77 protein-coding genes, 6 tRNA genes, 1 other RNA gene and 2 pseudogenes are annotated in these 81,749 nt (G+C 44.3%); 43 read left to right on the top strand and 43 right to left on the bottom strand.

The features are described from left to right. Nucleotides 1-416 precede the first annotated feature (416 nt). Nucleotides 417-1,040 (top strand): CatB-related O-acetyltransferase, encoded by a 624-nt coding sequence (locus tag FTU87_RS08235; RefSeq protein ID WP_180096967.1) that lies wholly within the window; start codon nucleotides 417-419, stop codon nucleotides 1,038-1,040. A 2-nt stretch (nucleotides 1,041-1,042) separates the two neighbouring features. Here the strand turns inward: FTU87_RS08235 and FTU87_RS08230 are convergent, their stop codons facing one another. The 5 genes from FTU87_RS08230 to coaD all read right to left on the bottom strand — a co-directional run bounded on the left by FTU87_RS08230 (nucleotide 1,043) and on the right by coaD (nucleotide 3,893). Continuing rightward, a complete protein-coding gene (locus tag FTU87_RS08230; protein ID WP_180096966.1) occupies nucleotides 1,043-2,482 on the bottom strand; it encodes a P-loop NTPase fold protein in 1,440 nt (479 codons plus the stop codon). A gap of 101 nt (nucleotides 2,483-2,583) precedes the next feature. Then, a tRNA-Met gene (locus FTU87_RS08225) sits at nucleotides 2,584-2,660 on the bottom strand. A gap of 72 nt (nucleotides 2,661-2,732) precedes the next feature. Beyond that, nucleotides 2,733-3,110: RNase P RNA component class A (gene rnpB, locus FTU87_RS08220), an RNA gene on the bottom strand. Nucleotides 3,111-3,136: 26 nt separating this feature from the next. Continuing rightward, entirely contained in the window at nucleotides 3,137-3,400 is a 264-nt protein-coding gene (locus FTU87_RS08215; protein WP_005097729.1) for a YfhL family 4Fe-4S dicluster ferredoxin, read from the bottom strand. Between the two features lies 1 nt (nucleotide 3,401). Further along, entirely contained in the window at nucleotides 3,402-3,893 is a 492-nt protein-coding gene (gene coaD, locus FTU87_RS08210; protein ID WP_100355885.1) for a pantetheine-phosphate adenylyltransferase, read from the bottom strand. Between the two features lie 139 nt (nucleotides 3,894-4,032). Between coaD and smpB the strand changes: the two genes are divergently transcribed. Beyond that, nucleotides 4,033-4,512 (top strand): SsrA-binding protein SmpB, encoded by a 480-nt coding sequence (gene smpB, locus FTU87_RS08205; protein ID WP_180096965.1) that lies wholly within the window; start codon nucleotides 4,033-4,035, stop codon nucleotides 4,510-4,512. A 56-nt stretch (nucleotides 4,513-4,568) separates the two neighbouring features. Here the strand turns inward: smpB and FTU87_RS08200 are convergent, their stop codons facing one another. Genes FTU87_RS08200 through rluD form a run of 3 tightly spaced genes read right to left on the bottom strand, consistent with a single transcriptional unit; the run spans nucleotide 4,569 to nucleotide 7,000 of the window. Further along, a complete protein-coding gene (locus tag FTU87_RS08200) occupies nucleotides 4,569-5,129 on the bottom strand; it encodes a flavodoxin family protein (RefSeq protein ID WP_005097730.1) in 561 nt (186 codons plus the stop codon). A 40-nt stretch (nucleotides 5,130-5,169) separates the two neighbouring features. Next, a complete protein-coding gene (gene pgeF / locus FTU87_RS08195; RefSeq protein WP_005169848.1) occupies nucleotides 5,170-5,910 on the bottom strand; it encodes a peptidoglycan editing factor PgeF in 741 nt (246 codons plus the stop codon). A 37-nt stretch (nucleotides 5,911-5,947) separates the two neighbouring features. Beyond that, nucleotides 5,948-7,000 carry a 23S rRNA pseudouridine(1911/1915/1917) synthase RluD gene (gene rluD / locus FTU87_RS08190; protein ID WP_100329101.1) on the bottom strand — a complete coding sequence of 351 codons (1,053 nt, stop codon included), beginning with the start codon at nucleotides 6,998-7,000 and terminating at the stop codon, nucleotides 5,948-5,950. Nucleotides 7,001-7,071: 71 nt separating this feature from the next. On the opposite strand from rluD, the gene FTU87_RS08185 reads away from it, so the two are divergent. After that, nucleotides 7,072-8,064 (top strand): outer membrane protein assembly factor BamD, encoded by a 993-nt coding sequence (locus FTU87_RS08185; RefSeq protein WP_005097733.1) that lies wholly within the window; start codon nucleotides 7,072-7,074, stop codon nucleotides 8,062-8,064. A gap of 193 nt (nucleotides 8,065-8,257) precedes the next feature. Continuing rightward, a complete protein-coding gene (locus FTU87_RS08180) occupies nucleotides 8,258-10,171 on the top strand; it encodes a DNA primase (protein WP_180096964.1) in 1,914 nt (637 codons plus the stop codon). Between the two features lie 81 nt (nucleotides 10,172-10,252). Here FTU87_RS08180 and hemA read toward each other — a convergent pair whose 3' ends face one another. Further along, nucleotides 10,253-11,536: a glutamyl-tRNA reductase gene (gene hemA / locus FTU87_RS08175; protein WP_159138246.1), complete on the bottom strand. Its 1,284-nt coding sequence runs from the start codon at nucleotides 11,534-11,536 to the stop codon at nucleotides 10,253-10,255. Nucleotides 11,537-11,614: 78 nt separating this feature from the next. Here hemA and FTU87_RS08170 point away from each other — a divergent pair, with 78 nt between their 5' ends. From FTU87_RS08170 to panD, 11 genes are all read left to right on the top strand, one after another. Next, the gene (locus FTU87_RS08170) at nucleotides 11,615-13,327 is read left to right on the top strand and encodes a tetratricopeptide repeat protein (protein ID WP_180078181.1); all 1,713 of its coding nucleotides are present in this window, start codon (nucleotides 11,615-11,617) and stop codon (nucleotides 13,325-13,327) included. A 7-nt stretch (nucleotides 13,328-13,334) separates the two neighbouring features. Continuing rightward, complete coding sequence (gene lolB / locus FTU87_RS08165) at nucleotides 13,335-13,913, top strand: lipoprotein insertase outer membrane protein LolB (protein ID WP_005097737.1); 579 nt, start codon at nucleotides 13,335-13,337, stop codon at nucleotides 13,911-13,913. Nucleotides 13,914-13,934: 21 nt separating this feature from the next. Then, nucleotides 13,935-14,762, top strand: coding sequence for a 4-(cytidine 5'-diphospho)-2-C-methyl-D-erythritol kinase (gene ispE / locus FTU87_RS08160; protein ID WP_034608941.1), 828 nt, complete (start codon nucleotides 13,935-13,937; stop codon nucleotides 14,760-14,762). 2 nt (nucleotides 14,763-14,764) lie between these two features. Beyond that, nucleotides 14,765-14,839 (top strand) — tRNA-Gln (locus tag FTU87_RS08155). 25 nt (nucleotides 14,840-14,864) lie between these two features. Continuing rightward, nucleotides 14,865-14,939 (top strand) — tRNA-Gln (locus tag FTU87_RS08150). A 20-nt stretch (nucleotides 14,940-14,959) separates the two neighbouring features. Beyond that, nucleotides 14,960-15,034, top strand: a tRNA-Gln gene (locus FTU87_RS08145). Between the two features lie 92 nt (nucleotides 15,035-15,126). Then, nucleotides 15,127-15,201: transfer RNA gene (locus FTU87_RS08140), tRNA-Gln, on the top strand. Between the two features lie 36 nt (nucleotides 15,202-15,237). Further along, entirely contained in the window at nucleotides 15,238-16,191 is a 954-nt protein-coding gene (locus tag FTU87_RS08135) for a ribose-phosphate pyrophosphokinase (RefSeq protein ID WP_005097740.1), read from the top strand. Nucleotides 16,192-16,289: 98 nt separating this feature from the next. After that, the gene (gene rplY / locus FTU87_RS08130; RefSeq protein WP_005097741.1) at nucleotides 16,290-16,586 is read left to right on the top strand and encodes a 50S ribosomal protein L25; all 297 of its coding nucleotides are present in this window, start codon (nucleotides 16,290-16,292) and stop codon (nucleotides 16,584-16,586) included. A gap of 18 nt (nucleotides 16,587-16,604) precedes the next feature. Beyond that, entirely contained in the window at nucleotides 16,605-17,186 is a 582-nt protein-coding gene (gene pth, locus FTU87_RS08125) for an aminoacyl-tRNA hydrolase (RefSeq protein ID WP_074383404.1), read from the top strand. 146 nt (nucleotides 17,187-17,332) lie between these two features. Continuing rightward, nucleotides 17,333-17,713: an aspartate 1-decarboxylase gene (panD, locus tag FTU87_RS08120; protein WP_005097743.1), complete on the top strand. Its 381-nt coding sequence runs from the start codon at nucleotides 17,333-17,335 to the stop codon at nucleotides 17,711-17,713. 69 nt (nucleotides 17,714-17,782) lie between these two features. Here the strand turns inward: panD and FTU87_RS08115 are convergent, their stop codons facing one another. The 4 genes from FTU87_RS08115 to FTU87_RS08100 form a co-directional block, all read right to left on the bottom strand. Next, nucleotides 17,783-18,355: a GDYXXLXY domain-containing protein gene (locus FTU87_RS08115; RefSeq protein ID WP_005097744.1), complete on the bottom strand. Its 573-nt coding sequence runs from the start codon at nucleotides 18,353-18,355 to the stop codon at nucleotides 17,783-17,785. After that, nucleotides 18,352-20,157: a DUF2157 domain-containing protein gene (locus FTU87_RS08110; protein ID WP_180096963.1), complete on the bottom strand. Its 1,806-nt coding sequence runs from the start codon at nucleotides 20,155-20,157 to the stop codon at nucleotides 18,352-18,354. The genes FTU87_RS08115 and FTU87_RS08110 overlap by 4 nt, the downstream gene beginning before the upstream one ends. Before the next feature lie 90 nt (nucleotides 20,158-20,247). After that, nucleotides 20,248-20,859, bottom strand: a complete 612-nt coding sequence (locus FTU87_RS08105; RefSeq protein WP_005097747.1) for a LysE family translocator — start codon at nucleotides 20,857-20,859, stop codon at nucleotides 20,248-20,250. Between the two features lie 46 nt (nucleotides 20,860-20,905). Further along, the gene (locus FTU87_RS08100; protein WP_035337988.1) at nucleotides 20,906-21,391 is read right to left on the bottom strand and encodes a DUF1289 domain-containing protein; all 486 of its coding nucleotides are present in this window, start codon (nucleotides 21,389-21,391) and stop codon (nucleotides 20,906-20,908) included. Between the two features lie 198 nt (nucleotides 21,392-21,589). On the opposite strand from FTU87_RS08100, the gene FTU87_RS08095 reads away from it, so the two are divergent. From FTU87_RS08095 to FTU87_RS08080, 4 genes are all read left to right on the top strand, one after another. Beyond that, nucleotides 21,590-22,522, top strand: a complete 933-nt coding sequence (locus FTU87_RS08095) for a rhodanese-related sulfurtransferase (protein ID WP_005097749.1) — start codon at nucleotides 21,590-21,592, stop codon at nucleotides 22,520-22,522. Between the two features lie 206 nt (nucleotides 22,523-22,728). Next, entirely contained in the window at nucleotides 22,729-23,007 is a 279-nt protein-coding gene (locus FTU87_RS08090; RefSeq protein WP_005097750.1) for a hypothetical protein, read from the top strand. 87 nt (nucleotides 23,008-23,094) lie between these two features. Continuing rightward, on the top strand, nucleotides 23,095-23,712 hold the full coding sequence (locus FTU87_RS08085) for a DedA family protein (RefSeq protein ID WP_074383408.1): 618 nt from the start codon (nucleotides 23,095-23,097) through the stop codon (nucleotides 23,710-23,712). A 30-nt stretch (nucleotides 23,713-23,742) separates the two neighbouring features. Then, nucleotides 23,743-24,168, top strand: a complete 426-nt coding sequence (locus tag FTU87_RS08080; RefSeq protein ID WP_074383409.1) for an ABZJ_00895 family protein — start codon at nucleotides 23,743-23,745, stop codon at nucleotides 24,166-24,168. A gap of 67 nt (nucleotides 24,169-24,235) precedes the next feature. Here the strand turns inward: FTU87_RS08080 and FTU87_RS08075 are convergent, their stop codons facing one another. Next, the gene (locus FTU87_RS08075; RefSeq protein WP_005169813.1) at nucleotides 24,236-24,760 is read right to left on the bottom strand and encodes a YecA family protein; all 525 of its coding nucleotides are present in this window, start codon (nucleotides 24,758-24,760) and stop codon (nucleotides 24,236-24,238) included. A gap of 71 nt (nucleotides 24,761-24,831) precedes the next feature. Then, complete coding sequence (locus FTU87_RS08070) at nucleotides 24,832-25,038, bottom strand: PA3496 family putative envelope integrity protein (RefSeq protein ID WP_005169810.1); 207 nt, start codon at nucleotides 25,036-25,038, stop codon at nucleotides 24,832-24,834. Between the two features lie 346 nt (nucleotides 25,039-25,384). On the opposite strand from FTU87_RS08070, the gene rpoD reads away from it, so the two are divergent. The 6 genes from rpoD to FTU87_RS08040 all read left to right on the top strand — a co-directional run bounded on the left by rpoD (nucleotide 25,385) and on the right by FTU87_RS08040 (nucleotide 32,002). Further along, nucleotides 25,385-27,319: an RNA polymerase sigma factor RpoD gene (rpoD, locus tag FTU87_RS08065; RefSeq protein ID WP_225554192.1), complete on the top strand. Its 1,935-nt coding sequence runs from the start codon at nucleotides 25,385-25,387 to the stop codon at nucleotides 27,317-27,319. A 128-nt stretch (nucleotides 27,320-27,447) separates the two neighbouring features. Then, entirely contained in the window at nucleotides 27,448-27,735 is a 288-nt protein-coding gene (locus FTU87_RS08060) for a YbeD family protein (protein ID WP_180096969.1), read from the top strand. Nucleotides 27,736-27,888: 153 nt separating this feature from the next. Further along, entirely contained in the window at nucleotides 27,889-28,548 is a 660-nt protein-coding gene (gene lipB, locus FTU87_RS08055; RefSeq protein ID WP_180096962.1) for a lipoyl(octanoyl) transferase LipB, read from the top strand. Between the two features lie 74 nt (nucleotides 28,549-28,622). After that, on the top strand, nucleotides 28,623-29,156 hold the full coding sequence (locus FTU87_RS08050) for a hypothetical protein (protein ID WP_005097759.1): 534 nt from the start codon (nucleotides 28,623-28,625) through the stop codon (nucleotides 29,154-29,156). Between the two features lies 1 nt (nucleotide 29,157). After that, nucleotides 29,158-30,342: an iron-containing alcohol dehydrogenase gene (locus tag FTU87_RS08045; RefSeq protein WP_180096961.1), complete on the top strand. Its 1,185-nt coding sequence runs from the start codon at nucleotides 29,158-29,160 to the stop codon at nucleotides 30,340-30,342. Between the two features lie 265 nt (nucleotides 30,343-30,607). After that, nucleotides 30,608-32,002, top strand: coding sequence for an APC family permease (locus FTU87_RS08040; protein WP_005097762.1), 1,395 nt, complete (start codon nucleotides 30,608-30,610; stop codon nucleotides 32,000-32,002). Nucleotides 32,003-32,063: 61 nt separating this feature from the next. On the opposite strand, the gene FTU87_RS08035 is transcribed toward FTU87_RS08040, so the two are convergent. The 8 genes and pseudogenes from FTU87_RS08035 to rplU form a co-directional block, all read right to left on the bottom strand. Further along, nucleotides 32,064-32,459, bottom strand: a complete 396-nt coding sequence (locus FTU87_RS08035; protein ID WP_218944851.1) for a hypothetical protein — start codon at nucleotides 32,457-32,459, stop codon at nucleotides 32,064-32,066. 139 nt (nucleotides 32,460-32,598) lie between these two features. Next, nucleotides 32,599-33,075 (bottom strand): tRNA (cytidine(34)-2'-O)-methyltransferase, encoded by a 477-nt coding sequence (locus FTU87_RS08030; RefSeq protein WP_180096960.1) that lies wholly within the window; start codon nucleotides 33,073-33,075, stop codon nucleotides 32,599-32,601. Between the two features lie 415 nt (nucleotides 33,076-33,490). Next, a complete protein-coding gene (gene cysG, locus FTU87_RS08025; RefSeq protein ID WP_100534875.1) occupies nucleotides 33,491-34,873 on the bottom strand; it encodes a siroheme synthase CysG in 1,383 nt (460 codons plus the stop codon). 73 nt (nucleotides 34,874-34,946) lie between these two features. Next, a complete protein-coding gene (serS, locus tag FTU87_RS08020; protein ID WP_180096959.1) occupies nucleotides 34,947-36,218 on the bottom strand; it encodes a serine--tRNA ligase in 1,272 nt (423 codons plus the stop codon). 100 nt (nucleotides 36,219-36,318) lie between these two features. Continuing rightward, nucleotides 36,319-37,080: pseudogene (locus FTU87_RS08015) on the bottom strand (RsiV family protein). A 169-nt stretch (nucleotides 37,081-37,249) separates the two neighbouring features. Then, complete coding sequence (gene lolA, locus FTU87_RS08010; RefSeq protein ID WP_005169792.1) at nucleotides 37,250-37,945, bottom strand: outer membrane lipoprotein chaperone LolA; 696 nt, start codon at nucleotides 37,943-37,945, stop codon at nucleotides 37,250-37,252. Between the two features lie 247 nt (nucleotides 37,946-38,192). Beyond that, a complete protein-coding gene (gene rpmA / locus FTU87_RS08005) occupies nucleotides 38,193-38,447 on the bottom strand; it encodes a 50S ribosomal protein L27 (protein ID WP_005097774.1) in 255 nt (84 codons plus the stop codon). 19 nt (nucleotides 38,448-38,466) lie between these two features. Next, nucleotides 38,467-38,778: a 50S ribosomal protein L21 gene (gene rplU / locus FTU87_RS08000; RefSeq protein WP_005097776.1), complete on the bottom strand. Its 312-nt coding sequence runs from the start codon at nucleotides 38,776-38,778 to the stop codon at nucleotides 38,467-38,469. A 445-nt stretch (nucleotides 38,779-39,223) separates the two neighbouring features. Between rplU and sdsA the strand changes: the two genes are divergently transcribed. The 8 genes from sdsA to FTU87_RS07960 all read left to right on the top strand — a co-directional run bounded on the left by sdsA (nucleotide 39,224) and on the right by FTU87_RS07960 (nucleotide 49,882). Then, the gene (sdsA, locus tag FTU87_RS07995) at nucleotides 39,224-40,201 is read left to right on the top strand and encodes an All-trans-nonaprenyl-diphosphate synthase (RefSeq protein ID WP_100329110.1); all 978 of its coding nucleotides are present in this window, start codon (nucleotides 39,224-39,226) and stop codon (nucleotides 40,199-40,201) included. A 15-nt stretch (nucleotides 40,202-40,216) separates the two neighbouring features. Beyond that, a complete protein-coding gene (locus FTU87_RS07990; RefSeq protein WP_034608441.1) occupies nucleotides 40,217-42,259 on the top strand; it encodes a site-specific recombinase in 2,043 nt (680 codons plus the stop codon). Between the two features lie 159 nt (nucleotides 42,260-42,418). Further along, entirely contained in the window at nucleotides 42,419-43,021 is a 603-nt protein-coding gene (locus FTU87_RS07985; protein ID WP_074383416.1) for a phosphatase PAP2 family protein, read from the top strand. 35 nt (nucleotides 43,022-43,056) lie between these two features. Beyond that, nucleotides 43,057-44,307, top strand: coding sequence for an efflux RND transporter periplasmic adaptor subunit (locus FTU87_RS07980; protein ID WP_074383417.1), 1,251 nt, complete (start codon nucleotides 43,057-43,059; stop codon nucleotides 44,305-44,307). 13 nt (nucleotides 44,308-44,320) lie between these two features. After that, nucleotides 44,321-47,497: an efflux RND transporter permease subunit gene (locus FTU87_RS07975; RefSeq protein ID WP_180096958.1), complete on the top strand. Its 3,177-nt coding sequence runs from the start codon at nucleotides 44,321-44,323 to the stop codon at nucleotides 47,495-47,497. Then, the gene (gene adeK, locus FTU87_RS07970) at nucleotides 47,497-48,969 is read left to right on the top strand and encodes a multidrug efflux RND transporter AdeIJK outer membrane channel subunit AdeK (RefSeq protein ID WP_180096957.1); all 1,473 of its coding nucleotides are present in this window, start codon (nucleotides 47,497-47,499) and stop codon (nucleotides 48,967-48,969) included. Before FTU87_RS07975 ends, adeK begins: the two co-directional genes overlap by 1 nt. A gap of 106 nt (nucleotides 48,970-49,075) precedes the next feature. Further along, nucleotides 49,076-49,432: a YbjQ family protein gene (locus FTU87_RS07965; protein WP_005097785.1), complete on the top strand. Its 357-nt coding sequence runs from the start codon at nucleotides 49,076-49,078 to the stop codon at nucleotides 49,430-49,432. Nucleotides 49,433-49,435: 3 nt separating this feature from the next. Further along, nucleotides 49,436-49,882 (top strand): YbjQ family protein, encoded by a 447-nt coding sequence (locus tag FTU87_RS07960; RefSeq protein WP_180096956.1) that lies wholly within the window; start codon nucleotides 49,436-49,438, stop codon nucleotides 49,880-49,882. 350 nt (nucleotides 49,883-50,232) lie between these two features. Here FTU87_RS07960 and FTU87_RS07955 read toward each other — a convergent pair whose 3' ends face one another. Both FTU87_RS07955 and FTU87_RS07950 read right to left on the bottom strand, forming a co-directional pair. After that, entirely contained in the window at nucleotides 50,233-50,730 is a 498-nt protein-coding gene (locus FTU87_RS07955) for a DUF2505 family protein (RefSeq protein ID WP_005097789.1), read from the bottom strand. A gap of 147 nt (nucleotides 50,731-50,877) precedes the next feature. Beyond that, complete coding sequence (locus FTU87_RS07950; protein WP_180078202.1) at nucleotides 50,878-51,153, bottom strand: hypothetical protein; 276 nt, start codon at nucleotides 51,151-51,153, stop codon at nucleotides 50,878-50,880. 170 nt (nucleotides 51,154-51,323) lie between these two features. Between FTU87_RS07950 and FTU87_RS07945 the strand changes: the two genes are divergently transcribed. Continuing rightward, nucleotides 51,324-52,208: an alpha/beta fold hydrolase gene (locus FTU87_RS07945; protein WP_180096955.1), complete on the top strand. Its 885-nt coding sequence runs from the start codon at nucleotides 51,324-51,326 to the stop codon at nucleotides 52,206-52,208. A 54-nt stretch (nucleotides 52,209-52,262) separates the two neighbouring features. Here the strand turns inward: FTU87_RS07945 and FTU87_RS07940 are convergent, their stop codons facing one another. Next, a complete protein-coding gene (locus FTU87_RS07940; protein WP_005169777.1) occupies nucleotides 52,263-52,748 on the bottom strand; it encodes a hypothetical protein in 486 nt (161 codons plus the stop codon). A 371-nt stretch (nucleotides 52,749-53,119) separates the two neighbouring features. On the opposite strand from FTU87_RS07940, the gene FTU87_RS07935 reads away from it, so the two are divergent. Further along, nucleotides 53,120-53,587, top strand: a complete 468-nt coding sequence (locus tag FTU87_RS07935) for a GNAT family N-acetyltransferase (protein WP_180096954.1) — start codon at nucleotides 53,120-53,122, stop codon at nucleotides 53,585-53,587. Here FTU87_RS07935 and FTU87_RS07930 read toward each other — a convergent pair. From FTU87_RS07930 to FTU87_RS07910, 5 genes and pseudogenes are all read right to left on the bottom strand, one after another. Further along, nucleotides 53,584-55,386, bottom strand: a pseudogene (locus FTU87_RS07930) (diguanylate cyclase domain-containing protein). The gene FTU87_RS07935 and the pseudogene FTU87_RS07930 sit on opposite strands and share 4 nt — an antisense overlap. Nucleotides 55,387-55,615: 229 nt before the next feature. Beyond that, complete coding sequence (locus FTU87_RS07925; RefSeq protein WP_005097798.1) at nucleotides 55,616-55,954, bottom strand: FKBP-type peptidyl-prolyl cis-trans isomerase; 339 nt, start codon at nucleotides 55,952-55,954, stop codon at nucleotides 55,616-55,618. An 84-nt stretch (nucleotides 55,955-56,038) separates the two neighbouring features. Then, complete coding sequence (locus tag FTU87_RS07920) at nucleotides 56,039-56,662, bottom strand: MgtC/SapB family protein (protein WP_005097799.1); 624 nt, start codon at nucleotides 56,660-56,662, stop codon at nucleotides 56,039-56,041. A gap of 85 nt (nucleotides 56,663-56,747) precedes the next feature. Then, complete coding sequence (locus FTU87_RS07915; RefSeq protein ID WP_005169770.1) at nucleotides 56,748-57,278, bottom strand: YaeQ family protein; 531 nt, start codon at nucleotides 57,276-57,278, stop codon at nucleotides 56,748-56,750. A gap of 101 nt (nucleotides 57,279-57,379) precedes the next feature. Next, nucleotides 57,380-58,387, bottom strand: coding sequence for a GTP-binding protein (locus FTU87_RS07910; protein ID WP_180096953.1), 1,008 nt, complete (start codon nucleotides 58,385-58,387; stop codon nucleotides 57,380-57,382). Between the two features lie 390 nt (nucleotides 58,388-58,777). On the opposite strand from FTU87_RS07910, the gene FTU87_RS07905 reads away from it, so the two are divergent. Continuing rightward, nucleotides 58,778-59,008 (top strand): hypothetical protein, encoded by a 231-nt coding sequence (locus FTU87_RS07905; RefSeq protein ID WP_005097806.1) that lies wholly within the window; start codon nucleotides 58,778-58,780, stop codon nucleotides 59,006-59,008. A 348-nt stretch (nucleotides 59,009-59,356) separates the two neighbouring features. Continuing rightward, nucleotides 59,357-60,961, top strand: a complete 1,605-nt coding sequence (locus FTU87_RS07900; RefSeq protein ID WP_180096952.1) for a bifunctional 3-(3-hydroxy-phenyl)propionate/3-hydroxycinnamic acid hydroxylase — start codon at nucleotides 59,357-59,359, stop codon at nucleotides 60,959-60,961. 82 nt (nucleotides 60,962-61,043) lie between these two features. Here FTU87_RS07900 and FTU87_RS07895 read toward each other — a convergent pair whose 3' ends face one another. The 7 genes from FTU87_RS07895 to FTU87_RS07865 form a co-directional block, all read right to left on the bottom strand. Beyond that, the gene (locus FTU87_RS07895; protein WP_180096968.1) at nucleotides 61,044-61,658 is read right to left on the bottom strand and encodes a glutathione S-transferase family protein; all 615 of its coding nucleotides are present in this window, start codon (nucleotides 61,656-61,658) and stop codon (nucleotides 61,044-61,046) included. Between the two features lie 133 nt (nucleotides 61,659-61,791). Then, nucleotides 61,792-62,685 (bottom strand): LysR substrate-binding domain-containing protein, encoded by an 894-nt coding sequence (locus FTU87_RS07890; protein WP_180096951.1) that lies wholly within the window; start codon nucleotides 62,683-62,685, stop codon nucleotides 61,792-61,794. Nucleotide 62,686: 1 nt separating this feature from the next. Continuing rightward, entirely contained in the window at nucleotides 62,687-63,886 is a 1,200-nt protein-coding gene (locus FTU87_RS07885; protein WP_180096950.1) for an MFS transporter, read from the bottom strand. A gap of 31 nt (nucleotides 63,887-63,917) precedes the next feature. Next, nucleotides 63,918-64,481: a TetR/AcrR family transcriptional regulator gene (locus FTU87_RS07880; RefSeq protein ID WP_180096949.1), complete on the bottom strand. Its 564-nt coding sequence runs from the start codon at nucleotides 64,479-64,481 to the stop codon at nucleotides 63,918-63,920. A 497-nt stretch (nucleotides 64,482-64,978) separates the two neighbouring features. Then, nucleotides 64,979-65,500 (bottom strand): acyl-CoA thioesterase, encoded by a 522-nt coding sequence (locus FTU87_RS07875; RefSeq protein ID WP_004280680.1) that lies wholly within the window; start codon nucleotides 65,498-65,500, stop codon nucleotides 64,979-64,981. A 289-nt stretch (nucleotides 65,501-65,789) separates the two neighbouring features. Beyond that, the gene (locus tag FTU87_RS07870) at nucleotides 65,790-65,966 is read right to left on the bottom strand and encodes a hypothetical protein (RefSeq protein ID WP_005169744.1); all 177 of its coding nucleotides are present in this window, start codon (nucleotides 65,964-65,966) and stop codon (nucleotides 65,790-65,792) included. A gap of 345 nt (nucleotides 65,967-66,311) precedes the next feature. After that, nucleotides 66,312-67,316, bottom strand: a complete 1,005-nt coding sequence (locus tag FTU87_RS07865; RefSeq protein ID WP_005169741.1) for a patatin-like phospholipase family protein — start codon at nucleotides 67,314-67,316, stop codon at nucleotides 66,312-66,314. Between the two features lie 122 nt (nucleotides 67,317-67,438). Here FTU87_RS07865 and chrA point away from each other — a divergent pair, with 122 nt between their 5' ends. Next, a complete protein-coding gene (chrA, locus tag FTU87_RS07860; RefSeq protein WP_180096948.1) occupies nucleotides 67,439-68,647 on the top strand; it encodes a chromate efflux transporter in 1,209 nt (402 codons plus the stop codon). A gap of 54 nt (nucleotides 68,648-68,701) precedes the next feature. On the opposite strand, the gene FTU87_RS07855 is transcribed toward chrA, so the two are convergent. Together FTU87_RS07855 and gltS are read right to left on the bottom strand one after the other, a co-directional pair. Then, entirely contained in the window at nucleotides 68,702-70,177 is a 1,476-nt protein-coding gene (locus tag FTU87_RS07855; RefSeq protein ID WP_071850767.1) for a sodium:alanine symporter family protein, read from the bottom strand. Nucleotides 70,178-70,220: 43 nt separating this feature from the next. Continuing rightward, complete coding sequence (gltS, locus tag FTU87_RS07850; protein ID WP_180096947.1) at nucleotides 70,221-71,459, bottom strand: sodium/glutamate symporter; 1,239 nt, start codon at nucleotides 71,457-71,459, stop codon at nucleotides 70,221-70,223. 913 nt (nucleotides 71,460-72,372) lie between these two features. Between gltS and FTU87_RS07845 the strand changes: the two genes are divergently transcribed. Beyond that, a complete protein-coding gene (locus FTU87_RS07845) occupies nucleotides 72,373-73,080 on the top strand; it encodes a nitroreductase (protein WP_005097826.1) in 708 nt (235 codons plus the stop codon). A 79-nt stretch (nucleotides 73,081-73,159) separates the two neighbouring features. Here FTU87_RS07845 and FTU87_RS07840 read toward each other — a convergent pair whose 3' ends face one another. Then, nucleotides 73,160-74,377: a multidrug effflux MFS transporter gene (locus FTU87_RS07840; protein WP_100329123.1), complete on the bottom strand. Its 1,218-nt coding sequence runs from the start codon at nucleotides 74,375-74,377 to the stop codon at nucleotides 73,160-73,162. 139 nt (nucleotides 74,378-74,516) lie between these two features. Between FTU87_RS07840 and yccS the strand changes: the two genes are divergently transcribed. The 4 genes from yccS (at nucleotide 74,517) to FTU87_RS07820 (ending at nucleotide 80,977) form a co-directional block, all read left to right on the top strand. Continuing rightward, nucleotides 74,517-76,691, top strand: a complete 2,175-nt coding sequence (gene yccS, locus FTU87_RS07835) for a YccS family putative transporter (protein WP_005169726.1) — start codon at nucleotides 74,517-74,519, stop codon at nucleotides 76,689-76,691. An 85-nt stretch (nucleotides 76,692-76,776) separates the two neighbouring features. Next, complete coding sequence (locus FTU87_RS07830) at nucleotides 76,777-77,337, top strand: YcxB family protein (protein ID WP_180096946.1); 561 nt, start codon at nucleotides 76,777-76,779, stop codon at nucleotides 77,335-77,337. 170 nt (nucleotides 77,338-77,507) lie between these two features. Beyond that, a complete protein-coding gene (locus tag FTU87_RS07825; RefSeq protein ID WP_180096945.1) occupies nucleotides 77,508-80,087 on the top strand; it encodes a sulfite reductase flavoprotein subunit alpha in 2,580 nt (859 codons plus the stop codon). Between the two features lie 95 nt (nucleotides 80,088-80,182). Beyond that, nucleotides 80,183-80,977: a YdcF family protein gene (locus tag FTU87_RS07820; protein ID WP_005169719.1), complete on the top strand. Its 795-nt coding sequence runs from the start codon at nucleotides 80,183-80,185 to the stop codon at nucleotides 80,975-80,977. A gap of 24 nt (nucleotides 80,978-81,001) precedes the next feature. Here FTU87_RS07820 and FTU87_RS07815 read toward each other — a convergent pair whose 3' ends face one another. Both FTU87_RS07815 and FTU87_RS07810 read right to left on the bottom strand, forming a co-directional pair. Next, a complete protein-coding gene (locus FTU87_RS07815) occupies nucleotides 81,002-81,460 on the bottom strand; it encodes a DUF2750 domain-containing protein (protein ID WP_005097833.1) in 459 nt (152 codons plus the stop codon). Between the two features lie 71 nt (nucleotides 81,461-81,531). Continuing rightward, nucleotides 81,532-81,607: transfer RNA gene (locus tag FTU87_RS07810), tRNA-Val, on the bottom strand. Nucleotides 81,608-81,749: the final 142 nt, after the last annotated feature.

The following is an 81,749-nucleotide window of genomic DNA, read 5'->3' as shown; positions in this document are numbered from 1 at the left end:
AGATTATGCAACAAACTGGTTGTGGCATTACAACCATGAAAGACCACATCAAGCTAACAAAGGAAAGCCACCTCTAATGGCTGCTTAACCTCTACTTTTAACTTCGGTTATTTATGGGAGGATTACCGTATTTTTAGTATCTTTTGGAATTTGTTCAGATAAAATTTTTCATAATTTAAATTATATTCTTCACCCCCTTGTACACTCAGCATATATTCTGAGGATGTTATTCCATAGGGACACAAAGCCATCATTACAAATCAAAATTCACAATAAAATTGCCTTTCCTTTTAGGAAAGGAAGAACACTACTCGACAAAGGAGAGGCCTTATTTAAGAATCCCCCCAAAATCCCACTTTTTCAAAGGGGGACTTTTGTTTGATATAATCCCCCCACCTTCTAAACGCCATATACGCATGTCTGAAAAGTTAATTAATTCCCCTGTCAAACACTGGTGTGAGTTCGAATTCATCTCAAAAACGGTGAAGAATCCAAATATTCATATTAAGGGGAATTATTCTTACTATTCCGCTTATTGGGATCAAGGGTTTGAGCGTTGTGTTGTGCGTTATCTACATGACAAGTCCTCTACTCCAGATAAACCCATTGATCAGCTCTATATCGGCAATTTTGTCTGTTTTGGCGCAGAATGCGTGATTATGATGGGTGGTAATCAATTACACCGTACAGACTGGATTTCAGCCTTTCCCTTCGATACACGCAGTTTTGTGCCTGCTGGCGACACAGTCATTGGCGATGGATGCTGGATTGGCTCACGTGCCATGATTATGCAAGGTGTAACGCTTGGCGAAGGTGCTGTGGTAGCAACAAGTGCTGTAGTAACCAAAGATGTGCCGCCTTATGCAATTGTCGGTGGTGTACCTGCGAAAATCATTAAATACCGTTTTCCTGAAGAAGATATTAAAAAACCGCTTTCTCTAAAGCTCTATGACTTAGATGAAAAGCAGTTTTTAAAAATACGTGAGCAGTTGCAGACGGATGATGTGGTTAGCTTAGTAAATTTTATATCTAATTCATAAAATTACAGTCCAGTTTTTATATAATTCATCCAAGATTCAATAAAATCACTAGTTTTACTCAAAGGGCTTATTGAAAATGCAGACAAATACTCTATGTACTTGCTTTCTTTCCAACTAGCATCATCTCTAATTCGCTCAATATTATGATGCTCATGAATAAAGCTACTCATAAAAAAATCTTCAATTTTATAATCCCATTTCAATATATCTCGCACCCATGTAGTATCAGTAATTGCATCAAACTTAGTATCAAAACTTAAATTAAGGTTATGTTTTTTCATAAAATCCCTCTTATTTAAATACAGATTATTAGATAAGATTTTAATAATTATTTCAAAATACCTAATATAATCATGTTGTACTGATAACGGTGTCATTATTAGGCTAATAAGAATTAAATTCTTGTTAGTGTCATTTGTCCTTAATAAAGCATATTGATTTAGCTTTTTAACTAACTCTCGCGGATTTAATTTTTTCTCTAATTGCAAAGCTAAAACCCAAAAATAGAACTCGTTTATTTCATCTTTATTAGCTAACTCTCCTATTCGAAAGAGTTGTTCTTTGATAATATTTTCATAATTTTTTTTACAATTTTCTGAAGAAAGATGTACTGTAAAATCAATAAATTTTTCTAAATAATCACCATTCATCTCCACTTCATAACCATACACACTTTTGATAGATTGTAATAATTGTGGCTTATTCATTACTAAAACAAAAACAATTTTTGGAATATCAAAAAAGTGCTTAATTCTTTCAATTAGACGAATTGCAAAATCGGGGCGACAGCGATCTAATTCATCAACAATAAAAACTAAAGGTTTTTCTAGCTGTGATGCAAGTTGAGCAAGCTCTTTTTTAAAATCTTGAATTGTTTGTTTTTCAACATGATGATTTTCTATTTTCTTTTCGATTTGTTCCTTTACCTTAGATGCTATCTCATCACTAGTAACATCAAAAACATCCTTTGCCTCCTCATAAACTGCTTTTATGGTCTCGCCTGCCCCACCTAAACCTATCCAGTGCATTCCAGCTTTAGCTACAATCATTGGTATTACAGCTGCTAGAGAAATTAAAACCGAGGCAGTCTTTGAATTAAAATCATTAATCTCTTCAATACCAATTTCATCAGAATCTTTAAAAGCTTGGCTAATCTGTGCTGCAATCGTTAAGAAGGGATCATCTAAATAATCATTCGCAAAGGCATCCAAATAAATGACATTGTGATTTGTATCAGATAAATGCTTTGCCCAGTGACGAACAAACCATGTTTTCCCCTCACCCCAACGCGCATCTAACGCTAATACTGCGCCACATTGCAAACGATCTACATAACGTTCTAATTGCAAACCTAAACGTTTTCTATCCCACAGATCACCTTCCCACGCACTTTGGATATTTTCAAAATCATCTCGTTTTATACCGACTTGATTGTTAGTCATTATTTTTAAAATACAGTTGCTTATTTTGAATAACATCATATCATTTTAATTTTTATAGACATAAAAAAACCCACTCAATCGGAGTGGGTTTTTTCAGAATATGGTGGCTATGACGAGACTTGAACTTGTGACCCCCGCATTATGAGTGCGGTGCTCTAACCAACTGAGCTACATAGCCTTAAACTGTGCGCGCATTATGAGATTTTCTTTAAAGAGCGTCAACCCCATAATGCACTGTTTGATCAAAATTTGTTGAAGTGAGCCGATAAGCCGGGTTCTGTCGTGAACGATCATTCCTCTAGGCGCACAATCACTCATGCGCTCAAGCGACCTACCCGAATCCAGCATGGGCCATGCCTAATGGATTCCTATTTGGTCTTGCTTCCGGTGGGGTTTACCTCGCCATGAACTGTTACCAGCCATGCGGTGCGCTCTTACCGCACCCTTTCACCCTTACCTCCGATTCCGATTGCTCGAAAACATAATGAAGGCGGTCTTCTCTCTGCTGCACTTGCCGTCGGTTTACACCGCCCAGGCGTTACCTGGCACCTTGCCCTATGAAGCCCGGACTTTCCTCCCCTGCTTCAATCACGGAGATCTCCACAGCAGCGATCGTCTGGCTCACTTCGAGCGGCATAGTACCAAATATCGAGACTAATTGCTTGATGTTTTTTGAGCAGTCAGTTTTTCATACTTGGCTTGCAGCTGCTCCTGCGTTTCCGCATGGTTCGGATCCAGTGGAATACAATCCACCGGACAGAACAGCTGACATTGCGGTTGATCATGATGTCCGACGCACTCTGTACATAAATCCGGATGAATCTCATAAATGAGTTCACCCATATAAATGGCCTCATTCGGGCATACAGGTTCACAGACATCACAATTAATACATTCATCGGTGATATATAAAGACACGCTACCAACCTTGTTGAAGTTTATGCTCGAAGGCAGCAACCACGTTTGGTGGTACAAACTTGGTCACATCACCTCTTAATCGAGCAATTTCACGCACCAAAGTGGATGAAATAAAAGAATATTGCTCTGAAGGAGTTAAAAATACCGCTTCAAAGTGGGAGTCAAGCTGACGGTTCATATTGGCCAGCTGAAATTCATACTCAAAATCGGACACTGCACGCAAACCACGCAGTACAGCCGTCGCTTTTTGTTCACGAAAGAAATTGACCAGCAAACCATCAAAACCTACAAATTCAACATTGTCCAAATGACTCAATGACTCTTTTGCCAGGGCAACACGCTCTTCCAGACTAAATACCGGATTTTTATGATGACCGATGGCAATCGCCACAACGACCTCATCAAACATTCGCGCTGCGCGGGTTACCAAATCAATATGTCCATTGGTAATTGGATCAAAAGTCCCCGGATAAATCACACGAGTTTTAGACATCCATTTGTACTCTGTTTGTTATGTAGAATCTTATTTTAGCAAAAACTTGTTTTTTTGGTGAATAATCCTCATTAATTTAAAAAACTTCACCTTATTTCTAGTTGCGGTACAATAGCAGCACGTTTGGAAGTATCAGATTATGGCGAAAGCATCTATTGTAGTAAAAAAAAATAATGGCGGTACCATTGCACTGAATAAACGTGCCCGCCACGATTATTTTATTGAAGAGAAATTTGAAGCGGGGCTGTCATTAAAGGGCTGGGAAGTCAAATCAATGCGTGCCGGTCGTATGACCATTGTAGAAAGCTATATTACCTTTAAAAATGGTGAAGCTTTCCTGTTTGGTGCGCAAGTTCAGCCTTTGCTGAGTGCTTCAACACACGTGGTGCCTGAAGCGACCCGTACCCGAAAACTGTTGTTGAATCGCCGTGAAATTGAAAAGCTGATGGGCGCGATTAACCAGAAAGGTTATTCCTGCGTGCCACTGGCCTGTTACTGGAAAGGCCCACATGCCAAGCTGGAAATTGCACTGGTCAAAGGTAAGCAGCTCCATGACAAACGTGCTACTGAAAAAGACCGTGACTGGCAACGTGATAAAGCGCGAATTCTCCATAAATAATGGATCAATACTTGAATATAAAAACCTCCAGCATGTGGAGGTTTTTTTATCACTGACTAAGCTGGATGATTTAAGCGCGCCAGTGTCAAAGCAATATATTCGCCAAACCAGAGCGCGGTTTTTAAATCCCCTTCAGGTGGGGTGACTTCTACCGGTGCATTGTCCGACTGGGTCATCAGCCCCAAAAAGCTCGACATACGATTCAGATCAGTCACGGCACGACCTGTCGGCATCAAGGGCAAACCGCTCCACAACATACCATGCTGCATCGCAAACAGGTTGATTTGCTGCAACACTGCCAGTTTGTCGCCACTAAGTCCGCCACCATTGGTAAAAGCTGCTGCCAGTTTGCCCTGCCAGCTACGCGCCAGCCAGCGCTTGGATGACTGCTCCATAAACAGCTTCATGGCAGAGGTCAGGCTTCCCATATAGGTCGGACAACCAAAGACAATCGCATCTGCGGCATCTAGCACATCCCAATCAATATGTTCGACATTCATCATATGCACCTGAACACCAGTTTCCCGTGCACCATCAGCAATAAAATTTGCCACTTTAGCCGTGTGTCCATAAGGACTGTGATAAACAATCGCAACAGATTTGGAAGATAGGGACATAATGCTCAAAAGCCAAAAAATTCAGTTAAGTTTAACATTTTCATGCCATAAACACGAATGTCGCCATACGACCCGTTTTAGGCTCACGGCGATAAGAAAAATATTCATCTGCTTGACGATAAGAACATTGATCCCCGCCCAATACGGTATGTATCCCATGTTGTCGCAAGATATAACGCGCAATCGCATACAGGTCGGCATAATATTTACCCGCCTGCTCACCCACCTGAAATGCACTGTCCAGTTCAGGATATTTACTGCAAAAAGCCACTTTCACCTCAGTGCCAATTTCAAAACAGGGCTGACTGATGGCTGCACCAAGCCAGGCCCAGGTCGGCGGAGTCTGCATGGCCGCAATGGTATTTTCGATAATACCACCGGCCAGACCACGCCAACCGGCATGCAAATTGGCAACTTCCGTACCATCGGCATTACCTAACACCACCGGCAAACAGTCTGCGGTCATCATCATCAGGGCATGCGCTTTGCGCTGCGTCACCAGACCATCGCCGACCAATGCCTCAAAGGGTATCTGTTCATTAATGCTATGACAGATGGTGCTATGCGTCTGGGTCATCCAGGTAATTTTATCTACGCCAAAGGCAGCGAAATCTTGCAGTAAAGCCATACGATGCTGTTGTACCCGTTGCGCATCATCCTGCACATGCAAGGCCAGATTAAAACCTGCAAGCTCAGGCTGCATGGATGGCTGTACTTTCGCATGATGAACGCGGGTCTGACCCACATACACACCTTGTGGAAGTCCTGGTACAAATTGCATCTCGATTCCTTGCTTTGACGCGAGCTAAATAAAAAAATTAATAGGCTTTGTTTTCGGTGCGCAGCACTTCAATCAGATTGGCAAAATCTTCCGGCCACGGCGCTTCAAAGGTCATTTCTTCTTTGCTACGCGGATGGGTCAGACCGAGTTTTGCTGCATGCAAGGCCTGACGTTTAAAGCCACGTAAAGTATCATCTAATAATTGTGATGCACCTGCCGGCATACGTACACGCGGCATATACACCTGATCACCAATCAGGCCAAAGCCGATATAGCTAAAATGCACACGAATCTGGTGGGTACGTCCGGTTTCCAGACGGGCTTGAACACGGGTGAAATGCTGGAAACGCTCTTTGACGTTGTAATGCGTCACGGCATCTTTACCGCCTGGAAGTACAGTCATTTTCACACGATCTACCGGATGGCGTTTGATCGGTTCGTCAATGGTACCGCCGGCAATAATATTGCCGTAAACCACCAGATCATACAGGCGATATACTGATTTTTTCTCAAGCTGTTTGCTGAGAGAGAACTGTGCTTCCAGATTTTTCGCGACGACCAACAGACCACTGGTGTCTTTATCAATACGGTGTACCAGACCGGCACGTGCCAGTTCAGCCGATTTTGGATAATGATGTAACAAAGCATTCACCAAAGTACCCGATGTATTGCCTGCGCCCGGATGCACAACCATGCCGACAGCTTTGTTAATGACGATAATGTCATCATCTTCATAGATGATGTCCAGTGGAATATCTTCCGGCAGGCTGCGCGTTTGCGCTTCAAGCTCGACATTTAAGGTCAGGATTTCAAAACCATCACTTTTAAATTTCGGCTTGACCGGCTGACCATTCACCAATAAATTGCCATCTTTGATCCATTGCTTTAATTTTTCTCGGGAAAAATCGCTCCAGACCATCGCGGCAATCTGGTCGATCCGTTGCCCGATATAAGTTTCATCCAGTTGAAATTGCAACGATAAACGTGTTGCAGTTGCTTCTGAAGTATGGTTATCTGCATCCTCAGAATCTTCAAGTAAATTGAAATCAGTATCAGGGATATTAGAATTGGAAGATTGTGCTTGACTCATTTGCTCATTCAGACAAAAGTGGTTTAATAGTGCAATTGTAGCTCATTGCCCGTATTAACAGAGGAATTTTTATGTCGCTACCACATTATAAAATGACAATGCTTGCCCTCACGATTGGCATTGCATCGGCAATGGTAGGCTGTAGCAGTAATCCCAAAAAAGAAGTCGTCGATAAAGGTCCTGAATCTAGCGAGCAAGTTTATATTCAAAAAGCACAGAAAGCGCTAGATCGTAATCAATATACCGATGCCGCAAAACAGCTAGAAGCACTGGAAACCTATTTCCCGACCAGTCAGTATGCTCCGCAAGCGCAGCTTGAACTGTTATATGTAAAATTTCAGCAAAAAGATTATGAAGGTGCAGTGGCACTGGCAGAGCGCTTTATCCGTCTGAATCCACAACATCCAAATGTCGACTATGCTTACTATGTACGCGGCGTATCCAATATGGAGCAGAACTATAATGGTCTGCTGCGTTATACCTCGCTGAAACAGTCGCATCGTGATGTCAGCTATCTGAAAGTGGCTTATCAGAATTTTGTCGATTTCATTCGCCGCTATCCGTCTAGCACCTATGCGGTCGATGCAGCGCAGCGCATGAAATTTATCGGTCAGGAACTGGCTGAGCATGAAATGAATGCGGCACGCTTTAATTTAAAACGTAAAGCCTATCTGGCTGCGGTTGAACGTGCACAATGGGTGGTGGAACATTATCCACAAACCCCTCAGATTCCAGAAGCACTGGCAACGATTGCCTATGGCTATGATCAACTGGGTGATAAAGCAACCTCTCAGCAATATGTTGATGTGTTAAAGCTGAATTATCCAAATCTGGTGAAATCTGATGGTACGGTCAACTTGCGTGCAGCACGTAGCGAAAGCAGTTTCTTTAACCGTGCCACACTGGGTATTTTTGGTAAAGAAGCCAAGACGGTGACTGACAACAATGCAGAGTCGGATGCGCCAGAAACTGAAAAGCGCAGCCTGACCAATCGTGTATCTTTTGGTTTGCTTGATCGTCCTAAAAATACCGAAGCAGAGCAACCTGAACCGACTGCCGAATAAGCCGACTGTCGCAGGTGCATTTTCTTTAAGGGCAAGGTATCATACTTGCCCTTTTGCTTTGTCCCGGCCAGGCTTGAACAAATCGTGCAAAAGGTATACAAAGGAAGTTAAAAAGAATTGACCTGAATCAGTTGAATCCTATTGATTCAATCACTTAAACCTTAGATACGCAGCACGAGAAGCTCAGCAGATTATGGCAATTCCTCAACATACGATTGATCAGATTCTCGATCGCACCGATATTGTCGATGTGATTGGTCAATTCGTGAAACTGAAAAAAACTGGCCGTACCTATTCGGGCTGCTGTCCTTTCCATCAGGAAAAATCGCCCTCTTTTCACGTCTATCGTGACAAACAATATTTTCACTGTTTTGGCTGTCAGGCCAATGGCAACGCCATCCGTTTTTTAATGGACATTGGTAGCCGTAATTTCGTCGAAGTGATGAAAGACCTGTCCAGTCAGACCGGCATTGAACTGCCAAAAGACAATACTGATTCCAATAAATTAAAATACAAACGGGAAGCAGCCAAACCGAAAATAGTCGCTACGACCAAAGTTGAGAATACGCAAGCTCCGCAACGCCCAGCACAAGAACATTCTGTGTCGGATGCTTCTTTTGATCCATTTGCAGAGTTTCAGGCCTCCGAACAGGATTTCTACGGCGACCCTTTTGCTGCTTTTGAGCACATGCCAATGGCCGAAGTTCAGCAAGACGGCAACTTATACGACCTGCTGGAAAATATTGCGCAGTTCTATGAACGCCAGTTACCCAACAGTTCCAGTGCACAGCAATATTTCAAGCAACGTGGCCTGACTGCAGAAACCATTGCCTATTGGCGCTTAGGTTATGCACCTGAAGACTGGCAACATCTGGAAAAAGCCTTTCCTCAGGATATCGAAGGCCTGAAACTACTGGGGCTAATTCGTACCAGCGACAGTGGCCGTGATTTCGACTTGCTGCGAGAGCGGGTAATTTTCCCGATTCGTGATACCAAGGGTCGTGTGGTCGGCTTTGGTGGCCGTGCGCTCAATGACGAGATCAAGCCCAAATACATCAACTCGCCAGACTCTGAAGTTTTCCATAAGAACCAGTTGCTTTATGGGCTGTATGAAGGCAGAAAGCAGAAAGCCCAGGAATGGCTGATGGTCGAAGGCTATATGGATGTGATTGCATTGCAGCAATACGGCATTCATGGCGCAGTCGCGACACTGGGAACTGCCAGTAATACCGACCATCTGAACATTCTGTTTAAGCAGAACAACCGGATTACCATTGCCTTTGATGGCGATGCTGCCGGTCAAAAAGCCGCACGCCGAACGCTGGACATTGCCCTGCCATTACTCAGTGATGGCCGTGAGCTGAAATTCTTTGTTTTGCCTGCTGACCATGACCCGGACTCCTTGATCCGCCGTGAAGGCATCGAAAACTTTAGACGCTTGCTGGATCAGGCGCCGCTGATGTCGGACTTCGTGTTTGCCCATCTGACCCAAAATCAGGACATCACTACCCCTGAAGGTAAAAGTCAGGTCATGGGTGAACTGAAAAATCTGACCGAATTATTGCCTAAACATGGCTCATTCCGCTATTTGCTGCAGCAATTTTTCCGCGAAAAACTGGGCTTTAACCGTAAATGGCAACCCAAGGTTAATACCGATGCATCCTTAAGTTTTAGCACCAAAATTGATGCTGAAGAATATGTGATTGCAATTTTGATGAATCATCCCTATTTGTATATTCATTTTGAACCACTGCGTGCGCTGGTATCTGAAGATCAGCTGCTGTTTAAAATCCTAAATATTCTGAATGTGATTTTTGATGACCTGCCGGATGATCCTGAACTCTCGATCTATTATGTTTTAGGTGCCTGTGCAGTACATCATCATGAATTACAGCATATTCTACAACATGCCAATGTGAGCGATTATACCTCTTCGCCTGAACAGGCCGACAAACTGGCGGCAGACTTCTCGACCAAGCTGCAATATCAGTGTCTGAAAAACAAGATAAAATCGAAAAAATTTAGCAGCATTGCAGAAATGAAGAATCTGAAAATGCAGATTTACGAAATTGATAAAAAACGCTCCATGACCTTATTGGACGATTAACAGTTTTAAATCGCTTCAAATAAAAATAAGGCGTTTATCTCTAAACGCCGTTCTTCAAAATAGCTATTGTTAAAGAGCTCGCTAATGTTTGGTCTTGCGGCGTGTATCAACTACCTCTTGCAAGGTATCGCGCATCATTTCAAAACAGCTTGGATCTTCCGCCTTGGCCGCCTCACGCAGCACAATAGAAGTCGGATGTAAGAGTTTCTGTGTCAGGCGGTGCGAAAACTCAGCCATAACCATTTCTGCTTTTTCACCCTGGGCAATACGTTGCAGCGCCAATGCCAGTTCTTCCTGCCGCAACTCTTCACCATGGTCACGATAAGCATGAATGGTGGCCCCGGCCTGCTTGACCTTTTGCTGGGTCATCAGTTCTGTTGCGAGCTGATTCACCATAACTTCGGCTTCAACCGCAGCCTGACGACGATGCGCCAGATTTTCCTCAATCACGCTTTGCAGATCATCGACGCCATACAGATATACCCCATCAAGTTTTTCAACTTTAGGATCGATATCACGTGGCACGGCCAGATCGACTAACAACATTTGCTGGTAACGGCGTTTTTTCAGTGCCGCTTTGATATCTGCAAAATGAATCACCTGATGCAGACTGCCGGTACAACTGGAAATTACATCAGCGCGATGCAGATTGTTTGCCAGCTGGTCAAAGTCAATAATTTCTACTTCCACCCGATGCGCAATTTCCTGCGCCAGAATGTCGGCACGTTCGCGGGTACGGTTACAGATAATAATCTTGCCCACACCCATTTCTGCGAGATGCTTGGCGACCAGACTGTTCATCTCCCCGGCTGCTACCACCATAATGGTGAGCTTGTCTGGATGACTAAATACCTGTAGGGCCAACTGTGCAACCGCATAGCCCATCGATACCGCATGACTGCCGACAGCAGTCTCGGAACGAACCCGTTTGGCCGCATAAAAGGCATATTCAAAAATTCGGTTTAAACTGCGTGACACCGTCTGGGAGTCTTTGGCAAGAGAAAGTGCATTTTTGACTTGTCCCAGAATCTGCGGTTCACCCAGCATCAGTGAATCCAAACCACTGGCGACACGCATCAAGTGCGTCACGGCTTGGGCATTTTCATAACGATAGACATGATTTTGCAGTTGTTTGACATCCACCCCATTTTTTTGGGCGAGCCAGTTCAGCACCATGTCGACATTGTCAGACATCGCGTAAACTTCGGTTCGGTTACATGTAGACACCACCACCATGTCGTTTAATTCAGGGTGTTGGCTTTGCTCGGCAAGAATGGCACTTAACTTTTCAGGGTTAAACGCAACTTGTTCCCGCAGTTCTACAGAGGCAGTTTGATGGTTGACACCCAATGCAAAGAAAGACATATCAGGTCATCATTTCAATAAATTTATGCTATTGTGCAATATCGGTGTCATAAAAAGCATTACTTGGATCAAGAAAAATTGCGTCAAACAATCAGCCGTATCAACGGCCCTACAATTAAGCAATATTCTACCACATTCCTACTGGTGGGTAGCATGGCTTCAACTGCTCATCTTTATGCAGCGGAAGCAGTTTACCATGCAAATCAAAATTATGATGCCATAAAACAAAGTATGATGGCCGAGTTTGCCATTGCCGCACATGACATTCCGACTGCTTTGCACAACTATACGGTTCTGGCAATCAAGAGCAATTCCACCACGGTCAAGCAGCGTGCACTGAATGTTGCATTGGAACATGATGATTTACAGGCAGCCCTCGATATCTCGACCCACTGGGTGGTACAGGAGCCGCAGGATGTCCCCGCCTTATTTTATTTATCCCATATTGCCCTGAAAGCGCATGAGTATGAGCTGGCGGCAGAGACCTTAGAGAAAATCCTGCAAATTGATGACAGTGCCGATCTGGAAGAAATTCTCGCTGGGATTTCACCTGAAGGCACAGAAGACCGCAGCTATCTGATTCAGGCTTTAAGCACCACCAAAGCCAGAGACAATCCGTCTATTCTGGTGCTGGTGGCCGGTCTGGAAGCACAAAATGGTCAGCTGGAACAGGCTTTAAATACCATTAACCGTGCTCTAAAAAAACGTCCGAATGCGACTGGTTATATCCTGATGAAAGCCAATCTGCTGAATGCTCTTGGCGATCCAGAAGAAACCCTGCAATGGTATGAAAAATCCAGCCGTAAACACCGCAATAATCTGGATGTGCGTCTGGCCGAAGTCAAATATCTGGTCAAGCTGAACGAAGCGACTTTGGCGCTGAAAAAACTGCAAGACATTCTAAAAAAATGGCCAACGGCTGAAGAAGCCCTGTTCATTGCCGGACTGACCAGTATTGACTTGGAAGAATACGAGAAGGCCGAAAAACATCTGGTCGAACTGCGTTATTCTGCGCAGTATCAAAATGAAGCCTATTATTATCTGGCAGTGAATGCTGAACGCAAACAGCATTATGAAACCGCCAAAGCCTATTATCGTCTGGTCGATGGCAGTCTGTACACCGTCTCGCGTCGTAACATGATCTCGATTTTTGCCCAGCAGGATAAGCTGCATGATGCGCTGCGTTTCTTGACTCAGGAACGGGTGAATTATCCGCAACATGCCAGCTTTTTATATCTGGCCCAGGCAGATATTTTAACGCGTATGCAGAATAAAAAAGCCGCGATCCGCCTGCTAGAAGAAGCCAGCAAAAACCTGCCGGATGATCCGGAACTGGTTTATGCACAAGTGCTATTGCTAGATCCACATCAGGATCGCAACAAGCTGGATGAATTGCTGGCAAATTTACTCAAGATTGAACCGAATAGTCCGACCTATCTGAATGCCTATGCCTATACCCTGGCAATGCAGAACCGGCGTCTGGAAGAAGCGCGCCGCTATGTCGAACAGGCACTGGAATATGCACCGGAACAGGCTTCCATTCTGGATACCTATGGTTATATCTGTTATTTACAGAATGACTTTGCCACGGCTGCAGATGTCTTATACAAAGCGTATCAACTCAATCCAAGCGTGAAGATTGGGGTACGTTATGCGCGTTCGTTGTACATGAATGGTGATATACAACACTTCCATCAAGTGTTACAACAATTACAACAAAACCATCCAAATGACCCCGAATTAAAACAACTTAATTCGCTATTGTTAGCACCACAAAACCAAACGAGTTAATTCTTTTATGCGCAATTTAAGCCAATTGGGCTGCTGTGCCTTTGCAGCAACTGCTTTATTCTTAACTGGTTGTCAGCAGATGATCAATCCGCAAACGCCAGTGACGCCTTCTGTACAGGCAGATAATCAATTCCAGCTGCAAGGTAAAATTGGTGTGCGCACACCGCAACAGACCGGCAGTGCATTCTTTACCTGGGTACAACAGCAAGAAGAATTTGATATTGAGCTGAGTGGCATTTTAGGTGTGGGCAAAACCCAGATTTCCGGCACGCCCGGCCAAGTCACATTAAACAGTGCTAAAACAGGTGTGATTCAGGCGGCAAGTGCCGAAGAATTACTGCAACGCGCCACAGGCTGGCAAGCACCGATCAGCTATTTAGTGGACTGGGTACAGGCCCGCCCTGCGACAACGACTGCTAAATTGCAAAAAGATGATACACAGCGGATTAGCCAGATTATTGAACAGGGCTGGACGGTCGATCTCAATTACAATGCGCAGGCCAAAATGCCAAACCGCTTGATTTTAAAGCAGTCACTTGAAAATGGTGCGGAAAACCGTATTACAATGATCATTGAAAACCGTTAATTGACCTGATGTTAGCCCATGATGATTCGTGTTCCCTCGCCTGCTAAACTGAATTTGTTCTTACATATTACCGGTCGCCGTGAAAATGGCTATCACGAGCTGCAAAGTATTTTTCAGCTGATTGATCTGTATGACTGGCTGGAGTTTGAACAAACAGATGATCAACAGATCCAGATTGAAGGGCTGGCCTCAGTCGATCTGGAACAAAATTTAATCTATCGTGCGGTACAACTGTTGAAGCCCTATGCTCAAACACTGACCGGGCTAAAGATTCGTCTGGAAAAAAATATCCCGATGGGTGCTGGACTCGGTGGCGGTTCGTCGAATGCAGCCACCACCCTGATTGTGCTGAACCAGCTCTGGCAGTGCGGTTTAAATATCGAGCAACTGGCAGATCTCGGAGTCAAGCTGGGTGCAGATGTACCGATATTTGTACATGGTCGAAATGCCTGGGCTGAAGGCATTGGCGAACACTTAACATTCATAGACTTAGATCAAAAACAATTCATTGTGTTAAAACCTGACTGTTTTATCAGCACTCAACTGCTTTTTTCGCAAAAAGCATTGACAAGAGACACGAAGAGCACTAAATTTTGCGCCTATCAGCAAACACCATCTGATTTTGGAAATAACTTTGAGCCACTGGCTCGATCCTTATATCCTGAAGTCGATGAAGCGATGCAATATCTCGACCAGTTCGGTATTGCAAAACTTACAGGTACAGGTGCTTGTGTGTTTATTGAAGTCACTGAAAATCTGAATATCGAAGATATTCTTGCAAATGCACCATGTAAAGCTTACCTGGTCAACAGTTTACAAGAATCACCTTTAGTTCAGTTTAAAGTGTAGATAGGGGTATCGCCAAGTGGTAAGGCACCGGGTTTTGATCTCGGCATCCGTTGGTTCGAATCCAGCTACCCCTGCCATTTTCACCTGTAGATGTACTGTATTAGGGGTATCGCCAAGTGGTAAGGCACCGGGTTTTGATCTCGGCATCCGTTGGTTCGAATCCAGCTACCCCTGCCATCTTACAGTTCATCAAATTTAGGGGTATCGCCAAGTGGTAAGGCACCGGGTTTTGATCTCGGCATCCGTTGGTTCGAATCCAGCTACCCCTGCCATTTTCTCGAAAAAAGACAGAACACTCATTTGCTGTAAGACTGTTAATTTACCTTGACACTTTACCGTAAAAATATTAAAGTTCTGCCGCATTAGGGGTATCGCCAAGTGGTAAGGCACCGGGTTTTGATCTCGGCATCCGTTGGTTCGAATCCAGCTACCCCTGCCATCTATTCCCATATATCCCAACCGCCAAGGGTGCTTCATGCCCAATCTTGTCGTTTTTAGTGGATCTGCGCATCCACAATTCGCTCAAAAAGTCGTAAGTCACTTACATATTCCTCTAGGCGCTGCCTCTGTAGGTCAGTTCTCTGATGGTGAAATCGCTGTCGAGATTACTGAAAACGTTCGTGGTAAAGACGTATTCGTCGTGCAACCTACTTGTGCTCCTACTAACGATAACCTGATGGAAATCTTAGTCATGGCTGACGCTTTGCGTCGTGCAAGTGCAGGTCGTATTACTGCCGTGATTCCTTACTTTGGTTATGCTCGTCAAGACCGTCGTCCACGTTCAAGCCGTGTGCCAATTACTGCTAAAGTCGTTGCAGACATGCTGACGACTGTAGGTATTGACCGCGTTGTGATGATTGATCTTCATGCTGACCAGATCCAAGGTTTCTTCGATATCCCTGTAGACAACATCTACGGTACACCAGCGCTACTTGCTGACTTACGTCAGCAGTCACATCACAACCTGATGGTGGTTTCACCTGACGTCGGTGGTGTGGTTCGTGCACGTGCTGTTGCGAAACAAATGGGTGATATCGATCTTGCAATCATCGATAAGCGTCGTCAAAAAGCGAATGAATCACAAGTGATGCATTTGATTGGCGATGTGAAAGATCGTGATTGTGTCATCGTCGATGACATGGTAGATACTGCAGGCACTTTATGCAAAGCAGCTGATGCATTGAAAACTTTCGGTGCTCGCAAGGTTGTTGCTTATGCAACGCATCCAGTACTTTCTGGTAAAGCATTAGAAAACTTAAGACATTCTGTGATTGATGAGTTGGTGGTTTGTGACACCATCCCACTTTCAGATGAAGCTTTAGCACTGGGCAAGATTCGCCAGGTTTCCGTAGCCAGCATGGTTGCCGAAACGATTCGTCGCATTAACAACGAAGAATCTATTAGCGCAATGTTCGATTCTTATCTATAATAGAGCGCTGAATTTTCAAAGCCCTGCCATTTGGTAGGGCTTTTACTCACTAGACTGGTCGCAAGTCTGGTTCATTTAACTTAAATAGGATGTCTATCATGGCAAACTTCGTATTAAACGCAGCAGCACGTGAAGAAGCAGTTCAAGGGAAAGGTTCGAGCCGCCGCCTTCGTCTTCAAGCTAAAGTTCCTGCAATCATCTACGGTGGCGAAGCTGCTCCTGTAGCTGTTACTCTTGAGCTTCGTCAGCTTGTTAAATTCTTAGAAAATAACTCTTTCTTTGAAGAAGTTATCGAAATTGATGTAGACGGTAAAGTTGAAAGCGTGAAAATCCAAGCCTTACAACGTCACCCAGCTAAAAACACGCCTATGCACGCTGACTTTAAACGCGCATAAGTGTTAATGGTGTAATTAGTGTCAAATATTTCACTGATTGTTGGTTTGGGCAACCCAGGTTCTGAGTATGCCCAAACCCGCCATAATGCAGGGGCCTGGTTCGTAGAACGCCTTGCAGAGCAATATGGCATTACCCTCAAGAAAGACCCGAAATTCAATGGATTTAGTGGTCGTGGCAATATCGAAGGTCAAGACGTTCGTCTTCTTCTACCTACAACCTTTATGAACCTTTCCGGTAAAAGTGTTGTTCCTTTCGCCAAATTCTACAATATCGCACCTGAATCGATCCTGATTGCCCATGATGAACTGGATATGAATCCTGGTGTCATTCGCCTGAAAACGGGTGGTGGTCACGGTGGTCATAATGGTCTACGCGATATCGTGCCGCATATTGGTTCAAACTTCCATCGCCTGCGTATTGGAATCGGCCATCCTGGTGCCAAAGACCGTGTTTCTGGTCATGTGCTCAGTAAAGCGCCCAGCAGCGAACAAAAGTTAATGGATGATGCAATTTCACATGCGCTCGCACGTACCAAAATGCTGGTGAATGCAGAAGTACAGCAAGCCATGAATCAAATTAATGCCTATAAGCCGAACTGATCATTCAAAAATCGCTGGACAATTCCGCTTGTCAGAAAGATCATTTAAGCGCAAAATGCGCAAGCCTACCCACTTATCCAGTGTCGTAGAAATTGATTCAACCATATGATGATCAAAGTCTTAGTTCAACTCAGGGGACGCTAGCCATGCTATCTCGTTTATTAAAATGCAAAATTCACCGCGCTCACGTTACACATGCAGAATTACACTATGAAGGTTCATGTGCAATTGATGGCGTTTTGATGGATTTAGCTGGCATTCGCGAATACGAAGAAATTCATGTGTGGAACGTGACCAATGGTAAACGTTTTGCAACTTATGCCATTCGTGGTGAAGATAATTCAGGCATCATTTCAGTCAATGGTGGCGCTGCACATCAAGCCGATGTAGGCGATATCATCATTATTGCAACTTTTGGTGATTTCACTGAAGCTGAAGCAAATGCACATCAGCCACGCTTGGTCTATGCAAATCCAAACAATACCGTCAGCCATACTGCCAACTGTATTCCGGTACAAGTCGCTTAAGTCGATGCGACCAGATTCCCAAAGCTCGCACCTCGCGGGCTTTTTTATGGCCAGAATGACTAAATATAATTAACTGCCCTGCCGCCAGCTTTTAGAACTTTCACAATTTAGGGGCTTTAAATGGGAGTCAACAAGATTAACCAGTAAAGCCTTTCCATTTTCCTTAAGCTTAAGTTCGGCAAATTTGGCATTGCGATAACACGGCTCTAGGCCTTCGGCGAATAAAAAACTATTGGCCGCCGGATATAAAGCTTCAAAACTATTGCGTGGATTCTTTAACAGCAGTTTTGCGGAAGATGCCGGATGAACTTGTAACAGACGCGGATCAAAACTGCTTCGTATCACTCGTCGTTGTGCATCCAAGCGTACATAGCTCACGATCTGAGACCGATCTTTAAAATCCTGAATAGTGATATCTGAACCTGTTTGATTCAGGGCAGTTTCATCAGCATCTAGACCAGCAAAATGCAACTGATAGTTCAGCGCCATATAATCGCCCTGCAAAATCGAACGCGGATCGACGGGCGCCAACTTAACAAAAATACTCTGACTATTTCTTAAATGCCATTCATGCTGGATAATTAAGCCCACAAATAAGGCAATACTAAAAATACTCAGGTGTAGCACCCAGAACTTTTTCATGAGGCTACTCCTGTTTTCGACTGAAATTTCGGTGAGCTCAACACATAAGCCAGAAGCAAAACCAGCAGACCTGAAGCAAGGATACTGACACTCTTAAATAAAAAGCTGAGTCCCAGATTGTAATACAGCAACCATAACCAGAAGATCAGTAACAGAACCAATAAGGCCTGCATCAGTCGCTGTTGATTGACCATCGCCCAGGCCATAAGTACCAGAATGATGAAAATTTCAAAATAGCCCAGTGCAATCAGTAAAATGCCTACGGCAGGAATCAGCCAGAGTGGTGTCAGCGAAAATTGCTTCAGATGTATTCCGATAAAACTCAGCAGCCATACTGCGGGTAAAATATAGAAAACAATTGCTTCATCTATACCGCGCGGATGCAGTTGCTGCGCTACGCCAAATTGCAACAGACATTGAAAAATAGCCGTTGCTGCCAAAATACTGATCATCCACAGATTCACACTTTTGGCATAAGCTGAAGCAAGCCAGTGTCTTGCAGTGAGTAAAGCCACGGTCAGCACACTGTAATTCAACAGCATGATCCATGTGATCAGGCGATGGTCATGAGAAAATGGGTGCTGCTCGATTAAAACTGCAATTCCCAACGCATGAGCCAGTAATAACTGTAATAGCAGCACCAGCCAATGCATGCGATTCATGATACTTAGCAACGTAATACCGATTTGTATCAGCCAGATCAGCAATAAACTATCTGTCAACAATTCGGTATGAATCAGGACAGCAGCCTGACCGCAGACCCACAAACAATAAGCCAGTTGCCGCAGAAAAACTGAAGGCTTGCTATGAATCAGCCACCAGGCAATCCCGATAAAGATTAGCCCCATCAGGATGGATAAACTTTCCCAATAGGTCAGCAACAGCATGGCCAGTATCACACCAGCAATCCATGCGCCCAGCGCCAGTGGAATGACCGAAAACCGGCTCTGGGGTAACAGCTTTATCAGCAGCGCACTAATCGCCGCAAACCAGCCAAAGATGAGCAAAGCCAGCACCAATAAGCCTGCAGCTGAATTTTGCAAATATTGGTCTGTGAGATCAAAAATCAGAATGCTAAAACTCAGTGCCAGCCCTGCAACCAGCAAACTGGTTTCCAGCTGTTGCTGCCGAGTATAGAAATAAGTACTAAATAACAGTGCTAAGACCAGTACCGAAGCCAAATACCAGATCGAATTCGAGTCGATAAATCGAAACATGCTAAATACCGAAATGAGTACCACCACGGCAATCAACAGATAGCGCAAAACCGGATAATAGCGTAATGCATAGATCAGACTCAGTCCGGTCAACAGATTAAGACTGAGCAGATAGACAGTTTCAGCACGCACCAACCAAAAGCTTTGTTTAAAATAAAAATAAAGCGCCAGCTGGCTGACCACGCAAAATAATGCAAACACACCAATATTCGGTCGATACAGCCAAGGCAAAAGTAACAATGCCCAAAGCAAAAACAATTGATAACTGTCAGCACCGGTCTGATAAATCTGCCCAATCACCGCCAGACTTAAGCCCAGCATTAAACCGGATACAGTATCCAGACTTTGCCTTAACCTTTCTCGCGCAGCGAAATGCACACTCAGCAATGCCGAACCCAGCAATAAAACTTGCGGCATAAACAACTGGACAAATTTCGGCAGCATCCACCAGTTTGCTGCCAGCAGATACACAATACTGACAGCGATCAGCGCGAGTCCAATAATTTGAAGGATCTGAATAACAGCAGGTTGAATAAATAACAGCGGTGAGAATGGATGATCGGGCTTGGGTACTGTTTTAGACATGCTGATCTGTTCAATTTTTATTTGATTTTACCTTAGCATGATTTTTAGCGCATATGCCAGGCAGGAACCTTACAACTGTGCAGTACTTTTTTAAATCAGGATCTGATAAATGCCGTAAAGAGCAATGATCAGCAGAATGAGACCACACAAGGCCAGCAAATGCGGATACAACCGAGAACGGGATAAACGGTTAAAACCCAAATACACCACCGACAGGGTCAGGAAATCCAGTACGATCCAGCTCAAGGTTAAGATTATGAGACTCAAATCGAGATCAGATGTAATACCAATAAACTGCGGGAAAAAAGCCGCAAAGAAAATAATATCTTTGGGATTGGAAATACCGACCAGAAAACCCTGCTGAAAGCCGCCACGTACCGGAGATAACTTCTTTTGAGTTGACTCTGCTTGCTGGAAAATCACCTCCCGAAATATTTGCAGCCCCAGATAACCAATATACAGACAACCCAGCAACTTGATGGCATCCAGCCACTGTTCATTAATGACCAGCAAGCCTTTCAGGCTTAATATCGATAAAGCAATCAATATCAATGAAGCGAAATTGGTGCCAAAAATAGTTCTTAAAGCCGCAGCATAACCGCCTTTTAGACCGGCACTGGCCACCAGCAACATCACCGGACCAGGCGTGGCGATCATTACCACAACAGCCAGACAATACAAGAGATACTCACTGATATTCATGCTTTTCCCTCAGCTGTTGTTATTTTTCTGCATAAAAAAAGAGGACTTATTCCTCTTCCTGCAGATGAATCAGATGCTGACTAATGCCATCCGCCCGCAGAAAAGCCAGATCATAACTGGCAGTGGCCAAAGCCAGAATCCGGCGCTCAAACTCATCCCAGAGTGGACGTACCTGCTTATAATGAATCCCCAAACCACTATCATCGGTAAAATGCCGATTTTTTTCACAGAGCTTTAAAGCATGATACAGCTTACGTCCTTTGGAGGCATCGTCACGTAAACGTACCCGTTTTGACAGCACAAAGGCTTGAACCTTGACGATATCTGCATGTGGCAACAACGGCACTAAAATCTGATCCAGCTGTGCATCCAGACGCCGCCATACGGCATGATGTTGATCAGCGCCATAAGTGTTCCAGTGAATCACCTCATGATTGAAACGGCGGCAACCACGACATACCGCATCACCAAATACGGTCGAGCAACGCCCAGCACACGGGGTTAAAGACGCAATACGACGATCTGAACTCAAAACACACTCCAAAGATACTACAACTTCCAGTACCTGCATCACTGCATAAAACTTTACAAAATTCCGGGTCGGGCATGACTATACACGCTCTCCCCCATGAATTGAAGCCTGTTAAAAGGCAAGTGTTTTACTCGCTTATTCACTCGAATCACGCTAAAATATGCGCCTTTAAATTATCATGCTACGTTGGAGTATTCCATGAACGCTACTGTAGAACAGCTTGCACCTGTAGAACAGCAAGCGACCTCAGGTTGGGTTGTTGCCGCACTTTATCAATTCAAAGAAGTTCAAGATCCTGCCGATCTTCAACAACGTCTTTTAGACTTGGTAAAAACAATCAACCTTTGTGGAACACTCATTGTAGCGGGTGAAGGGATTAACGGTACGGTTGCAGGTGACCGTGCATCGATTGATCAAATTCACCAGTTCCTTCTCAATGAAGGCTTTGTTGAGATGGAATATAAAGAGTCAGACAGCTCTGACAAGCCATTTCGTAAAATGAAAATTAAATTAAAAAAAGAAATCGTGACTTTAGGAGTAGAAGTGAAACCACGTGATCTGGTCGGTCACTATCTTGATCCTCAGGAATGGAATGAACTGATTGCGCGTGATGACGTGATTCTGGTTGATACCCGTAACGATTACGAATACAAAGCAGGAACGTTCAAAGGCGCGATTGACCCGAAAACTGAAAGCTTCCGTGAATTCCCTGAATATGTGAAAAATAATCTGGAACAGCACAAAGACAAGAAAATTGCCATGTTCTGTACCGGTGGTATTCGCTGTGAAAAATCAACCTCTCTGCTTCTGCAAGAAGGTTTTACAGAGGTGTATCACCTGAAAGGCGGTATTTTAAAATACCTGGAAGAAACTCCGGCTGAAGAAAGTATGTGGGAAGGCGAATGCTTCGTATTTGATGGCCGTACAGCAGTAACACACGGTGTCGAAGAAGGTCAAAACACCAAATGCCATGCCTGTGGCTGGCCTTTGCTTCCTGAAGAAGTGGCGCTGCCAAGTTATGAACATGGTGTCTCTTGCGTGTACTGCATTGACAAGACCACAGAGAAACAAAAAGACGGTTTCCGTATGCGTCAGTCCCAAATTCTGGCAGCAAAACGTAAACGTCTCTAAGCCAGCCGCTTTGTAAGAAAATATATAAAAACCCTCTTCGGAGGGTTTTTTATTTACATAAAAATTACAACAGTAATAAAACTCTCACCAATTCATTACCAAGAACCTTATTTTTTTCCAAGCAAGATTGCTAGTCTATTGAAAAGTCTATCTTAAGCCAAGTCTTTCATTATTAACTTAAATTTTAAAATGAAAAGGAATATAACATGACCAGTTCACTTGCTCGAGATCCAGATAATCTGGTTCAGTTTCAACCCAAAGAGAATATAAAACAACAACGACTTCATCAGGTTAATGACGAGCTTGAGAGCCAGTCACATGTGTTTGTGGTCATCTTGGGAACTGTGATTGGCGCGATTTTAGCGCTGTTTATTGGTTATCATCTTAATACCAGTGTCATTCATTTTATGCTGCTGAGTGTTTTACCTGTCTGTTTGGCCTATGGCTTACGCAAAGTCTATATTTATACGCTGACACATAGCTGATTCTGCCTGCTCATTTATATTCCAAGACTTTACCGCATAAAAAATACTGCTTAGGATACAGGCAGTATTTTTTATTTTGACCATCTTATGAATTTAACTGAATGGATTATTTCCGTCATGGAACAACTGGGCTACTGGGGTATTGCCCTGCTCATGTTTCTGGATAATGTCTTCCCACCCATCCCTTCCGAAATCATTATGCCTTCTGCGGGCTATTCGGCCTCTCAGGGCGAGTTAATACTGGTCGGGGTGATCATGGCCGGTTGCATTGGCTCATTACTAGCAGCAGCCTTGCTGTACTGGGTGGGTTATAAATTCAATCACGATTCCATTTTCAAGTTTGTCGACCGTTATGGCAAATATCTGTTTATCAAATCCAATGATGTGAAAAAATCACTGAGCTGGTTTGAACATTATGGACATCGGATTGTGTTTTTTGGCCGCATGGTTCCTGCCGTCCGCTCACTGATCAGCATTCCTGCCGGCATGAGCCGTATGCCCTTCTGGAAATTCATGTTCTATAGCACACTCGGAACCATCATCTGGACCACGTTTTTGGCCTGTGTCGGATTTTACTTTGGTGAAAACCAAGAGTTGATGCAGCAAATTTTCAGTAAAGTCAGTTATGTGATTATTGCGATTGTTATAGTCATTATTGCCTGGGTTATCTACCGTAGACAGCAGCGTAAAAATCGTCCATCCTGAATAGACCTCAGCATGAAGGAGGCTAAAACGATGTCGCACTATCTTAAATATTTTGCCACCGTTTATCTTAGCTTGGTTCTATTCGTGGGCGTACTCATTTATGTATTCAATCTGGGCGCGATTCTCCTGATCCCGGCCCTGATCGCGTCGGCCTTTCTCAGTGCCCGATACTTTGTGAAGAGAGAACAACGTTTACCCAGCAAGGAAGAGAAAAGCAAACTGGTATGGGGTTCTACCATCATTGCGATTACATTTGGGTTTATTTTTATATTTGTTGTGATCTGGATGCATCCACAGACTGAAGCCATCTTCAACAACATGGCTTATACCGGAAGGGGCCCGAATTCATTTCTGATGGCCGCTGTGATTGCGGTACATGGTTTGATCTTTCATATTGCCTATAATGGCTATGCCCGCTACAGTCTGAGCAAACGGGTCGGTATTGAAAGAAAATAAAATCCCTTCGATGCTTTGATAAAAGTCCAAAGCTAAAAAAAGCACCGTGCGGTGCTTTTTTTATGAATTATTCTGGAGTGTGATACATCAGATACAATTCATTTAAGTTGTCTGGAATTTCTTCTGCAAGTTCGTCCATTAACTGGCCATTGCGACGGAAAGTTTCCATTTGCGGATCTTCATCATCAATGCCGCTGAAGACCATGATTGGCAGAGTTAAATCTACCAGTTGCTCTTCAAATTCTTCAGTAAACCAAGCTTCTTCGTTCAGGAACATGGCATCGACAAAGCCCACACTCCAGTCACCCAAGCTTGATTCGGTGTCTGCTTCTTCAATTTCAAATGGGAATGTAATCCCTTCTTCATTGGCTAAGCTTTGACGGATAGACTCTAACCATGCTTGTACCTGAGTGATGATTTCTGCAGGCACTTTCTTTTGATTGCTATCAAAAAGCTCGTCTAACCATTTGTCGAATTTTGGGCCTACTGCAATAGCACATAAGAAACCATGGGTTGCTGCGAAATCTAGACCATGTTCATTTTGGTCACCATCTAGATATTCACTCAACAGGTCTAAATCTAAAGCACTCATCTAACATCCAAACTTAGAAAACCGAAAGGTTTAGCATAGCATTTATTCAGGCCATGCTAAATCCGAATTCGTTAATCTTCGTCATCAAAATCGTCATCATCGTCGAAGTCATAGTCAAAATCTTTGAGTTCGCGTTCCAAGCGACGTTGTGAAAGTAAATCATCAATCAGACGACGTTTTTCCAACGACTCTTTAGCGCTCAGCTTGCTGGAAGCTTCATCGAAATTAACATCATCCTCACCGAAGCTATCATCTAGTTCAAAATCTGTAGAAGACACTAAAACTTCCTCATAGTGAAAAATGTAAATGGTTTTAGCGCTATTTATCTTGCCTAAAACCACAAGTCAAGTTTTATTTAAATTTTCGTATTTTAAAGTTGTAAATAGGGCTTTTTTTTAAGGACATTGTGTGACATGATATAATCCACCCTGCGTCCTTATGTTTTTTGACTACACATTTTTTGGTCAAATACACAGATGCCGGGGTTGGACTTGAAAATAACAAATTCATCCCCATCTTAAATTACTGAATTTCATTTTAAATATTTTATCAGACAGCTTGAACGCTGAATACTCTGATGAAATACGTAGGCTATTCACTAAATTTAATGAGCTTAAATCGTGCATAAGTTGTACGGTTTTTCCTGTCACAGATTCAACGAAGAGTAAGCAAAAGATGAGCGATATGACTTCCCCTACTTCACAAGTAGCGGCTCTGATTAGCCGAGGCAAAGAACAAGGTTACTTAACCTTCGCTGAGGTTAACGATCATCTGCCGGACTCCATCACAGAAAGCGAGCAGATTGAAGATATCATTCAGATGCTGAATGACGTGGGTATTCCTGTACATGATCGCGCGCCTGAATCTGATGATACGATGTTCGAAGATACTACAGAAGCTGCCGATGAAGTTGCAGAAGAAGAAGCTGCAGCCGTACTGGCCTCTGTAGAAAATGAGCCAGGTCGTACAACTGACCCTGTGCGTATGTATATGCGTGAAATGGGTACCGTTGAGCTTTTAACCCGTGAAGGCGAAATTAGCATTGCAAAGCGCATCGAAGAAGGTATTCGTGATGTTTTGCACTCGATTGCTTACTGGCCCAATGCGGTAGAAGTTGTACTCCAAGAATATAAAGATTATGAAGCGGGCGAACGCCGTCTTGCTGACCTGTTATCGGGTTATTTAGATCCTGAATCAGACGAAGAAATTCCTGAAGTACTCGAAGAAGAAGTCGAGATCGCTGAAGACAAGACTGATTCGAAAAAATCGACCAAAGATGTAAAACTGGACGATGATGAAGAGGAAGAAGCTGAAACTGAAGATGATTCAGAAGCTGATTCTGGTCCAGATCCTGAAATTGCCAAAGCGCGCTTCACTGAACTTGAAAATGCATGGTTGAATACCAAAACAGCCATCGAAAAACATGGTCGTGACAGCGAAGAATCTGAAGCTGCGCTGGAAGCACTGGCGACCGTATTCATGATGTTCAAATTCACGCCGCGTCTATTCGATATCATTTCAGAAATGATTCGTGGTACGCATGACCAGATCCGTGGTGCAGAACGTGAAGTGATGCGTTATGCCGTGCGCCGTGGTCGTATGGATCGTACCCAGTTCCGTACTTCTTTCCCGGGACAGGAATCGAATCCAGCCTGGTTAGATGAACAGATCGCGAAAACACCTGCAGACCAGAAAGCCTATCTGGAAAAAGTACGTCCCGATGTATTGGCCTTCCAGCAAAAGATTGCCGATATTGAAAAAGAGTTGGGTCTTGATGTTAAAGGCATTAAAGACATTGCCAAACGCATGGCCGTTGGTGAAGCCAAGGCACGTCGCGCCAAGAAAGAAATGGTCGAAGCCAACTTGCGTCTGGTGATTTCAATTGCGAAAAAATACACTAACCGCGGCTTGCAGTTCCTGGATCTGATTCAGGAAGGTAACATTGGCTTGATGAAAGCGGTGGACAAGTTTGAATATCGTCGTGGTTATAAATTCTCGACTTATGCAACCTGGTGGATTCGTCAGGCGATCACCCGTTCAATCGCCGATCAGGCACGTACCATTCGTATTCCGGTGCACATGATCGAGACCATCAACAAGATCAATCGTGTATCGCGTCAGCTTCTTCAAGAAATGGGGCGTGAACCGACACCTGAAGAGTTGGGCGAACGTCTGGAAATGGATGAAGTCAAAGTACGTAAAGTGCTAAAAATCGCCAAAGAACCGATTTCGATGGAAACACCGATCGGTGATGATGAAGATTCGCATCTGGGTGACTTCATTGAAGACAGCAACATCACGTCACCAATTGATGCTGCGACTTCAGAAGGCCTGAAAGAAGCGACACGCGAAGTTCTGGAAAACCTGACTGAACGTGAAGCCAAAGTTCTGAAAATGCGTTTTGGTATCGACATGCCGACCGACCACACCTTGGAAGAAGTGGGCAAACAGTTTGATGTGACACGTGAACGTATTCGTCAGATTGAAGCTAAAGCGTTACGCAAGCTTCGCCATCCATCACGTTCAGAGCACTTACGTTCATTCCTTGAGAATGACTAAGCGCTTCATCGGATCATTCTGGCTTGAATATGCGGGAAACTCCCCCATAATATGAACCAGTAATACATAGACCAAAATACCTGCAACTTGCAGGTATTTTTCATCAAGAGGTGTCCGCTATGACCGACATGACAAATCGCCTGCCATCACGCGAATTACAAGAACATCTTTGGGTGTTCCCGATGGACTATCCTATCAAGCTGATTGGTCTGGCTGGTGCAGAACTGCATCAGGCTGTGCATGATATTATTGTCAAGCATTTTCCTGACTTTGACACCAACAGCATGACGGTAACACCTTCACGTACCGGTAAATATCATTCCATTACTGCACAGCTTCGTTTTGAAGAAGTTGAACAAGTGCATGCCATCTATGCCGACTTGGCAGCCTGCCCGCTGATCAAGACTGCACTTTAAGATCAAACTGCTTCGGTATAAAAACACGCTGACTGGCGTGTTTTTTTATGCCCATCTATTTATCCTGATCAATTTAACTGGATAGCACCCTATCCGCTTATGAAATCATTATAATGATCCATTGTATGATTCACTTTGCTAAGGACACGCCCTGTGACTGATGCGGTTCAAAAACCTGCTTTGATTATCCGTCAATATAATGACCTGACCCCCTATGAAGAGCGTTTTCTGGAAATGAAAAGCCTGACAGAAAACCGTGATGAACACACCCCGGATGAATTGTGGATTTTGCAGCATCATGATGTACTGACCCAAGGTCAGGCCGGTAAACCGGAACATATCTTGATTCCCAGCCATATTCCGGTCATTCAGACCGACCGCGGTGGTCAAGTGACCTGGCATGGTCCTGGTCAGCTTGTCGCCTATTTTATGTTTGATCTGAACCGCTTGGGCTGGAATGTACGTACCTTGGTGTCTTATGCCGAAAACCTGATGATCGAACTCTTACAAAAATATAAGATCAAAGCCTATGCCAAACCAGATGCACCTGGCGTCTATGTCAATGAACGTAAAATCGGCTCACTGGGTTTTAAAATTCGTAAAGGACGCAGCTATCATGGTCTTGCGCTGAATATTGATTGCGATCTGAGCGGTTTTCACACCATTAATCCGTGCGGCTATGCAGGACTGGAAATGGTACGTATCCATGATTTAGTCAACAACCCGCCGAAATTTGCAGACTTATGTCTTGAGATCATTGAAACTTTAAAAAACAGCGGTTACTTTAAAGACGTGACCGTCGAGCAAAGATAAAGCCTTTGCATTTTAATAACAAATAAATTAGAGTATTTACTCTAAACCAATAATATTGAGATAGGGATCATCACGTGATTGCAACTAAATCCGTAAAACCCGCTTTGCAGCTTGCCTATGTCAAACTCATGATGGATGTGATTGGCCGCGGTCTGGTCATGGCAAGTCAGGTGGATGAAGAAATCAAACAGGAAGTTGCCCAATTTCCAGTCCATTTCACTCTTTCCATGAAAGTCTTTCCGCATGGCCCAGCCTTTGTGGCGCGGGTCACTGAGGACAAGCAATTGGAACTGGTGAAAAATCTGGAAAAAGCACCTGATCTGACTATTACCTTTAAACATCTGCACCATGCTTTTTTAGTTTTTTCCTTTCAGGAAAGCACCTCTCAAGCCTTTGCCAATGACCGCATGATTGCCGATGGCGATATTTCCAATGCCATTCGTCTGGTGCGTTGTCTAAATAAAATGGAAGCACTGATTTTGCCTAAACTGGTGGCGCAACTGGCTGTCAAAGAATATCCAAGCAATCTCAGCCTCAAAGAAAAACTAAGCGAAGCGAGCAGTATTTATCTAAAAATCGCTCAATCTTATTTAAAACGGAGTGTATAACATGGCTAAACCTTATTATGAATTTTTCTGTCCGGTCAAAGTCATTGCCGGGTATGCCGCGTTAGAACATATTCCGTTTGAACTTGCGACTTTAGGTGCAAAACGTCCACTCATCATTACCGACAAAGGTGTACGCGCCAATAATCTGCTGGCACCGATTGAAGCAGCATTTGAAATGGCGGATGCTGCAATTGTAGCCATTTTTGATGACGTACCACCCGATTCTAGCTTGGGTACAGTACGTAGTGCGGCGAAACTGTATCGTGAAAATCACTGTGATGCGATCATTGCTGTGGGCGGCGGTTCAGTCATTGATACCTCCAAAGCAACTAATATTCTGGTCTCTGAAGGCGGTGATGACCTGCTTAAATATTCTGGTGCCCATAACCTGCCTAAGCCGCTGAAGCCATTTTTTGTGATTCCAACAACTTCGGGGACAGGCTCAGAAGTCACCATGGTGGCCGTCGTCTCAGATACTGAGAAGAATGTTAAAATGCCTTTCGCATCGTATTATTTGATGCCGCATGCTGCGATTTTAGATCCGCGCATGACCCAGACTTTGCCGCCGCATTTAACCGCCATGACCGCAATGGATGCACTGACCCATGCGGTCGAAGCTTATACTTGCATGGCAGCCAATCCAATCTCAGATGCTTATGCCACCGCAGCAGTCAAGAAGATCAGTAGCCATCTATTCAATGTGCTGGATAATCCCAATGATGCGCAAGGCCGTCTGGAACTGGCTCAAGCATCGACCATGGCCGGTATTGCATTTTCTAACTCGATGGTCGGGATTGTGCATTCACTCGGTCATTCACTGGGTGCAGTGGTGCACTTGCCGCATGGTTTATGTATGAACCTGTTCCTGCCGTATGTGCTGGAATACAACAAAGAGGTCAATGGTGACAAGATTGCTGATCTGTTGCTACCTTTGGCAGGTGCCGATATTTATGCACAAACCCCCGCACATTTACGCGCAGACAAAACCATTGCCACTATTCTGACCATGCGAGATCGGATTTATAGTCTGACCAAACTGCCACGTACATTACGTGAAACCGGCAAGATTTCTGAAGCGCAGCTGGATGAAGTGGCAGAGAAAGCCCTGAACGATGGTTCCATCATTTATAACCCGAAAGAAGCCACCCTGGAAGATTTAAAATCTATCTTAAAAAAGGCTTGGTAATTACTGAAAAATAAGCCAATATAGCGAAAATTAAAGCCTGATGTTTTTTTTAGACATCAGGCTTTTATCTTGCATAAAGAAATCATTGCGTTAATTTGAATAGCATACTTTATGCACCTCAAAAGTCAAAAAAATAGCTAGCAAAAGCCCTTCTTTTCAAGTAGATTGGCGGGCTTTTATAGAAAACTGTAGGGGGGATCGTTCGTCTCAAACGATCCTTATAAATATGACTGATCCTTGATCAACGATTAAGAGGATAACGCCGTTGACTAATATCTCTGGGACTCAATCGGCAGCTAAACTGCAAAAAACGCTGGGACTCTGGCACATCATTATTATTGGTTTGGCTTATATTCAACCCATGACCTTGTTTGATACATTCGGTCTGGTATCTGAAGAAAGTAACTTCCACGTTCCCACCTCTTACATTTTTGCGCTGATTGCAATTTTGTTAACCTCTTTGAGCTATGGTCATATGATTCGTCGCTACCCTTCTTCGGGTTCGGCCTATACCTATGCGCAAAAATCCATTCACCCGAATGTGGGTTTCATGGTGGGATGGTCATCTTGGCTCGATTATTTATTGTCGCCAATGGTCAACATCATTCTTGCCGTCATTTACCTAGAAGCCCTGTTCCCTGATATCAATCATTGGGTTTGGGTCGTGGTATTGACTGCATTCATGACTGGCATCAATTTACGTGGTGCGCGCTTTGTAGCGAACTTCAACAGTATGATCGTGTTCGTGCAGTTGATTGTCATTGCCGTATTTACCTGGATGGTCTACAGCAAGTTACAGGCTGGCTTTAATGCGGATGGTCCAATCACAGCTGAGCAACGCTATCAGCTCTGGAGTCTGGAACCGTTCTGGAATGAATTAACTTCAGTAGGCGCCCTGATTACTGGTGCGACTTTACTGTGCTTCTCTTTCACTGGTTTTGACTCTTTAAGCTCGCTGGCTGAAGAAACCAAAGATACTGAAAAAACTTTGCCTAAAGCGATTTTCTTGACCGCTTTAATTGCCGGTATTATTTTCATTATCAGCACTTACTTCATGCAGATTTACTTCCCGAACAATCCAGGTTCATATTTCCAGAATATTGCTGAAACTCAGCCGGAAATTTTGATGCTGGTGGGTGGGTCCTTGTTCCAGGCTTATGTACTTGGTTTTGCAATCATTACCGTCATGGCATCTGGGATTTCTGCACATGCAGGTGTATCTCGCTTAATGTACGTCATGGGCCGTGATGGCGTGATCAACAAGAAAATCTTTGGTCATATCAGTCCGAAAAACTACACACCGTCATACAACATTATGATTGTCGGTGCTGTAGCCTTAACAGCTGGCTTCATGGATCTTGATTTTGTGATTTCACTGATCAGTTTCGGTGCATTGACGGCGTTCAGTTTCGTAAACTTGTCTGTCATTTCACGCTATGCTTTACGTGATGGTCGTACCAAAACTGCGAAAGAAATTCTGAACTTTGTAGTGGTACCACTTGCAGGTTTCATTGCAGTATTTGCCTTATGGCTCGAAGTTGATCAAACCTCATTGAAATATGGTCTGATCTGGGCATTTGGCGGTATCTTGTACCTGGGTTATAAAACCAAAGGTTTCAAGCATCCTGCACCTCAGCACAACGAATTTGACGATAAATAATATCGTTCCGGTTCAAATAAAAAAGGCGCTTTAAGCGCCTTTTTTATGTTTTTGATTTTACTTAGGATAAACGACAATCAAAACCCATTTGGGTATTGACCCGATTATTTTCATAGCCCAGTTTTTCAATGAACAGACTTCTATTCGACAATAATTTTTGCTCTTCCGGATTTAGTCTGGCTTTATTCTTGACCGCCAGCTGATACATTTCATTGACCACATCCTGAAAAATATCACAAACTTCCTGACGTTTGGTCTGCTTCAATTTACGTCCACGCCAAGTCCATTCAAAATCATCGGAATTCAGACTCTGTCCCCAGTTATCGATCCGCGCATCCAAGCGTTTTTGCATGTCAGCCAATCCTTGCTGTATTTCCGCTTGCGTAATTGGCTGAACTTGTTGCGTTTCCCCCATTACATCACTTGCTTCTTGCGCACCGAGGTGTAAAGCAGTCATTCCAATACAACAGGCCAAGGCAAATTTTAATATCGGCTTCACGCGTATATCCTTCTTATTCCAATCAGTTGTCTCTCTCTATCCTAGCAAATAAAAAAGCCACCCAAAGGCAGCTTTTCAAATTATTGTAAATTTAAGCTTAGAGCGCTTTAAAACCCTGCTGACGCCAGGCTTCATATACAATCACTGCCGTGGCATTCGAAAGGTTTAAACTACGAGAGTTCTCTGCCATCGGTAAACGAATCCAGTGCTGCTGCGGGAACATCATCCGAACATATTCAGGCAGACCACGCGTTTCCGGCCCCATCAACAATGCCACAGGACGGTTCAAGTCCGAGGTATGTGGCGTTTCAGTCCCTTTGGTGGTCAGTGGATAGACCGCATCCAGAGCAATGCCTTTGCTTGCCAGATCGGCCAGACAATCTTCGATAGTGTCCCAAATCTGCATACGTGCATATTCGTGATAATCCAGACCGGCACGTCTCAGTTTTTTATCATCCAGTTCAAAACCCAGTGGCTTGACCAGATGCAACTGTGCTCCCGTATTGGCACACAGACGAATAATATTGCCTGTATTTGCAGGAATTTCGGGCTCATATAAAACAACGTGGATCACTTATTTCTCACTTTATACATTTCATTCAGATATAGCTTTCAACTTATAGATCAAACAGCAACATCAGTGCTGTTATCTAGATACAGCTTTTTCCTGTATTCGGACCATGAGATTAATCGTCATATCCTTTTATTCAGGTGTAATTTTCGTCTTGCATTCAGACAAAGAGTATCAACTATTGCTATCCTCTTACTCAGGCACAGCCTTCGTCTTGCGGTCAAACCAAGAAACAACTTTTGCTTATCCTCTTACTCAGGCATGGCCTTCGTCTTGCGGTCAAACCAAGAAACAACTTTTGCTTATCCTCTTACTCAGGCATGGCCTTCGTCTTGCGGTCAAACCAAGAAACAACTTTTGCTTATCCTCTTACTCAGGCATAGCCTTCGTCTTGCGCTCGGGCAAAGCAGTGCTTTGCTTATCCTCGCTCATGCCATTGCAGTTGTTCACGCAAGCGAACCACTTCACCAATAATGGTTAAAGTCGGTGCCTGAATTTGATGCTCAGACACTTTGGAGGCGATGTCGGCAAGGGTTCCCACCACAACTTTTTGCTCAGGAGTCGTGCCTTTAGAGACCAGTGCCACCGGCATATCTGCGCGTTGACCATGGGCTATTAATTGCGCACAGATTCTTTCCAGTCCCACCAGTCCCATATACAGCACCAAGGTCTGGTTTTCATAGACCAGCTCACGCCAAGGCAATTCAGGCGAACCTTCTTTTAAATGACCTGTCAGGAAACGCACACTTTGTGCATAATCCCGATGCGTTAATGGAATACCGGCATAGGCGGAACAACCTGAAGCTGCGGTAATACCCGGCACCACCTGAAAAGTAATACCTGCCGCAAACAGTTCTTCAATTTCTTCGCCGCCACGCCCAAAGATGAAAGGATCACCGCCTTTCAGACGACAAACCCGCTTGCCTTCACTGGCATATTTGACCAATAAAGCATTAATCCCATCTTGTGGAACTGCATGATTGGAACGCGCCTTACCAACATAGATTTTTTCCGCATCACGGCGACACAGATCCATAATCGGTTCAGACACCAGGCGATCATAAATCACCACATCGGCTTGCTGCATCAAACGTAAAGCTTTCAGGGTCAACAGTTCTGGATCACCTGGACCTGCACCCACCAGATAGACTTCACCTTTCGGCTGTTGCCACTCTTGTAATGCTTGCTCGATCAGACGGTCTGCTTCAGCCATATTGTCATTAAACACCTGCTCTTTCAGCGGACTGGCGTACAGATCTTCCCAGAAAATACGGCGCTGATCCGGATTGACAATTTTTGCTTTAACGCGACTGCGCCATTTGCCTGAAAACTCAGCCAGCTTGCCCATGCCATGTGGAATCGTCGCTTCCAGTTGAGTCCGAATCTGGCGTGACAACACCGGCGACGTGCCATTCGATGCCACCGAAATCACCAGCGGTGAGCGGTCAATAATCGCAGGCACCATAAAACGGCAATGTGGCGGATCATCAACACTGTTGACCAGTACATTTTCAGCTTCGCACAGCTCGAAAACCTGACGATTCACATCAGCATCATCTGTTGCTGCAATCACTAAACGATAATGACGTAAAGGAATCTGTGTACTGAATGGTGCCTGATCATATTGCCCTTGAGACTGCTGAACAATCCCAAGTAAATTGGCATCAATTTCAGGGGCAATGACATGAATCACTGCTCCGGCTTTTGCTAATAATACCGCTTTACGGTAGGCAATATGTCCACCACCGACAATCAGACAAGGTTGCTGTTGCAACTTTAACGAGATTGGAAAGATATCCACGAACTACCTCAAAATTTTAAATCTGATTGTCTATGCAATTTTCATGCACATTTAGCGATGCTGATATCAAGCATTAGTCGATATAAGTCGCACCACCCATATATGGACGCAATACTTCAGGAATCTCAATCGAACCGTCTGCACGCTGATAGTTTTCCATCACTGCAAGCAAGGTACGACCAACCGCCAGACCCGAACCATTCAAGGTATGTACAAATTCAGTTTTTTTCTGGTCGGCACGGTAACGCGCTTTCATACGACGCGCCTGGAAGTCACCCATGTTTGAACATGAAGATATTTCACGATAAGTATTCTGGCTTGGCACCCAAACTTCAAGATCATAAGTCTTGGTCGCGCCAAAGCCCATATCACCGCCACAAAGGATGATCTTACGGTATGGCAGACCTAATGCTTGCAAGATACCTTCAGCATGGCCGGTTAAATCTTCCAGTGCCTGCATAGACGTTTCAGGTTTAACAATCTGAACCATTTCCACTTTGTCGAACTGGTGCTGACGAATCAGGCCACGGGTATCACGGCCATAAGACCCTGCTTCACTACGGAAACATGGGGTATGTGCTGCATATTTTAATGGCAGACGATCTGCATCAATGATTTCATCACGCACGAAGTTAGTCACTGGCACTTCAGCAGTTGGAATTAAATAGAATTCTTTTTCGCCTTGAAGTTTAAACAGATCTTCTTCAAATTTAGGCAACTGACCTGTGCCACGTAATGAATCCGCATTCACCAAATACGGTACATAAGCTTCAGTATAACCATTCTGGTCTGTATGCGTATTCAGCATGAACTGTGTCAATGCACGTTGTAAACGCGCCAATGGGCCTTTCAAAACACTGAAACGAGAACCGGTTAATTTGGTTGCGGTTTCAAATTCCAGACCGCCCATCATTTCACCGAGGTCAGTATGGTCTTTGATCTCAAAATCGAATTCACGTAGTGTACCCCATTTCAGGATTTCCACGTTATCGCTTTCGTCTTTGCCTTCAGGCACAGCTTCATCTGGCAAGTTTGGAATAGACAGTAATTTTTCTTCAAGCTCCGCTTGCAGTTCAGCCAATGCTGCTTCAGCCGCTTTGATTTCATCACCAATCGCAGACATGCGTGTCATGATTTCAGAAGCATCACCGCCTGCCTTTTTAATTTGACCGACTTGTTTTGCACCGGCATTACGTTCAGCTTGCAGTGTTTCTGTCTTGGACTGAATTTCTTTACGGCGCGCTTCTAGGGAGGCCCACTCTTCAACATTGAGTTGAACACCACGTTTTGCCAAGGCCAAATTTACAGCCTCAATATTGTTTCTGAGTAATTTCGGGTCGATCATAATCAATCTTTGCAGAAGAAAAAAACTGGCTATAGTGTAAGCTCTTAACATCAAAAAATACAGTGACTACGACCCCAGCTGTGCCTTATTAGCACAATATTTAGGAAGTCTTGGGCTGTAAAATGGCTAAATATTCAGGCCAAATCACTTCACCCAAATCTGCATAGGACACTTTTAATTCAGGCGTTCCTGCTGCTTTAGAAGTTAATTCACCTGCCGGGTACACCAACACCAGACCCGACCTGTCAAAATAATAGTTATCACTCAGTTTTAACTGCTGTGCTTGTATCCCCTGTGTGCGTAGCCATCGAGTATTGGTTCGATATATCACATTGAGTAGTTTCTACTCACCGCCCTTTAACATCAATTGATGCAAAGCCAGACGCTTTTTCTGTTTCATATCAAAATTGATATATTCCACATGTTCACTTGATGCAGTGTGATTCTTCACCAGATTGGAACTTATTAAGGCAAAAGTCGCCAGATGATCACGCTGAGCGATAAATACTACCTTGATAAAACGCTGATCCAGATAATAGGGCTCATCGGCCTTTTTAGGATTTTTCTGAGTCACTTTGGTGAATGCAACCGGCTCGGTATCCCGAATACGCGCTATAAAATATTGATCAATCCAGTCGAGATTGGTATCCACCGTTTGTAGATCGAAGCGTACACAGCCTTCTATTTCACACACCACTTTGGCCACCCCTTTGACGAGAATACTCTTGGTTTCAATCTGCACCCACGGATCTGTTTGGGTAAGCGTTGCAACTGAATTGGATGGCGGCTGACAGCCCAACATATATACAGTGATTAATAAGACAGCATAAATTTCAGCAGTTTTAAACAGATTGATCTTCATCCTGAGCTCCCAAAATTTTGCAATTTCATTGACTCGACTTTTATTTATTTTAAGATGCTCTCTTGTCTAGATATAGCTGAACCTTGTAGCCTGCTCAAAACAATCATGATAATCGGCAATAAAAAAGCAACCTGAATCGGTTGCTCTTTGGTTTACTTGATACTTCTGATTATTGATCAATAATGTCCGTACCTTTTGGCGGGGTAAAGTTAAAGGTAGAAGCCGGAATACTGCTATTCACTTTCACATTACTAAACTTAATATTTGTAGTTTGGCCAAGTGAATCCTGCAAGATCATCAAGCTAGGTGCCTTGTTTGCACCAAAACTGATGGTCAGGCTCTCAAAGACACCATCGGTATTTTTAGGATACAGTGTGTAATAGGTTTTCCCCTTATTCGGCTGAGTGACCCGGTAAGACTGCATAATCTGACTGGTATTTCCTGACAGAAGCAAAGCCGGTGTATTGGCAACTTGCTCATCCAGATTTTGACGAACCGCTTGCTGCAAATCCGGATCATAAATCCATACTGTTTTACCAGTCGTTGTAATGGTTTGCTTCGATGGTGCGGTCGTTTCCCAATAGAATTTACCCGGACGCTCGACTTTCATCACCCCTTTAAAGGTTTGATTCATATGTTGTGCGCTCAAGCCTTTTTTCTGGGTTGCTCTCGGATTGGTCACCTTGGTGCTTTGCTCAAAATTTGCCGTCATGCTACGTACATAATTCAGCTGCTTCACCAGACTGGCAGTTGCCTGTTGCTCCGACGCTGCCACAGGTGCAGCAAACACGGTTGTACTCATCACCGGTGCTAAAGTCACTGCACCCAGAGCCATAGCACAGACGGTTTTACGAAGCATATTCATAATTTCACCTTTATATTTTGCGTCATCGCAATTTATTTGATGTCTCATCTTAAACGAAAATTAAAAGCTAAAATGATAGAAAATAAGAACTTTTGTATGGTTATTAATTCGAAATCTATTTTTTTGTTCATCATGATGAAGATTTCAGCCGTTTTTTTACATAAGCTGGATCAGGCGTTCATTACAGTCAATTTTCAGGCATAAAAAAGCCCACAGAAACTGTGGGCTTTTTTTCTATCTCAGCGAATTACGCTTCAACAGATACGTAGCGACGACCGAATTGGCCTTTCACTTCGAATTTGATTACGCCGTCAGCAGTCGCAAACAAAGTATGGTCACGGCCCATACCTACGTTTTGACCAGCGTGGAATTCAGTACCACGTTGACGAACGATAATGTTACCAGCAGTCACAGATTGACCGCCGTACATTTTAACACCTAACATTTTAGGATTCGAATCACGACCGTTTTTAGTCGAACCACCGGCTTTTTTAGTTGCCATGTCTATTTACTCCTCGTAATTAGCCTGAAATAGCTGTAATTTTCAACTCAGTGAACCATTGACGGTGACCTTGTTGTTTACGGTAGTGTTTACGACGACGCATTTTGATAATGCGGATTTTGTCGTGACGACCATGGCTAACTACTTCAGCAGTTACAGTAGCGCCAGCAACAACTGGAGCACCGATTTGAATGCTTTCACCGTTTACAAGCATCAATACGTCATCAAACGTAATAGTTGAGCCAGTTTCAGCTTTCAATAATTCTACTTTAAGGGTTTCACCCTCGATTACACGGTGTTGTTTACCACCGCTTTGGATTACTGCGTACATAATGTACTCCAAACAAGCCCGTGTCGTCGTGCCGATAAAGGAAGATATCGATCTTAAGACGTACGCCACTGGGGGATATCTAAGGGCGAGGATTTTAAGGGATATTCAAAAAAACAACAAGCCATTTTACTGAAATAATAATGGCGAGTATGTGCTAATTATTTAACACTTAAATAATTTCTATCAAATCAGACACTCAAGATATATTCAGCAACAAAATAATACAGCAGAAATTTGGCCAGTTTGATTAATATACTCAGCCTGATGAAGAGAGCGATATCGCTGACCTTTCCTGATTTTTTGTAGCGCAGAATATAGATCGAATCTGAATAAGATCTATAAAAAGCTGATTTTTAGTGGAGTTTATGCATTTCTTAGGTTTCACTCATGTTATAAATTGTTAAACTACGACCTGCGATTTACCAGACTAGAGGTTTTCTTTCACATGACCATCGACTTTAAGCAAGACATTCTCGCTCCTGTTGCTAACGACTTTGCTGCGATGGACACATTCATTAATGAAGGAATTACTTCAAAAGTTGCACTGGTGATGGCCGTCAGCAAACATGTGGTCGAAGCGGGTGGCAAACGCATGCGCCCGATTATGTGTCTTCTGGCTGCCAAGGCTTGTGGTGCTGAAGATTTAGAACCGCATCGCAAGCTGGCCGCGATTATTGAAATGCTGCATACGGCGACGCTGGTGCATGATGATGTGGTCGATGAATCTGGCCTGCGTCGTGGCCGTCCGACTGCCAATGCGACATGGAATAACCAGACTGCTGTTCTGGTCGGTGACTTCCTGATTTCACGTGCATTTGATCTGCTGGTCGATTTAAACAATATGGTCTTGCTGAAAGATTTCTCGACCGGCACCTGTGAAATTGCTGAAGGTGAAGTGCTGCAATTGCAATCCCAGCACCAGCCAGAAACCAGTGAAGCGACTTATTTAAATATTATTCATGGTAAAACGTCGCGCCTGTTTGAACTGGCGACAGAAGGCGCAGCGATTCTGTCGGGGAAAGATGAATTCCGTGACCCTTTAAAAACTTTCGCCGGTCATTTCGGCAATGCCTTCCAGATTATTGATGACATTCTAGATTACACCTCCGATGCAGAAACCCTCGGCAAAAATATCGGTGATGACCTGATGGAAGGCAAACCTACCCTGCCATTGATTGCTGCGCTAAAAAATACCTCCGGTGAGCAGCATGAAATTATCCGTCGCAGTATTGCCACTGGCGGTACAGAACATCTCGATCAAGTCATTCAAATTGTCAATGCATCTGGGGCACTGGACTATTGCCGTCAACGTGCGACTGAAGAAACGGAAACCGCCATTCATGCCCTGCAGGCATTACCTGACTCTGAGTATCGTCAAGCTCTGATTAATCTGGCCAAACTGGCCCTACACCGAATTCAGTAATCTTTAAACTCGCCTATGCATATTAATTTTCTTGATCTTTTCCAAAACATGCAGCATCAGCTTGAGCAACCTCAGGCGGTGCTGGATGAAAATCTTCTCATTGAACTGATTGAAAGAATCAGACCGGAAGACAGCAGAAATACCGAAGAAATCGAAGCAAAGTTCAATGCATTTATCCAGGCTTTATTATTGACGCCGAATGCAGTTTCAGCATTACAGACCTTTACCCTGCGGATCATTAACCGTTATAAACAGACCAGTCTGTTTTCCGATACCGGTATTTTGTCTCTGGATGGTTTCTGGAATCAGCTCAATCAACGTATTGGCGCGCATATCCTGCCAGTTATTCCGGATCATCAGCAATTACAAGAATTATTTCGCAAGGTTTTTTATCAGCCGACCGATAAATACTGGCTCGACTATTTTGATGAAGATGACTGGCAACGCTTATTTTCAGTTCTCAATCAGGGTCACTCCAATCAGCCTGAAAAGACCCGCATTAAAGATCAACTGATCAAGGCACTGACCATTTTGTCGTATCGGATCAGTGGTATTGGTCTGCATCCTGAATTTATTAATGCACAGCCGGAACTGATGGAATATGAATCTCCTTTTCTGGTGCAGAACCGTGAGATTAACGAATTTATTCAGGAATACAAAAAACGCTATAACACGGTCACACTGGTCGATTCGATCACCCCGCCAGATGCTTCGCAAGCACTGGTGATGCTGGAACAGTGTCATGATGTCGTGGCAAAAATTCGCCGCTCTACCAAACGGATTGGGGTCAGCGTGAGTCTGACCTATATGCTGGCACTGCTGGAGCAGTGTCTGGAGCGGGTTGAAATCCTGCTCAACATGGTCATGGACGAGGATGACCTGCGCTACCAGTCCATCGGCCTGTTTATTGCAGATATCACTGAAGCGATTTATAGCGAACGCAGTGTACGTGCCCTGCTGGCGACCAACAGTGAACTCCTGGCCTTGCAGGTGACTGAGAATGCCAGTAAAACTGGCGAACACTATGTCAGTACTGACAAAAAAGGCTTTCTGGCCATGTACAAATCGGCCGCCGGTGCAGGTGCAATCATCGCGACGATGGCCACCCTGAAAATCCTGATGACACGCCTGAGCATGGCGCCTCTCATGCAGGCCTTTAGCTATAGCATGAATTATTCGCTGGGTTTTATGCTGATTCATGTGCTGCATTTTACCGTGGCGACCAAACAGCCAGCGATGACAGCCGCTGCACTGGCGGCCACAGTCCAGCAACGCAAAGGCTCAAAAATGGCGCAAATTGCCGAGCTGGCTGCGCTGATTGTGAATATTATCCGTACCCAGTTTGTGGCAATTCTGGGCAATATTTCGATTGCCATTCCGGTGGCGGCATTGATTACCTTAATGTGGGACGTTGCTCTGCATGAACCCTTAATGAATCATGCCAAGGCAACCAAAACCTTACATGACCTGAATCCCTTTACCTCTTTGGCGATTCCGCATGCTGCGATTGCCGGGGTATGTCTGTTCCTGTCCGGGTTATTGGCCGGTTATTTTGACAATATGGCCGTCTACCGCAAGGTAGGCCCCCGCCTGAAAGCCCATATACGTTTATCGCAATTGATGGGACAGGAACGGTTGTACCGGTTTGCAGATTATATTGAACGTAATCTGGGAGCGCTGGCAGGTAATTTCATGTTTGGCATCATGCTCGGCAGTATGGGCACCATTGGTTTTATTCTGGGGTTGCCGCTCGATATCCGGCATATTGCCTTTGCCTCGGCCAACTTTATTCAGGGCCTGATCAATATTAATGGCCCGGATATTGGCTTGATTGTGGTGTCTTTCCTCGGTGTGTTGTTGATTGGCCTGACCAACTTATTTGTCAGTTTCAGTTTGACCATTATTGTGGCCTTACGTGCACGACGGGTGCGTTTTGAACAGTGGAAACCGTTGGCAAAACTGGTCATGACTCACTTCCTGACCCGGCCAAGTGATTTCTTCTGGCCCCCCAAGCAAAGCATTGAAATTGACGAAAATCATACATCGACGAAATCTTAAAACTGCGACAATTACAGTATATTTAGCAACAAATTCCTTACTAAAAAAATGGAATTCGCATAAAATACGCACACTTGAAAAAAAGTGTACTGACAAGTACACTTCTACTCCAGACAATTAACCGATCTGCGAACGGTTAAAGGGACAAGGATTTTTGGCATGCATTACTTGTTACTTTTTGTCGGTATTTTATTTTTAATTTTCAGTGTGTTCATCCTGAATATCCCTGCTTTAAGCAAGCTTGATTTGCACGCAGTGGAAAGGATGAGTCTGTATCGCACCGAGTTTTGGAATCGAATTACTCTGTCCTTATCAGTGATAGGTGGCATGCCATTTGTATTATTTTTATCCACACTATGGTGTATTGCCTTGCTGTGGTATAAAAAGCATACAAGCGTAATTTTTATATGTATCGGAATTATCGGAGGAATACTCCTAGCTTGGCTGTTAAAGTTTGCAATTGCCCGACCCCGACCACCAGAGTCCTTGCATCTGGTTGAAAGTTTTGGAAGTTCCTTTCCAAGTGCGCATAGTCTGTATGCGGCATGTCTGGCTTGTCTGGCAATTTACATGTATCGGCAACATTCTCGCTTTACCATCATCATGATCGGTGCAGGCTTATGGATGCTGATGATGGGGATTTCAAGAGTTTATCTAGGCGTACATTTTCCTTCAGATGTCATATCCGGCTGGAGTATCAGTTTTATTTGGATTTCGTTGTGGTATATGGTCTGGATCAGATATTGCGCGGCGCACAAATAAGAAAATTTAGATAAAGATCTAATAGAGGTGAAACAATGATGTCTGCAAAGCTTTGGGCACCTGCCCTGACTGCTTGCGCATTAGCAACAAGTCTTGCACTTGTTGGTTGTAGCAAAGATCCAAAAGAGGGCCAGCAAGCTGGTGCTCAACAACAGATGCCACCGACTGAAGTCGGTGTTCTTGTTGCACAACCACAAAGTGTAGAGCAGTCTGTAGAGCTCTCGGGTCGTACAACAGCATTTGAAATTTCAGAAGTACGTCCGCAAGCCAGTGGTGTGGTGCTTAAACGCTTGTTCACTGAAGGCAGTTATGTGCGTGAAGGTCAGGCTCTGTACGAAATCGATTCAAGCACCAACCGTGCGACCGTGGATAATGCTCGTGCAGCAATTGCCCGTGCTGAAGCCAATCTGGGTGTATTACGTGTGAAGGAAGGCCGTTACCGCCAGCTGGTTGGAACCAATGCCATTTCTAAACAAGAATATGATGACATCGTGGCACAGGTCAAACTGGCTGAAGCCGATCTGAATGCCAACCGTGCCACCTTGCGTAATGCCGAAATTAACTTGGGCTATTCGACTGTACGTGCACCGATCTCGGGCCAGACCAACCGTTCCTCTGTGACTGCGGGTGCATTAGTGACGGCGAATCAACCAGAGCCATTGGTTACCATTCAGCGTTTAGATCCGATTTATGTGGATATCAACCAGTCCAGTGCTGAGCTTTTACGTTTACGTCAGCAGCTCAACAAAGGCGACTTGAATAGCTCAAACAACACTAAAGTGAAGTTAAAGCTTGAAGATGGCAGCATCTACCCGATTGAAGGCCGTCTTGCATTTTCGGATGCCAGCGTAAATCCGGAAACAGGTACGGTGACTTTACGTGCGGTATTCCCGAACAAAAACCATTTACTCCTGCCAGGTATGTTTGCGACTGCGCAAATCGTACAGGGTGAAGTGCCCAATGCCTTCCTGATCCCACAAGCGGCGTTGACCCGTACTCCAACAGGTCAGGCAATGGCGATGCTGGTCGGTGCTGATGGTAAAGTAGCACCACGTCCAGTCACGACCACCGGCTCTCAAGGCAACAACTGGATTGTGACTGAAGGTCTGAATCCAGGTGATAAAGTGATTGTGGACGGGATTGCAAAAGTGAAACCTGAACAGCAAGTTGTAGCTAAACCTTATCAACCTCAAGGTGCTGCACCGCAACAGCCTGCAGCAAACGAGAAAAAGGCAGATGATGCAAAGAAAGAACAACCTGAACAAAAACCTGCTGCAAATGCATAAGGAGTAATGGTTCATGGCTCAATTCTTTATTCATCGCCCGATTTTTGCATGGGTGATTGCATTGGTTATCATGCTGGCCGGTATTTTAACCATCAGCAAAATGCCAATTGCACAATATCCAACGATTGCTCCGCCAACCGTGACCATTTCTGCGACTTATCCAGGTGCATCTGCTGAAACTGTTGAAAATACAGTGACCCAGATCATCGAGCAGCAGATGAACGGTATGGATGGCTTACGTTATATCTCGTCTAACAGTGCGGGTAACGGTTCTTCTTCTATTTCCTTGAACTTTGACCAGGGTGTTGATCCTGATATCGCACAGGTTCAGGTTCAGAACAAATTACAGTCTGCCACTGCACTTCTTCCCGAAGATGTACAGCGTCAGGGTGTGCGTGTCACCAAATCCGGTGCCAGCTTCCTTCAGGTATTGGCTTTCTATTCACCTGATGGCAGCCTGACCGCCGATGACATCAAAGACTATGTCAACTCGAATATTTCTGAACCTTTAAGCCGTGTGGCCGGGGTCGGTGAAGTTCAGGTCTTTGGTGGCTCTTATGCCATGCGCATCTGGCTAGATCCAGCCAAAATGGCCAGCCTGCAAGTAACACCGAGCGATATTGCGACTGCAATTCGCACCCAGAACGCACAGGTTGCGGTGGGTCAGCTTGGTGGTGCTCCTGCAGTTGAAGGTCAAGTGCTGAATGCAACCGTAACGGCTCAAAGCCTGTTACAGACTCCGGAACAGTTCAGCAATATCTTCCTGAAAAATACCACTTCGGGCGCGCAAGTTCGTCTGGGTGATGTGGCACGGGTGGAACTCGGTGCAGATAACTATCAGTTTGATTCGAAATTTAATGGCAAACCGGCTGGTGGTGTGGCAATTAAACTTGCCACAGGTGCTAACGCGCTTGATACAGCAAAAGCGGTTGAAGAACGCTTAGAACAGTTACGTCCGAACTATCCGCAAGGCATGGTCGATCAACTGGCCTTTGATACAACACCATTTATTGAACTGTCGATTAAGAGTGTGGTTAAGACCCTGATCGAAGCGATTATTCTGGTGTTCCTGGTCATGTTCTTGTTCTTGCAGAACTGGCGTGCCACGATTATTCCAACCATGGCGGTTCCAGTCGTTGTATTAGGTACATTTGCCGTCATTAACATCTTTGGCTTCTCGATTAATACCCTGACCATGTTTGCCATGGTGTTGGCGATTGGTCTTCTGGTCGATGACGCGATTGTTGTGGTCGAGAACGTCGAACGGGTCATGGTGGAAGAACATCTGGATCCGGTGGCTGCAACTGAAAAATCGATGAAACAGATTTCTGGCGCACTGATTGGTATTACCTCGGTGTTGTCGGCAGTATTCGTTCCAATGGCATTCTTCGGTGGAACCACCGGGGTCATTTATCGCCAGTTCTCGATTACGCTGGTAACAGCGATGGTCTTGTCACTGGTGGTTGCCTTAACATTCACCCCTGCCCTATGTGCGACCCTGCTGAAACAGCATGATCCGAACAAGCCGGAAAGTAATGGTATTTTTGCGCGTTTCTTCCGTTGGTTTAATAGCAGTTTTGACAAGGTCTCTATGAAATATCAGGGCGGCGTCAACCGTATGACCCACAGCAAGATTTTCTCAGGCGTGGTGTATGCCGTGGTACTGGGTATTATTGTGCTGTTGTTCCAGAAACTGCCTTCTTCGTTCCTACCGGATGAAGACCAGGGCGTGGTCATGACGCTGGTTCAGTTACCGCCAAATGCAACCTTGGAACGTACCGACAAAGTGGTCAGCACTATGACCAACTATTTCTTGGAAAATGAGAAAGAGCATGTCGAGTCCGTCTTTAGTGTGGCAGGTTTCTCCTTCACGGGTGTGGGACAAAACGCAGGTCTAGCATTTATTAAACTGAAAGACTGGTCAGAGCGTCACAGTCCGGAATCTCAAGTCGGTGCCATTATTCAACGTGGTATGGCGCTGAACATGATTGTCAAAGATGCGTCTTACATCATGCCTCTGCAATTACCTGCAATGCCTGAACTGGGTGTGTCGGCTGGCTTTAACTTACAGCTCAAAGCTGCAAGTGGTCAAAGTCATGACCAGCTCCTGGCAGCACGTAATACGATTCTCGGTCTAGCAGCACAAGACTCGCGTCTGGCTGGTGTGCGTCCGAATGGTCAGGAAGATAATCCACAGTACCGTGTCATTGTCGATCATGCACAAGCTGGTGCACTGGGCGTGAGTGTTGCTGAAATTAACAGCACCATGGGTATTGCTTGGGGCGGTTCGTATATCAATGACTTCATTGATCGCGGTCGTGTCAAGAAAGTCTATGTTCAGGGTGAAGCTGGCTCGCGTATGATGCCGGAAGATCTGGACCAATGGTATGTGCGTAATAACCGCGGTGAAATGGTGCCATTCTCGGCGTTTGCCACAGGCGAATGGACCTACGGTTCACCACGTCTTGAGCGTTATAATGGCGTATCTTCTATGAACATCCAGGGTACACCTGCTCCGGGTATCAGCTCGGGCGACGCAATGGTGGCCATGGAAGAAATTGTGGCGAAGTTACCAGAAATGGGCTTGCAAGGTTTCGATTTCGAATGGACAGGTCTGTCTTTAGAAGAGCGTGAATCTGGTGCACAGGCGCCGTTCCTGTATGCCTTGTCACTGCTGATTGTCTTCCTGTGTCTGGCAGCCCTGTATGAAAGCTGGTCGATTCCGTTCTCGGTTCTAATGGTAGTCCCATTGGGTATTGTTGGTGCATTATTACTCACCTTTGGTGGAATGGTATTGCTGCAAAACCCGAACCTGTCGAATAACATTTACTTCCAGGTGGCGATTATTGCCGTGATTGGTCTTTCTGCGAAAAACGCGATCTTGATTGTCGAGTTTGCGAAAGAATTGCAAGAACAAGGTGAAGAGTTATTTGAAGCGACCTTGCATGCGGCAAAAATGCGTTTACGTCCAATTATCATGACCACATTGGCCTTTGGTTTTGGTGTATTACCGCTTGCCCTGGCTTCAGGTGCGGGTGCAGGTAGCCAACACTCAGTCGGTTATGGTGTACTCGGCGGCGTGATCAGCTCGACCTTGTTAGGTATCTTCTTTATCCCGGTATTCTACGTGTGGATTCGAAGTGTCTTTAAATACAAACCAAAACAACAAAATCAGGAGTATAAGTCGTAATGCAAAATGTATGGTCTATTACAGGTCGTAGCATTGCGTTATCTGCCCTTGCGCTTGCTTTGACGGCTTGTCAAAGCATGCGCAGTCCAGAGCCGGTTGCGCAGGCAGATATCCCGAGCAGCTATACCAATGCGTCTGGTACTTCTGTAGCAGAACAAGGTTATAAAAACTTTTTTGCCGATCAGCGCCTGTTACAGGTGCTCGATCTGGCATTAAACAATAACCGTGATCTGCGCACTGCTGCCCTGAATATTCAACGCGCCCAGCAACAGTATCAGATTACTGAAAACAATCAGTTACCGACCATTGGTGCCAGTGGCAGCGTGTTACGTCAAGACACGGGCAGCAGCAATCCTCAAAGCCGCGGTGCTGTAACCACCTATAATGTAGGTCTGGGTGTAACCGCATTTGAACTGGACTTTTGGGGGCGTGTACGTAGCTTAAGTGACAATGCACTGGATAACTTCCTGGCGACTCAGAGTGCGCGAGATGCGACGCAAATTGCGCTGATTGGTCAGGTGTCTCAAGCCTGGCTCAGCTATTCATTTGCCAATGCCAATCTGGCTTTGGCTGAACAAACGCTAAAAGCACAGCTTGAATCGTTTAACCTGAACAAGAAACGTTTTGATGTCGGGATCGACAGCGAACTTCCTGTGCGTCAGGCCCAGATTTCCGTCGAAACGGCACGCAATGATGTCGCGAATTACCGCACTCAGGTGGCACAGGCACAAAACCTGTTAAACCTGCTGGTCGGTCAGCAAGTGCCTGCGACTTTATTGCCGGCACAACGCGTAACCAGCATCACGTCCAATACGGCACTGGGTGCAGGCTTGCCAAGTGATTTGCTGATTAACCGTCCAGATGTACGCGCTGCCGAGTATCGTCTGTCTGCAGCGGGTGCCAATATCGCGGCAGCACGCGCACGCCTGTTCCCGACCATCAGTTTGACCGGTTCAGCAGGTTATGCATCGACCGATTTAGGCGATCTGTTTAAATCAGGCAGTTTTGGCTGGTCCTTTGGCCCAAGTCTGGATATTCCAATTTTCGATTGGGGTACCCGTCAGGCCAATATCCAGATTTCTGAAACCGATCAGCAAATTGCATTATCAGATTACGAAAAGTCGATTCAAGCCGCTTTTCGTGAAGTAAATGATGCGCTAGCAGTTCGCCAAAACATTGGTGATCGAATTGCTGCACAGCGCCGTCTGGTAGAAGCCACCAATACCACCTATCGCTTGTCGCAGGCACGTTTTCGCGCCGGGATTGACAGCTATCTGACGGTACTGGATGCACAGCGCGCCTCTTATGCCGCAGAACAAGGCTTGCTCTTGCTTGAACAGGCCAACTTGAACAATCAGGTTGAAGTCTACAAGACCCTCGGTGGAGGCTTAAAAGTCAATACCACGGATACCCTGCCGAATCAGCCGTCCGTGACTGAACAACGCCGCGCAGCAGCACAGCAGGCGAAATAGATTTAAAATAGAAAAAGAAAAGCTCACTTCGGTGGGCTTTTTTATTGCATTTTCAAAGCAGTTTTCCTATTGTCATAGACCAGCAATTTATTTAGAAAACATACGCATGTTACTTAGCAATCTGGAATCTGTACCGGGACACACTATTCGCCAACAAATTGATGTGGTTTATGGCAGTACGGTACGCAGCAAACATGTCGGGCGTGATTTACTCGCTGGCCTGAAAAATATTGTCGGGGGTGAGCTTACTGCTTATACCGAGCTGCTGGAAGAATCCCGTCAGGAAGCGATGAACCGGATGGTTGAAAAAGCCCGTAGCATGGGTGCCAATGCGATTGTCGGTATTCGTTTCTCGACCTCCAATATTGCCCAAGGCGCCTCTGAACTGTTTGTCTATGGAACGGCGGTCATTGTTGATCCAGTCATGCCAAAATTACCCGACCCTTTTCCACAGGCAGAATAATTCATGGACGGTTTAATTTTTCAGATCGTCATTTTTGTCATTCTGTTTAGCGTCGGTTTTGGCTTTGGTCGTTATAATGAACGCAAACATTTTCGTTATCTAGACGAACAGGAACAACGACTGGCTTATATCCAGGTCAACAACAGCCGCTTTATCTTATCTGAACATTCCGGACAGATGATCAGCAGTAATGTGGTTATTTCCCATGATTATTTTAAATACGCAATTGCCAATGTGCAGAACATGTTGGGAGGTCGTTTGACCAGCTATGAAAGCGTGGTAGAGCGGGCACGGCGTGAGGCGATTGTACGTTTAAAACTTGAAGCTGAAAAAATCGGAGCCACCCAGATTATGGGGATTCGGCTGAGCACTACGGAACTGGGCATGCAAGGCGGTATGGTCGAAGTCTTTGCTTATGGCACTGCACAGCACCCTACTTCACTAATCTAAAAATAGCTATATAAACAATAGCATGCAGATGGTTAGCTCATATTGCGCAGTACGCGCAGATAATTGCTGAATGTGGATCAACTCGCTTATCGACTGGCGATGCAATATCATAGAAGAAGTGATTAAGCTCAAAGTTAGCGGCATAAATACAAATAATATGATGCCGTTTCTTCAGTCGATCAAACGGCACTCAATCCCATCTGTATTGCCTTATTATTTTTCTACGTCTTAAGCCGCATTGCTTAGAGAACGGCAGCAAGCTAAATGGCTATACATTGCCGAATTGACCGCCACCACCCAGCTTAAAAGTGCCCTTTTTAAATATTGGTGAACGAGATGGGTGCACTAATTCAGGCTGTTAGGCTCTTGCGTAATTCATCTTCAACGATACTGAGTTCAATTTCACTAAATTTACGAATCTCGCCTTCTGCATGCTTTTCCAGCATACCGCCGAGCAACGGCACTTTGACCTTTACTGTCCAGTTGAGCTGAAACTGGATCTGGTCTTCATCTCCAGTGACTGCACGCTGACAGGTCGCCTCGATCGGTAAATTTGCCCCGAGTTGTACCGTCGATGTCATTTGATTCAGATCGCTGATATCGGTACGCTGCAAACGGAATGCATCCTTGAGTAATTTTTTTGCCATATCCGGGATGTTGACATCCAGATTATAGGCACGTTTCAAGGTATACATATGCCCCTGCTTTTCCGAGACCAGAATTTCTAAATTTTGCGCAGGAATTCGATGACAGACTGCCTCATGCAAACGAATATCATTGGCCAGACGTTTAAATTCATCAATAGACACGCCATTGATAATTGCTTTCACAGTGAACTGATGTGCCATGCTATTTTTCCTTATTTTTATTGCATTATTCGCTTAGGTCACTCCGGACTATCGCAAATAAAACCAAACACAGAGATGATTCTGCAATTTATATCAACTTTATAGCATCTGTCATTATTCTTTTATCGGGAAATAGCGGCAATTCGGTCAATCTTTGCAAGATAGTTTTGCAGACAACTGTGTCTGGCCACAACTGATCTGTAGCTGTGCTGTGGCATAGTCAATCACGACATGAAATTCATCGGCGCCATCGTCTAGACCGGACACATACCATGTGGTTCCGTTTGGAAAATCCCGCAGCCAGTCTGCTTTATAAAAGTCTGAAACCGAATCAAACTGCACATACAGTTCAGGCTGCGCTTCGATCTTCATTGCCAGAGCCATAAACTTCTGTAATTTCGCCTGCTGAAAATCAATAATCATACTATTTCCCCCTGTTTAGACATGATGATAGCGCAGCGATCTTCATATATGCTTAAAGGGTTCTTCTCGCTATACGACTGCCGAGTTTTGACATCTGGCCCATTATTGGATTAAACATAAGCTAGCGCACAAAAAACAAGATCTCATCCAATATAACGAAGGATATACTCATGGTGCAGGGAAAAATGCAGGTAGAAAGTGTCCAGTTTCTGGCAGAAGATGGTTATAGCTTAAGTGGCAAACTCTACCGGACACCGTCTGTGGCGAAGGCCAATATTGTCGTTGCCTGTGCGACGGGAGTACCGCAAGCGTTTTATCGCCGTTTTGCAGAATATGCAACTCATGCCGATTTTCAGGTGCTGACCTTCGATTATCGAGGGGTGGCCGCTTCCGCACCGAAACAGCTCAAAGGCTTTAAAATGTCTTATCTGGACTGGGGAGAATATGACCTGAGTGCGGCAATTGAATATTTGGGCCGGACAGGACTGGATATTTATATGATTGGCCATTCCTATGGAGGTCAGGCATTAGGTCTGTGTAAACATCATGACCGCATCGAAGCGATGTACTGTTATGGCACAGGCGCCGGCTGGCATGGTTATATGCCGCTCAAGGAAAAAATCAAGGTTCAGATGATCTGGAATATTGTTTTCCCTCCACTCGTAGCAATCACCGGCTATTTGCCATGGAGCAAATTTAACATGGGTGCAGACTTGCCACGTGATGTCTATCGTCAGTGGCGTAAGTGGTGCAAATATCCGACCTATTTCTTTGCCGATCCGGATTTGAAAGACTTACACACACGTTATGCTGCGGTAAGTACTCCGATTTATGCGGTTGCTGCTCTCGATGATACTTGGGCCCTGCCTAATTCCAGACATGCTTTTATGCAATATTACCGTCAAGCAAACGTGCATTATATTGATCTTAAAGCTGAAGATTATGGTTTAAAGGACATTGGTCATATGGGCTATTTCCGTCAGGGGGCAGAAAAAATCTGGCAAGATGCCTTAAATACCTTTTCCGAATTACATCGGCTTAAATATGCAGCCTGATGTTTAACGCCTATCGTTTCCTGCAAAACTTACAAGCTTCCTGAGCAGAGAGTATCAAGCACAATCTGACTGTAAAAGATCGGTACGAATTTCCTGACGATGCTCTTGGCCAAAACGGTCGACATGCGTATAAAACACGCCATAGCGGCCGACATAATATTCCAGTGACTGATGGTAAAAATTCCAGAAAATCGACCACTCCCCTAAATCCATCTGACGAATTTGTGTACTGCTTTGCATAGGCATTTTTTGCAAGATTTCCTGCTGTAACTGCTCTGCCTGTGCCCTGTCCTGAATAGCTACATGACGCTGAAAAAACAGCTGAGCCACATCATCAAACAGTTCCAGTTCATAAGCATCAACCAGATGCACCTGTTCCTCATGCGTAGTCATGACATGTTCTGAAATACTGGCAATTTGTTCAGGTTTTTCTGCACGCTGCGCAGAGAGATAAGACTGGGTTTTATAAATTTTCCGCCCCACGATCCAGGCGGCATTGAACAGCAAAAAAATACACAGCAAGAGCAACAATTTAAACATAGTAGATGATCTCGTGTGGCTGATTTTATTTTTATTACCGAGCACTTCATATTCATTTGAATAATGGCCTAACACCTAGCATACGTCTATTTTTTAGACAGTGCAAACTCCTGCACTATTTCGATGATGGCATCCTTGACTCGATTTTATGGGGATTTAAAGTAAGCACGGCGATTCTAGCAAAGCTTGCTGTAAATTTGAGCACCCGCTCCTGAGAAGCGTTGATTTTAGAAAATCAGATAAACAAAACCGACAGATCAGCAACATAAGTTATCTTCACCTACTGGTTTTTAAGAAAATCCTCTCAAAAAACTACAAGATTGTTATTTTGTTTCAACCTGCATTTCTCTTCCAATGAAGCCTTCCTGTAAATGTTCGAGAAAATGAATAACATGGTGATTCGTGAAGGGAAGATTCAGGATATACCTCAAATTATTCAGGTGATTCATGACAGTATTCAATCTTGTGTTTTAGATCATCAACGTGAGGACAGTCGCATCCAAAGCTGGCTGGAAAAATTTGATCACGCCAGCCTGATTGTCGATATGCTTTATAACGATTGTTGGGTTTGCCTTGTGCACGACAAAGTAGTCGGGTTTTTATTGGTCAGTGATACTGGAGAAATCCGGATGCATTATGTCGCCCCACATTGCCAGAGGCTTGGATTTGGCACCGAATTATTTAATCAAATGCATGCAGCATTAGTAGAGAAAAAAATCTATCAGATTGCAGTCAAGTCGACTCAAACAGCCCTCAGCTATTATCAGCGATGTGGATTTGATTCGAGCACCGCACATTCACAAGATGATGGATCATATCTGTATAAATACGTTTTTTAATCTGCACCCTGCTCAAAGTTTAATTGATCACGCCCGGTCTGTTTAGCCAGATACAGCTGCACATCTGCGGCTTTCATCAAGGCATGAATATCGGTATATTGATGTTGTGGGCTTATCCAAGCAGCGCCCACACTGACCGTGATCCAGGCTTTGCCATCCGGCCGGTTTAGATGTTCAAATTGTTGTTCCCGAATCTGCTGAATGACACGTTCCAGATATTGCAGGGCAACCGGAATCGGTATATCACCAAGCAGAATGGCAAATTCCTCCCCGCCATAACGCGCCAGATAACCCGATTGAGGCAAGCTGGCCTGAATCACCTTAACCAGGTTTTGTAGAATCTCATCACCCTTTAAATGGCCATAATGATCATTATAATTTTTAAAATAATCAACATCCAGCATGGCAAAAAGCAGTGTGGCATGTGAATGTTGCTGGCTTTGCAAAAACTTCTGCTGGATTTCACTATTTAAAGCACGCCGGTTAAAAGCACCGGTCAGCGCATCAATCTTCATCTGATGTTCCAGTTTGGCATTTAGTTGATGCAGTTGCTGGGTACGCTCTTTGACTTTTTGATCAAGCGAACTGTTGAGCTCGATGAGGTTAAAATTTAGCTGTTCTGTCTGATAAGTTTGATGCGCATAGTGTCTAGACTGCTGAAACATAATCAACAAGGCATATAAACTGGTGGAAATGAAAGACAAATGTGTGGTTTGAATGACATTAATCAGCAAGAGATAGTCATTTAAAAATGTCAGACACAAGAAAATAATGGCAAACAGATTCAGGCGTGAATACGGTTGCTTATCACGTAGGGTCTGATAAAACCCGTACATAAAATTCCCAATAATCACCAGACCATAAATCGCACTATAGAGCGCAAGACGTTCAAATAACTCGGGGGTAGAAAATAGCGTCACACTGATATTCAAAATCAATAAGACGATCGCAATATAATAAATCAGCGGTTTTAAATAGCGCTGATTAAACAGATGCATATAACTGAGGAAAAATAATACCGCCAGAAACGTAAACAGATACTCTAAACGTGTTCCCCATAACCAGTCGATATTGGTAAATACCGAATAGGCATAGGGCGCTGAAAACATATTATGCAGGGCCAGAAAGATAATAAAACAGCCAAACACAAAAATGCTTTTGCTATTACGCTCTTTTGATCCTCGAAATATTGAAAACAGGATATTGAAAACACCCACCCCGAGTACTGCGCCACAGGCCATGGCAATACTCATCATCAACTGCTGGAATTGACGATTGACTGTACCTGCGACCCCAATCTGCATTGGGCGTTCCAGCCCTCCATGCAAATGAGTGTAATTCGAGGCCTGAATGCTTAAGGTAATGTATTCACTGTCTGCAACGAAATAGCCAATCCGGGGGGCTTTTTCAGTGATCTGCTGTTCAGGTGTTTTACTGATTTGCCCAAGCCGGACAATAAACTCGCCATTTACATAGACCCGATAAGCGCCATATTGAGCAGGAATCCGAATGGCAATCCGGCGTCCGATAAATTCTTTAGGAATTTTATAATGGCTAATAAATGTGCCATAACCAATATTTGAGTTGGTCAGTATTTTAAAAGAAGCCGGCAATTCCACTGTTTTTGATAAAAGTACGGAACTTGGCTAGACAATAAACTGGCTCGGATAAAATAACCATTTCCCCTGCAAAGGGCTGCTGCTGTGTTCGCTAAAATGAATTTCAGAGATATGATCACGGAACTGCTGCTGCACCCCGGGGGATGTGGCAGCGATCTGGGCAGATACTGAAGTGCTCATCAAGATGCCCCAGCTTATGGCCCAAACCCACATTACAAAATAGACATTCCTTATCACGTTTTGCAAAGACAGTAGTTTCCTGAAAAAGAGCTTTATTCTTCTTATAATCTACTTGGAATATCAGGGAGTTCAAATATTTTTTTGTAGTTTATCGGAAGAAGCCCCCAATACTGAGACTTCTCCCGATCAGCATTCACTCATGATACTGAATAAATCTTATTTCAATGAATTAATCACGTGTTTTTACATCAAACAGTTCAATTTCAAAAATCAGGTCTGAATTGGCTGGAATCACTTTGCCCATTTTACGTTCGCCATAGGCCAAATGTGCCGGCACCAGCAGTTTACGTTTACCACCCACTTTCATGCCCAAAATGCCCTGATCCCAACCTTTGATCACACGGCCTGTTCCGATCACGGTTTCAAAATAATTACCGCGATCAATCGATGAATCAAACTTGGTTCCATCTTCTAGCCAGCCGGTATAGTGTGTGGTAATCAGCGCACCTTTTACCGCCTCTTTCCCTTCGCCTACTTTTAAATCAATAATTTCAAGTTCGTTAATCATGCTTATTTACCTGAGATTGGCATAAATTCAAAAATCAGTATAAACCGGATTGATTGATTTTTTTAGGCTTTAGTCCTTGATGGATTAAAAGCTGAGTTCCTGAATATTCTGATCATTGAGTAAATGCAGGGTGAGTTTTTGATGGTTTTTGGCCGATCCCATCAGCACCCATCTTCCGCTAATCTGCTGCTCAACCTTGCGCTGTGAAGAATGCATGACTTTTAGCTTATATTGTTTGAAAAGCGATTCATAATGGTTGAGCTCATGTTTCTCAAAAGGACAGACAATTTCGTAATTACGTTCCTGATTCAGCGACTCGATCCCGCGCTGTACATACATCAGTAGAACCAGTACCACCATGACCATTAAAGTGGCCCAGATACTCAGGATTTCATAACCCGCACCGGCTGCCATGCCCAGTGCTGCGGTCATCCAGATGGTGGTGGCCGTGGTAATTCCTGAAATACGGTTCTCATCTTTGAGAATGACCCCTGCCCCTAAAAAGCCTAGCCCCGTCAGGACATTGGCCGCCAGCCGGTCAGGATTTTCCACGCCTATTTTCAGGGAAATGATAGTAAACAGACAGGAGCTGAGACTGACCATGATCATGGTACGCAGTCCGGCAGATTTACTGTGATATTCACGTTCTGCACCAATAATGGCCCCGATCGCGACGGCCAGCAGTAAATCATAAAGTTCATGGTACATGACACAACCCTGAGTATTTTTATTCCTCAGGTATACGCAATTTAAGCGACAGGATACAAGTCCAGACGTGCATCCTTATGCGTCCTTATTGTAACTGTTCCCACTCGACCAGCACCTGCCCCTGATCGCCAATCAGAGTCCATTCACCATCCATCACATTGAGCTGTAACTGCATGGTGCGTGCACATAATTGTGGCAATGCATCGGTGGTTGTAGTCGATAATTTCCACACCTCCACATTCTTTAACGTCTTTAATTTGCTGCTGCGCTTATACCATTCATCTACCGCAGAACCATAGGTCACCACAGCCACTTGCTTACAGCGCGCACTGGCTTTTTTGACTTTATCTTCATCCGGGCTACCGACTTCAATCCATTTCACCAATTGACCAGTGAGGTCTTTTTCCCACAAGGCCGGCTCATCGGTTTCAAACAGATCCTTGGTAAATTCCAGCGCTTCATCGGCATAACGCGCATACGCCAGAATACGCACCATCAGGCGTTCAATGGTTTCTGAAGGATGCAGCGCCATCGTCAACTGATAATCTGCATAACGGTGCGTATCCATATCTGCAATATTCAAATCAACCTTATAAATCGTCGCTTTTAACGCCATAACACAATCCTCAAATTTGGCGCCTAGCATATAAGATTTAGCAGTATTTTGCTGAACAGATTTAGGTCAATAACTCATTCAGCGCCTTAGCAACAGTACTATTATTTTTCCGGATCAATACGGCATTGCATCAACGCGCTTTCAAACTCCAGCCAATCCCGTGACTGTTGATAAATCACTTCGATCCGGTTATCAATACCTGCCTCAACCGACTGATAATTAAACTGCTCCGGATTGAAATTAAAGCTTTTCCAGTCCTGATCGGTATTAAAAATTCCTTTGATTCTGAGCCAGTCTTTTTGTTCACACAGCAAGTCGAGCAAATCATAAAAATGAAATTGCCAGCGTTTTGGCAACTTCCAGCCCGCAACCTGATAGCCCTGCGCGCTTTCCACATAATGATAAGGCAGCTGCTGAATCAGCACGGGTGCCTCTGGGGAAGGATTGATCTGTTGCTGTTTTAATAAAGGCTGGAGCTGACGTACAGAACCTTGATAATCCTGTTTAATCTGCTCAATACTCAGCTGTCCCTGCTCTGTGCACAACCACTGCTGGGCATAGACTTGATATTCCGCCTGAAGCTGCGTAAGCGCAGCATGATCTTCGGCTGTCATTAAATCTGTATGTGAAATCACCACAATCTGCGCGGCCTTAAGCTGATCTGCATACAGATTTTGCTGTGACCAATCCTGATCATGCAAACGTGAACCATCGACCACCGTGACCAAAGCCTGCATGTTTAAATGACTGTGCCAATGCGGTTCCGTCAACTGTTCTAACAATTGTGCAGGATGTCCCAGCCCGGTCGGCTCGATAAACAGCCGATCCGGTTTCACTTCGGACAGTAAACGTGACAAGGCAGTCTGCATCGGCAACTGACTACTACAACATAGGCAGCCACCCAGTAATTCCTTTACCGCATAGCCTGAATCTTGTGGCAATAACTGCTGGTCGACCCCGATCTGACCGAACTCATTCATCAGTACGGCCCAGATTTCCTGTTCAGGTTTCTGCTGTAATAAATGCTTAAGCAGTGTGGTTTTACCCGCCCCCAAAAATCCAGAAATGATATGGACAGGAATCGGCTGTGCTGCGGACAGAATTTTCAAAATCGGTTCTCAAGAGATTAAATAGACAAGATCATGCCCTGTATTATAGGGCACAGCATGGTTTTAGAGACATTTTCTTGCTCAATGGCGACTTGAAACTATCAGTTTATAAGTTAATAGAATTATCTCAAATAGAGAATCTTGATGTTTATTCATATTTAAAATTCAGCTTTTTTGAAACATTCATATACATTTTCATTAAATAGAACACTGCATAATTAACAGTAATTAAACAACTTTCTGCATTGTGTATATGCTGAGTTATTCACTCCGTGTCGCTTTTGTTAATTGATTTGCTCATCAAAATTTCAGTGCTTAGGATGAACTCCTGTCGAATTGATGTGATGGTCAGCTCGGCAAATTACATGACATAAATAAAGGATGCCAAAAATGAAATATGCACAAATCTTACTTGCAACAACGCTTACTGCTGCTGCAGCCACCAGCTTTGCCGCGACTGAAACAACAAACGCAAATACAAACACTGAAGAAAAAGTGATTGTCAGTACCCAGGAATTGCCTGAGTCAAATGCTCCGGTTGCTGGCGCAAATGCAGAACAACCAGCTGCATCTGAAGCTGCTGCAGAAAGCGCAACACCTGCACAACCTGCAGCACGTTAAGTGATTTAACGACGGGTTAAATGATCAAAGAAAATATCAGGGCAGTATTTCTCCAGTAGGCTTAGCCTGTACTGCCTCATATTGATCGATGCTGAATCATGCTTTGCGCGGGTTCAGCATTTTTGTTGACTAGATTTAAATGCCCATCATAGTTAAAACTGATCACAGGATTGAGAATGACTATTGAATTATTTTAAATTTATCATTTAAATTCAGTTATTTGCATAAGAAAAAGCCACTTAAGATTAATATTATTGATATAGCTCAACTACTATCGCCTAACTTGTTTACAACTCAGAACTGTCCCTTAATAGATTGAAATGCAAGTCGATTGAATGGACATTCACTATGAGCAATACCAATTACAGCACTGATGTAGCAATCCTCGGCGCTGGGCCTGTAGGCTTAACCATTGCCAACTATCTGAGCAAGCAAGGCGTGAGCGTCACGATGGTCGAGCAACTCGATAGTTTGATTGATTATCCACGTGCCATTGGGATCGATGATGAATCTTTGCGTACCATTCAATCCTTAGGTTTGGTCGATCAAGTCTTGCCCCATACCACGCCCAATCATGCCATGCGCTTTTTAACACCTAAGGGTCGCTGTTTTGCAGATATTCAACCTTTAACCCGTGAATTTGGATTTTCACGCCGTAATGCCTTTATTCAGCCACAAGTCGATCAGATTCTGCTTCAGAGCTTAAAACAATATGAAAATACGCAGGTACTGTTCTCACGTCAATTGACCCAGTTTAGTCAGGATGCCGAGGGTGTAACACTTAACCTGCAAAACGAACAAGGGAATACAGAAACAGTCCGTGCCCAGTACCTGATTGCCTGTGATGGCGGTAACTCTTATGTACGCCGTAATCTGGGCATTGCTTTTGAGGGTGAAACTGCACCAAATCAGTGGATCGTAATCGATCTTGAAAATGATCCGCTTGCGACACCGCATATTTACCTGTGTTGTGATCCGGTACGTCCTTATGTATCCGCCGCATTGCCCCATGGAATTCGCCGTTTTGAATTTATGGTCATGCCGGGTGAAACTCAGGAAGAACTCAGCAAACCGGAAAATATTGCCAAATTACTGGCCAAAGTGCTTCCAAGTACCGACGGCATCGAAGTGATCCGTCAACGTGTTTATACACATAATGCCCGTATTGCGGACAAATTCCGGGTAGACCGCATTTTACTGGCAGGTGATGCTGCGCACATTATGCCCGTCTGGCAAGGTCAGGGTTATAACAGCGGGATGCGGGATGCCTTTAACCTGGCCTGGAAAGTCGCACTGGTGGTTCAAGGCAAAACCGGCCCCGCACTTTTAGATTCGTATCAGATTGAACGTAAAGACCATGCCAAAGCCATGATTGATCTTTCCGTGATGGCCGGTCATGTATTGGCACCACCAAAAAAGTGGCAAGGTTTTGTCCGTGACGGTATCGCCTATGCCCTGAACTATATCAAGCCGATCAAACAGTACCTGCTGGAAATGCGCTTTAAACCGATGCCGAAATATCATGATGGTGTGCTTTTGAGCAACGGCGCCAAAAATTCTCCAATTGGCAAGATGTTCATTCAGCCTCAAGTTCAGCTTGTATCAGGTGAAACAGTGTTACTGGATGAAGTCATCGGCAATGATTTTGCCATTATTGCCTGGGGTGTCGATCCAAAATGGGGCCTGAGTCCAGAGACACTGCAACAGTGGAAAACACTCGGTGTGAAATTTATTCAGGTCATTCCGGCAGTGCAGTTACAAAATACCCAGCGCCAACAGTTTGAAGATGTCATCACCATTGGTGATAGCGGCACAGAAATTCGCTCCTGGTTTGGCAATACTTCCGATTCAGTGGTGATCTTGCGTCCTGACCGTTTTGTGGCCGCACTGGCCATTCCACAATCACTGGAAAACACCAGTCAGCAACTGTTTAAAAAGCTGTACCTAAAATAATTTTAAGGTCATTTTTTACCACGCTTCGGCGTGGTTTTTTATTGTGATGAGATATCCAGATCAAGTGATACAGAACGATGAACTAAACTCGGTAGTCTTGAAACCACGGCATGTCTTTCAGGGAATCACGAGAGGCCATCTGCTGCAAATAGGGTCTGAACTCGTCAAATGGCGGTAAAATTTTCGCAGAGATCGCAAAGATCAAACAATAGGCAGCATATAAGTCTGCTGCGGAAAATTCTTCACCCAGCAAATAGGGATTGGCCTGGCTTATGCCCTGTTTCAGAAAATCAAATACTGCTGTTTCATTGCCGAAACTTAAACTTCTGCGGTTTTTTTCAATATTTTCTGGCGAAACCTGCAAATTTTTTAGATCGATATATTCGGTGAAGGGCCCATGACAGAAAAATATCCATTTTAAATATGCCCCACGCTTGGGTTCATCCAAAGCAGGTGCCAAGCCTTTATCAGAATATTTATCTGCCAGATAGATAAAAATGGCGGCCATTTCTGAAATGACAATCTCCTGATCGACCAGACAGGGAACTTTTCCCATCGGATTAATCTGTAAATATTCAGCTTGATGCATATATTCATAGGACACTTCCACCTGCTCAATCTGGTCTTCAATCTGCAATTCTTTCAATAAGGGCAACAGGGTCAGGCCCCGTGATTGCGGATTGTTATAGAGCTTCATCATATTGCTTTAACCATTTTTTATTTTTAGAGTTTCAGTATAAAACGGTTTTCTGTGTCAATTTACACAGATGTGCTACAGATCATTTCTGTCGCACAGCTTTTAAAATATAGGCAGACCAAAGATGCAAATCTTAAAAAAGATCGACACAAAACTTTTCTTTTAAGACTTTTAAAATCAGATCAATCACCACATGTTTTTGGTCTTTACGATAATTGGCATATAGCCCAATCATGGGCAAAGGTTCAAGGGTCTTTTTCACTACAATATTGTCGCCGAGTAATGGAATCACATAGGCTGGTACCAGACTCCAGCCCACGCCCATTCCGACCAGATTGACATTGAGCAGGATATTGGTGGAATGCTGCACCACATTGACCTTCAATTTAGACTGTTTAAAAAAGTCTTGAATAATTCGATGCAGTTGTGGTGAAGCCTGCTCATCACTAATGACAAAATCCTGATTTTCAAAGCTCTTAATACTGGCATGTGGCAGGGTCGCAACCGGAGAATCTTTCGGCACAATCAGGGTTAAAGGTTCATCAAAAATCCGGATCGAATCAAACTCGCTCGACTGTCCCGGATAGCGGGTAAAAGCAATATCGATCTGGCCTTTTCTTAAAGCACTAAACTGCTCAGCGTCGGTCAAACTATGAAATAGTGCTTTCAGTTCAGGAAAATGTGCGCGGATATTGGGCATGATATAGGGAAAGACTTTCATTTCCGCAACCGGTACAAATCCGATATTCAGCTGATCCTGATGTGCATTGGCAATCTGTCTGGCAGCGTGGATCGCACGTTCTGCATGTTCCAGACTGAGCAAAGCTTCTTTTAAAAAAACCTGTCCGGCCTCGGTCAGGTTGACCTTACGGTTATTTCGCTCCAGTAACTGTACGCCTACCTCACGCTCCAGATCCTTGATTTGCTGACTTAAGGAAGGCTGTACAGTATTCAATTTTTCCGCGGCCCGGGTAAAATTCAGTTCCTCGGCCACAGTGACAAAATAACGTAAATGTCTTAATTCCATTTTATGCTTCCTGATTTTCCGGTACGTGTATTGGTCTTTTGGCCACATACTGACGATAAACCAAGATCGTCACAATGACGAGTGCAGCACTCGACACATACATCGCTTCAAAGCCCCAATAGGCAATCAATAGGCCCATCACCACGGAACCTACCGCCAAACCCAGATCAAACAGGGTAAAGAAGGTTGAAATCGCATGTCCCATACGCTGCTTATCGACAGATTGAATTGCGAGTGTCTGCAGACATGGAAATAATGAACCATAACCGATCCCCACAAAGACCGCTGATAACCAGAGCGTCCATTGATTGGATATCAGACTCACCATGACTAGGCCAATCGCAAAGAAAATAAAGGAAGGATAAATGACAGCACTTGGTCCCTTACGATCATAGATTTTCCCGACCCACGGCCGTACCAACAGCATCGAAGCCGCAAATACAATAAAAAATACGCTGGTATAAGCCAAAAGCTGCTTGCTTTCACTAAATGCCGTGATAAAACTCATGATGCCCGAATAAGCAAATGCCGTCAGCAACGCCACACAGCTTACCGCCAGGACTTTCACTTCCAATATATCTTGTAGACTCAATTTGGTTTTTCCTGTGCCGATCCGTCTTGATTTTGGCAGTTCGGTAATTTTCAGCATCCAGCAGAAAATCAGTCCCAGAGAAATAATAATAGCCAGAATCCCAAATAAGCTTTTAAAGCTGGTGAATTGAATGACGGTCAAGGCCAGCAATGGGCCAAATACCACCCCCAGATTGGTCGACATGACAAAATAGCCCATGCCCTCGCCTTTACGCTGTTCTGGAATAAATTCATTGGCCACCGGAACCGCCACCGTGGTCAAAATACTGAACCAAATGCCATGTAGAAATCGCACCAGCAACAGTGACCACAAGCTATCAATGAGCAAATAGCCAAAGGCAAACAGCGCAAAAATCACGCCTGCACCGCGCATCGAGATTTTCTTGCCCAGTTTTTCGATGATCATGCCGGAAAAAGGCCGAACTGCAATTGATGATGCCAGAAACAAGGTCAGTGCCAGACCCGCTTCTTTGACTGAGCCCCCCAAATCTTTCATGATGTAAATCGGCAAGATGGTCAGTAAGGCAAAATAATAAACAAACAGAAAAAAGTTATTGCATAAGCACAAGATAAATGAGCGATTCCATAAACGCTCGGGGCTGAAAGACATAAAAACCAACTTTAAGAAAAATAGACCAGGCTCAGGCTTGAATTACAACAGGATGCAGCACTGACCCAACCAGCGCCCGGATGTAATTTTCATCCGGCATACGATTGAAAAAAATAATCTGGTAATGGATCGGGCCGTACAAACTGTCCAGCATTAAATCAAAAGGATAATCCGCGCGAATCTCGCCACGCTCAATCGCTTGCTGAATCAGTTGATGAGTCTGCTGTCGACGCGGCAATAAATATTGCTGAAAGAATTCACCGGCCAGTTCACGATGATTGGCGATTACCACCAGTAAAGCCCGACCAATCGGATGGTTGAGCGCCTGAGACAACAAGCTTAGCTGTCGAATCAGATTACTTTTCAGGTCATTTGCAGGATCAGGCTCAAAGACTGAGACCGTATGCTGTTTGAAGGTATCTAGCACCAGCTCCGATTTATGCTTCCACCAGCGATAAATCGTAGATTTTCCCACCCCAGCTCGTGCTGCAACAGCCTCAATAGTCAGTTGATGATACTCTCCCTCTGCCAATGCATCGGCAACCGCTTGCAAAATACATTGCTGTCGTCGTGAGCTTTTTTCGTCATGATTCATAAAGTCTACTTATCTTCAAACACAATCGATACGATACGTATCGTTTTATATTAGAGCAAAAAACGATAAAGCTCCAGACATAAACTGAAATTAAGGCAAAAAAGACTCTCTTATAAAGTCATGCTGATCAGTTAAAGAATTTAAAAATAGACGCTTTAACTGCTTAGTCATTCATGATGGAGTCTTAAGGTTTTAAATCAAATATTTTCAATATCATTTGTTACTTTGATTTCATTCAAATGAGCAGCGGAACTTCGCAAGGAAGGCATCTTGCAGTCATATTCCTCACCGCAAAACTCGTCAGCCACCCTCGACTCGTAAATTTGTCATGGAGACCATCATTTTTTTAATCTTGCGGTGCAATACACCCCATGCCTCAAACAGTTGCGGATGACTTTTCCACCTATCACATATAATCCTCAATTTAAAAAAGAAAATGCCAGTCAATTGGTTAACTGACTGGCATTACTCTTATGAAGATGTTTTTAAATCACCGCTTAACTCTGTGCAGTCTTTTTATAAATACTGCATGAAGGATGATGATTCTCTTGCAAACGCGCGACTTTACGCTGTTCGGCTGCTTCAAAACGGCAACGTTTCCAGTCATTGTCCAGGTTCAAAGCCGGAATCTGTTTCGGTTTGCCATTTTCATCTACGGCCACCATAGTGAAATAACAGCTATTGGTATGGCGTACCGTTCTTTTTTGAATATTCTGCGCTTCTACACGAATCCCGATTTCCATCGAGGTGCGACCAACATGGTTGACACTGGCCAAGAAAGTTACCAGCTCACCCACATGAATTGGTTCCTTAAAGTTCACCTTGTCTACCGATAAGGTCACGACATAACTGCCCGAATAGCGACTCGCACATGCATACGCCACCTGATCCAGTAATTTCAGAATAGTTCCACCATGAACATTTCCTGAAAAATTTGCCATATCTGGCGTCATGAGAACTGACATCGTTAACTCTGACTGGTCATCTGACACTGCTGCAATTTGATCTAAAGGGGCCATCGTTTTCTTTGAACTCTTTGAATGACAAGGTTATCGCTTATTATTATAGCGTTTTTAACATGAATAAAATGTTCAATTCGGCAAATGAAGCATCATAATTATTGATATAGAAACTGCACTCATACAGAAAAAAATATATTTAACAGATCTCAAGGCTCAGCAAGAAGCTAAGTTCCAAACAAATAAACACTTATTGATCCAAAGCGTCTGCTTACCCAGCTCAAGTTTTTTTCGGGCCGCTCTCATTTTGCAAAAAATAATTCAAGATGTTGGATAAATCATTACTGATTTAGCGCATGAGTGGTTTTAACATTTCTTGGGCGACATTTTCATAGCTGAGAATTTGCTGACCATCCAGTGTGGTAGTGACCGTGAAAGAACCATCTTGATGTGCAGCTGTCACTGTAAAAATATAGTGTTCAAATTGCGCCAACTTGACCTGATGTCCAATTTTAATCTGATTCATTGTCGTTACATCTATTCATTAATCTTTCAAAGCACATTCTGTCATGAACAATATTTAAATATTTGATCAACTTAAGTATAGGAATAATAATATTAAAATTTCGACTTAGAAAAGCAACACTTATTCCCAAAAAAATATAATTTATAATTCAACAACTTATAGTCAAAATAAAGTTTATCTCTCCTGAAAATTCTGGCCAATTCATATGCAAAAACAATGATTTAATCTTTTATAACGATCAGCCAGTGTTAAGATCAGAATCTGGAAAGCATAGGGATGCAATAGCTTTGCCTACCTGGTTCGATCTCATAAAAAATGAACAAAAAAATCTAACCGCAATATGCTTTAGGGCTGCTGCTGTTCCTGAGCCACAAAGAGCGGAATATGATGGCCGCGAGCATAATTATATTTTTGATAAGCGAGAGAAATATCCATCAGTTTTAACTGTGCAGCATCAATGCCGGCCTGCATGGTTAATTCTCTGCCACGTACATCAAAGATATGTCCTTTTTCCCGTAAATCGGGCTGGATCACCACATCGGCATGCTTTAATTCTTCTTGTGCCAAGTGTTGCTGCATAATATTAATATTCTGGTTAAACAGTCCCCAGACATTACTGGTTTCCGTATGAATAGGCTGTGCCAGAATATCAACCGCAATCACAATATCTGCTCCCAGCTCACGTGCCACATTCACCGGTACCGGGCTGACCAGCCCGCCATCGACATATTCTTTTTCTTCAATTATTGTTGGAATAAACATACTCGGAATCGACACTGAAGCACGTACTGCCTGTCCAGTATTGCCGTAATTAAAAACGACTTTCTTGCCTTCTTTTAGTGCTGTGGCCACCACAAACATCGGGATTTTCATGGCTTCTAGTGGAGTTTGATCGACTTGTAAATTGACATAGTCTTCTACTTTTTTGCCATCAAAAAAACCTTTTCGATCCAGTTTGATATCGCGTACATCAGTTGCTCGCATGCTCAAGGCAATATTGCGCAGCTCAATCGCCGGTTTACCACTGGCATAAATAGATCCGACGATGCTGCCCGCACTGGTTCCAACAATAAAATCCGGACGAATACCGGCCTGTTCCAGTACTTCGAGCGCACCGATATGTGCATAGCCACGCGCACCACCACTGCCTAAAACGAGAGCAATGACCGGACGCTGTTCAGTTTGCTTGATCTTTTCAAAATCAATTTGATTCGGACGTGCCTGAGCTTCTCCACGTTGCGCAGCAGGTTGTAGATGATTGGTAGCTGACTGGACTGTCATCGGTGTGGTTTGACAACCACTCAGGCCGAATGCACCCAGTGCCACAATACTCAACACATATTTCTGCATGTAGAGAATGTCCTCATTAACTAAAGCAGCATAGTGTATAAACACCTGCTTAAATAATCTGTAGAATTTCGTAAAATTGTCATACAGTTCGGGTAGTTTGTCTTCATTTTCCCCTTCATGCTATGTCAGTCATTTCACTGTACCGGATTTTTCTGATTTTCCTGCAACTGGGCTGTATTTCATTTGGCGGGCCAGCCGCACATCTGGTATTTTTTCACCGCAAATTTGTGATGCAACTACAATGGCTCAATGATACCCAATACAGTCAACTGGTGGCTTTGGCGCAGCTTTTACCGGGTCCGAGCAGTAGTCAGGTGGGTTTGTCTATCGGATATCTGCAACGTGGTTATCTAGGTGCATTGATGGCATGGCTGGGATTCACCCTGCCCTCGATCATACTCATGACTGGTGTCGCGCTACTGGGTCAACACTATGTTCATATTCTAAACTCAAATAGCTTTCATACCATTCAGCTCATTGTATTTTCTGTTATTGCCTGGGCATTCTGGCAGATGCTGCAAGGCTGCTGTAAAACGGCCTGGCAATATGCAGTCCTGCTGCTGTCTGTCATATTATTGACGGTAATTTCGGTGAGTTATAACCAGATTCTCGTCATCATCCTCGGTGCAATTTGTGGAATGTTGATGGGATATTCTTCCAGATTAAATCCGAACAAGCCCAAAGACAGTGACAGTACTGAAATCAGCTCGCCTTATCTGCAATCTGCTGCTGCACCCTACTGGCTGCTGGCATTTATCTTGCCATTTTTGCTGCTGCCCCTAGCGGATAAACTATCGAATGGGTCGGGCCTACAATTCCTGAGTGATTTTTATCAGACCGGTTCGCTGGTTTTTGGTGGTGGTCATGTGATTCTGCCCTTACTCCATCAGGATTTTGTCGCGACAGGCATAGTGAGTGCGCAATCTTTTGATCTTGGCTATGCATTTGCCCAACTCATGCCCGGGCCATTATTCAGTTTTGCCAGTTATATGGGCGCCGTGCTGCCGTGGACGCCCTATGTCTGGCTGAATGTACTTTTAGCGACCTGCGCAATCTTTTTACCCTCATTTTTTCTGATCTTTGGCACCTTGCCCTACTGGTCATGGCTGCTGCAGCAACGGCGGATCCATCAGGCCGTGATGGGAATTAATGCTGCGGTGGTGGGTCTGTTACTGTATTTATTGCTGGATTTTTCACAACGCTATTTTAGTTATGGCTCCGACCTGGTCTTTGTCGCGGTGATGATTGCCCTGCTACGTTCAAAATTACCGGTCTGGTTCAGCCTGATTTTCGGCTTCGTGCTTTATCAAAGTTATTTAAATTTCTTCTAAATAAAACATTGGCACAAAAAAGCCCCGAATGATCGGGGCTTTTTATTTCAAGTCTTACCAGATATCTGATTTAACCTTGTCTTTAAATTTAGGATGGTTATCCAGTTTAAATTCAGGCTCTTTCACACCGCGCTTCAACTGACCGGTATAGTCTTTGAGTAGCATCAGCAGGAATGGCATCAGCAACAGGATCGCAATCAAGTTGATACTTGCCATCACACCCATGAACAGATCCGCCATATTCCAGATCAATGGCACGCTGGCGATGGAACCGAAATACACCATCACCAATACAAATAAACGGAAAATCAACATAACCCGGCTATTGTTATTAATGAACTGGACGTTTCCTTCGGCATAGGCATAGTTACCAATAATCGAAGAATAGGCAAACAGGAACAGAATCAAAGCCAGGAAGTCATCACCCCAAGCACCAATCTGGCTTTCGAGTGCCATCTGGGTCAAGGTCACGCCTTCAAAGCCTGCATTTTCATACAGACCCGAAACCAGAATAATAATCGCGGTACATGAACACACCACAAAGGTATCTACAAATACTCCGAGCATTTGTACCAGACCCTGATTGACCGGATGTTTGACATCCGAGGCTGCAGCGGCGTTCGGTGCCGAACCCATCCCTGCCTCGTTAGAGAACAGACCACGCTTGATGCCCATCATCATGGCCATAGATACCATGGCACCAAAGAAACCACCAGCGGCGGCTTCAAACTCAAAGGCTTTACTGAAAATAAGCTGGAAGATGGATGGGAGCAGATCGTAATTGATAACCGCAATATATAAAGCCACCGCCAGATACAGTAGCGCCATAAAGGGCACTACCTTTTCTGCCACTTTGGCGATACGTTTAATACCGCCAAAAATGATTGTAGCTGTAATCAATACTAAGACTAGCCCAATCCAGGAAACTTCAAAATCCAATCCGCCTAAAGGCAAAATGATATTGGCCTGATCCCAGCCCCATGCGTGTGATGTTGCACCGGTAATGGCATTGGCCTGAACCGCATTAAACACAAAACCATAGGTCGTGATCAATGCAATTGCAAAGACAATCCCGAGCCATTTCTGTTTTAGACCCTGAGTAATGTAATACGCGGGGCCACCACGGAATTGCTGGTTTTTATGATCGCGCACCTTAAACAATTGCGCCAATGAGGATTCCACCAAAGCAGAGCTCATACCCAGAAATGCAGTAACCCACATCCAGAACACCGCACCCGGTCCGCCAATCGCAATGGCAATGGCCACACCGGCGACATTACCCACCCCGACCCGGCTTGCAAGACCAGTCACAAAGGCCTGAAACGGGGTAATGCCGTGCGCATCCTGAACCTTGCCACGGCTGCCTTTCATGACTTTCATGCTGTGCCAGAACAAACGAATTTGTACTGCACCCGTCATGATTGTATAGAAAATACCAACTGCGACCAGAAACACCACCAGAAAGTCCCACAAAGGACCATTCACGGCATTAATCCAGCCAAGCAATGTTTCATTTAACTGATCATTCATGTCACATCCTTATGAGCTTATGACTCATCGTATCAGGTCTAAATTATACAAAGAACTTCAAGATCATTTGAATAACAGTGGCATTGATTAGGTCAACAAAGAACGCGCCACATAATGGAACGATCAGGAAGGCCTTATGTGATGCACCATACATATTGGTAATCGCCTGCATATTGGCAACCGCTGTCGGTGTTGCACCCATACCAAAACCACAGTGACCCGCTGCAAGTACCGCAGCATCATAGTTCTTGCCCATCAGGCGGAAAGTTACAAAACCGGCATACAAAGCCATGGTGATAGTCTGTGCACCCAGAATTACCATCAGTGGTCCTGCAAGGTCAGCCAATTGCCATAATTTCAATGACAACAATGCCATCGCCAAGTACAGCGACAATGAAGCATTACCGAACACATCAATCGCACGATCGAAAATCTGAACTTTGAAAATACCTTCCAGTACATTACGCAGGATGACACCACCCGCCAATGCCCACACGAATGTTGGCAGTTCAAATGCTGTACCTTTACTGAAACCCGTCATAAACTCTGCAAAAGCCAAACAGCCTGCAAACAGGCCCAAGGTCGTGATTGCATTATCAGCGGTAATTAAACGCACCTGATGCGGATATTCAAACGGTACATATTCGCTGGTGGTGCTGTCCATTGGCGTATTGTCACGCTTTTCGATCTGCTGATCGGTACGTGCAGTCGCCAGGTTATAACGGTTGATCAGCAACTTGGCCAAAGGTCCGCCAATAATACCGCCGATAATCAATCCAAAAGTCGCACTGGCCATACCTAGTGCCAGCGCACCTTGAATACCATGTTCAACTTCAAAAATTTCCCCCCATGCCCCCGCAGTACCATGACCACCGGTTAAGGTAACTGAGCCTGCAATCAGGCCAATCAAGGGGTCAATACCCAGTAATGTGGCCAGACTTATGCCGACCGCATTTTGCAAAATAATGAAAGCCGAAACAGCAAACAGGAAAATAACCAGACCGATCCCGCCTTCACGCAACTTGGAAAAGTTGGCACTCAGACCAATCGAAGCAAAGAAAATCAGCATAAAGCTGGTTTGTAATTCTGCACTGGTGGTGATGCTATATCCCCACAATGAATGCACCAGCAATGAGATGATCGCCGCAACCAAACCGCCCGCGACCGGCTCAGGAATATTGTAGCGCTTTAAAAAATCGATTTTATTAACCAGGAATCGGCCGAGTAACAAAACAATAACTGCGGCAATCAAGGTATAAAATGCGTTAAAAGTAAAATCCATAATTTTTTGCCCAAGATAATGTTGATTTTTTATCATTCTAAAAGTGATGCAGAGATACCGAGCTTTAGATCTCTCATCGATTTCGACCTAAAATATTCTGACCTCATCTAATGCTTTTAAAATAACAAAATGATCCACCATCTCTTTCAAACTTATGAATATCATCATCACGATCATATTCAACAAATGAGAGATTTATAAAAGCCAAAATACAGCTTTGATTTAAGCTCTATTGCTGTCAATGAATGGTATAAGCATACAAATTTAACAGGAGAGTCAGATCTATAAGACTGTGTTCTACTTCTCAAAAAACACCAAGGTTTAGTGAGCGCTTTTAACCTGACTAGCTTAATTCAAGCCACTTGGAATAGCGTTATTTAAAATAAATCTTGTGCATGCCGACCTTGAATTTTCCCAAAGCGCATGGATTAAGATGAAAAGCTGCATATTATGCTGTTTCTTTGTATAAAGTTTTATTGTTTTTTATTAAGAATAGTTAATCAATCTATAAAAAATAATTATTAGTCTAGGGTTTTTAGATGAGGGTCAAACTCTCTAGTTATCGAAAAAAAATATTAATCTCTTACTTAAAACTTTATCAAACCAAGAAATTTCAATGGAATTAACGTGCTTTTCTATCCCAATCCACTTCATCTGTGCAGGCAATTAGTATGTTCAAATGGTTCAAGCATCCGAGTTTTAAGCTAATTTTTAATTTCATCAAAGCTTTTTAACCAATGTCCTGACTATTTGACTGAGGCTATTTAAAACATCAAGCTAGATATCAATCTTTTGTTTCACTGATAAATACTTTTTCCATTCTGGCCCGCGATTTAATTTTTCTGTCCACCCTACTGTTTGTTTAGTTTATAGTCATTCAAAACTTCATATGGATATTCGATTGGACATCAAAATGGATCAAAAACTTGTTCATGCTGTAGATCAAACGATCACCTCTCGCCATTCGGTGCGCGCTTTTTTAAATACGCCAGTCAGTACAGACATCTTGAAACAGATTTTAACTGTGGCCAGCCGCGCACCTTCGGGCACCAATACCCAACCTTGGAAAGTCTATGTTGTGACAGGTAAAAAACGCGATGAACTGGTAGAACGCGTCTGTCAGGCCCAAATGCAAATCTATGCCAATCCCGAGCTGGCGGAACAATACCAAGAAACCTTTGCCTATTATCCTGAACAATGGCTCTCGCCGTTTATTGAACGTCGTCGTGAAAATGGTTGGGGCTTATATGGTTTGCTGAATATTCAAAAAGGCGAAAAAGAAAAAATGGCACGGCAGCAGCTGCGTAATTTTGAATTATTTGATGCACCGGTGGGACTGTTTTTTACCGTACATCGCTCTTTGGCCATTGGTTCGAAAATGGATATTTCGATGATGATCCAGAATGTCATGATTGCAGCAAAAGCCCGCGGTCTGGACACTTGCCCGCAGGCCGCCTGGAATCATTTCCATCCCATCGTACTCGATCTGGTCGGTGCACCTGAACATGAAGAACTGGTCTGTGGCATGGCCTTGGGCTATGCCGATCCAGAGCAGATCATTAACAGCTTTATTACGCCGCGTGTCCCGGTAGAAGAATTCGCTGTATTTATTGATGAGTGATTGAATCAAGGCTGAGTCTATCGACTTGGCCTTATTTTCAGATCTTTAGATTTTATCTGGCCAGAGCCAGATCAGGCATTTATTCATGTTTGAATACTGGCAGCTCAAGTTGACAAATTGCCCAGACGGCAATACAAACAAAAACCAGCATAATCAATGCCATATTTAATAAAGCATTCCAAACCAGAAAATTTAGTAAAAGCCCGCCCAATAAGCCACAGACAAATTGCATACTGCCCATAATCGCGCTAGCAGTTCCTGCACGTGCACCCTGCTTCGCCATAGCCAATGCCATAGCATTCGGGCCAGTAAAACCGATCGACGCCACCACGACAAACATGCCCAGCAAGACCAATGCAATAGAATCTACATCCAGATAGCCAAGCAATACTAAAACGAAAACACCCACTAACTGTAGAACAATGCCGATTTTAAGGCGTTGCAATATCGAGAAACGCCCAGCCAGACGTTTATTCAAGGTCGAAAATAACATGATCCCGACAGCATTGGCACCAAAGGCATAGGCAAACTGCTGCTCAGTCAGTTGATAACGATCCATCAAAATGGCCGAAGATGCACTGATATAACAGAACATCACCGCACTGGAAAAACAGCCGGCATAAAGCGGATGTCGAAAGCTTTGATCCTGAAAAATGCTACGGTACAAACTTAGAACCTGTTGAACGCTCAGCTTGAGACGGCGTTCTGGTTCCAGAGTTTCTTTAAAGAGAAAATGTACACAGGCCAGACTCAGCAGACCGCAGCCCATCAGCACCAAAAAAATCACATTCCACTCATAAAACATCAACACCCAGGCCCCCAGACTCGGCGCGAGAATGGGTGCAATCGCGGTCACAATCATCATGCTGGCAAAAGCCTGAGCTGCTGAATACATATCCAGACGATCACGAATGGCCGCACGGGCCATGACCACCCCGACACAACCACCCAAAGCCTGCAGAATCCGTGCAGCGATCAGACTCCATTCATCCTGTGCAAACACACACAGCAGACTTGCCACAATGTATAAACACAGCCCAAAATACAGCGGTGGTTTACGCCCAATCCGGTCACTGATCGGCCCATAAATCAGTTGCCCCACAGCCAGACCGAAGAAGTAAGCCGGCAAGCTATTCGAGACCATTTGGGTACTGACGCCAAAATCTGCTGCCATCGCCGGCAAGGCAGAAAGATACATATCAATGGATAAAGGCCCGAGCGCACTCAGCGCCGCTAGCAAAACAATCCAGGACATGGCATAAGGTGGTTGTACGATTTTATTCGATGGCATAAGCATGAAGATTTAAAGCGCTAATATGCAGACAAGTTAACACAGTGCATAGTATGATTTAGCTTGAAATGAAATTTTATAAACCTACTATTTTTCATTGGCATATTCAGATTCATCTGTAAGACTGCAGTATAAAGGACGACTTTTGAAATCTTGGCTCACTCGTCTCAAGCAAACCACCTATAATACGACCTTGATGTATAACCTGCGAATGATGACGGCATTTGCAGGTACCGCCTTTGTTCCCTATTTTATGGGGCAACAATTGATGACGATTCCCCTGACTTTAGGCGTGGTCGCAGCCGGTTTAAGCGATATTGATGACCGCTTTTCGGTGCGTATTCTCAATCTGCTATATACCTACATGGGTTTCTTTATTACTGCGGTTGGCGTTTATCTGCTCTATCCTTATCCGCCGCTGTTCGCCTTGGCCTTGATTGTTTCTTGTATTGGCCTGATTTTGCTGGGTTCACTAGGGCGACGCTATGCCACGATTTCCTACGGCTGTCTGGTGATTTCCGTTTATTCCATGCTCGGGGTGGAGCTATTTGATGAATGGTATAAACAGGCTGGTTTATTGGTCATCGGCGCGATGTGGTACGGTCTGCTGTCGACCATCAGTTTCCTGATTTTCCCTGCCCGACTGGCGCAAGACAAGCTTGCCATTTCCTATTCTGCGCTCGGTGATTTTTTATATGCCAAGTCCAATCTGTTTGATGTGGACATGACGCCGAAAAGCTATCAGCAGAGCATGATTGATCTTTCTCTTGAAAATGGCAAACTGATTGCCATTTTTAACGAAATGAAAACGGCGCTCTTGACCCGTCTAAAAGGCGACCGTGGGCAAAAAGATACCCGTCGCAGTCTGCAATATTATTTTGTGGCGCAGGATATTCATGAACGTGCCGATTCAGCCCATATTGATTATCAGAAACTGGCCAAGATTTTCCAGCACAGCGACATCCTGTTCCGCTTTCAGCGCATCATGTCGATTCAGGGCAAAGCCTGCAAGGACCTGAGCGAAAGTTTGCTGCTGCGCAAGCCTTATGTACATAACAAACGCTTCAAGCATGCTTTTGACAATCTTCGGCTGTCTCTGGAGAAATTACGTCAGGATCAGCATTATGATCAGGTCTGGATTAATGCTTTATTTTCACTATTTCAGAACCTGAAATCGATTGATGCCCAGTTACGTAACCTGGAAACCGAGCAAAGTATCAAAGCCGAGCGTTTTAAACATATTGAAAACCAGCTCAGAGATGATGACCTGAAAGGCTGGGACGACATCAAGGTTCGAATTAAACAGCATCTCACTCCAGAATCGGTGCTGTTCCGGCATGCCATCCGCCTGTCGATTGTGCTGCTGATCAGCTATATCTTTGTACAGGTCAGCAATATTGAATATGGTTACTGGATTTTATTAACTGCACTGTTTGTCAGCCAGCCAAACTTTAACGCCACCAAGCGGCGTTTACGTCTGCGGATTGTCGGTACCTTGGTCGGTATTATTTTCGGTTATGCCATTTTATATTTTGTACCTTCTGTCGAAGGACAATTATTACTGCTGGTGTTCAGCGGGATCTTGTTCTTTGAATTGCGTAGTAAACAGTATGCCCAAGCCACGGCCTTTATCACGATTCTTGCCTTGATCAACTTCAATCTGGATGGTATGGGCTTTGCTGCGGCTATCCCGCGGATGATTGATACCCTGATTGGCTGTGCCATTGCCTGGTTCGGGGTCAGCTTTATTTTCCCGGACTGGAAGTTCAGACGTTTGCCGCGCAGTATCAAACGCAGCTTGCAGGCAGAAGCGGACTATTTAAGTGAAGTGATCGAGCAATATAAATCGGGGCGTAATAATGGCCTGAAATATCGGATTGTGCGCCGTGCTGCCCACAATACCGATGCCGAGGTGGCTTCACTCATTTCGACCCTGGCCACTGAACCGGATATTGATCCGGTACAAAAATCGCTGGCCTTTGAGTTCCTGTGTCTGAACCATACCTTTATCAGTTATATCGCCGCGCTGGGTGCGCACCGAGGAAGAATTGAGGATCAGGACATTCTGAATTTACTGGATAATGCATTAGAGAACATTCGCGGTGCATTATTACGAGACGAAACGCCCGATTTAAGGGCGCAAAATATGATTGTCCATATTCGACAGCGCCTGTCACATGATCAGGAACAAGATCAGAAATCTCTGATCATTTTGCAGCAGCTGTCTTTAATGTTCAGTATTTTAAACCAGTTGAGCCAATTGAAACAAAGTTTGAGCCATGAGCGTGATGAACAGGCAACAGAACTCGGTTCCTTATAATTTGGATGATTTTGGAACAATATACTCACTGAATTGGTACAATTAATGCTAAACTTTTTACAGTTTTAAATCTGCTAGTTTCACTATGACCGCGAAAAATTTATACGCTTATACCCTACAGCCTGTGAACTATGAAATTTCAGAAGCCGAGCAGCGTCATGCTCAGCTGGTGATCTGGCGTAGTACCAATAAAATTGGCATGAAAGCATGGCTGATCATGGGTGCTGTTGTTGCACTTTCTATTCTGGGCCTTCTGCTTCTCAAGAACTATTCAACCGTGTTCTGCTGGGTGGCGATTGCCTGTGTGGTGTTGTATTACCTGATCCGTACCTTTGGTCTGGAATGGTATGTTAAACGCAAGATGAATGAATTTCCGGTACAGGAAATCAAAGGTGTTCGTCTGGGCGTACAACCGCACGGTATCATCATGCGTCAGAAAATGGGCACGCAGGAAGGTGTGGGTGCGATCAGCTGGAAAGACATTTATGAATGGTACAACACACCAGAATTCATGTTGGTCAATTTCAAGGTAAAAGGCCAGCAAGGTGCTTATATCCTGCCTAAACGTCTGGACAGCAAAAACTTTTCTTTTAACACGATTCGTAAGCATCTAGAAGCAGAAGTTGGCGCAGCCAAACAAATCTAAACTTGTACACGTTTCAACAAAAAACCTCCTGCCCCGGCATGGAGGTTTTTTTAATCCTAAAACAATAAATGATAATGAGAATAAATATTATCCTCAACACCTATAATTCAGTATTAAAGTTCAGTTATAATTTGGCCACTTTTATAAAGCTCACCCTTAATCTGACGACCATGTTTAAAAAAACATTTTTCCAAATCCACTGGTTTCTGGGGATTACAGCAGGTTTAATCCTCTCTTTGATGGGCGTCACTGGCGCAATTTATTCCTATGAACAACAAATCTTAAAATGGATAAATAACGACAGTTATACGGTTCAGGTTCAGCAAGGTGACAAACTTACGCCTGCTCAGCTGTATCAGCATTTTCAAAATACCACTCCAGAGATGAAGATTAACAGTATTAGCGTGGCACAAGATCCAAGTGCTTCAAGTACTGTAAATATTGCCAAAGAGGGAGCACGGCGTGGTCATAACATCCTGATCAATCCCTATACTGCCGAAGTTTTGCCTGAAATTAAGGGTCGGGAATTTTTCCAGTTTATTCAGCAACTGCATCGTAATTTAACGGTTGGCCCGGTCGGCAAACAGATTACCGGTGCTTGTACTTTAATGCTGATTTTTTTCGTCTTGTCCGGTCTTTACCTGCGCTGGCCAAAGCGTCATTCGATCAAGCAATGGTTCTTTGTAAAACCCAAGCTGAAAGGCCGTAATTTTATCTGGGATCTGCATGCTGTTGTGGGAACCTGGGTGGTGATTTTCTACCTGATTCTGGCTTGTACCGGCCTGTACTGGTCCTATGACTGGTGGCGTAGCGGGATGTTTAAAGTCCTCGGCGTTGAACGTCCACAGCCTACCATGCAAGCCAATGCGGGCAATAATCGTGGTGAAGGACGTCAAGGTGGCGAACGCGGCCCACGTGGTGAAGGACGCGAAGAAGGCATGAATCCAGAACAGATTGGCCGCGCGCTAGATTTGAGCTGGACTGGCTTTAATACTGAATTTTCAGATAAATATTCCACAGTAACCTTTAATCTTCCCAAAAAACCCGACGGCAGCATGCAGCTCAGCTTTGTCGATCCGGTTGCCCAGCACGAACGTGCGCGGAACAGTGCCACTTATAATTACCAGACAGCCGAATTTACCGAAGTTGAGCTCTATGAAGATAAAAAGCTCAATGAAAAGATCATGAGCAGCATGTTACCGGTGCATCGTGGCAGCTTCTTCGGCCCGATCTACCAGTTCTTTGCCATGGTCGCAGCCTTGTTAATGCCATTATTCTTTGTGACAGGCTGGATGCTGTATCTGAAACGTCGTAAACAGAAGCGCTTAACGCTGGCAGCGCGTCAGGGTGTCACTCCAGTTGACTTAGATGAAAATGCCAAACCTTGGCTGATTGCTTATGCATCACAAACAGGTGTCTCAGAACAACTGGCTTGGCGTACAGCAACTGCCCTGCAGGAAGCACGTCAACCGGCAACAGTAAAAGCGGTACAACAACTGACGCTTGCCGATTTACAGCAAACTGAGCAGGTATTATTTGTTGCCAGTACTTATGGCACAGGTGAAGCACCTGATCTGGCCTCTTCTTTTGAGAAAAAAATCCTGTCTGGCAAAGCTGATTTGCGGCATTTAAATTATGCGGTGTTGGCGCTCGGTTCTCAAGAATATCCGGATAGCTATTGCAGTTTTGGTCACCGTATTGACCAGTGGTTGCAGCAAAATGGTGCCCAGCAGTTATTCACTACCATTGAAGTGGATAATGCCAATAATGAGCACATCCAGCAATGGAATACTGCACTGGCACAAGTAACTCGCCTTGAACTGCAAGCCATGGGTATCGATAAAACCTTTGATCAGTGGACACTGACTCAACGTGAAATCCTCAATCCAGGTAGTCTGGGTGCTCCTGCCTTTAATATCGAACTGATTCCTGAGCATGAAGCAATCTGGCAAGCAGGTGATATTGCCGAGATTCAGCCAGCTAACAGTCCGGAACGTATTCAGGCATTTATGCAACAACACAATATTGCTGCCGGCACACAAGTGCCTTCTATGCAGCAAAGCATTGAGCGCGCGCTTTGGGATCGTGATCTGACTCAGGCAGAACCTTTTGATTCAATGGATCAGCTCCTCAAGCAATTACCGGCTTTGGCATCACGTGAATACTCGATTGCCAGCATTCCAAGTCAGCAAGTCCTGCGTCTGGTGGTACGTCAGCAAGCTGATGCGAATGGAAATCTAGGTCTGGGTTCAGGCTGGTTAACCCAGCATGCCGCACTCAATGCACCGATTGCGCTACGCATTCGCAGCAACGAATCGTTCCACCTGATTGATGATAACCGTCCGATCATTTGTATTGGGAATGGTACCGGTATTGCTGGTTTAATGAGTCTGCTCAGCTCCCGTAACCGTCAGGAATACACCCAAAACTGGCTGATCTTCGGTGAACGTCAGCGTGAACATGATTTTTTCTTTGCAGAAACCATTCAGGCCTGGTTGCAAATGGGAACCCTGAAACGGCTGGATCTTGCGTTCTCTCGTGACCAGCAGGAAAAAGTCTATGTGCATCATAAATTACGGGAACAGGCTGAAGAGCTGAAAACCTGGGTTGCCCAAGGCGCAGTGATTTATGTCTGCGGTAGCATCAATGGCATGGCCAGTGATGTCGATCAGGCCCTGACCGAGATACTTGGTGAAACGCTGCTCGATCAATTACGTCTGGATGGCCGTTATCGCCGTGATGTATATTAAGATGAACTGATATACTAAAAACCGGGCGCAATAGCCCGGTTTTTGAAAATACAAAAGTAATAAGAAAAATATGAATAAGAAAAAAGGAAACTTGGATGCTCAATCAACTTAAACGAAGTCTCAGTCTGATCTTTGGCTTGATCCTCTGTATCAATAGCGTCTGGTTACTGAATCAGGATCAAAGGCATTTTGGTATCATGCTGTCTATCATCATTGGTGTGGCACTGATCCTGTATGCCCTGCTTTTTTCATCTATTCAGCGCTGGAAACAAAATTCTCGACTCAGAACACTGTTCTGGAACAGTCTCTGGGGCGGATTTTTACTCTGGATGATCAGTGTTGCGATTTTTTTCGCTTATATCCAGATGTCGATTAACTCGAATATTCCTGCACAACCGGCTACAGCGATTCTGGTATTAGGTAGTGGGATTAACCAGGGTCAACCCTCACCCATCTTAAAAAATCGTCTGGATACTGCAGCAAAATATGCAGAACAATATCCAGATACGTTGATGATTATGACCGGGGGACGAAATTTCCGGGAAAGACAAAGCGAAGCTGAAGTCATGCAACATTATATTCATATGACCTATCCGCAGCTCAAAAACCCGATTCGCTTAGAAGATCAAAGCAGAAGCACCCAACAGAACCTGCAATATTCTCAGGCGATCTTGCAACAACAGAATATTGATCGAAATAAGCCTATTGTGATTGTGACCAACGATTTTCATAGCCCGCGTGCCCGTGCCATTGCCAGACATCAGGGCTATCAGCAAGTGATCAGTCTGAGTGCCCGCACTCCTCAGAATGCTCGCTACCATTCATGGCTACGTGAATATTTTGCGTTGATTAATGGCTGGCTGCTGAATGAATATTCACTGTTCCAATAAACAAGCTATTTAACAACAAGAACATTAATTTAAACGAATGTGTCTTGGCAAAGGCATATCCGGATTTTTAAAAAGTTCCGGCTTTTGCACATAGATCTGATACAGATAATTTTTGATATCCAGTAATAATTTTTCCGGTGCCACCAGAATATTCTGCCCTTCTGGCGTCAGATCAAGAGACACAATGGTACTTTCCTGACGTAAAAACGGAATCACTTTCTCTACAAAATCCTTGAGACCAATTTCCTGAATATCATAATTCACCCAATTGTCTTTAATCAGCAGACGAGCCAGACCTTTACTGTGCCAGCAAGCAAATGCACGCTGTCCAGTAGGGGTCGCACACAAAGCCCAGCCATCCTGATAAAGCGCAAAAATGCCGGCATTCGCGACAATCGATTCAATATATTGTTTATAAAGGTGTTGAGGGTCGTATGTAGTTTGAGATTTGGTCGCTGCCTTGCGCTGATATGGATTTCTCATCGTCGTGAAACCTTCAAATTATTATAGACTTCAAATTCTATGAAATGTTCAGTGTTTAGGCAAGAAAGATATGGTGGGCGCTGACGGGATCGAACCGCCGACATTCTGCTTGTAAGGCAGACGCTCTACCAACTGAGCTAAGCGCCCTGAGAAAAACAACAGCGTTGTTTTTAATGACGCAAGACAAGGAATGTCTTGGTATATTGAACACTCAGATCTTAGGAATCCAAGCTTCTCATCTTAGGATGGCGCAGCGGACGGGGCTCGAACCCGCGACCCCCGGCGTGAC

The organism is Acinetobacter sp. YH12156, assembly GCF_013418235.1.
GTDB classification, from domain to species: domain Bacteria; phylum Pseudomonadota; class Gammaproteobacteria; order Pseudomonadales; family Moraxellaceae; genus Acinetobacter; species Acinetobacter pseudolwoffii.
The sequence above is the reverse complement of the archived record's forward strand: the minus strand, read 5'-3'. Positions and strand labels throughout refer to the sequence as shown.

Excerpts from the sequence above, each read along its gene's own strand:
- FTU87_RS07915 (WP_005169770.1), bottom strand. The coding sequence starts at position 57,278 with ATGGCGTTAAAAGCGACGATTTATAAGGTTGATTTGAATATTGCAGAT.
- FTU87_RS07855 (WP_071850767.1), bottom strand. The coding sequence starts at position 70,177 with ATGAATGATCAGTTAAATGAAACATTGCTTGGCTGGATTAATGCCGTG.
- FTU87_RS07885 (WP_180096950.1), bottom strand. The coding sequence starts at position 63,886 with ATGTCTTTCAGCCCCGAGCGTTTATGGAATCGCTCATTTATCTTGTGC.
- FTU87_RS07935 (WP_180096954.1), top strand. The coding sequence starts at position 53,120 with ATGTTCGAGAAAATGAATAACATGGTGATTCGTGAAGGGAAGATTCAG.
- FTU87_RS07940 (WP_005169777.1), bottom strand. The coding sequence starts at position 52,748 with ATGTTTAAATTGTTGCTCTTGCTGTGTATTTTTTTGCTGTTCAATGCC.
- FTU87_RS08075 (WP_005169813.1), bottom strand. The coding sequence starts at position 24,760 with ATGAGTGCTTTAGATTTAGACCTGTTGAGTGAATATCTAGATGGTGAC.
- FTU87_RS07945 (WP_180096955.1), top strand. The coding sequence starts at position 51,324 with ATGGTGCAGGGAAAAATGCAGGTAGAAAGTGTCCAGTTTCTGGCAGAA.
- FTU87_RS08200 (WP_005097730.1), bottom strand. The coding sequence starts at position 5,129 with ATGTCCCTATCTTCCAAATCTGTTGCGATTGTTTATCACAGTCCTTAT.
- rpmA (WP_005097774.1), bottom strand. The coding sequence starts at position 38,447 with ATGGCAACTAAAAAAGCCGGTGGTTCGACTAAAAACGGTCGTGATTCG.
- rluD (WP_100329101.1), bottom strand. The coding sequence starts at position 7,000 with ATGAGTCAAGCACAATCTTCCAATTCTAATATCCCTGATACTGATTTC.
- FTU87_RS08105 (WP_005097747.1), bottom strand. The coding sequence starts at position 20,859 with ATGAATATCAGTGAGTATCTCTTGTATTGTCTGGCTGTTGTGGTAATG.
- FTU87_RS07820 (WP_005169719.1), top strand. The coding sequence starts at position 80,183 with ATGCTCAATCAACTTAAACGAAGTCTCAGTCTGATCTTTGGCTTGATC.
- FTU87_RS08110 (WP_180096963.1), bottom strand. The coding sequence starts at position 20,157 with ATGTCTAAAACAGTACCCAAGCCCGATCATCCATTCTCACCGCTGTTA.
- FTU87_RS07845 (WP_005097826.1), top strand. The coding sequence starts at position 72,373 with ATGGATCAAAAACTTGTTCATGCTGTAGATCAAACGATCACCTCTCGC.
- FTU87_RS07905 (WP_005097806.1), top strand. The coding sequence starts at position 58,778 with ATGAAATATGCACAAATCTTACTTGCAACAACGCTTACTGCTGCTGCA.
- FTU87_RS08080 (WP_074383409.1), top strand. The coding sequence starts at position 23,743 with ATGTCGCACTATCTTAAATATTTTGCCACCGTTTATCTTAGCTTGGTT.
- ispE (WP_034608941.1), top strand. The coding sequence starts at position 13,935 with ATGATTCGTGTTCCCTCGCCTGCTAAACTGAATTTGTTCTTACATATT.
- FTU87_RS07965 (WP_005097785.1), top strand. The coding sequence starts at position 49,076 with ATGTTACTTAGCAATCTGGAATCTGTACCGGGACACACTATTCGCCAA.
- FTU87_RS07815 (WP_005097833.1), bottom strand. The coding sequence starts at position 81,460 with ATGAGAAATCCATATCAGCGCAAGGCAGCGACCAAATCTCAAACTACA.
- FTU87_RS07865 (WP_005169741.1), bottom strand. The coding sequence starts at position 67,316 with ATGCAGAAATATGTGTTGAGTATTGTGGCACTGGGTGCATTCGGCCTG.
- FTU87_RS07960 (WP_180096956.1), top strand. The coding sequence starts at position 49,436 with ATGGACGGTTTAATTTTTCAGATCGTCATTTTTGTCATTCTGTTTAGC.
- FTU87_RS07825 (WP_180096945.1), top strand. The coding sequence starts at position 77,508 with ATGTTTAAAAAAACATTTTTCCAAATCCACTGGTTTCTGGGGATTACA.
- FTU87_RS08180 (WP_180096964.1), top strand. The coding sequence starts at position 8,258 with ATGGCAATTCCTCAACATACGATTGATCAGATTCTCGATCGCACCGAT.
- FTU87_RS07870 (WP_005169744.1), bottom strand. The coding sequence starts at position 65,966 with ATGAATCAGATTAAAATTGGACATCAGGTCAAGTTGGCGCAATTTGAA.
- FTU87_RS08185 (WP_005097733.1), top strand. The coding sequence starts at position 7,072 with ATGTCGCTACCACATTATAAAATGACAATGCTTGCCCTCACGATTGGC.
- FTU87_RS08115 (WP_005097744.1), bottom strand. The coding sequence starts at position 18,355 with ATGAAAAAGTTCTGGGTGCTACACCTGAGTATTTTTAGTATTGCCTTA.
- FTU87_RS07890 (WP_180096951.1), bottom strand. The coding sequence starts at position 62,685 with ATGGAATTAAGACATTTACGTTATTTTGTCACTGTGGCCGAGGAACTG.
- FTU87_RS08060 (WP_180096969.1), top strand. The coding sequence starts at position 27,448 with ATGACAAATCGCCTGCCATCACGCGAATTACAAGAACATCTTTGGGTG.
- FTU87_RS08045 (WP_180096961.1), top strand. The coding sequence starts at position 29,158 with ATGGCTAAACCTTATTATGAATTTTTCTGTCCGGTCAAAGTCATTGCC.
- coaD (WP_100355885.1), bottom strand. The coding sequence starts at position 3,893 with ATGTCTAAAACTCGTGTGATTTATCCGGGGACTTTTGATCCAATTACC.
- FTU87_RS08135 (WP_005097740.1), top strand. The coding sequence starts at position 15,238 with ATGCCCAATCTTGTCGTTTTTAGTGGATCTGCGCATCCACAATTCGCT.
- chrA (WP_180096948.1), top strand. The coding sequence starts at position 67,439 with ATGTCAGTCATTTCACTGTACCGGATTTTTCTGATTTTCCTGCAACTG.
- FTU87_RS08035 (WP_218944851.1), bottom strand. The coding sequence starts at position 32,459 with ATGACTGCTTTACACCTCGGTGCGCAAGAAGCAAGTGATGTAATGGGG.
- FTU87_RS07830 (WP_180096946.1), top strand. The coding sequence starts at position 76,777 with ATGACCGCGAAAAATTTATACGCTTATACCCTACAGCCTGTGAACTAT.
- FTU87_RS08085 (WP_074383408.1), top strand. The coding sequence starts at position 23,095 with ATGAATTTAACTGAATGGATTATTTCCGTCATGGAACAACTGGGCTAC.
- FTU87_RS08235 (WP_180096967.1), top strand. The coding sequence starts at position 417 with ATGTCTGAAAAGTTAATTAATTCCCCTGTCAAACACTGGTGTGAGTTC.
- lolA (WP_005169792.1), bottom strand. The coding sequence starts at position 37,945 with ATGAATATGCTTCGTAAAACCGTCTGTGCTATGGCTCTGGGTGCAGTG.
- rplU (WP_005097776.1), bottom strand. The coding sequence starts at position 38,778 with ATGTACGCAGTAATCCAAAGCGGTGGTAAACAACACCGTGTAATCGAG.
- smpB (WP_180096965.1), top strand. The coding sequence starts at position 4,033 with ATGGCGAAAGCATCTATTGTAGTAAAAAAAAATAATGGCGGTACCATT.
- FTU87_RS07900 (WP_180096952.1), top strand. The coding sequence starts at position 59,357 with ATGAGCAATACCAATTACAGCACTGATGTAGCAATCCTCGGCGCTGGG.
- hemA (WP_159138246.1), bottom strand. The coding sequence starts at position 11,536 with ATGTCTTTCTTTGCATTGGGTGTCAACCATCAAACTGCCTCTGTAGAA.
- FTU87_RS07840 (WP_100329123.1), bottom strand. The coding sequence starts at position 74,377 with ATGCTTATGCCATCGAATAAAATCGTACAACCACCTTATGCCATGTCC.
- FTU87_RS07980 (WP_074383417.1), top strand. The coding sequence starts at position 43,057 with ATGATGTCTGCAAAGCTTTGGGCACCTGCCCTGACTGCTTGCGCATTA.
- FTU87_RS08230 (WP_180096966.1), bottom strand. The coding sequence starts at position 2,482 with ATGACTAACAATCAAGTCGGTATAAAACGAGATGATTTTGAAAATATC.
- FTU87_RS07925 (WP_005097798.1), bottom strand. The coding sequence starts at position 55,954 with ATGATTAACGAACTTGAAATTATTGATTTAAAAGTAGGCGAAGGGAAA.
- FTU87_RS07955 (WP_005097789.1), bottom strand. The coding sequence starts at position 50,730 with ATGGCACATCAGTTCACTGTGAAAGCAATTATCAATGGCGTGTCTATT.
- FTU87_RS07950 (WP_180078202.1), bottom strand. The coding sequence starts at position 51,153 with ATGATTATTGATTTTCAGCAGGCGAAATTACAGAAGTTTATGGCTCTG.
- FTU87_RS07985 (WP_074383416.1), top strand. The coding sequence starts at position 42,419 with ATGCATTACTTGTTACTTTTTGTCGGTATTTTATTTTTAATTTTCAGT.
- FTU87_RS07990 (WP_034608441.1), top strand. The coding sequence starts at position 40,217 with ATGCATATTAATTTTCTTGATCTTTTCCAAAACATGCAGCATCAGCTT.
- sdsA (WP_100329110.1), top strand. The coding sequence starts at position 39,224 with ATGACCATCGACTTTAAGCAAGACATTCTCGCTCCTGTTGCTAACGAC.
- FTU87_RS07895 (WP_180096968.1), bottom strand. The coding sequence starts at position 61,658 with ATGAAGCTCTATAACAATCCGCAATCACGGGGCCTGACCCTGTTGCCC.
- FTU87_RS08095 (WP_005097749.1), top strand. The coding sequence starts at position 21,590 with ATGAACGCTACTGTAGAACAGCTTGCACCTGTAGAACAGCAAGCGACC.
- rplY (WP_005097741.1), top strand. The coding sequence starts at position 16,290 with ATGGCAAACTTCGTATTAAACGCAGCAGCACGTGAAGAAGCAGTTCAA.
- FTU87_RS08090 (WP_005097750.1), top strand. The coding sequence starts at position 22,729 with ATGACCAGTTCACTTGCTCGAGATCCAGATAATCTGGTTCAGTTTCAA.
- lolB (WP_005097737.1), top strand. The coding sequence starts at position 13,335 with ATGCGCAATTTAAGCCAATTGGGCTGCTGTGCCTTTGCAGCAACTGCT.
- FTU87_RS07920 (WP_005097799.1), bottom strand. The coding sequence starts at position 56,662 with ATGTACCATGAACTTTATGATTTACTGCTGGCCGTCGCGATCGGGGCC.
- adeK (WP_180096957.1), top strand. The coding sequence starts at position 47,497 with ATGCAAAATGTATGGTCTATTACAGGTCGTAGCATTGCGTTATCTGCC.
- FTU87_RS07880 (WP_180096949.1), bottom strand. The coding sequence starts at position 64,481 with ATGAATCATGACGAAAAAAGCTCACGACGACAGCAATGTATTTTGCAA.
- panD (WP_005097743.1), top strand. The coding sequence starts at position 17,333 with ATGCTATCTCGTTTATTAAAATGCAAAATTCACCGCGCTCACGTTACA.
- serS (WP_180096959.1), bottom strand. The coding sequence starts at position 36,218 with ATGATCGACCCGAAATTACTCAGAAACAATATTGAGGCTGTAAATTTG.
- FTU87_RS07875 (WP_004280680.1), bottom strand. The coding sequence starts at position 65,500 with ATGGCCCCTTTAGATCAAATTGCAGCAGTGTCAGATGACCAGTCAGAG.
- gltS (WP_180096947.1), bottom strand. The coding sequence starts at position 71,459 with ATGGATTTTACTTTTAACGCATTTTATACCTTGATTGCCGCAGTTATT.
- FTU87_RS07975 (WP_180096958.1), top strand. The coding sequence starts at position 44,321 with ATGGCTCAATTCTTTATTCATCGCCCGATTTTTGCATGGGTGATTGCA.
- pgeF (WP_005169848.1), bottom strand. The coding sequence starts at position 5,910 with ATGCAATTTGTACCAGGACTTCCACAAGGTGTGTATGTGGGTCAGACC.